We start from the raw sequence: 115343 nt of genomic DNA on the forward strand, positions 1-115343 counted from the left end.
CAGTGCCCCGGATACCGAATCGACTTGTAGTCCACGTCGCGCGCCCGGCCAGCCAGTGTCTCGGGCAAGGTGCCGAGCCCGCCAGACGTATTAAAGGCTTCGTACTCGATGCCGTCCAGCGCGAAACTCTCCAGCCCTTCCAGCGCGGGCACTTCCACGCGGCGGCCATCGACGATGGCTTCGCAGGGATTGCAGTATTCGTTGATCAGCCCTTCCGTGCTCCAGGTCAGGTTGTACTTGAGCGCATTGCTCGGGTAGCGCGGCAGCGCGCCAACGCGCATTTTCAGGTCGAGCAGTTCGCCGCCGCCATGCAGGAAGCGCTGGGCGAGGTCGTTGCCGACCACGCCGATAAAGCCCGGTGCGAGCCCGCACTGCGGCATCAGCACGGAGCGCGCGCCTTCAGCGAGCCGGCGCACGGCATGGGTGGCGGCAACATCTTCGGTCAGGTCGAAATAGTGCGCGCCGAGGCTGACCGCGACCGTGGCCACGGCGACGGCGGCATGGAACGGCAGCGCGTTGAGCACGGCATCCGCGCCGCCCAGCAGGCTGGCGCAATCCTGGGCCTGGCCCGGGTCGCCGACGCGCACGGCGACGCCTTCGGGCAGACCTTCTAGATGGGCGGGTTCGCGGTCGACCAGGGTGACGCGGTAGTCGCCGCTGTCATGCAGCATGACGGCGATGGTGCGGCCGATCTTGCCTGCACCGAGCACGACCACGCGCATTGGCGTCTGGCTGGCATTGCGGGCGGGAGTGACGGGGGTAACGGGAGCGGCCGGGTTGGCGGGCTGCGCGGCGGGCGCCGCGGCTTGGGTGGTTTGTCCAGTCTGGTCCAGATGGCCGGTTGGCGTGATGTAGGTCATGATGTCCCTCGTGGAGAGTGTGGATCGGCCTTCGTCCGTGTTTGAAGTATGGTTGCGGGGAAGGTCAGAATGAAGGGACAAGATTGACGAAAAGGCCTCACAATCGAACGAATCGACGAGACTATCGGTCGAATCGTCGACACCGCCTTGTTTTCTGCCTTCGCGAACCGCGCCAAGCCCATGACCGAACTTGATCAGACCGACCGCCACCTGCTCTCACTGCTGCAGGCCAACGCGCGCGAGAACGCCGCCAATCTCGCGCGCAAGCTCGGCATTGCCCGCACCACCGTGGTGGCCCGGATCGCGCGGCTCGAACGCGACGGCGTGATCGCCGGCTATGGCGTGCGGCTTGGCAAGGAGATGGAAGACAATGCCATCCTGGCGTTCTGCGGCTTGTCGGTGATGCCAAAGACCGCGCCGGCCGTGGTGCGAGCGCTGCAGCGCTTTCCCGAGATCGAGGAACTCAATTCGGTCAGTGGCCCCGTGGACTACATGGCGGTGATCCGCTGCGACACGCATGCCCGCCTGGACAAGCTGCTCGACGAAATCGGCGCGCTGGACGGCGTCAACCACACCACCACGTCGATCGTGCTGGCGCGCAAGATCGACCGGCGCAGGGCTGCCGGCTGATACTGCGGCGAAAGCGCAAAAGGCTTATGCTGCACAACTTGGCAGGCAGCCGGGGCATCCCGGAAAACCATCCAGATCAGGAGAGCAGGACGATGAGCAATCGCATTCGAGTCGCCGTGGGCGGCGTGACCGGCTGGGCCGGCGGCGAACTGGCGCGCGGGGTGGCGCACGCGGACGACATGACGCTGGTGGCCGGGTTGTCGCGCGGCGCCGCCGGGCAGACCCTTGCCGAACTGACCGCGCACAAGGGCACGCCCGGCGTGGCGGTGGCCAGCATCGACGAACTGGCGGACGGCGCCTGCGACGTCTATGTGGAATACACCAAGCCGGATGTCGCCAAGCGCAACATCCTGCAAGCGCTGGCAAAGGGCGCGCACGTGGTGGTGGGCACGTCGGGGCTATCGGACGATGACTACCCCGAGATCGACGCCGCCGCGCGCCGGGCCGGACGCGGCGTGCTGGCCTGCGGCAACTTCGCCATTACCGTGGTGCTGCTGCAGAAGTTCGCCGAGATGGCCGCGCGCCACCTGGAGCACTGGGAGATCATCGACTACGCCAAGGCCGGCAAGATCGATGTGCCCTCCGGCACGGTGCGCGAACTGGCGTATCGCCTGGGGCAGGTCCGCGAAGCCGCGCAAGTGGTGCCCATCGACCAGGTCAAGGGACCGAAGGAAACCCGCGGCGCGACCCTGTCCGGCAGCCAGGTGCACGCGGTGCGGCTGCCTGGGTACCAGCTGGGCGTGGAGGTGATCTTTGGCGCCGACGGGCAACGCCTGCACCTCAAGCATGAGGCCGGCGATGGCTCCAAGCCTTATGTGTCCGGTGCGCTGCTGGCGATCCGCAAGGTGCACACAGTGACCGGGCTGGTGCGCGGGCTGGACAAGGTGATGGAAGGGCTCTGAGCTTTGCTCGCCTCTCGCCCCAAGGGGAGAGGCGAGCAAGCACAATCCGGCACTTCAGGCGGCGCTCGCGCGCCCTCTCACCACTTCCCGTCCTTCCCCTTCTTCGCCTCCGCCTTGCTCGCCGGCGCCGCCTGCGCTGCCGAAGCGGCATTGGGATTGAGCTGTTGCGCCATGGCCTTGTCCTGGTCGGCCATCAGCACGCGGGCCTGGGGCAGCAGCATTTCGATGGTGCCGTTGTTTGGATCGTCCGGAATGGCGTAGAGCTCCACGGTCAGCGGCTTCCTCATCCAGCCGGCATGCGTGCTCTTGACGGGCTGGCCGGCCTTGTCCTTCATCTCCACCTGTTCCGAGCGGAAGGGCTTGCCGTAACGCGCGGTCAGGCTGTCCACCGCCGTCTTCTCCGAGCGCACGCCGTCGGTCGGCACGATCAGCCCGACCAGGGCGTTGCGGTCCACAAAGGCGACCACGTGCGGCCCGTCCATGAAGGCGGGCCGCTTGTCGCGCGGTACGCCGACCTGGCGCATCACGCCGTCGCCGCGCACTTCGACGCACAGGGCGGTCACGTCGCGGCCATCGGGGGTGCGCTTGTCGGCGCAATCTGGCAGCGTGGGCAGCGGGCTGCCAATCTCCAGGCTCTCGAGCATCGGCGCCAGTTTGTCGGCGGCGCCATCCTTGGGCGCTGCGCCCGCCCAGGGCGAAACCAGCAGCAGGCTGGCAACGGCCAGCCCGGCGAGGGGGTATTTCATCCAGACTCCTGAGAAAAGCTCCGGATTGGAGCGCCCCCTGCGCGCGTGGTTCCTGCCGGCACCCACTAGGTGGCAAGGCAGGCACTCCGCTGGGGGTTAATGCGACATATTCAGCACGGCGTTAGCCAGCACTGCCAGCAAGACTAACAGCAACCCCCACAACAGCAGCCGCGGCACCCGGCTGGGCGGCAGTTGCCGCCGCGGCAAGCGCGCCAATGGCGGCAGCGGCGAACGCAGCCGGGTATGGCCGTGCAAGCCGAGCGTATGCCACACCGTTTCCGGGCCGAGATCCCGCACGACGGTGCTTTCCTTGCCAGGCGGATTCTGCGGCGGCACGCCCGGCGCACCTTGCTGGCGGCGCGGCGCGCTCGGCGGACGTTGGGCGCCGGTGCTGCCCGGCGGTCGTTGCGTGGCCATCTGTGCTCCCCGGTTCATCGTGCCGGCGCGGGTCCAGGTGTGCCGCCGGTACACAGCGCCGGGCACCTGGCCCGCGCGCCGCTCATATTAAGGCAAAGCGGCGCCGCAAACCGTGGCTTCGCCCGGCTTATGTTGCCGGCGCCACTTTTCGCGTGACGCTCAGCGCTTCGCGGCGGAAGGTATGCGCGACATGGTGGTAGAACGGATGCGGGCAGAACTGGCGCGCGAGGAAGGAAGCCAGCAGCGAAGCGGCCAGCAGGAAGAGGGTGAGATCCTGCGAGCGCGTCATCTCCATCACGATCACGCTGGCCGTGATGGGTGCCTGGGTGGCGGCAGCCAGGAAGGCCGCCATCGACACCAGCGCCAGCACGCGGGGCTCGGTCATGCCGCCGAAGATGTGGCCGACCCACTGCGCCACATTGGCGCCGATGCCGGAGCCGATCGCCAGCGAGGGCGTAAAGATCCCGCCGGGAATGCCCGCGAAATACGACACCACGGTGGCCACCAGCTTGGCGATGCCGAACCACAGCGTGCTGTGCGGCTCGCCGTTGATCAGCCCGGCGGCCTGCTCGTAGCCGGTACCGAAGGTCGCGCCGCCGGTGGACCAGCCAATCACCGCCGCCACCAGGCCGCACAGGAATGCCACCAGCACCGGATGCTCCACCGGCCAGCCACGCAGCCGCGCCGGCAACAGCGCCGGCACGCCGCCGATCAGCAGTTTGGCGAACAGGCCGCCAAGCACGCCATTGACCAGCGCGCACAGCAGTACCGGCCCCCAGGCGTCGTGCAGCGCAAGGATCGGCGTCTTGACGGCGAAATACGGGTTGTTGCCCAGGACCGCCAGCGACAGGAAGCCTGCGGTCAGCACGCCCGAGAGCACCAGCCGGTCCCAGCGCACGGCGGTGCCGCGGCCGAGTTCCTCGATGGCGAATACCACGCCGGCCAGCGGCGTATTGAAGGCCGCGGCCAGGCCTCCGGCGGCGCCGGCGGCGATCAGTGCATTGGGATGGAAGCCGATGCGGAACTGCAGGCGCTCATGGCACCAGTGGCCCCAGGCCAGCATGGCGGCAGCGCCCACCTGCACGGAGGGGCCCTCCCGCCCGATCGACGCGCCCGCCAGCAGGCCGCCCGTCGTTAGCAGCACTTTCCACATCGACTGGCGGAACGACACCAATACGGTCTGCGCCGGCCCCGAGGGCGGCAACGTAACGGCCGCGATCACCTGCGGAATACCGCTGCCGCGCGCCTGCGGCGCCAGCCGGATGGTGAGCCAGCGCAGCGCGGCCAGCCCGAATGGCAGCAGCACGAAGGCCAGCCACGGCGTAGCGGAGGTCAGCTGGTAATTCCAGCGCAGCGCCACTTCGGCAATCCACGCGAATATCAGCGAGAACAGCGCCACGCAGCCAGCGCCGCACATGAAGACGGCGTAGCGCAGGGTGGTTCGGGAGATGCGCCACATCTGGCGCGATTTGCGGCCGGCGGCAAGGCGGGCGCGGCGGCGCAGGGCATGCAGGCGATCGGTTTCGGCGCTGGGATCGCGCAGGGGACCGGCAAGGGGCTCTTGGTGCGGATCAGGCTCTGAGTCGTTCATGGCGCGGCGGACGTGGGCAAGAGAACGCCGTGACTGGCCCGAAGGCCGAATGCATCACGGCGTGACAGAACTATACGCCGATCGCCGCCAGCCGGCCGGCACTCGCCACGGCTGCCGCCGCTCGCCTGGCGCGCTTGCGCTCAGTCCAGGCTGATGTTGTTGGCGCGGATGACTTTGCCCCAATGCTCGCGGTCCGCTTCGATATAGCGATCGATCTCGGCCTGGGTGCGCGGTTGCTGGATCACCAGCCCCAGTGCGCTGAAGGTGGCGCGGAACTGCGGGTCCTTGAGCACATGTGCGGCCGCGGCCTGCAGCTTTGCCACGGCCTCAGGCGGGGTCTGCGCCGGCACGGCGAGGCCGAACCAGGTGGCGGCCTGGAAGTTGGGATAGCCGCTCTCCGCCACGGTCGGTACATTGGGCAGCACTTCCAGCCGGGTGCGGCCGGTCACCGCCAGCGCGCGCAGCTTGCCGCCCTTGATGTGCGGCAGCGAGGTGCTGACCACGTCCACCATCAGCTGCACATCATTGGCGAGCAGCGCCGACAACGCCGGCGCGCTGCCGTTGTACGGCACGTGGGTGACCGAGATGCCGAGTTCGGTCTTGAGCATTTCGGTGGCCAGCTGCAGCGCGTTGCCGAGCCCGACCGAGGCGTAGTTGAGCTTGCCGCCGCTGGCCTTGGCATACGCCGCGAACTCGCGGATGTTGGTGGCCGGCACCTGGTTGTTGGTCACCACCACCAGTGGCGCCTCGGCGCCGATGGTGAATATCTTGAAATCGCGCGGCGGATCGTAGGCGATCTTCTTGTAGAGCATCGGGTTGAGCACCATGCTGCCATTGGTGGCCAGCACCATGGTGTAGCCATCTGCCGGCGCGCGCGCCACGCTCTGCGTGCCGATAATGGTGGCGGCGCCGGGACGGTTCTCCACCACCACCGTCTGCTTCAGCTCGCGGCTCATGCCGTCAGCCAGCCCGCGCCCGAACTGGTCGGTAGAGCCGCCCGGCGTATAGGGCACCACCAGCTTGATGGGACGGTCGGGATAGGCGGCCACGGCCAGTTGCGCACAGGCCAGGATGGCGACGCCGGCGCAGGCGCGCCATCCGGTCTTCCAGCTTTGCATGGCTAGTCTCCTTGGTTCTTCTGATGTTCTCGGTCTTGCCGGTATGTCTTGGCTGCGCTGCGCTCAAACCCGCCGCGCGCGCCCTTCCCAGTATTTGTCGCGCAGGCGGCGCTTGGCCAGCTTGCCGGTATCGTCGCGCGGCAGTTGCGCTTCCACCACGATGGTGCGCGGCACCTTGAACCCTGAGAGGCGCTGGCGCAGCCATTCGATGATCGCGCTCTCTTCCAGCGTGGCGCCCTGCACCGGCTGCACCATGGCCAGCAGGCGTTCGCCATACTCGTCGTCGGGCACGCCGAACACCACGCAATCGGCCACGCCGGGATAGCGCACCAGTTCGTGCTCGATCTCTGCCGGGTAGATGTTCACGCCGCCGGAGATCACCATGTCGGAGGCGCGGTCGCAGATGAACAGGTAGCCATCGGCGTCGAGATAGCCCATGTCGCCCAGGCTCACCAGGCCGCCGCGGTCGATGGCGCGGCGGGCTTCGTCATTGTTGCGGTAGGTGAAGTCGGGGTAAGCCGGCTGCCGCACATAGACCAGCCCGATCTCGCCGGGCGCGCAGGCCTTGCCCTGCTCGTCGAGGATGCGCACTTCGCCGTCGTCGACCGGGCGGCCGGCGGTGCCGGGCTTGGCCATGGCGTCGGCCGGCGTGGCCACGGTGATCATGCCGGCCTCGCTCGATGCGTAGGTTTCATGGATGACCGGGCCGAACCAGTCGATCATGGCGCGCTTGACCTCGGGCGCGCACGGCGCGCCGGTCGATGCGACGAAGCGCAGCGAGGAGAGGTCGTAGCGCGCACGCACCTCCGGCGGCACCTTGAGCATGCGTACATACATGATGGGCACCAGGTAGAGCACGTCGATGCGGTGCTTCTCCACCAGCGCCAGCACCCGCTCCGGATCGAAGCGCGCGCACAGCACCAGGCGCTCGCCGAGCTGCAGCGCGTTCTGGATGAACACGCCCGGCGCGCTGTGGTACAGCGGCGCGGCCATCAGCGCGCGGGTGCCCTCCACGATGCCCATGGTCTGCGCCACCACGGAGCGCATGCGCGCGAGCTGGGTTTCCAGCGTGGCCAGCGGCACCGCGGCGCGCAGCACGCCCTTGGGGCGGCCGGTGGTGCCGGAGGTGTAGGCCATATGGCCGCGCGGCGCCACACGCGGGCCGTCGTACGGCGACTGCGCATCGAGCCAGCTTTCATAGTCGGTGGCGCCTGCCGCGCTGTCCTTGCCCGGCACCGCGACCGCCAGCACCTGCACGCCCTCGGGCACCGCCGCGCGCACGCCGTCCAGCAGATCGGCATGGACGATCAGCGCCTTGGCGCCGCTGTCTGCCATCAGGAAGCGGATTTCCTCGCCGGTGAAGTGCCAGTTGATGGGGCAGTAATAGACGCCGGCCGTGCGGCAGGCGTGGACGATATCGGCAAAGATCGGATCGTTGCGCAGCAGCACCGCGACCACGTCGCCTTCGTTGAGCCCGAGCGCGCGCAAGCCGCCAGCCAGGCGCGCGCCCCGCTCAAGCAGCTCGGCGCCGGTCAGGCGGGTATCTTCGAACCAGAGGTCGGCGGCCATTATTCGTTGTCTCCAGATTGGTCGGGTGTCGGGGAAGGCGTGGGTGCATTCACCGTGCGCGTGGCGCGGTCGGCGGCGTTCCCGGCGGCAATGCGTTCGCGCGCGGCCTGCCATTCGGCATCGCCCCAGCCCAGGTATTGCTTGAAGTAAGCGCCGTTGGCGAGCCAGTCGCCACCATCCAGCGCAATGGTCTGTCCGTTGATCCACGAGTTGTCGCGGGCCAGCAGGAAGGCGGCGAGGTTGCCGATGTCCTGCGGCTGGCCGATGCGACCGGTGGGGTTCTGGCCGCTCAACTGGTCTTGCTGCGAATCCTGCGGGCGCAGGCGCGAGCCCGCGCCTTCGGTGGGGATCACGCCCGGTGCGATGGCGTTGCAGCGGATGCCGTGGCGGCCCCACTCCACGGCCAGCGACTTGGTCATGGCGTCCACGCCGGCCTTGGACATGGCCGACGGCACCACGAAGGGCGAGCCGGTCCAGACCCAGGTCACCACGATGGAGAGCACCGAACCGGGATGGCCGTCGCGGATCCAGCGCTTGCCCACAGCTTGCGTCATGTAGAAGGTGCCGCGGAAGACTATGTCGGAGATGGCGTGAAAGCCATTGGGCGAGAGGTCCTCGGTGCGGCTGATGAAGTTGCCGGCGGCGTTGTTGACCAGGCAGTCGAGCGGGCCGTGTTGGGTCCAGATGTTCTCGATCATGGCGTCGACGGCGGCGGCATCGCGGATGTCCACCGCGTGGGTCACGACCTTGACGCCGTGCTGCTGCCGCAACGACCCGGCGGCCTCGTCCAGCACCGGCAGCCGGCGCCCGCACAGGTGAAGCTCCGCGCCCAGCCCGGCCAGGCGCTCGGCCATGATCAGACCCAGCCCGGTACCGCCGCCGGTGATCAGCACACGCTGGCCAGCGAAAAGATCGTTCTTGAACATGGTGTCTCCTGCTTGTTGTTCGCGTCGTTGGCGTCGTTGCGCCCGCCTGGCCCCCGCTCCCGGCAATCCGGCGGGGAACGGACACTGTAGCCCTGGAGCCCTGCATCGACAATTCCCCTGCGGCGACTCACAATGTTGCGCCAGACTCGACAATACCCAAGGGAATCCCGGATGGACCTCAACCTGATCCAGGCCTTCGTCGACATCGTCGAGGCCGGCAACTTGTCCGAGGCGGGACGGCGGCGCGGCGTCACGCGCTCGCAGGTCAGCCGCCAGCTGCGCGAGCTGGAGCACCAGGCCGGCGCGCAGTTGCTGCGCCGTACCACGCGCCGGCTGGAGTTGACCGAGCCTGGGCGCTCGCTGTACCAGCACGGCCTGCGCATCCTGCAGGAAGTGGCCTCGGCCCAGGCGGAGATCGACAGCCTGGGTACCACCCTGCGCGGCCACGTGCGCCTGAGCGTGCCGACCGGTCTGGGCGACACGTTCCTGGCCCCGCTGCTGCTGGAGTTCACCGGCCAGCATCCAGGCATCTCCCTGCGCGTGTTCTTTGCCAACCGCGTGGTGGACCTGATCGCCGCCGAGATCGACGTGGCGCTCAAGGTCACCTCGCAGCCGCCGCTGGACCATGTGGCGCGCGACATCTGCGCGATCGACTGGCAGCTCTGCGCGTCGCCCGCCTACCTGGCGCGCCACGGGCCGCTACACGCCCCGGCCGACCTGGCGCGGTGCCAGTTCCTGTGCCCGCCCTACCCCGCGCGGCGCTTCGTCCTCACGCTCGACCGCGGCGAGCAGCGCGAGCAGGTGGAACTGATCCCGCACCTGCAGTCCGAGCATTTCCCCTTTCTGATGCGCGCGGTGCGCGAGGGGCATGGCGTGGGCCTGCTGCCGGTCTATGCCGGCTGGGACGACGTGCGCGAGGGCCGGCTGGTGCCTGTGCTGACGGACTGGAATCCGGAAGGCCTGGGCAGCCGCCTCTACATCATCACCACGCCCAACCTGCATCCATCGATGGCCACGCGCGCGCTGATCGATTTCCTGCGCGCGCGGATTCCGGCCCTGGATGTATTCAGCAATGCGATGCGCCAGACACTTTGCTGATCCCCCGGTCTTTTCGTGTGGCCCCGGCACCCCGCGATGCGAAGCAAGCCCCCCAAGCGATGCGAAGCGAGCCGTGAAGGTGTACCAGGCCGTATGGGGCGCCTAGGGATCCGGTGAAAAGAGCGGAAAAGAGGGACCCATGTCTGAGTATCGCCTTAAGGCGATGCGAGTTTGGGTCCCGGCCGCTCTTTTCGCCGGATCCCGAGGGGGTGTCGCCCCATCCGGCGCGCCTTTTTTGCCTACTTTTTTGGCAAGACAATAAAGTAGGTCGCCCCCCGCAGGGGGGTGAAACCGCCTTTGACTTTAAGCCTTTGAATTTGCAGTTAAGCAGTTGTAGCCATCCACCAGTCCCTAAAGACAAACCGCTCCGAACATCGCACAGAGTTATCCCCCACACCCAAGCAAACTTTCAAATTGCAAGTTAAGATGCGCGGAACGTTCTGGCTTGCAAATCGAAAGTAAATCGCCAGGACCAACCGCCAGTCAGATGGAGAGGTCCATGGGCCACACCGACTTTGCCAGCATGCCATGCCCGATCGCCCGCTCGATGTCGGTGCTCGGCGAGCGCTGGGCCATCCTCCTGCTGCGCGAGGCGTTCTACGGCAGCACCCGCTTCGACGAATTCCAGCGCCACCTGGGCATTGCACCCAACATCCTCAGCGCGCGCCTGAAGAGCCTGGTGGAGCACGGCATGCTGGAACGCCTGCCTGCCCCCGACAGCGCGCGGCACGTCTACCACCTCACCGAGAAGAGCCGCGACTTCTTTCCCGCCTTTGTCGCCCTGAAAGCCTGGGCCGACCGCTGGATGAACGATGCGTGCGGCCCGCACACCGTGCTGCAGGACAAGCGCACCGGCGCCGCCATTGCCGCGCCGGCACTGGCACGCGCGGACGGCAGCCCGCTGACGCTGGACGACCTGCGCGTAGTGCCCGGCCCGGCCGCCAGCGGCGCTCTGCGGCGGCGCCTTGCCCGCGAAGACGATCCAGCCGGACCGGCCACGCGCGAAACGACGGATGAAACGGAGTCCAGCCATGAATGAACCCCAAGCCAATCCGCTGGCGGCAGCCACGCTGGCGTCCGTGGCTACCGCCGCCCCCACGCAACCGTTGATGCGCGAACTCTTGCGCCGCATTCTGGTACTGGCCGCGCCCACCAGCCTGATCGCTTTCCTGCAGGCGGGCGCCCAGCTGATCGAAACCTGGCTGGCGGCGCGCCAGGGCACGGCGGCACTGGCGGGCTGGGCAGTCGTGCTGCCCTTCGCCCTGCTGCTGCAACAGATGTCCACCGGCGCCATGGGCGGCGGCGTGGTATCCGCCATCGCCCGCGCGCTCGGCGCGGGCAAGCGCGAGGAGGCTTCCTCCCTGGTGCTGCATGCGCTCATCATCGCCATCACGGCGGGGCTGGTGTTCGCCGTGGCGATGGCGGGCTTCCCGCGCGGCATCCTGGGCGCGGTGGCCGGGCAAACGGCTGCCGACGCGGCTGCTACCTATGCGATCTGGCTATTCGGCGCCGGCGCGGTGCCTGCGTGGCTGGCCAACACGCTGGCTTCCGTGCTGCGCGGCGGTGGCCGCCATGCACTGGCGGCGCGCGTGCTGGCGCTGATGTGGATCGCTTTCCCGATCCTGGCCTGGGCGCTGGCCGAGCCGGCCGGCATGGGCCTGGCCGGCATTGGCGCCGCACTCGCGGCGGTGTCGTGGGCGGCGGCGCTGGCCATGGCCTGGGTAGTGATGCGCGGCGGCGCCGGCTTTGTGCCGACGCTGCGGATACGTCCATCGCGCGCGCTGTTCGTGCGCATCCTGTCGGTGGGGCTGGTGGGATGCGCCCTGGCATCCGTGGCTAACCTGACCACCATCCTGGTGACTGCGGAATTGCGTCATTACGGTACGGCTGCCGTGGCTGCCTACGGCATCTCCGCGCGGCTCGAATTCCTGATGATTCCGCTGGCCTTCGGCGTGGGCTCGGCGCTGACGGCGCTGGTGGGCGGCGCCGTGGGCGCCGGCGACTGGGTTACCGCGCGCCGTACCGCCTGGGCCGGCGCGCTGCCGGCGCTGGCGGTGGCCGGGGCGGTGGGTGCGGCGGTAGGCCTGGCACCGGAGACCTTTGCCGGGCTCTTCACCAAGGACGCCGAAGTCGCCGGCATCGCCGCGCGCGCGCTGTCCTGGGTCGCCCCGGCCTTCGGTGGCTTCGGCCTGGGCATGGCGCTGTACTTTGCATCGATGGGTGCGGGCCGCATGGGCTGGCCGATGGGGGCCGGCGTGGCGCGCATCGCCCTGGCCGCCGGTGGCGGCTGGGTGCTGGCGAACATGGCCGGCATGGGCCTGGACGGGCACTTCCTGGGCGTGGCGCTGGGCATCAGCGCCTACGGCGTGGTGACCGCGCTGGGCGTGCGCAATGCCAGCTGGTCCGCACGCTAAGACGAACAGGGCAATCTGGGCTATCTGGGCAAACTGGCCGAATTGCGCGAATTACGCGCATTGCCTCAGCGCTGCACCACGCGCGCGTCGCCGCCCATCCCGGCGTCCCTGACCTCGGCCGGCACCGCCGGCCATCCGCCGCCAAGCGACTTGTACAAGGCCGCCGCGCCATTGAGCACGTCGACCTGGCCCTGGATCGCCGCGAGCTGGGTGTCGAACAGCTTCTCCTGCGCGTTGGTGACTTCGAGATAGCTGGAGTAGCCCCCCTCGTAGCGCGCGCCGGCCTGGTCGGCGTACACCGTCAGGCTGCGCTCCTGATTCTGCAGGCTGCCCAGCCGGTTGCGCGTTTCCAGCCCGTTGGCCAGCGCGGTGTTCACATCGGCCAGCGCCGCCAGCACGCTGCTCTGGTAGGCCAGCATGGCCTGCTCGCGCTGTGCGCCGGCAGTCTGCACCTGGCCGCGGATGGCGCCGCCCTGGAAGATGGGCTGCGTCAGCCCGGCGGACATGCCCCACACCTGCGAGGCGCTGTGCCACAGCGCGCCCGGCGAGGCCGCGATTGCGCCAAACAGGCCCGACAAGTTCACGGCCGGCAGGTAGAGCGCTTCGGCAGCACCCAGCAGCGCGTTGGCGGCCACGGCATTCTGCTCGGCCTGCAGCACGTCCGGGCGGCGCGCCAGCAGGGCCGCCGGCAGGTCGGCGCCAACCGGCGGCGCCTGCAATTGCGCGATGGACTTGCCACGCTCTATCGGCCCGGCCTCGCGCCCGAGCAGCACCGACAGCGCGTTCTCCGTCTGTGCGATGGACGCGCGCAGCGGCGGGATCGATGCCTCGGTAGCGTAGTAGTCGTTCTCGGCCTGCGCCAGCTCAAGCTGCGAGACCACGCCGCCCGCGTAGCGCATGCGGAAGATATCCAGCGCGCGGCTGCGGGCCTCCAGGGTCTGGCGGGCAACATCCAGTTGCGCGTCAAGCCCGCGCAGGCTGGCATAGCCCTGCACCACCGAGGCGGCCAGCGCCAGCACAACGCCGCGCCGCGCGTATTCCGCGTTCCACAGGTCGGCTTCGGCGGCTTCCGCCTGGCGGCGGATGCGGCCCCACAGGTCGATTTCCCAGCTTGCGTTGGCCAGCAGCTGGTAGCTGTTGCCTGGCCGCTCCAGCGATGCGAACGGCGTGCCGTTGAAGGTGCCGGCGCGCTGGCGCGTGGCCGATGCCGACAGCCCGACTTGCGGGAACAGGCCGGAGCGCGCCACCAGCAGTTGCCCACGGAACGCGTCGATGCGCGCGGCGGCGATACGTACGTCGTAGTTGTTGCGCAGCGCGGCGTCGACCAGCGCGTTCAACACCGGATCGCCGAAGCTGTCCCACCAGGCGCTGTCCGCGGCCACGGTCAGCGCGCCGGTATCGAGGCGGTACTGCGGCGGCTGCGCGACGTCCGGACGGCGATAGTCCGGCCCGAGCGCGCAGGCGCCCAGCGCCATCGCGCATGCGGCCAGGAGCAGGCGGCGAGCGTTCACGATGCCTCTCCCGCCGCGGCTTCGGACTGCACAGCCGGGGCCGGCGCACCTCTGCGGCTGGCCCATTTGTCGGCGGCCGTGCCGATCAGGTAGGAGAACAGCGGCACGAACACCAGCGCCAGCGTGGTCGCGGCAATCATGCCGCCGATGATGCCGGTGCCGATCGAGTGCCGGGCGTTGGAGCCCGCACCGCTGGCGATAAACAGCGGCACCGCGCCCAGGATAAAGGCCAGCGACGTCATCACGATCGGCCGCAGCCGCAGCTTGGCCGCCTGCACCGCGGCGTCGGCGTGCGACATGCCCTCCTTCTGCTTCATCACCGCGAACTCCACGATGAGGATGGCGTTCTTCGCCGCCAGCCCGATCAGCGTGACCATGCCGATCTGGAAATACACGTCATTGGACAAGCCACGCATCAGGATGGCGAGCAGCGCGCCGAAGAGGCCAAATGGCACCGCGCTCAGGATTGAGAGCGGCAACGACCACGACTCGTACTGCGCGGCCAGGATCAGGAACACCATCACGATGCCGAACACGAACACGATGGTGGTCGTGTTGCCCGACTTCTTTGCCTCGAACGCCTCGCCGCTCCAGCCGTAGGCGTAGCCCACCGGCAACGCTTCCTTCGCCACCGCCTCCATCGCCGCCAGCGCCTGGCCCGAGCTGTAGCCAGGCGCGGCATCGCCGGTGATCTTGGCCGCCGGGAAGTTATTGAAGCGCGACAGCAGGTCGGGGCCGCTGCTGTAGGTGGTCTTGAGCAGGCCGGACACCGGCGCCATCGCCCCGCTTTGCTGGCGCACGTAGAGGAACTGCAGGTCGTTCGGATTGGCGCGGTACTGCGGCTCGGCCTGCAGGATCACCTGCCAGACCCGGCTGTATTGCGAGAACTGGCTGATGTAGAGCGAGCCGAATTGCGTCTGCAGCGTGCCATAGACATCGGCAATGGGCACGCCCATGGTCTCCGCCTTCTCCTTGTCCACTTCCACCCGCATCTGGCGCGAGGCGGCCTGGATGGTGCTGTTGAGGTGGCCCAGCTCCGGATGGCTGGCGGCAGCCTTGATAAAGGCGCGCGTAGTCGCCTCCAGCTCCGCGGTGGTGCCGGTGCCGCGGCTTTGCAGCCAGAACTCGAAGCCGCCCTGCGAGCCCAGTCCGGGGATCGACGGCGGATTGACCGGGATGATGATGGCTTCGGGAATGGCGCGCAGCTTCGGCGTGATCGACTGCAACATGCCCGGCACCAGCAGGTCGGGCTTGTCGCGCTCGCCGAACGGCTTCATGGCGACGAAGACCGTGCCGGCATTGGTCTTGTACTGGCTGTCGATAAAGCTGTAGCCGGACAGCGCGGAGGCGTCCTGCACCGCGGGGTGCTGGCGGAACATGGCCGCCACCTGCGAGGTGATTTTCTCAGTTCGGTCCAGGCTGGCGGAATCCGGCATCATCACCGCCACCAGCACATAGCCCTGGTCCTCGGATGGCACGAAGGCGGTGGGAATCCGGCTGAACAACTGCCACACCGCCAGCAGCATCAGGCCGAAGCAAAGCAGCGCCACCACCGAGCGCCGCATGAACACGCGCACCCAGCCGCCATAGTGGTGCACCAGCCGGTCGAAGCGCTTGTTGAACCAGACAAAGCCGCGCCACGGCTCGTGATGGCCCGGCTTGAGGATCAGCGCGGCCAGCGCCGGCGACAAGGTCAGCGCGACGAAGCCCGAGATCACCACCGACACCACGATGGTCAGCGCGAACTGCCGGTACAACTGCCCGGTGGTGCCCGAGACGAAGGCCACCGGGATAAACACCGCCGAGAGCACCAGCACGATGGCGATCACCGGGCCGGTCACTTCCTTCATCGCGCGCAGCGTGGCGTCCTTCGGCGACAGGTGGAACTCCGCCATATTGCGCTCGACGTTTTCCACCACCACGATGGCGTCGTCGACCACGATGCCGATCGCCAGCACCAGCGCGAACAAGGTCAGCAGGTTGATCGAGAAACCCAGCGCCAGCAGCCCGGCAAAGGTGCCGAGGATCGAGACGAACACCGCCAGCACCGGGATGATGGTGGCGCGCACGTTCTGCAGGAAGATAAACACCACCAGCACCACCAGGATCACTGCCTCGATCAGGGTGTGCACCACCTCGTCGATGGATGCGCGCACGAATTCGGTGGTGTCGAGCGCCACCTTGTAGCTCACACCTTTCGGGAAGGTCTTGGACATCTCGTCCAGCGCCTTCTGCACGTCCTTGGCCACCTGCAGCGCGTTGGAGCCGGGCTGCTGGTACACGGCGATGATGGTGGCCGGCTTGCCGTTGAGCGCGGAGCGCAGCGTGTACTGCTGCTGGCCGATCTCGGCGCGGCCCACGTCGCGCAGGCGCACCACGGCGGCGCCGGTGTTGTCGGCGCGCAGGATGATGTTCTCGAACTGCTCCGGCGTGGTCAGGCGGCCCGGCGTGACCAGCGGGAAGGTCAGTTCCACCGGTTTGCTGTTGGGCGCCTGGCCCACGCTGCCGGCGCCAAACTGTTCATTCTGGCTCTGCACCGCGCGTTGCACGTCCTGCGCGGTGATGCCCAGCGTCGCCATGCGGTCAGGCTTGAGCCAGATTCGCATGGCAAGGTCGGCCGAACCCATGATCTGCGCCTGGTTGGCGCCGTTGACGCGCTTGATGGCGTCGAGCACATAGAGGTTGGCGTAGTTGTTGATGTACTGCTGGTCGAAGCTGTCATCGGGCGAATACACGCCGATCAGCAACAGGAAACTGGAGGAGCGCTTCTGCACATTGATGCCGGTCTTCTGCACGGTGTCGGGCAGTTGCGGCAGCGCCAGGTTGACGCGGTTCTGCACCTGCACCTGCGCGGTGTCGGGATCGGTGCCGATGTCGAAATACACGTTGAGCGTCATCGACCCGGTGGGTGACGACGTCGACTGCATGTAGATCATGTTGTCGGCGCCGTTGACCTGGGTCTCGATGGGCGCCGCGACAGTCTGCGCCACGGTGTCGGAATCCGCGCCGGCATAGGTGGCGCTGACCGTGACCTGCGGCGGGGTGATGTCGGGGTACTGGGCGATCGGCAGGGCGAACATCGAGACCAGGCCGCCGATCACGATGATCAGCGACAGTACCGCCGCAAAAATGGGCCGCTGGACGCAGAAGGCGGAGAGCATGGCGGTCTCCGTATCAGGAGGACTTGGCCACGGGGCTGGCCTCACCCCCGGCTGGCGCGGACTGGGCCGACGGGGCGGAAGCCGGCACGCTGCCCACCCCCACGGCGGCCGGCGGCGCTTCGCCGGTGATCTTGACGGGCGCGCCCGGCGCAAGCTTGCTCGCGCCGTCCACCACCACCGTCTCGCCGGGCCCCAGGCCCTGGGCGATGCGCCACATCGAACCGGAGAGGTCACCCACGGTCACCGGCCGGGGCGCGGCCTTGCCGTCCTTGTCCACCACGAAGACCAGGTCGCCCTTGGGCCCGTGGACCACGGCGCGCTGAGGCACCACGATGGCACCGGGCCGCGTGGCGCCGCTCACCAGCACCCGCACGAACTGGCCGGGGCGCAGCGTGCCCTCGGGGTTGGGCATCTCCGCGCGCACCAGGTACGTACCGGTCTGCTGGTTGTAAGTGGCATCGGCAAAGGTGATGCGGCCCTTGCGGGGAAACTCGCTGCCGTCGGCAAGCACCACGGTGACCGCGTAGTGCTGGTCGGGAGGCGGCACCATCTGCTTGCTGGCCTGCTGGGCGCGGAATTCGAGAGTCTGGGGTTCGGAGACACTGAAATTGATGCGCATCGGCGTCAGCGTGGACACCGTGGTCAGCAGGCTGTTGGTCGTGCTCACGTAGGCGCCCTCCGGCAGCACGGCGGAGCTGGACACACCATCCACCGGCGAGCGCACATAGGTGTAGGACAGGTTGAGCTGCTGCTCCTCGACCTGCGCGCGGGCCTGTTCCACCCCGGCCGCGGCGGCGTGATAGTTGCCGGTGGCATCGTCGAGGTCTTTCGCCGACAGCGCATTGCGCTCGGCCAGCGGCTTGACCCGTGCCAGGTTGGCGCGCGCCACCTCCAGCCGGGCGCGCTCTTGCGCCAGTTGCGCCTTGGCTGCGTCGAGCTGGGCCTGGAAGGGCTTGTGGTCGATCTCGAACAGCAGCTGGCCGGCCTTGACCATGGCGCCTTCCACGTAGGCCCGCTTCACCAGGAAGCCGGACACCCGGCCGCGGATGTCGACCGCCTGGTCGCTCTGGGTCTGGCCCACGAACTCGAAGGTGACCGGCAGATCCTGCGCCACGGTCTTGACGACCTGCACCGGCACCGCCTGCTGCGCCGCAGGCGGCGCTTCCTGCTTGCCGCAGGCGGCCAGCGCCCACGCTGTTGCCACTGGCAGCAATGCCGTCCACCGCCGACCCGTCCACTTCATTCCCAACCCTCCCGCATTCGCCTGCCCGGCCGGCGGCTGCCGAACGGACGCAACTAGACTGGCAAGTTAATCGCAGGAGCGAAAAGCGCACAATTCAATCTTTTTTGCGGCGCGTTAAGTACTTTCGAGCGCACCATGAAATCGCAGGCCTCCCGCGGAGAGCGGTCTTCAGTACTTGCAAGGGTACGCATCCTGCCTTGGCCGGAAGGCAATGTGCCCAACACCGTGCCTGGCTCTTGAATGTGCCGGCCGGCAGCCTCAACTAGCTACGTCATGCATCGCGTGACGAAAGCGCTGCCGGCCAGACATGCGGGTACCGCTGCGGGCACGCAGGCTGCGGAAATCCGGCAGTTCGCCTGCGGTTACACCTGCGCCATTGCGCCGGAATGATGTAAAACAAAACAGGACGCCACAATGTTCCATGCGTCCGCTCTCCTGGAGGCGGCATGCCCCCTCGCACCACCGTTTTCGTCGCTGCCATCGTGGTTGGCCTTTTGCACGGCTACATCGGCCTGCGCCTGTTACCCGACCTGCCGGTGGCGTTCGCCGTCAAGGCGCTGGCCGTGGCGTGGCTGGCGCTGTCCTGGCCGCTGATCCCCGCCGGCCTGCTCGCGCGGCGCCTGGACCAGCCATGGTGCGATGCGCTCACCTGGGTAGGCATGCTGGCAATGGGCTTCTTTTCCTCGCTGCTGATGCTGACGCTGGCGCGCGACGTTGTGCTGCTGGCGGGCGCCGTCACTGGCTGGCACCCGGCCTGGCTACTATCGCGCACCGCAGCCGCGGTACCGGTGCTGGCACTGCTGGTCACCGCGCTGGGGCTGTTCAATGCGCGGCGGTTGGCGCAGGTGGTGGAGGTGGAAGTGCCTATCGCCGGCCTGCCCGACTCGCTGCACGATTTCACCATCGTGCAGATCAGCGATATCCATGTTGGCCCCACCATCAAGCGCGCCTATCTGGAACGCATCGTCGCGCGCGTCAACGGACTGCAGCCGGACGCCATCGCCATCACCGGCGACCTGGTCGACGGCACCGTGTGCGAACTGTCCCGTCACACCGCGCCGCTGGGCGACCTGAAAGCACGCCACGGCACTTTCTTCGTCACCGGCAATCACGAGTACTACGTCGGCGCCGATCCGTGGATCGTCGAACTGCGCCGGCTGGGGCTGCGCGTGCTGATGAACGAGCACGTGGTGATCGGCGAGGAAGAGGAAGCGCTGGTACTGGCCGGCGTGACCGACTACACGGCCCACCGCTTCGACGAAAACCATCGCAGCGACCCGGAGCGCGCGCTGCACGGCGCGCCGGCTGTGGTTGCCGCGCGAGTGCTGCTGGCGCACCAGCCGCGCACCGCGCCGGCCGCGTCCGACGCCGGATTCGACCTGCAGTTGTCCGGGCATACGCATGGCGGCCAGTTCTGGCCGTGGAATCTGTTCGTGCCGATGCAACAGCCTTATACAGCCGGGTTGAACCGGCATGAGGCGATGTGGGTATATGTGAGCCGGGGGACCGGTTACTGGGGGCCGCCCAAACGGCTTGGGGCGCCGTCGGAGATCACAAAGCTGAAGCTGGTGCGCAAGCCGGCGCCGCCGCTCAATGCGGATGTGGCGTAAAAGGCGGGCACGCAAAACGCAAAGGGCCCCGCGCGAGCGGGGCCCTTGTCCGCTGGCGGCCCGTAACCGGACGCCGCCAGGCTGATCGTGCCGATCGTACTTATCGCGCGATAGGCTTGTAGCGGATACGCTTGGGCTTGGCGCCCTCCTCGCCGAGGCGGCGCTTCTTGTCGGCCTCGTACTCCTGGTAGTTGCCCGGGAAGAACTCCACGTGCGACTCGCCCTCGAAGGCCAGGATGTGGGTGGCGATCCGGTCCAGGAACCAGCGATCGTGCGAGATCACCATCACGCAGCCGGCGAACTCCAGCAGCGCATCTTCCAGCGCGCGCAGCGTTTCCACGTCCAGGTCGTTGGACGGTTCATCGAGCAGCAGCACGTTGCCGCCGGAGATCAGCGTCTTGGCCAGGTGCAGACGCCCGCGCTCGCCGCCCGAGAGCGTGCCCACGTGCTTCTGCTGGTCCGAGCCCTTGAAGTTGAAGCGGCCGATATAGGCGCGCGACGGCGTTTCGTAGCGGCCCACGGTCAGCACGTCGGCGCCGCCGGAGATCTCTTCGAACACGGTCTTGCTGCCGTCGAGCGCATCGCGGCTCTGGTCCACGTAGGCCATCTTCACGGTCGGGCCCACCTTGATCTCGCCGCTGTCCGGCGTTTCCTTGCCGGTGAGCATGCGGAAGAAGGTCGACTTGCCGGCGCCGTTCGGGCCGATAATGCCGACGATGGCGCCAGGCGGCACCTTGAAGCTGAGGTCGTCGATCAGCAGGCGGTCGCCGTAGGCCTTGCTCACACCGTTGAATTCGATCACCTCGTTACCCAGGCGCTCACCCGCGGGGATGAAGATTTCCTGGGTTTCGTTGCGCTTCTGGTATTCCTGGCTGTTCAGTTCGTCGAAGCGCGCCAGACGCGCCTTGGACTTGGCCTGGCGCCCCTTCGGGTTCTGCCGCACCCATTCCAGTTCCTTGTGCAGCGCCTTCTGCCGGGCCGACTCGCTCGACTCTTCCTGCTTCAGGCGGGCTTCCTTCTGGTCCAGCCAGGAGCTGTAGTTGCCCTTCCATGGAATGCCGTGGCCGCGGTCCAGTTCCAGGATCCATTCGGCCGCGTTGTCCAGGAAGTAGCGATCGTGGGTCACCGCCACCACGGTGCCGGGGAAGCGCGTGAGGAACTGCTCCAGCCACTCCACCGATTCCGCATCCAGGTGGTTGGTGGGTTCATCGAGCAGCAGCATGTCGGGGCGCGACAGCAGCAGGCGGCACAGCGCCACGCGGCGCTTCTCGCCGCCGGACAGGTTGCCCACCTTGGCGTCCCAGGGCGGCAGGCGCAGCGCGTCGGCTGCGATTTCCAGCTGCAACTCGGCGTTGTTGCCGTCGCTGGCCGCGAGGATCGCTTCGTACTTGGCCTGGTCCGCCGCCAGCGCGTCGAAGTCGGCGTCCGGCTCCGCATAGGCTGCGTAGATCTCATCGAGCTTCTGGCGTGCCTCGAACACGCCGCCCAGCGCCGCTTCCACCGATTCGCGCACCGTCTGTTCGGGATCGAGCTGCGGTTCCTGCGGCAGGTAGCCGATGTTCAGGTTGGGCATGGGCGTGGCTTCGCCCTCGATTTCCTTGTCGATGCCCGCCATGATCTTCAGCACGGTCGACTTGCCCGAGCCGTTCAGGCCCAGCACGCCGATCTTGGCGCCCGGGAAGAAGGACAGCGAGATGTCCTTGAGAATGTGACGCTTGGGCGGAACGATCTTGCCCACGCGGTTCATGGTGAAAACGTACTGTGCCATGCGAATCCGAGTGAATTGGGGGAGGTGAAATGCGGGAATCGGCCAAGTGTAGCAAAGCCGGTCCGGCCGCGGCCCGTCAGGACGCTTTCCCGGCGCGCGGCGCGGCGCGCAAGGTGCCGGCCGGGCGCCTGCGCGCGCGGGTCAGGCTGGACGTCAGGCGGCGGTAGGCGATATCCATGTGCCGCTGTATCAGCGCGCGCGCCAGCTCGGGATCCTTGCCGCGCAGCGCCGCCAGCACGGCGCGGTGCTCCGTGATCGCCCGGGCCCATACCTCGGGCGTTTCGAAGTGGCTGTCCAACTGATCGAACAGCGGGCCCAGGCGCAGGTCGAAGAGCCTCCGCACCACGCCCACCAGCACGCTGTTGCCGGTGGCCTCGGCCACGCGCACGTGGAACAGGCGGTCGGCATCGAGCGGCGTGAGGCCCGCGGCGGCGGCGGCGGCCATCTGCGCGATCGCCTCCTCGATCGCGTCGAACTGGGCCTTGCGCCCGCTCCTTGCCGCCAGCGCGGCAACCTCGCCTTCCACCAGCGCGCGGGCGCGGATCAGTTCGAGCGGCCCTTCCTCGCCGGACAGGTCGAAGCCCGCATCGGCGTGCGAAGGCGGCTCGCACACATAGATGCCCGAGCCCATCCGCACTTCGATATAGCCCTCGACCTCGAGCGCGATCAATGCCTCGCGCAGCGACGGCCGGCTCACGCCGAGCTGCACCGACAGATCCCGCTCCGCCGGCAGGCGCGAGCCCACCGGGAACTCGCCGGCCAGGATCAACCCGCGCAACTGGTTGCTGATCTGGCGGTAAAGGCGCTGCGGCTCGATCGATTGGATAGGCATGGACAAGCAGCCCAGAGTGGCCAGCACAGATCTCCAGTGCGCGAATCGTGCGCTGGCGGTTGCGGTGTTTCGCAAGCCCGCGCCGCCGGCTCTCGGCGCGAAATTGGTTTGACCAGTTGTCCAGTCCGCTGAAGTCTAGGCAGCGCGCCGTTCAATGTCCAGGCGCAACGCGAATGCACTGCAGCATCGGCACCGGCATCGCCGGCGGCAGTAGAGACCCCTAATTGGTAATACCAGTTTACCTGTCGATAGTCCTGAACTAGACTCCGCTCACTCGGCATGCGCGCGGCAAGGCAGTGGCGGTCGCAGGCATCCGGATCTGCATCGCACAATAAAGCGGGCATCAGCACACGTGGCGCGAAAGCGCTGGACGTCGCTACGCGGCCCCCGCAGAACGCAGGAGACCCGAGTGAACGACGAGAAACCGCCGAAGCCCCCGGCGCCCCCCGTGCGCCGCAGCCAGGCCTGGTTCGGCCGGCTTGACCGCGATGGCTTCATCTACCGCTCGTGGCTGAAAAACCGCGGCATTCCCCACGATCAGTTCGACGGCCGCCCGGTCATCGGCATCTGCAACACGTATTCCGAACTCACCCCCTGCAACTCGCATTTCCGCACGCTGGCCGAACAGGTCAAGATCGGCGTGTGGGAAGCGGGCGGCTTTCCGCTCGAATTCCCGGTGATGTCGCTGGGCGAGACCATGCTGCGCCCGACCGCGATGCTGTTCCGCAACCTGGCCAGCATGGACGTGGAGGAATCGATTCGCGGCAATCCGATCGATGGCGTGGTGCTGCTGATGGGCTGCGACAAGACCACGCCGGCGCTGATGATGGGCGCGGCGTCCTGCGACCTGCCCACCATCGGCGTCTCCGGCGGCCCAATGCTGAGCGGCAAGTTCCGCGGCGGCGAACTGGGTTCCGGCACCGATGTCTGGAAGATGTCGGAAGAAGTGCGGGCCGGACAGATGTCGCAGGAGGATTTCTTCGAAGCCGAAAGCTGCATGCACCGCTCGCATGGCCACTGCATGACCATGGGCACCGCGTCGACCATGGCCAGCATGGTGGAAGCACTCGGCATCAGCCTGCCCGGCAACGCCGCGATTCCGGCGGTGGACGGCCGCCGCAATGTGCTGGCGCGCGCCTCGGGGCGCCGCATCGTGGAGATGGTCAAGGACAACCTCGTGATGTCGCAGATCCTCACCCGGCCTGCCTTCGAGAACGCCATCCGCGTCAACGCGGCGATCGGCGGCTCGACCAATGCGGTGATCCACCTGCTTGCCATCGCCGGCCGCATCGGCGTCAAGCTGAGCCTGGAAGACTGGGACGCGCTGGGTCACGAGCTGCCCTGCCTGCTCGACCTGCAGCCATCCGGGCGCCACCTGATGGAAGACTTCTATTACGCCGGCGGACTGCCGGCGGTAATCCGCGAACTGGGCGCGGTGCTGGCGCGCGACGCGCTGACCGTCAACGGCAAGACGCTGTGGGACAACTGCAAGGACGCGCCCAACTGGAACCGCGAAGTCATCCACGCCTTCGACGCGCCCTTCAAGGCGAATGCGGGCATTGCCGTGCTGCGCGGCAACCTGTGCCCCGACGGCGCGGTGATCAAGCCCTCCGCCGCCACCCCGGCGCTGCTCAGGCACACCGGCCGCGCGGTGGTGTTCGAGAACAGCGAGCATATGCACCAGCGCCTCGACGACGAATCGCTCGATGTGGACGAAACCTGCGTGCTGGTGCTCAAGAACTGCGGCCCGCGCGGCTACCCCGGCATGGCCGAGGCCGGCAACATGCCGCTGCCGCCCAAGGTACTGCGCAAGGGCATCACCGACATGGTCCGCGTCTCGGATGCGCGCATGAGCGGCACTGCCTACGGCACGGTGGTGCTGCACGTGGCGCCCGAGGCCGCGGCAGGGGGCCCGCTCGCGCTGGTGCGCGACGGCGACATGGTGGAGCTGGATGTACCTGCACGCAAGCTGCACCTGCATGTCGGTGACGAGGAATTGCAGCGCCGCCGCGCAGCGTGGCAAGCGCCTGCACTGCCGATGGAACGCGGCTGGACCCGGCTCTATGTCGAGCACGTGCAACAAGCCAACCTGGGCGCCGACATGGATTTCCTGGTGGGCAAGAGCGGCGCCGCCGTACCCAAGGACAACCATTGAGGCGCGTCGTTGCAGCGCGGCTTTCCGCTGCTTTGCATTCGCGACGAACGGCCGCTCCCGGCATGAACGGCTAACGGAGACACCACGCATGGCAACGGTACAGATTCGCGGCATCCAGAAATACTTCGGCAGCACGCAGGTCATCCGCGGCGTGGACATCGAAATCGCCGACGGCGAGTTCACCGTGCTGGTGGGACCATCCGGCTGCGGCAAATCCACGCTGTTGCGCATGATTGCCGGGCTGGAGGAAATCACCACCGGCGAGATCGCCATCGGCGGCCGGGTCGTCAATCGCCTGCCGCCCAAGGAGCGCGACATCGCCATGGTGTTCCAGAACTATGCGCTCTATCCGCATATGACGGTCTACGACAACATGGCTTTCTCGCTCAAGCTCGCCAAGGGGGATAAGGACGAGATCAGGCAGAAGGTGGACAAGGCTTCCGCCATTCTCGGCCTGGGCAGTTTGCTGGATCGCTACCCGCGCCAGCTTTCTGGCGGCCAGCGGCAGCGGGTGGCGATGGGACGCGCCATCGTGCGCGATCCGCAAGTGTTCCTCTTCGACGAACCGCTCTCCAACCTCGACGCCAAGCTGCGCGTGCAGATGCGCGCGGAGATCAAGGAGCTGCACCAGCGCCTGCGCACCACCTCGGTCTACGTCACGCATGACCAGATCGAAGCCATGACCATGGGCGACCAGATCGTGGTCATGCGCGACGGCCGCGTGGAGCAACGCGGCAAGCCACTGGACCTCTACGACCATCCCGACAATCTCTTCGTGGCCGGCTTCATCGGCTCGCCCGCGATGAACTTCGTGCCCGGCGTGCTGCGCCGCCAGGGCGGCGAGACCGTTGTCGAGTTTCCCGATGGCACGCGCCTGCCGCCCCCCGCGCGCTTCGACGCCAGCGCCGGGACCGACGGCCAGCGCGTGATCTATGGCGTGCGGCCCGAGCACCTGAGCCTGGATGCGTCCGGCCAGGGCCTGCGCAACCGCGTGTCGGTGGTCGAGCCTACTGGCGCCAACACCGAGATCTATTCGCGCTTCTGCGACACGGACTTCATCTCGATATTCCGCGAGCGCCATGACTTCGCCGCGGGCGACATCCTGAACCTCGTGCCCGACCACCAGCACACCCACCTGTTCGATGCCGATACAGGCCAGTCGCTGCTGCGGCGCGGCACGCCGGATGCGCAGGGTGATCCGGGAAACAGGCATGACCAGCACGGGGCGGAACCCCTGACCACGGAGGAGACAAAACGATGAGCGCACCGACCAACTTCACGAGACGCGATTTCCTGGCATCCACGGCTGCCGTCGCCGCCACCACGGCGCTGGGCGGCCATGCCTTTGCCGCGCCCGCCCCGCTGCTGCACAAGCCGGAAGCGGGCGCCAAGCTGCGGGTGCTGCGCTGGAAGCGCTTCGTGCAGGGCGACGAAGACCTGTGGAACGCCAACACCAAGAAGTTCTCCGAACTCACCGGGATCGAGGTGCGCGTCGACAACGAAGGCTGGGAAGACGTGCGCCCCAAGGCCGCCGTGGCGGCCAGCGTCGGTAGTGGGCCGGACATCATCGTCGGCTGGTTCGACGACCCGCAGCAGTATCCAGACAAGCTCGTCGACCTGTCCGACCTGGCCACCTACCTCGGCGGCAAATACGGCGGCTGGTACGACGTGTGCCGCAAATATGGCACGCACAACGGCAAGTGGGTCGGCCTGCCGCTGGGCGTGGTGGGCAACGCGCTGGTCTATCGCGAGAGCCATGTCAAGGCAGCAGGCTTTGATACCATCCCCAAGGACCTCGCCGGCTTCCTCAAGCTGTGCCAGGCCCTCAAGGCCAAGAACACGCCCTGCGGCTTCGCGCTGGGCAAGGCGGTGGGCGACGGCAACAACTGGGCGCACTGGCTGCTCTGGTCGCATGGCGGCATGCTGGTGGATACCAAGGGCAAGGTCGTGGTCAACTCGCCCGAGACCTGGGCCGCGCTGGAGTATGCCAAGCAGCTCTACGCCACCTTCGTGCCCGGCACGCTGTCATGGCAGGACCCGTCGAACAACAAAGCCTTCCTGGACGGCCAGATCAGCCTGACCGCCAACGGCATCTCGGTCTACTACGCGGCCAAGAATTCGAAGGATCCCAAGCTGCAGGAGATGGCGCGGGACATCCAGCACGCGCACTTCCCGATCGGCACGTCCGGCAAGCCCACGGAGCTGATGCAGATCACGCAAATGATGCTGTTCAGATATTCCAAGTTCCCGAACGCGGCCAAGGCCTACCTGCAATTCATGATGGAACCGGAACAGTACAACCCGTGGATGGAAGCCGCCATCGGCTACGTCAGCCAGCCGCTCAGGGCTTACGAGGCCAACCCGATCTGGACAGCCGATCCCAAGCACACCGTCTATCGCGACTCCGCCGCGCTGATGCTCGACAACGGCCATGCCGGCCCGCTGGGCACCGCTTCGGCCGCGTCCATGGCTGACTACATCGTGCTCGACATGGTGGCCGAGGCAGCCAGCGGTTCCAAGACGCCGAAGGAGGCGGCGGCGCGCGCGGCGCAGCGCGCCGAGCGCTACTACAAGACGTGATGTAGCCAGCGCCCGAAGCAGAGAAGGCGCGGCGGCACACCGCCGCGCCGCCGTTCCGAAGATCCGGTCCGGCGCTCCCAGCGCCGGACCGGCAGCCGCCGAGGTGATCCATGCTATCCCGCCTGTTGAACAACCGCCATACGCTTGGGCTGCTGTTCATGCTGCCCACGGCGCTGTTGCTGCTGGTCTTCCTGACGTATCCGCTCGGCCTCGGCGTCTGGCTCGGCTTCACCAATACCAAGATCGGCGGCACCGGCGAATGGATCGGGCTGGCCAACTACAGCTATCTGGCCGGCGACTCGCTGACGCAACTGGCGCTGTTCAACACGCTGTTCTACACGCTGGTGGCCAGCGTGCTGAAGTTCGCGCTGGGGCTGTGGCTGGCGCTGCTGCTCAACAAGAACCTGCCGTTCAAATCGTTCTTCCGCGCCATCGTGCTGCTGCCGTGGATCGTGCCGACGGCGCTGTCGGCGCTGGCCTTCTGGTGGATCTACGATGCGCAGTTTTCCATCATCAGCTGGACCCTCGTCAAACTCGGGCTGATCGACCGTTATATCGATTTCCTCGGCGACCCGTGGCTGGCCCGCTTCTCCACCATCGCCGCCAATGTCTGGCGCGGCATTCCCTTCGTCGCGATCTCGCTGCTGGCCGGGCTGCAGACCATCTCGCCCACGCTGTACGAAGCGGCATCGATCGACGGCGTCACGCCGTGGCAGCAGTTCCGCTATGTCACGCTGCCGCTGCTGACGCCGATCATCGCGGTGGTGATGACCTTCTCCGTGCTGTTCACCTTCACCGATTTCCAGCTGATCTACGTGCTCACGCGCGGCGGCCCGCTCAACGCCACTCACCTGATGGCCACGCTGTCCTTCCAGCGCGCGATTCCCGGTGGTTCGCTGGGGGAAGGCGCGGCGATCGCCACCATGATGGTGCCCTTCCTGCTGGCTGCCATCCTGTTCTCTTACTTCGGCCTGCAGCGGCGCGGCTGGCAACAGGGAGGCGACAAATGAAAGCGAAAGTGATGACCGCGCCCGAGCAGCAGGGCATGGACTACCTGCAATCGATACCACGGCGCTGGGTGACCATCTACATCCCGCTGGGCATCTTCGTCTTCGTGCTGCTGTTTCCGTTCTACTGGATGGCGATCACCGCCTTCAAGCCGGATGGCGAACTGCTGATGCGCAGCGCCAACCCGTTCCTGGTGATGGCGCCCACCTTCGCGCATTTCAAGAAGCTGCTGTTCAACACGCCCTACCCGGCCTGGCTGCTCAATACCGTGATCGTCTCGACGGTGTCGACCTTCGCCTCGCTGGCCGCCAGCGTGCTGGCCGCCTACGCGATCGAGCGGCTGCGCTTCCAGGGCGCGAAGCAGGTCGGACTGGCCATCTTCCTGGCCTACCTGATCCCGCCCTCGATCCTGTTTATCCCGCTGGCATCGATCGTGTTCCAGCTCGGCCTGTTCGATACGCGCTGGGCGCTGATCCTGACCTATCCCACCTTCCTGATCCCGTTCTGCACCTGGCTGCTGATGGGCTACTTCCGCTCCATTCCCTACGAACTAGAGGAGTGCGCGCTGATCGACGGCGCCACCCGCTGGGAGATCCTGGTCAAGATCATCCTGCCGCTGGCCGTGCCGGGACTGATCTCGGCCGGCATCTTCGCCTTCACGCTGTCGTGGAACGAGTTCATCTACGCGCTGACCTTTATTTCCTCGTCCGAAGTGAAAACGGTGCCGGTGGGCATCGTCACCGAGCTGATCGAGGGCGACGTCTACCACTGGGGCGCGCTGATGGCAGGCGCCTTGCTGGGCTCGCTGCCGGTAGCGCTGGTGTACTCGTTCTTTGTCGAGTACTACGTGTCGGGCATGACGGGGGCGGTGAAGGAATAGGCGGAGAAGCGCCGGACAAGCGCAACGGCACCGGGCATGAGCGCCCGGCAAGGGCAGGTTAAAATGCCCGTTGTCCTGCCGCCAACCGCCGGCACCGCCGAATCACCCCGTATTCAAGCCCGATCCGATGAGCAAACCCGCCCGCACCCTCACCTTCAAGTGCAAGAAGTGCACCAAGCCCGTCACGCTGTTTCTGCAGAAGGTATCCGCCTGCTCGCACATCACGCCGTACCAGGGCTGGTGCAAATGTGGTGAACTGGTTCGTCACGCCACTGGCGACCAGGATGCGGTCGAGTCCTTCGTCACCTCCGTCGACGGCAACTGGGCGCATCATCACCATCACCACCATTGAGCAACCGTAGCCATCCCGCTCCCGCCAGCGAAACCTGGCGCCCCGGCGCCAAGGATCCGCTGCGCTTCCTGAGCGCGTATCCCGACGGCGTCCTCGACCAGGTGCGCCAGCTGGTTGCCGCCAATCGCCTTGGCGAGCACCTGGCGAAAAAATACCCGGCCCGGCACACCGTGCAGACAGACCGCGCGCTGTACGACTACACCGCCGAGCTGAAGCAGGAATTCCTGCGCACCGCGCCGCCGCTCCACAAGGTCGCGTTCGACGCGAAGATCGACCTGGTGCATCGCGCGCTCGGGCTTCACACCGCCATCTCGCGCGTGCAGGGTGGCAAGCTCAAGGCCAAGAAGGAAATCCGCGTGGCCTCGCTGTTCAAGGAAGCGCCGCCCGAATTCCTGCGCATGATCGTGGTGCACGAACTCGCGCACCTGAAGGAAAGCGATCACAACAAGGCGTTCTACCGCCTGTGCGAATACATGGAGCCGGCGTATCACCAGCTCGAGTTCGACACGCGCCTGTTCCTGGCGTGGCGTGAACTGGAGCAGGCACAGCGCTAGCCCCCTCGCCTCTCAAGCCTCAAGCCGCGCCCGGGCTCACCACCACTGTCTTCCGATACGTCCCCTGTGCCGCCAGGCGATGCAGCACGCACACCTGCACGTTGCCGGCGAAAGCGGCCTGCGCCGGCTCCGGACGCGCATTGGTCATCACGAGGTGCGTCACGACGAAGCCGGCTTCGGGGTCGTCGCCGCTCAGCGCCGCTTCCGCCACCAGCAAGCGGCTCTTGAGATCCGCCAGTTGCGCGTAGCCACGACCTGCGAGTTCGCGGTGCACGCCGGCGAACACATGCGCGAAGTCGATCCTGTCCTTGTGCCGCCAACTCTTATCGTTTGGCGCGGCACACTAATTAACAAACTGTATTTGAAATTGATAGTTAAGAATGGATATTTATCAATTCCAGTTTGAACCATAAAGTCCGTACTCATACAACCGCCGCAAGGCAAGGAAACCGAACATGAGTACGAACCAACCCACCAGACCGACGGCGCGCGCGCCGCGGATTCCGCGCCGCCACTTCCTGGGCAGCGCAGCCGTACTCACCGCTGCGCTCCCGCTGGCCGCGGCTACAGCCGGCACCGCCGCCGCGCACCCCGGCCAGGCGCGCCCGCAAGCTCGCGCCGGCGGCACCCGGTTCTGGCCGGATGGCGCGCAACTCGTCATCTCCATCTCAATGCAGTTCGAGGCCGGCGCCCAGCCCGAGCGCGGCGCCAGCGGCCCCTTCCCTCCGCTCGACCCCAAATACCCGGACTACCCGCTGCAGTCCTGGTACACCTACGGCGTGCGTGAAGGCATTCCGCGTCTGCTGGACCTGTGGGACCGCACCGGTATCAAGGTGACCTCGCATATGGTGGGTCAGGCAGTCGAGCGCCATCCCGAACTGGCGCGCGAAATCGTCGCGCGCGGGCACGAAGCCTCGGGCCATGGCCAGACCTGGGAGCCGCAATACAGCATGAGTGCCGAAGCGGAACGCGCCAGCTACGTGCAGAGCATCGACACCATCCGGCGCGCCACCGGCACGCGGCCCCTCGGCTTCAATGCCTTCTGGATGCGCGGCTCGCCCAATACGTTGCCGATCCTGCAGTCGCTCGGCTTCCTCTATCACATCGACGACCTCAGCCGCGACGAGCCATCCGTGCTGCAGGTAGGCGGCAAGCCGTTCGCCGTGGTGCCCTACACCGTACGCAACAACGACATCGTGCGTTTCGACTCGCCATCGACCACGGCCGAAGACATGCTCGGCGAATTGAAGGCGGAGTTCGACGTGCTCTACGCGGAAGGCGCCCGCCGCCGCCGCATGATGTCCATCAGCACGCACGACCGCATCTCAGGCTCCCCGGCGCGCGTGCGGGCGCTTGAAGCGTTTATCCGCTACGCCCAGGGCCATGCCGGCGTGACCTTCATGCGCAAGGACGACATCGCCCGCTTCGCGCTCGGCACGAGCGACGTGCCGGCGGCATAAGCCAGGGCAAGACCACGAACATACAGACGAGTACAAGCCGACATGAAAACCACAAACCTCACGCCAGTACGCGCATTCGTTGCCGCCCTCGGCATCGCCCTGTTGCCGCTATCGCAAAGCGCCACCGCTGCCGGCGATGAACTGGTCCATCCGCAACACCTGGCCCAGGGCGCCGACCAGCAATCCGCGGCAGCCGCGCTTCTCGCCGCCCGCCGCTACGCCACCTTCTGGCACACCGGAGACGAACGCTACGCCACGCTCGCACTCGCTCCGGACTTCACCGACCGCACGCTGCCGCCCGGCCGCGAGCAAGGCCTGCGCGGCCCGTTGCAGGCCTCCAGGGAATTCCGCGCCGCGGTACCGGATCTCAGCGCGGAAATGGAAGACGTGGTCATCGCCGGCGACCGGGCCGCGGTGCACCTGCGCTTTCGCGGCCACTTCACCGGGCAGTTCGGCGACAGCAAGGGCCAGGGCCAGAAGATCGACTTCCAGGCCTTTGACCTGTACCGGGTGGCAAACGGCAAGATCGTGGAGAACTGGCATCTGGAGGACGACCTGGGCCTGCTCAGGCAGATGGGCGTGAGCAAGTAGGTGTTGGGCCACAACATGCGCAGTGCGTGGCGGTACTACTTCGCCACGGCCACCCGCCAAATCACATTGCCGACATCGTCGGCAACCAGCAGCGCCCCGCGCTTGTCGATGGCTACGCCTACCGGCCGCCCTTGCGCGTCGCCGTCCTTGTCTAGAAAGCCCGTCAGCACATCCACAGGCGCACCTGCCGGCCTGCCATTGGCAAACGGCACGAAGATCACCTTGTAGCCGCTGTGCGGCTTGCGGTTCCACGAGCCATGCTGGCTGACGAACATGCCGTCCTTGAACGCAGCCGTGAGCGAGTTGCCTTGCGACGAGGCGAGGCCAAGCGAGGCGGTGTGCGGGCCGACCGCGTAATCGGGCGGGATGGCCTTGGCCACCATTTCGGGCCGCTGCGGCTTCACGCGTTCGTCCACATGCTGGCCGTAGTAGCTAAAGGGCCAGCCGTAAAAGGCCCCGTCGCTCACCGAGGTAATGTAATCAGGCACCAGATCGCTGCCGATTTCGTCGCGCTCGTTGACCGAGGTCCACAGCGCTCCGCTGGCGGGCTCCCACGCCATGCCGTTGGGATTGCGCAAGCCGCTGGCGAGGATGCGATGCGCTCCGGTCTTTGGATCGACTTCCCAGATGGCCGCGCGGCCCTCCTCCTTGTCGATGCCGTTCTCGCCGACGTTGCTGTTCGAGCCGACGGTGACATACAGCTTGCCGCCGTCCTGGCTGGCGATGATGTTCTTGGTCCAGTGATGGTTGATCGGGCCAGCCGGCAAGTCCACCACTTTCACGCCGGGTGCGGTGATCCGGGTCTGTCCGGGTTGGTAGGGGAAGCGCAGCACGGCATCGGTGTTGGCCACGTAGAAATCATTGCCGACCAGCACCATGCCGAAAGGTGAATGCAGGTCTGCGTATTCCGGTGATCATGACCGGCATTTCCGGCATCGTGACCGCTGATTCCGTTTTATCGTGACCGCTGTTTCCGGTTGTTCGTGACCGGCGATACCGGCGATCGTGACCGGTGGTCGACGGGAGGTGTTGCGTGGGACGGATTTTACCCTGGAAGACTATGCGAGGTCGTTGGCCATGCCTGCCGCGCCTATTTTTTGAGCAGTCTTTCTTAACGAGTCGCCGGCCAGTGTGATCCGGTGAATGCGGTGCATCAGCCGATCGAGAATGGCATCGGCGATGGTGGGATCGCCGATCCAGGCATGCCAGTGCTCGACGGGTAATTGACTGGTGATGAGGATGCCGCGGTTGCTGCCGCGATCGTCGATGAGCTCAAGCAAATCGTTACGTGTGGCGGCATCCAGTGGCGCAACGGCCCAGTCGTCCAGCACCACCAGATCGGTCTTGGCCATCTGCAGCAGCCATTTGCCGAAGCCGCCGCTGCCGTGGAGGATACGCAGTTCCTCGGCGAGCCTGGGCACGCGCAGGTAGGCGACGGAATGACCACGGCGGCAGGCGTATTGCGCCAGTGCGCAGGCGAGCCAGGTCTTGCCGACACCGGTCGGACCGCCGACGAGCACGGTGTGGCCGGTAGCGATCCAGTCGGACAGCACAAGGCTGGTGATCTGTTTATGATCAATGCCCCGGCCCGGCCGGGTATCGAGATCTTCGATGGCGGCCTGCGGATACTTGAGCCGGGCACGCTGCAATAGACGGGCAAGCTTGCGGTTGTTGCGCCAGAGCAGTTCACGGTCGATCAGCAAAGCCAGGCGTTCTTCAAAGGCGAGCGCGCCGGCGGCCGGCTGGGCAAGCTGCTCTTCAAGGGCGGCGGCGAAGCCGTCGAGCTTGAGCGAGCGTAGTTGCGCGAGAGTGGTATGGGTCATCATGAGGTGAGGTCCTGGTCATTGGCGCCGGGCGAGAAGGCAGAGTCAAGAGCGGGCGCAGCCCGGCATAGCGCACCCTTGAGGCCGACCAGACGGTCAGGCGCTAGGCCAGGCAGTCCGCGGCAGCCTGCCGCGGACTGCCGTGGTGACAGGCGGCGTCACTGGTAGTAGCTGGGGCCGCGTAGATGCGCGTGGTCGGGACTGACCCACTCGGATGGGGCCGCGGCAGCGAGCCGGTCGCGGTCGGTTTCGAGCACGCTCTTGACGTGGCGATACTGATACGCGCCCAGTTCCAGAGCGACTGCGCAGGCGGCTTCGAGGCGATCGTTGCCATAACGCTTGGCTAAACTCAGCAGACCTAAACAAGAGCGGTAGCCGTGCTCGGGATGCTTGTACCGTTCGAGCAGGCGCCGCACGACGGCACCGGTGGCGCCGCCGATCTGCTGGCCCCAATGGACGAGCCGCTGCGGCGACCACTCGAGGTGAGCGCGGTGAGCGGCGGGCATATGCTCGGCCACGGTAGTGAAGCCGCCCGCAGTCGCGCGCAGATGGGCCGCAACGCGCTGGCCGCGATGCAGCAGTTCGACGGCGTGTGAGGTGATGCGGGCGTCCAGCGTCTGACCGACCAGCGCGTGCGGCACGCTGTAGCGATGCTTGTTGATCTCGACGTGGTGGTCGATATGAACCTTGACGGTGCGGAACTGGGCGATCTCGTAGGGAATCGCCGGCAACGGGCGCAGCGCCGGGGCGTCCAATGCAGCGAAGGCGCTGGCGCGGCTGCCCGGCAGCTTCTGGAAGGGGCGGTCATTCAGCGTGGGCAACAGCGCGGCGATCGCGCAGTCGACCGCGTACACGGTCTCGAAACGCTGATGGCGCAGCCGCGCCATGATCCAACGTTCAACTATCTGGACCGCGACTTCGACCTTAGCTTTGTCCTGCGGCCGCCGCGCCCGGGCCGGGAGCACCGACGTGCCGTAATGGCGCGCGAAGTCGAGCACGGTGTCATTGGCGCGCGGCTCATAGCGGTCCGCATTGGCAATCAAGGCACGCGGGTTATCGGGCACGATCAAGTCGGGGCTGCCACCTATAAAGCTCAGGGCGCGCACCATCGAGCCGATCCAATCGACCATCGTCTCGCGCGGCGTGGCGCAGGCGAATGTGTAGCTCGATGCGTCATGTACATAAGACCATAGCGCGTCTAATGCGAACAGCGTTTTTATGCGACGTTGACCGATGCGGTCCAGCGGTTGTGCAGACCAAGCGTGGTTGTCGGCCAAGTCAGACGGAACTGGACTCCACATAAAAAAGGAGGTCTCCTGCACGTGGGCATACCACTTCAGGAGCCGTCATGGGTACGCTTCCTTCGCTTCACGCTGTACCAGCCTCGTGGCTGCGCGACAGCGTTCTCGCTCCGTACATCGGTGCCTATTGGCAGCATCTCGTCAGGCGAGGCTACGCCGATCACACCGCAAGGATGTACTTGTACTGCATCGCTCACTTCGCCCGCTGGATACGACGCAGTCGGATTGCCGCGTGCGACCTCACAGACGATGCGGTTCGGCGATTTATCGCTGAACACCTCCCGCGCTGTACCTGTCCGCCGCCAGTGCGAAGGCACGCGCGCACGATCCGAGCGGCACTGCGGCATCTGCTCATCGCACTGGATGAGACCGGGGTGCTGCGTAAAGACAAGATTGTTTCCGCGATTGACGATGAACTTCGCCGCTTCGATGAATACATGAACCGTGCTCGCGGACTGGCGCGAAGCACGCGAATGCAACGTCTCAACATCCTGCGAGCCTTCCTGCACCAGAGCCACGGTGCAGGCTCACGCGTGCCGATCTGTCCTACCCAGGACGAACTGCGCCGGTTCATCGACAGACAGCTTCGGCGACTGTGTCCGGCCAGCGCAAAGGTTGTTGCGGGAACGCTTCGCGCGTATCTCCGCTATCGAGCAACACTGGGGGACTCGGTGGTGCACTTGCTGCCGGTCATCACATCACCGGCGAACCGGCGCTTGGCGGCATTGCCGCAGACGCTGTCGCAGCAGGAGGTTTTGCAGCTGCTTGACGCCTTCCCACACGGGTTGCCATCCAGGCATCGCGCTTACGCCATGGTCCGCTGTCTCGTCGATCTGGGCCTGCGAGCCGGCGAAGTTGTCACCATCGATCTGGACGACATCGACTGGGAAGCGGGAACGCTTCGCATCGCCAAGAATAAGTCGCGTCGAGTAGACGTGCTGCCGTTGCCGCAGACCACGGGCCAGGCCATCGCAACCTATCTTCGCGCGGAGCGACCTCCGACGGCAAGCAGGCGAGTCTTTGTTCGCCATGTCGCGCCGGTCGATGCCCCGATCGGTCCCGAGGTGCTACGCAAGATTGTGCGCGAGGCCTATCGGCGCAGCGGACTACCCCATACGAGGGTACACATATTGCGCCACACGCTGGCCAGTCGGATGCTCGCCAGCGGAAGCACCCTCAAGGAAGTCGCCGATGTGCTGCGTCATCGTGAGCTCGACACGTCAATGATCTACACGAAGGTCGACATGGTTCGCCTATCGGCCGTGGCGATGCCCTGGCCAGGAGGTGTGACATGAGCACCGGCAACAACGCGATCCAGGCAGCTGTCGAATGCTATCTGAAGCAGCGCCGACAGCTCGGCTTCGAATTGGGCATCACCGGCCAGCAACTGATGCGCTTTGCCAGGTACGCAGATGCCCGCGGGCATCAAGGGCCTCTGACACTCGACCTGCAACTCGGCTGGGCGCGCGAGCATGTCAAGCGCACCGGACCGGTGACCTGGGCTCGCAGGCTGGAAGTCGTTCGACCTTTCGCGGCATACTACCGCCAGTTCCAGCCGGACACCGAGATCCCTGACTTACACACCTTCGGGCCATGCCATCGGCGCTTAGCGCCGCACATTTACACCGGGCAGGAAGTGTGCGATTTGCTCGAGCAGGCGGGTCGCCTGCCCCCGTTGGACGGAGTACGACCCGCGACCTACCGGGCGCTGTTCGGCCTTATCGCCTCCGTCGGGCTTCGGCTCTCAGAAGCCTTGAACCTTCGTGATGGGGACGTCGATTTGCGACGTGCTTGTCTGACCGTGCGTCACACCAAGTTTAAAAAAGCGCGTTGCCTGCCGTTGCACAGCAGTGTCGTACAAGCGCTCAACGAATACCGGCAACTTCGTGATCGGCGTGTCGAAACCCGTGCAGACATGCCGTTCTTCGTGTCGCAATCGGGCTGCGCCCTGCCGAAGAGGACGGTTCAAGACGTCTTCGTCCAACTGCGTCGGCAATTGGCTTGGCAGGCACGCGGGGACTACCCGCATCCGCGCATTCAGGACCTGCGCCACAGTTTCGCCGTGGCTCGATTGCTGCGATGGTATGAGACAGGAGCGACCGTCGATCATGCCGTGCTCTGGTTATGCACTTACCTTGGTCATGCCAGCATCTCGGACACTTACTGGTACCTCAGCGGGACGCCTGAACTGATGTCAGTGGTGGGCGCGAGGTTCGAGAATTTTGCATTGGAGGAGATTCGTCATGCGTAGCTCAGTCTCGCCCACCTTCGGCGGCTTGGTGCAGGAGTTCTTCACTGACTACATGGTGCAGCAACGAGCGCTCAGCCCCAGTACCGTCGCGTCCTATCGCGATGCCTTCTTGCTTATGTTGCATTTCGCCGAGCAACACCTCGGCAAGTCGCCATCGGCCTTGCTGTTGGCCGACATTGACGCGAAGTTCCTGGCAAGTTTCCTCGAGCACCTGGAACGAGACCGCCACAACACGGTACGCAGTCGCAATATCCGCCTGGCGGCGATACGGTCGTTCCTGCGATTCGCCGCTCGTCGCGATCTCTCGAACCTGCGTGTCATTGAGCAGGCGCTGGCGGTTCCAATGAAACGCTTCGACAGACCAATGATAGGATTCCTGTCAAGGGAGCAAATGCTGGCAGTCATGGACATTTCGACGGCGAGCTGGCTCGGTCATCGAGATCGACTGATGGTGACCTTGCTTTATAACACCGGCGCTCGGGTATCGGAGATCGTTGGTGTTCGGGTCGGCGATGTCATCCTTGGCCCGATATCCTTCATTCATCTGCATGGCAAGGGACGCAAGCAGCGGTCGCTGCCGCTTTGGAAGAGCACAGCCCGAGATGTTCGCGACTGGCTTGGCCGTAATCCGCAGCTGACCGAGCGATCGCCGCTGCTGCCCACACGTCAGGGCAATGCAATGAACCGAGCCACGGTCTGTCAGCGGCTGAAGCTGGCGACCAAGGCAGCGTCAGATCGGCATCCCGAACTCGCTAACGTCAAGGTATCCCCGCACCGCATCAGGCATTCGACCGCAATGGCGATGCTGCAGTCCGGTGTATGGCCCACTGAGATTGCGTTGTGGCTCGGTCACGAGAGCCCGACGACGACGCACATGTACGTCGAGGCGGACCTCGAGATGAAGGAACGCGCGCTCGCTCGATTGAATCCGCCAGATGTGAAGCGAGCTCGGTACCAGCCACCCGAGACGCTTCTGCGATTCCTGAAGTCGCTGTGATTATGTGAACCAAATGGAGGACACGCCGCGCTTCCAACCGAGCGCGGCCCCTCGCTCGTCTCAGCCGGATTTACATAAAAACGCTGTTCGCATTAGATGCGCCCAATGCTGCGACGAACACATGGGCACGCGTGCCATCGGCCACCGCGATGGTCGGGCCAGCATAGTCGACAAACAGCTTCTCGCCGGCCTTGTGGACCTGGCGCATCGAGCGCTTCAGGCTCTTGGCCCACGTGTGGTAGTGCTCGCAGAATTGCGTGTGGCGGTAGGTCTTGCCGCCGGGGTGGGCGTCGACATATTCCTGCCACAGCAGCGTCAGCGTGACGCCCTTGCGACGCAACTCCTGGTGTATCCGCGCATAGTCCGGCGGCACGTAGGCGCTGCCACGTGAACCGGGCAGCAGACGCGCTGCGATCGCCGCCTCGTCGAGGTCACGTAGCTGGTCCCATGCCAGCCCGGCATCCGCGGCGAGCGACACGTACTTGGATACCACTCCTTTGGAAATTTGCAGCGTCGCCGCGATGCGAGAGTGTGAAAGCTGAGACTCATGCTTGAGTCGTAACACGTCTTTGATCATGCGTATCGTCATTGGGGGTGTGGGCATCGCTTCTCCGTGTAAAAACGGGGAAGGTTATCCACAACCGGGGTTGAACAATACGCAACATCTCCACGCCGATCATCCCGAGGCAGACACCGCGAAATCGGCGGCGGATGACGCCTCAGCGGGCTGGTCACGATCGCCGGAAAGACCGGTCACGATCAGCCGGAAATGCTGGTCACGATGCCGGAATCACCGGTCACGATAATCCGGAATCACTGGTCACGCTCAGCCGGAATACGCACAGGTCCTTGAGGAAAACCGAGCGCGCATCGGCCACGCCATCGCCATCGGTGTCGCGCAACAGCGTAATGCGATCGGCACTCGGCACCCCCGCGCCGGCGCGCTTCATCACCTGTTTCATTACCCAGCCCCTGATGCCCTTGCCATCGTCGGGCTTTGGCGGTGCGTTGGTCTCGGCAACCAGCACATCGCCATTGGGCAACACGTAGAGCCAGCGGGGATGATCCAGTTTGTCGGCAAACGCCACGGCGGACAGGCCGTCCGCTGCCACCGGCTTGGCGCCATCGGCCCAGCCCTTCGCAGGGGCGATGTGCACGGTCGGCAGCATGGTCTTGTTCGGCGCCGGCAACTGCGGCGTGAAGCCGGTGCCGGCTGACACTGGCAGGGTTGCGGTTTCGCCGCACGCCGCCAGGCCGGTCACCATCAGCACGCTCAGCGACAGGATGGATAGACGCGGCACGACCATGTTCGGCTCTCCGGAAAGACGCGCCTCGCCCCGGGCGCATGCGCCCCCGGAGTGCGAATGCGCGATGAACGCAAGCGGCCGGCCCAGCCTGGCACCGGTAGCCGGAGGACGCCCTCGCCTTCACTATAGGATGCAAGCGGCGCAACTTCTGTCGGGATGCCTGAAGCCGCGCGTAGGACAAAGGCGATGCGTGCGATGCCATCGCCTGTCCCGCGCCTGGCGCGGGGAACCCCGCGTCGGAAAAGCTGGCGTTGGAGGCTTACAGTTGCCGGCTTGCGAATCGCTCAATCGCAAGAGTAGCGGAACGCGTCATTCAGGTTCAGCGGCAGCACCAGCGTGCGAAGTTGCACCGCCTTTGCCAAAGCACACAGCGTTGCGCGCGTCGCCGCATCCTTGTACTTCGAGGCGTACTCCACGTTGAACACCGCCTTGCCCTGGGCCGTGAACGGCGTGTAGGTAGCGCACTCCTTATACTGGAAGCACTGCTCGTTCACCGCGAAATCGAAATCCGTCGCCAGTTGCCCAATCTGGTCCACATCGTTCTTCAGGCCCACGGCCAGCCCGCGCGCATGCGCCTCGGCTGCGAGAAAAAGGTTGTAGTCCAGTTGCGTGGCCGCTGTCAGCGGGAAACCCGGCTTGTTGGTATAGCCGTCGACGTTGTCCGGGTCCACGCCATCGCAACCCTTCGACTTCGCCAGATCCATGCGCGCCTGCATGATCTTGCGGACGTTGGCCGAGCGCGTATCCAGCCAGCGTTCTCCTGCCCAACCCGACAGGGCCTTGCCCACGTCGGCCGCCGCAAACTGCTTGAAATCCGGGCGCCAGTTTTCTGAGCTGCCAGCGGAGAAATAGCAGACTACGCGCTTGCCCTGCGCCTTCAGCGCATCAACGGTCACTTGCGGCGTATCAAAGAGATCGATGTCGTAGACCTGTGCCGGATAGCTGGTGTTGACCGTACCGGTGAGTTGCAATTGCCAGGTGTCCGCTGACGTCGGCATCCAGCGCGAGACTGCCAGCGTTTGCGCCAAGGGTGACAAGGGCAACAAGCTAGAGGCTGTCGCATTTACCGCCGACACGGATTTGACCGAGGCGTCTGGTTCCGCAGACGAGCCATCTCCACCGCAAGCCGTCAGCGATGCGATCGAGACCATCCATACCATGCGTGCAAGTTTACGGCTCACTCTAGGATTGCTTTGGTTGGCCGACGAGATGGGGTGGGCAATGCGCATCGAATGCGGCACAGAACGCCTGTGCGGCGGCGCCCACTGCCAGCATGACTGGCCGCCATTGACCGCGGGTCGTCTGCCGAAAGAGCCTGGCGTTCGAATACCAGGGGCTGTCCTCCCGGTTCAGTTGCCAGCGCCAGTCAGGCGTGAACGGCAGCAAGATCCAGACCGGCTTTCCCAGCGCCCCGGCGAGGTGGGCAACCGCGGTGTCGACGCCGATCACCAGGTCGAGTTCGGCGATAAGCGCCGCCGTATCGGAAAACGAGCCGAGTTGCGCTGCCGGGTCGCGCAGTGCGCCGAAGTCTCGCATGGCATCGCAATCACTGTCCCGGATCTCCTTTTGCAGCGAGATGAAGCTGGCATCGCAATCGAACACCGGTGCCCAGTCTTGCAGCCTGGTCGAGCGATTGTGGTCATTGAGATGCCAGGTACTGCCGCTCCATACCACCCCGATCCGCGGTCGCCTGGTGGGCCCAACGGATTCAGGCGGCTTCGCCAGCCAGGCACGCCAATGCGTCCGCAGTGCGGGGTCGGCCTGCAGGTAGGGGGTTTCCGCGGGGATACTGGCTGTCATCGCTCGCAGCGCATGTGGCAGGCTCAGCAAGGGACAGTGATAGTCAAAGGCAGGGACGGTTTCGCCCTCCCCGATCACTTCGCTTGCGCCCGGGGTTTCGGCCAGCAGTGTGCGCAGGGCATCCTGGACACGTAGCACGACCGTGGCGCCAGTGCCTTCCAGCAAACGGATGTAGCGCACGAATTGCAGCGTGTCGCCGAAGCCCTGTTCGTTGTGGATGAGCAGGGTTTTGCCCGCAAGCGGCGTCTCCCCCAGCCAGATCCGTTCGCCGAAGGCATGGTGCTGGCCGCCGTCTCGCCAGCGCCATTCATACTCCCGCCAGCCGTGTTCGAACTGGCCAAGCAGCAGATTGGTCTGGGCGCGGTTCGTTCTCGCCCCGACATTGTTGGGATCTAGCTGCACCGCCTTCTTATACATGCGCATGGCTTCATCGAAGCGATGCAGGTCGCGCAGTGCAACCCCCAGGTTGACATAGGCGTCCACGCAATCCGGCTTCATCTCGATGACACGCCGATATTCCGCTATTTCGGCGTCATAGCGGCCGAGCAGGCCCAGGGCGCGGCCCATGTTGTAGCGGATCTCCCAGGCTCCTGGATTGAGGACTGCGGCTTGCTGCAGCCTGTCGAGCGCCCGCTCGTGTTCGCCGAGCGCCGACAGCGAGATCGCCGCCGCGTGCAGCAATGCCAGTTGGCGCGGTGCGAGCGCTATGCCCTGCTCCAGCAATTCGACGGCGCGGTGGTGATTGCCGGCCGCCTGGCTGACAAGCCCGGCAATGTGGCAGCGTTCCGCGGTTGCCGGGAGGATAGCGAGGGCTCGGTCAAAGTATTCGGCGGCGAGGGCGGGGTTCCGCTGCCTGGCGGCGATGTAGGCCAGCCCCTCAAGGGCATCGCCCTGCGCGGGATCCGCGGCGACGACTTCAAGCAGGATTTGGGCGGCGACGTCTAGCCGGCCTTCAGCGAAATGACGCTGTGCCGCGTCGAGTTGCGTGGCGATAGGCTGAGGCATCGCTCAGTGACTCCCTTTGTTGCCAATTGATGAAGATCCGCATCCCGACCGGACGGGCACGACGCCGACTTGCGTTGATAGACGCTACGCCCATCGGGAAGCGCGTAGTGTATCCAATGCCGGCGGGGTCAGCTCCATGCCTTGGTGCTCTTGGTGTTGTAGTTCCGGTTCGACGGAGGAGCACGCCGAAATCCGCTTGCAAGGCGGTTATACGGAAGCCAGAAAGCACAAAGGGTTACAACGAAAACGCTGTAACCCTTTGATTAAATTGGTGCCGGCTGCAGGACTCGAACCCGCCACCTGATGATTACAAATCACCGCCAGTCGACATTCCCTTACGGTGATCGACAGCCATGTAACCGGCAAAACCCTTATAGGAAAAGGAAAAAACGGCGATACCCGGTGATTAAATAGTTGACCGGAGTGGATCGAATACCTCACACTTGGGTTACATGGCGGTTACATGGAACCGTGTAACCCGGTTTGTGGGATTACAGGATGGCAAAGATCAACTTCACCGCTGCACGCGTAGAGGCTTACGGCTGCCCCGAAGGCAAGGCACAAGCCTTCCTGTGGGACGCGGTATCGCCTGGCCTCGGCCTTCGGGCGACTGCCAGCGGGGCAAAGTCATACATCTTCCAGGGCAAGATTCACGGGCAGACCGTACGCCTGACCATTGGAGACCCGCGCAGTTGGACGATCAGCAAGGCCCAGGAGGAAGCGAGGCGCCTGCAAACGCTGATCGATGCCGGCCAGGATCCGCGCGAGGTCAAGGCGGAGCAACGGGCCAGCTATGAAGCGAGGCGGGCTACGGCACTAAGGGAGAGCGCGACCGTGGCCGACGCATGGGCTGACTATCTCGACCACTTGCATACCAAGATCTCCCCGAAAACCAAGAAGCCAAGGTCCGCGACCTATATAAACGACCACATCAAGCTTGCCGCGGCAGGTGGGATGCCGGCCAAGCGTGGCAGCAAGCAAACCGAACGCGGACCGCTTTACCCACTAATGGCGCTGAAGCTTTCCGGCCTGACAGCCAAAACGCTTGGTACATGGCTGGAATCCGAGGTGCCCGTTCGGCCAACCAGTGCCGCATATGCCTTCCGGATGCTTAAAGCATTCGTCCGGTGGTGCGAAGGACAAGATAAGTACGCAGGCATTATCGCGACCGACAGCTGCACCTCACCCAAGGTGACAGGCGTCCTGCCAAGCAGCAATACCAAAGACGGCGATAGCCTTCAGCGGGAACAATTGGCCGCCTGGTTCTCTGCCGTGCGCGCCCTGCACAACCCCGTGCAGTCCGCCTATCTGCAAGGCCTGCTCATCACCGGCGCACGCCGGGAAGAACTGGCGGCTTTGCGTTGGGAAGACGTGGATTTTCAATGGCGAAGTTTACGCATTGCCGACAAGATAGAAGCCGGGCGCGTGATTCCCCTCACGTCCTATCTGACATCCCTATTGCTGGACCTGAAACGCCGCAACGACACCCCGCCAAATGCGCGCCGCCTGCGCAGCCTTGCAGCGCGCGGCGAGAAATGGGAGCCTTCTCCCTGGGTATTCCACAGCCTCAACGCAGCGAAAGGCCGGATTGCCGAACCCAGGTATGCACACAACCAGGCCATCAAAGCAGCCGGCCTGCCCCATGTGACGTTGCACGGCCTGCGCCGCTCGTTCGGTACTCTGTCCGAATGGTGTGAGGTTCCTGTGGGCATTGTGGCACAGATTCAAGGCCACAAGCCTAGTGCATTGGCGGAGAAGCACTATCGGCGCCGGCCGCTCGACATGCTGCGGATGTGGCACGACAAGATCGAGGCGTGGATGCTGGAGCAAGCGCGGATCGACTTTCAGCCGGAGCCCCCTACCACACCAAGTCTTCGCGCCAAAACATCAATGCCATAGAAAGGGCGGAGAAACTGAAAATCGTGCTCCGGACGGCTCAATTCGGGCGGTCGTCGAAGGTCGAGCCACGAGGTACCAATCTGGAAGTGCCTAAACGACATGAACAAGCATCCAACCTTGCCGCAGCGCCTCGTTGAGGGCGCAAAGCGCCACATGACGCTAAGTGAATATCTTGGTCTTCAGACATGGACACCCATGATGGGAGCCTTGCTAGTCTGCGGGATTCATCCTCCGCATCAAGGCAACGAGATCCCCTCCGGCGGGATAAGCCTCGATGGCAAGCAGCTTCACGCTGGGGATACAGGTTTTCATAAGGCTCGTCGCATTCTGGCGGACTGGTGGGATTGGTGCGAGGACCGAGGCAATTTCGTGTACGAAGTCCACCCTATCGCATTCTTGAACTGGTGCGAGGAAGAAGACATCCAAACCGACTGGATTTGCTTGTTTAATGACGTCGCAGGATGTCCGCCAAATGCTGGCTCAGTCGATCGTACCCCCCCAACGGTTGCGACGCAGATTATCTCCAATGCGCTTTCTGGCGCCATGCATCAAGAAAAGATGCTGTTTGATACACCGAAGTCCCTCGTGGACCTCAGGCGCGCCTCAGCCCTTGCTGACCAGCAGAATAGCGGTCAACCAGCACAAACTCCCTACCCGGCGACAGAATTCGAACTGGGCACATCGTCTGCAACGAATTCTAGCAAGCCAGATGACGGAATGACGACCCCTATGGTTGCGGCCGCCTTTGAAGGACTCCATCCGCTGGGTGAGCCGGAGTGGAGCACGGAGAAATGGAAAAGGACCCTGCAGGACGCGAAATGGATTCGTGGAGCGAGGATTCACCAAGGGAAGCGCGGACATGGCGGAAATGCTCCGTCGACGTGGGATCCTGTCTTGGTAGCTGCATGCGCCATCTCGGAAAAACGCCTTCCCTTGGTTGGCTTTCAGAAACGGTTCCATACCCAATCAGCTCTCCGCCCCTGGCTCACCAAGTGGCAGGAATACGAGCATTTGTTAATCACTGAACCATCAAAGTCCGGACGGAAAACCCCGAAAAACGGGTCTCTCTGACCGCAAAGCCTTGCCCAACAAGGCTTTCAATACCCTGCCATCGGCCACCCACGGCTACGGGTTTATAGGATCACCCCAAGCGATTTGCGGTGAAGCATGGCGTATGAGATTGCCCCAACGACATGCCGGCTTCCCACAGCGCGAAACCACGTTTCGTACAGCCTGGAGTCAACTATGGAACCCAAACTCGGCGCCTTCCTACCCACATCCAGTGGGCGCCTTCTGACAACAGAAGAATTTGCAACGGCCATTTCCCTGAAGGCCCAGTCAATTCGCAAGCGTTACTCCCTCACGGGCACCTATCACGGTGTTCGCCCCGTCAAGCTCCCAAATCGCCGCTTGCTCTGGCCTGCCGATTCGATCGAGCAACTCATAAACCGCGTCGGAGGCTAGGGACATCCATCCCATTAATGTCGATTGGCTCACGGCATATTAGTGTACCAATCTGCAACGATCTGCAGCGCAGTGCATTACTTGGCGGCAAACAATCCGCAAGATCAGACAAGATAATGACCGAGCTTAAGAGGAGGCAGGTTAAAAAGTTCACGGGGAGGGCACTGGCCGGTGCCTTAGTTGCATGAGCCACACCAGGATCAATGCAAGGCCACGATCTTATGGAAGGAAAATCGATACAAACTGCGTCCAACATATACAAGCTACGTCGAAACCACACAAATCGCGACCAAAGACGGCTGCTATCGCCCGGTGACCGGATGGTTAGCTCCCTTATCGGATGCTGAACGGATCAAGATGATTCGGCCGTCGGCAGGTGGCGTTTCGACTATGCGAAGCGGTCATAAGTATGTATGTGTGGTGGAGAGTAAGTTCCATGTTTCGCGTGTCGCTCATTTGGTGAGATTGCGGAATTTGCAGCGAGGAAGTACGGAATGAATTATGGGTCTTATGTAATAACAAGTTCATTCATATCCTATCAATGCGATTATTGACGACACGCCCACCGATAATCAACAAAAACAACCAAGTAGCGACTCTCACCTCTAATGCACCCCACCTAATGATTTTAAGGATGGTTAATTATGTCGTACGAAGAAGATGATTTCAGTAAGATTTACGAGTACATCGAGTGGGTGAGAAACACTGAGCGCGGAGAGGTCGACGGTGAAGAGAAACCCAGACTGCTGCAGAGCTTCGGCCTCCACCAATCCTCGCTTGCTGACATGGAGGCGCTGGTAAGAGATATCGAGTTCTCCAAGGGCGGGGTGGGCTTCAAGACCAAGCGTGATACAGCCGGTAGAGCGGTGGCTGTGCCCATGCCGCTCGGCAAGCGCTACTACGCTTCGTTGGTAGCGTTCTTCCGGCACGACGCCTTCTCGGATCGCTATGTGTACAGTCCACACGTGTCGGCTGTCTGCGAGGCGTTCAACGCGTTGGGTCTGGATCGCCATGCGGTTATTTTCCGCGACCCGGGCTCGCGCGATCCCTACACGGGCAAGACGTGTGGCGAAGTGTTTAACGACGTGGTCGCCAAAATCGCTGAGATCGTTGGCTCGCGCTCGTTCAAGGAGCGCTTGCGAACGCGCAAGCGCAACGCGGAGCGCAACGAGGCGAAGGGCCTTGCTCTCGAACAAAAGGTGTTCGAGAGCAAGTCGCGCCAGCTTGTCCTGATGGTGCACTTTGGCTATGAGAAGCAGTACCGCTCGAAGATCACTCTCGAGGAGATCCAGATGCATCGCACGAAGTTCTTTAACAACTGCCGCACAAACAGGTTGCTGCTTGGCATCGTCGACTACATCTGGAAGCTGGAACAAGGCGACGAATCCGGCCTGCATCTGCACATGCTCATCTTCTACACGGCCAACTCTTGCCGCGATGTCTACATCGCTAAGAAGATTGGCGAATACTGGCAGAAGGTGACCGAGGGTATGGGGCAGTACTGGAACAGCAACGCCGCTAAGATGTTTCACGAGAAGCACGGCCACGGCGTCGGTACGGGCGAGATCAACTGGAACGACGAAGCCAAACGCGAGGCGCTGCGTGAAAACATCCGCTACATGACCAAGGCCGACCAGTTCCTGCGCATGAAGTACGGCCCGCATTGCCGGCTGTTCGGGACCAGCCAGGTTCAGGAAAAGAAGAAGCCGGGGCGCCCCCGCAGGCAGCCGGCGCTCAATGCGACCGCAGCAAACGGCACGCAGGCTAATTCGCTCCGTGCCGATTCGCTCGATGAGGAAGATGCCACCATCGAGGATGCGGATCAGAACCGCTAAATCGGACCAAAACGGTTTGGCGTGTCGGGCCCCTGGGGTGGTGGGCATGGTTTGCGGTGCCCATTGCGGCGCTGCAATGGGCTTCGATGAGGCATGTTATTGCGGATTGTGTGAGATCGGCAATCGACAGCCGCTCGCGAGTTTCATTCGTCCGAAGCCCCGGGGGCGACGGGAGCGGCGTGAGAGCGTGCACTTTCAGTGCAGTGCCTGTCTACGTATCGTGCACGGGCGTGGCGCGTCCGCTGCAGAAAGCAGCCAAAAGGAATGCAGATCAGATGGAGAAGGAGTGCATAGTAGATGCTGCGAGCGGGCATGAGATCGCGTCGTTCTCGGATGGTGAACTCATGCGCCGCCTTAAGCTTCGTGCAGCAGAATGCACGCAGAAGTCCATGACGGCTCGGCTCACCGCCGTTTTCGAACTTACGGAGGCGTTGCTTGCCCGCGGCTATGATCGTTCTCAGGCGCGGGACATCCTGATCGAAGCGGGCTGGCACTTCACGCCAGACAGCTTCGACTCGGCCTTGAGTCGCGTGCGCAAACGCCGTTTGCGAACTGATTCCGAACCTGGCCGAATGGATAAGCATGTCAATGACGGCGCTACCGAAGATCAACGTGCGAAAGCGCAGAATGGTCCGAGGGTGTCATCGGCGGATAGGCAGAAGGCGAGGGCTGAGGGCGACGTTGCCCCGCGGTCAGTTGACGGTGCGCATCGTTCGCTTGCGGATATTTTCGCGGAGCGTCGGCGTTTCGTGTCGCCGCATCGTTACCGCTAGCTCCTCGTTCTTGCTGACTGGAGGCCCCTCCTGACTTGCCACCAACGCCAGATTAGTGAAGAGCGGCCCTAAGGGCCGGTGACCGCACGACACCGTATCGCTTGCCGTTCAGGTAGCCGATGCCTTGAAGCTTCAGGCTCAGCGAGCATATTGGGCAACGCAGTTACCACACATCCACTCGCCATCATCATAGATGCCACCGGTCATATCGCCTCGGCTATGGCACCAGCCGCATTGAGCCATGATCCCTTGGTCGCGCTCGATGAAGCTCCCAGAGTCCTGGCGTTCTCGCTGAAATCCGGGCCGAATGGATGGGAGCAGACTCGGATCGGGCTGGCTGGCGAAGCAACCGCAGTTCGTACACCACTGGCCACCGTAGTGCTCGATGGTGCTAGCCCTGTGGCATCGCTCGCAAACCACAGAAGTGCTCGATACTGCACTCACGGGCTCGCATACAAGGTCTTCAATCTGCTCCAATCGCTGGCACTTCAACCCACTCTTGTTGAGGTGTGCAAGCAAGGGATCAAAGCCCTTGTCCTTGGAGAGAACAAAACACTCGGTCTCGGGTGCCGTCTCAATTGTTCGCCCGAGTTGGAAGGCAATGTGGAAATCCAAAGCATTCTTACCGCTGCCCTCAATCTTTTGGAAATCGACTCGCTGGAACCTGTGAGCCGTCGCCGGCTTCCTTGCCGCCTTTGGTGGGTTCTGCTTCGCCCCAACAAAGATGATGGCGCTGAAGCTCTCATCCAGTTGCGAGATGTCAATCTTGTGAATGTTCTCGTAGTCTACCAGCAAGAGCTTCTTGGTCATGTGAAGGGCTTGGTTAAACGAAACGGGCATATTACGCTACGACACCTCTCGCCTGCGCTGGTTGGTTCCACCAAGAGGATGTCGGACAATCTCGCGACCTGACGATGCCTAACGTGAGTTGGTGCGTGGCACAATCACTGAAAGACAAAGGTTGAGCATACGGCCAGCGGCTTGAAGCGCCACCAGTTAAGATCAACAAACGCATTTTGCCGCCGAATGCAACGGTGTGCTGGGGAGCAAGGATGCATATTCAGCACGTAGAGGTTGGCAACTTTAGAAAGCTCAAGGCTGCTCGCATTGATTTTTCGGAGACGAACACAGTTTTCGTCGGTGCCAACAACAGCGGCAAGACTTCAGCAATGGTGGCGCTACGGCGGTTCCTCGTTGATCGGTCTGATTTCTCGATCAACGACTTCACCCTACCGCACTGGGCCAAGATCGACAATGCGGCGGCTGATTGGGAAAAAGGCCTGAGCGGTGAACCTCTTGTGCCGATTGCCTGGGACGAGGTCCTTCCCTTCCTGGACGTGTGGCTGAACGTCCCAGCACATGAATTGCACTACGTACAGAAACTCCTGCCGACACTCGACTGGAACGGCTCCAGTATTGGCGTTCGGTTGCGGCTTGAGCCTAAGGACGAGCAAGCTCTTCAGCAGGAGTATCTGATCGCCAAGCTGGCTGCTGCTGCCGTGATGGCGAAGGCCGACGAGGCATCGTCGGCGTCTGTGGGAATCAAGGCTGCGACCGATGTCGGAGAAGTTGAGGTCGTTGTGCCTATAACGCCCAAATCGACATTTTCCCTTTGGCCGCGCTCGATGATGGATTTTTTGGCACGGCGGTTGCGCTCGACCTTCGAGGTCCGCGCCTATTTGCTGGACCCAGCCGGACTGAAGCCGCCAGAGAATGGACTTGCCCGTCCTCAGCCGTTGCCCGATCACAGCGATCCGATTGACGGCGACCCGTTTCACGGACTTATTCGTATCGACGAGATCAACGCTCAACGCGGATTCGGGCATGCAGGCTCGACCGGCGCGCCGCATGGTGACGATTCCGGTGAAGCCTTCATGGAGCAGCGAACGGGAAAGAAGCTTTCAAATCAGCTTCGCTCCTACTACACACAACACCTCGACCCCTTCGACAACCCGGAGCCGAAGGACCTGCAGGCGCTGCAGGCGCTTCACGAAGCCCAGACTGCGTTCGGGCAGCGCCTCGAGAGTTGCTTTGCCGATGCCCTGAAGGAACTTGAGGATATCGGCTATCCAGGTGTAACCGATCCAAAACTGACCATCACCACCAGCATCAGGCCGATCGACGGACTCAACCACAGCTCAGCTGTGCAGTATGAAGTTCCGACACAGCTAGCCGAGAACGCCAAGGGACACCGGCTCCCCGAGGGCTCGAATGGCCTCGGATACCAGAACCTGGTTTCAATTGTCTTTGCTCTAATGAGCTTCCGCGACAAGTGGATGAAGGTCGGGAAGGCGGGCAAGCAGACGACCGCCGAAGATCTCCTCATCCCGCCACTTCATCTGGTACTCATTGAAGAACCGGAGGCACATCTTCACGCTCAAGTCCAGCAAGTCTTTATCAAACAGGCCTATGCGGTGCTCCGAAAGCACGACAAGCTGAAAGACTCGCAAGTCCTACGGACGCAACTCGTTGTCAGCACGCACTCCAGTCATCTTGCCCACGAAGCGGATTTCGCTTCTCTGCGATATTTCAGACGTCTCCCTGCGCCTGCAGAAGCTGGATCGGTGCCGCTCACCTCAGTCGTCAATCTATCCGAGATCTTTGACGGTCCGGACAAAACCGAACGCTTCGTGAAGCGTTACCTGAAGGCAACGCATTGCGACCTCTTCTTCGCGGACGGCGCGGTCCTTGTCGAAGGACCGGCTGAGCGCATTCTCGTTCCCCATCTCGTCCGCGAGCGCGAGACCTATGCGTACTTGAGGCGCTGCTACATCACATGGCTTGAGATTGGCGGCAGTCACGCGCATCGTCTGCGCTCGTTGATAGAGCATCTCGGGCTGAGCACCCTGATCATCACAGACATCGACGCGAAGCATGGCACTACGAACGCCTCCGTTGTCCCTACACGGGGAGCCGGGCAGAGGGCACGTAACGAGACGCTGAAGACCTGGATACCGACGGAAGAATCCCTTGACCTGCTCCTCGACAAGACGAGCGAGGACAAGGTCTTGATAGAGTCAAGCGGCTACGCGCTTCGCGTCGCATATCAGCAGCCTATATCTATGGTGTTCAAGGATCAGCCCCCCGCCGAGGCCCTGGCCAACACGTTTGAAGACGCATTGGTATACGAGAACCCGGACTTGTTTGCAAAGCTCGATGGACATGGTCTGATTGCCAAATTTCGCGACGCGCTTGCGAATGCTGAGGATCTCGCGGATTTGGCTAAGCGGGCCTCAGAGGCGCTGCAAAATGGAAACAAGGCGGAGTTCGCTCTCGACCTTCTGTACAGCGAGGAGATCAACGATCTGAAAGTGCCCGCATACATCCATGAAGGGCTTTCCTGGCTCGCAGATCAATTGAAGCGCAAAGAAGAAGATGTCATTGGCAAGACGGGGGTGAAGCCATGACATCCCCCGAGTCTATGGCGGCTGAAGACGACGTTGATGCACCCGTCGATGTCGAAATCGCCAGGTGTCTAAATCTCGATGGTCCGCAGAGTTTTTTTCTTTTTGCCGGCGCAGGGTCCGGAAAGACCAGGTCTCTCGTCACCGCACTTCAGAAGGTACAAGCTGACTTTGGCGCGAGGCTGAGACTGAAGGGACAACGCGTTGGTGTTATCACTTACACGAACGCAGCCAGTGAAGAAATCGAAAGACGCTTGGCATACGATCCGACCATCCAGGTGTCGACCATCCACAGCTTCGCCTGGTCACTGATCGATGGGCTGAACCGCGATATTCGCGAATGGCTCCGTCTTGATCTCGCAGCCGACATAGACAAGCTCGGGAAAGAAGAAGCGAAGGGCCGCGCGGGCACCAAGGCCTCCGCGACGCGCATCAGCAAAATTGCATCAAAGACCAAGCGCCTTGCAAACCTCGATTCAGTGAAGCGATTCGTGTACAGCCCTACCGGCGAAAATCGTGGCAGAGATTCACTTAATCACTCGGAAGTGATTCAACTTACGTCGCACTTCCTGACGAACAAGCCTGCCATGCAGAGTATCCTGGTTGGCCGCTATCCGTTCCTGCTGATCGACGAAAGCCAGGACACAAACAAGAACTTGATCGACGCGCTATTCACAGTGCAGGCCGCGCACAAGGAGCGATTTGCCCTCGGTCTGCTCGGTGACATGATGCAGCGCATCTACAGTGATGGCAAGGATGGCCTAGGCCAGAATTTGCCGGGAGACTGGGCGACGCCGACCAAGCAGATGAACCATCGCTGCCCGAGGCGGGTTGTCAGTTTGATCAACAAGGTGCGCAACGCAACTGACAAGCAGCAGCAGAAATGGCGATCCGATAGCGTCGAGGGTTGCGTCCGACTCTACATTCTCCCGAGCGAGACCCCTGACAAGCAGGCCGCCGAGAAGGCAATCAGGGCTCACATGGCCAAGGCATCGGCAGATGACGACTGGAATGATCTGCGGACCTGTAAAACCCTCACCCTCGAACATCGCATGGCCGCGAGGCGCATGGGGTTCCTTGAGATGTTCATCCCACTCTACGAGGTTGAGAGCTGGCGAACAAACTTTCTTGATGGATCGCTTCCAGCCGTCCGCTTTTTCTCCGAAGAGGTCTTGCCGCTCGTCCAAGCAAAACAGCGCGAGGACCGCTTTGCAATAGCGCGCATCGCGCGAGAGCTTTCGCCGCTGCTGAGCGCCGGTGCGTTACGCGCCGCAGACGACAAACAGGCACAGCTTCAACTCGTGTCATCGTCAATCGATCAGCTGATGTCGCTTTGGAAAGATGGTGCTGATCCAACGCTCTCAGAGGTACTCTGTAGCGTCGCTGCGACGAATCTCCTTGTGATACCTGAATCGCTTCAAGCAAATGCTGATCGCGACAAGGTGCTCGATGGTGCCGAACCTGCCGCGGAGGCAGATGACGCCGACCGGCAGAGCGAACGTGCTGCAGCTATCGATGCGTTCCTGAAAGCACCGTTCTCGCAGATCGAGCCGTTTTCCAACTATGTTTCAGGCAAGGCTCATTTCGACACGCATCAGGGGGTAAAGGGTCTACAGTTTGACCGCGTGATGGTGATCATGGACGACGAAGAAGCCCGGGGCTTTACGTTCAAGTACGAAAATCTCTTCGGTGGAAAGGGTGTCGGCGACCCCTCGGTCGAAAGCACTCGGCGGCTTTTCTATGTCACCTGCAGCCGCGCCAGGCAGAGCCTCGCCCTTGTAGCCTACACGTCCTCGCCGGAACGCGTAAGCAAGTTTGCAATCGGTGAAGGCTGGTTTGCCGCTGACGAGATCGTCACGGATCTAGCGTCGTGAATGATCAGGTCAGCGCTAATGCTGCATTGATCAATTTGCGATAGGCAGTATCGATCTGTTGTGGCGCGCAGCGAATGTACTCTTCTGCCGCTATTCGCTCCGCCCCCTTCAGGTCCCGCAGATGAGCAATGATCTCTTCGCCGCTCGGCATCATTCCTTTGCGTGCTTTGTCCTTGAATCCGTACCTGAGATTCGTCCACACCGCTCCCGCAAGATCACGCTGGTCTGCCCAAGCGGCAATCGATTCCGCCTCCTCTCCATGCGCCAAGCCAGTTGACCGATCCCAGAAACCGATATTCGTTTCGATCCATCTTTGCGTCGCGCTTATATATTCGCGCGTGCCGAGTTGCTGCCTCGCGATCATCACGTCAGGTGTGTCCATCAATGTCCATAGGGTTGGCACCGGGGTCACGTCCTTACAGATGACCAGCGTGATCTTGCCACCTGCTGATTCCCTCGCAAATTCAACCGGGAGCATAGGGCCGTCTCGATACCAGCCTCCGATGTGCGGCAACGTCCTGGGGTCCCAGATCAGCGAACCCCAGCCAATGCATGCGATTTTTTTCCATTGAGGGTTCATAGTGTCCTTGTTATCGAGTTGCTCCAGAACCTGCCAGCTTGAGTGGCCGCCTTCAGAACTTGCGGAAAGGCATGGCTCGAGCCGTGTGACGAGGAAGCTGAGCACTAGGCTAGGGGCGACGATCGTTCGGACGCTATTTTACGTGAGTGACCGTGTCCGGCGTTTCAGGGCGCCGCTGCAGCCGTGCGCTGTACCAGGAAGCAAACGTCCGCAATGACCGAACGTCCGCCTGCCTGTGCGAGTAGACGAACGTCCGTTGTGCAACTTGGAACCGGCCGTTCATCTCGCAGCCTGTCGAAGGGCCGAAGTGGATTGCGGATTCGACCGTTGAGTGCAACTCAGAGACAAAAAAAATGACCCGGCAGATGCCCCCATAACGGGGGCGTCGGGTCACACAGAATCTCTAGCTGGAACGCTTCCCCGCCTTGCACCACGACTCCCATTCAGCGACCTGGTCCATCGCAATCATTGCATCCTCGCCCTTCTCCTTCCGATACGCCGCCGTCCAGCCATCGAGACAGACATCGATGCTTGCCGCGGATGCCGATCCCGATTCGGTCTTCCCGCTACCGGACGCTGCAACCTCAACGCCGTTGCTATAGGTCTTTTCGCTGACGAGGTTTCCGTTGGCATCCCACTGCTTGACGACCCCGTTGAGTTTGCCATTCGCATACTCAGCTCGGCCGGTCGGCTTTCCCGTCTGCGGATCGAAAGCTTCCTCTACGCCCTCCATCTGACCTTGCGCGAAGGTGACAGAGTAGAGAGATTGCTTGCCATCTGGCGCGTATCGCACAAATTTGCCATCGTACTTGCCATTTGCCAGCGTCGCTTGCAGGATTCGATTGCCAGTGGCTTCGTCAAAGCCTTCTTCCTTGCCTTGAAGCACTCCGTCTGACCAGGGGGCAATATGAAGAAGCTTGCCCGTGTTGGGGCTGTAGATCTCTTGCTTTCCGTCGGGTTGACCATCCTTGAATGTCACCTCGGAAACAAGATGCTTGCTATCGCGAGGATCGAAGAACTTCAGCGACCCGTCCAGCCGTCCGACACGAAACCCCATCTCAATATGTACGCTCTCGGATTGCGGTGATTTGCATGTTGCCTTGCCGTCGAGCATACCGTCCTTCACATGAACGTCACAGACCGTCCCAAATAGGACGGATAACAACAAACCGTGAGCCAACATGCCAGGTGCGGCCTGCATATTTCCAAGGGACGCGAGGACACTAATGCCAATGGTGCTGGCGATCTTTTCAATTCCCTGTTGAGCGGAGAGAACCTGCATGTTTGGCACGTTTGTCACAGTGCCTGAGAACGGCATGTTCGCATTCCCTGCGAAGACCTTGCCGTTGACGACCTGAGCATTGCGGAAGTCGAGGATCTCTTGCTTGCCGCACGCTGCCAGCCCCAGCGCGGCGCAAGTCATCGAGAGAAGTAGCGGTCGTAGATAGGATTTCATGATTGAGATGGCGATAGATCTGGAAAATGAAAAGAGAGGCGATTCCGTGTTGCCCGCATCAGCGGTGCGAGCACCAAGATCTTGGCGATCGCCTTCATAATTCCCTGAATTCATTGATTTTTCCTGTTTTTGCAAGGATGAGGTTTGCCGATGGACGCCGGTTTGGCGGCTCATCGACATGGTTAACGACCCAAAAGGTTGAATATCAACTTTTAAAGCACTTCATGTCAATAAGGCGATGCCCAACCATTCAGGTGGATAGGAGAGGGCATGAGCAAGGCGGACATGGACCAGTTGGCCGGCGTGGTGGGGCGGGCAATTGCAAGACAGCGGATCGCCGCTAACCTGACGCAGGAACAGGTCGCGGAACGGCTGGGAATTGGCAACGAGGCGGTTTCCCGCATGGAACGAGGCGTGGTGATGCCAACCATCGGGAGGCTTGCCGAACTGGCCGATATCTTTCAGTGCGAAACGTCCGACCTGCTGACGGAGGCCAGTAATCGGTCCAGCGATCAAGCCAACCACCTCGCCCAACTGCTCTCGAAAGTCGGCAGCCATGACCGGGCCATGATCGTGGAAATAGTGGAGAAACTGGCGGCGCGGCTGGCTTGCCGTTGATCCGCGCACCAGTTACCCGTCGCTTCAGTATTCAGCAGGCAGCAACAGGGTCGTCACCGAACGGTCCGCCATTGTGATTACCCAAACTTTCTCGCCTGTCACCAACGTGTAGCTGGACAACAGGCGCATCCCGGTGACAAGGGCGATTTCTCGTCCAATTCGCCCCAGTCGCCGCGCATGTGTCGGACGATCAGGGCAATGGGGTGCGATTTCGCCACCTTCAATGCAGCCAAGGCGCCAGGTGTCGCTAGCAAGCGGCCGAGACGGAATCGGGGCCGGTCCGCACCGCGGTTATAGGACTCAGTCATAAAGCGCTTCTCCAATAGTCGGCACGCCCGACTCGCCGGAGTCACGGGCGAGACGAGAAGTGTTCTGAGACGTGCGAGGTGGGGCGGCAGAAGGCCATAGCTGGCAACTCAGTCAGCACCAAGTCAACCAACCACGGCTTTTCTGAGTGACAACAGTCACGCCATCAGCAGCCGGCGCAGTGCCGATGCCTTGGCCTGAGAGCAGCCAAGATGGCGGCGGATTTCAGCCACGGTGGGACGAAGCTGGCCAGCGGCAACGGCACGATGCAGCCGCCGAGTCAGTTCGACGTCTGGTTCGGCGCGGCCGTGGGATGCGGTCGGCATAGCCGGCGGCGTTACTGCCCCGTGATCGCGCGCGACCGGATTGCCCGGGGATGGCCTATCCGCTGTGGGCTCCGCGTGACTGTCCGTGACTGGCCCAGTAATGGGAGGTGTGCGGGCGGCAAGCGCCAGGAACCAGCCATAGCAGGCGACGCCTTCGAGCGCCGCGGCCAGCAGCAGCGCCCCCGTGAACTCGACGCCGGCGGGTGTGACGCCAAGCGACGCCGCCAGCGCTGTCATGACTGGGTCGTGGCGCGACGCGTCGCGGCGAACCGTCTCGTGACGTGCCGCTTCGTCTTGCCGGTCCTCAGCGGCTTGCCAGCGCCGGACTTCGTCCGCTTCCACCTCAAGCGCTTCCAGGGTTGCCGCCAGGCCAGCCCGCCTGGTATTCAGGGCTGCACAGTCGCCAGTGCAACGCCTGGCATTGGCGGTCGCCATCGCCGTGACGACCTTCGCACGCTCCGCGACGATCACCGACAGGGAACGGCTTGGTGCAGTGACCAGCTGCCGCACCACGGTAGTGGCGGCGCCGGGCGGCGCGACAGACGCCATCGCCGCTGCCCGCCTTTCCCCGGCGTGCTGCTGCGACCAGAGGAAAAACGTCGCGTGACCGTAGCCGGCCGCCACCATGCATGCCGCCCAGAGCAGCGCGCCCAGCCGGCGCACGGCCGGCGGGGCTACCTGACCCAAGGCGGGCAACAGGTGGGCGCTCAGCACCAGCACCGCGCTGATGGCCACCCACGCCATGCGCTCCACGAGCCAGCCGCCGCGCTGCCAGCCGGCCAGCGTGGACAGGCACAAGGCCGTGCCGGTCGCGGCCAGCGCTAGGACAAGCGCGCCTTGGCACGGATAGTGCGATGGCCCGGCAACATCGGCAGCGGTCATGTCGACACCCCCGCCAGTACCTCGGCCTTCCGCTCAAGCTTGTCACGCAGGGTGGGTACGGTGGTCGATGCCTCGCCGCTTGGACGTTCGCGGCCACGCCCAGCTGTCTCGGGAAAGAACTCTTCGGCCACAGCGTCGCATTCCTCGTCGCTGTCCTCGAACGCCCCATTGCCGAACCCGAGCCGGGCTGCCCCGTCCAGCGCCGTCTGGTCAAAGCCCGCCACCTTGCGCCGGGCATCCAGTTCCCTCGCCTCCCCGATTGTCGCTTCCAGCGAACTCCCCGCGCGTACCCCAAGATCCACGTAGTAGATTGCCGAGCGGAAACTCTGCGCGGTGGACTTGCCGCGCAGCTTCAGCTCCAGTGGCAGGCAGGCGAGCAGCCCGCCCGAAACCGCGCCGAAGTAATGCAGGCGCGCGGCGAGGGTGCGAATCGAGTTGTACGAGGTGGTCCGGAAGATGAACGACCCCAGCTCGTCGTCATCGCCGATTACGACATTCAGCCGTCCATAGGGCTTGCATCCGGCCGCCTTGCCGAATCCACAGCCGTCGGGCGACTGGCACGGCAATACGGCCACGCCGTCCTGGCCCGCGCGCTTGCATGTCTCACCGTTGCCGATACAGATCGGCCTCCCCGTCTCGCGGTCGAACAAGGTGTATTCGGCGCGAAGGTTCAGATTCGGGTCGTTGAAGAGCATGCGCACCGGAATCGCACGCAGCTTGCTGGGGCCAGCCTTGCGCAGCGCCTCGTCCACCGGGTGCAAGACCCAGCCCTCCCGGTTCTGCACCTGACTAGTCAACGTGAACTGGTCGTCCTTCTCTGGCAGGCGCTTGCCGTTCTTCTCGACCACGCGGCCGATGGAAATCCGCCCGATGACTGGCGGAGTGATGGTCAAGCCTTTGAGCATGGAATGTCTCCCTCGGGGTGAATCAGAAACCGGCGTGAGCCGGGCTTGGTGATGGTGTATGGCGCCTGGAGTTCCGGGTGATTGGCTAGCAACCGTTTAAGATCGACTCCGGAACGGTCCTTGCTGCGTTTGAAAGTGACTTCGCCAGTTTCGAAGAGCGCCCGCGAAGCGTCGCCCATCGCCTGCTGGATGGTCTGCTTGAGGCGAGCCTCCTGCTGCTCACGCATGGCGATATCGACGCGCACCGCCACCAGGTCGGCAAAGACGGCACTCAGCTGGCGTTCCTGGGTGAAGTCCACCGTCTGCCCGCTGTCCTGCGGATACAGGCAGCGCAAGGCGGCATCGGCCGATTCCGAGCCGTCCGCCGGCGGTGGCGTCTCGGTCGTGACGTAGTGCCAAAACCTGGCTTCCAACAAGATCAACTGGTCGATCAAGGGGTCGTCCCGTTGGATCCGGTGTACGACCAGCTGCTGGCCGCACAGCAGCACGGCAACGTCCGCCGCCTGCTTGCCCGTGACCGCCAACTGATGCTGGACCTGCAGTTGGACATATTCGGGCACACCATCGCGCCACAGCCGCGCACCGAACTCGCCCGCCGTCTTGCATTCGAGGATCTGCACGTCCGGCGCACCGACGATCTCGCGATCCAGGTTGGCGAGCATGTAGGGCACAGTCGGATGCCGCAGCACCGCGTTGATCTTGCGCACCCGGCGTCCGGTCTGCTGGGTATAAGCTGCCGCCACGATGGGCTCGAGCAACGTTCCCCAATAGACCGGTTCCGCGGTGTCCTGCGGGTCCGGCTTGACCAGCCCGGCGTCCCGCCCGGTCTTCTCCAGCCACAGTTCAAGTTGGCTCTGGTAGGGATTGAGGCCGACCGCGGCAGCTGCATCCGAGCCGCCGATGCCGGTCTTGCGCACGGCCAGCCAGTCGTCGCGGCTGAGGCCCTTCGTGTCCACCAAGCGCAATGCTGGTCGGGCCTTGGTGGACCTTGCTTCCTGTATGGAATACATCTGGTTCTCCTTGGTGGCATGCCGCCAGTGATGGATTGCGATGGAATCAATGCACCAGGCGCAGCGCCTCGTCCCAGGCTGTCCGCTTAAGGGCAGCACCCTGGCCGAACCAGGCCGCGTCGCGACGGTGATCGTCGCTGCGCGCACGGCGGTGGTGGTCGACAAACTCCGTGATGCTGTTGAGCAGGCCCCAGGCCGTACCGGCTGACGAGGACAGCAACGCTCCCTTGCCGCGCCCAGCGTATAGTTCCTGCACGGTCTTGATCGCGCTGTCATTCACGGCAGTGGTAGGCCGGTCGGTTACGCTGACGGTCGGATAGGTCAGCACGCGCCGGAAGAAGGCTTCGGCCGCTTCGGCATTGACCCGGCACTCGGAGAGCGCCTTCATGCGGGCCATAAAGCCGTCCCAGGACGAGATCGCGATGCCCAACTGACGTTTGACAGCCTGCGCGTCGAACTGGCTACGGTGCGGCACTTTGACCGCGTCCGCGCCATCGCCCAGGGCAATCGACAGAGTGTTGTTGCACACGACCCGCACCGACGTGAACTGCGCCGTTGTCGCCAACGTCCCGTCGCAGGCAGTCGCCAGCAACAGGTAGCCGTTGACCCTGTCACGGCCCTTGAGCGAAGCGCTCTGGCCAGTACGGGCGAGCGCCCAGAGCTTGCGGCCTTCCTTAAGCACGCCGGCGGTTTCGAGTTCAAAACCTCCGACTTCGGTGAGATCCCGGTAAAACTCCAGGATCTCGGACGGCTGCACCACCTGGTAACGGCCGGAGACCACCGACAGCGGCGCCTTGGTGTCCGAACGGTAGAGCACCTTCTGTTCGGGAAAGGCGTGGATGGCACCCAGTCCAGCGTTGCCGGAGACGAAGCGCACTTCGGATTCCTCGATGCGCCAGTTCATGCCGGCGCGTTCGGCCCAGACTTCGAGCGGTTGATGGGGGGCAAGCTGATTGCCCAGGCCGTGCCACGGGGCTTCGTTAACGTAGGCCATCGATTGGACGAGATGCATGGATAGCTCCTTGAAGAAACAAGTGCATAAAGCCCGGCCGAGGCCGGGCTAGAAAGGGAAACGGAAAACGGGGAAAGGCGCGCTAACCGTCAGTACCAGTACGGTGAGCGCTCGGGGCCTGCGGCTTAAGCCGAGTTCCTGCCGAAGGTAAGGCCGCAGGCCAGGCAGCGGTAGTTGTCGAGAACGCTCCCGTCGATGAGTTCACCAACAGCAGATCCGGTGGCACAACCTGCAGCGCCGCCGATCAGGCCCCCGAGAATAGCCCCGGCGATCACGCCCATAGTAGCTCCGGCCGGACCGGCGACCACTCCGACTCTGCCGCCGACCCGTGCTCCGGCTATGGCGGCGGAGACGCTGCTAGCCGCACCAGCAACACCTCCGACGGCGCCGCCGGCCTTGCGCCCATAGTTGCGGGTTGCCACCCGTGATGAATGGCAATGCGGACACGCTGGCGTCATGGCGTCTGTCCTTTCTGGCTGTTGGCCCCATTGCCGCAGCGGACGTGGCTCCAGTACGCGCCAATCAGAAAGACAATGGCGAAGGTGATCAGGTGTTCCAGGGGGGAGTTGTGCGATGTCACTATAGCTCCATGGTTGGTTAGAGGACGGACCGGTGCGGTCCGTAGACGACGGTTGTCCACCGCTCTCCATGGAGTGATATAGGGCTGAGAATTTCTACAATCGATTGCTCATGCGACACGTAAGGGGGAAGGTCCGAGGACTCCGCAAAGCCATGGCAAGTCTCCTGCATATGGACATTTGCCGATAGTGATGCTCAACCTCGTGGCTGTATCTGCAGGTATCGAAGCGGACCACTTTCCTTCTTCCTGCCTTCTGGCCAGTTGGGTTACGCTTCCCACCAATCCGGGGCATCCTCGTCTCGGATGGTCCATCCATCGCCTACCTTGGTGCCGTAACGGTAGGTAGTGATCGGTACCAATGCTTCCGCTGGCGCGCAGCCTCCGTGGTATCCGTTCCGTTTGGTAGCGTATCGCAGCTTGCTGCTCCAGGCCAAGACAACTTCATCCAATCCGCTCGCTGCCTTGATTCGAGAGCCTCTGAGTGTGATTTCGCCCGTGTAGGATTCCAGATTCGGTTCTCGCCAGCGAGCGTTGGGGCTCGTGCCTTGCATCACGGAATCTTGATCAAGCACGTGACCATGGTCGCTGGCGAATATGACGGCTCGGTCCGATGAGCGCGCCTCGGCCAACAAGGCATCAAGGCCCTTAAACTGGGCGATGTCCCAGCGTAACCGCAGCTGGTCTGACTTCATCAAGTGGTCGTCCACTGCATTGATCACAACTGCGACAACCCTTTGCCGGGTGTCGCTGAGGGAGGTTCTCAGGTCATCCGAGAGGGTGACGCCGGAGTTGTCCAGCAAGTCTTTTTTGTGAAATAGCACTGGGGGTTTGCCGGCAACGGATGGGGCGACCAGGGCCGGATACGCATTAAATGCCGACCGTTCAGTCGATGCCGAGCCAGCGCATGCGGTTCCGCACAGCAAGGAAGTTCTAGAAGCTTCGGTTGTGGATGGCAACATTGCCAGCAGCGTCGAGCATGCGCCTGCATTGCGTTCAAACTGCACCCAACCTTGCTCCCTTAGGCTGTGATGTAGTTCCAGGAAAACGGGAATGCTCATGCCGTCGACCACGATCAGCAGAGTGCGGCCCGCCATTGCGACGGGGGCGACACACTTATCGAGCGCGTCTTCGATCGGAATCAACGATGTGCCGTTGGCTTGCTCGGTAGTCAGTGATTCGGCAAATCTCCGATCAAACGCATCCCGCCGGATGCGCGTGCTCTCCCGAAGTTGAACGTAAGCATTGGCAAGATCCGCTGAGTCGTCGCCTTCCATCAACACGGTCTGTGCCCAGTCGACCCAGGCAATTTCGCTGCGGTATTGCTCGGAGAGGGCATTCAGTGACGACGGAAAGGTGCTGGCCGTTCGTGTGAGCCAACTCAGCAGCCGTACTGCCATCTTGCATCGAAGTTCAGAACGGTTGCTCAAGACTGGGCCGCGGTGAGCCATTAGGCGCTCAAAGCACGAAATGGCCTCTGCTAGGTTCTGATTGTTGAGTGCGGCGGCAAACGTCTTAGTCTTCTCTCGCAGGGCTGCATCCCCATACCGAGCGTGTACCGCCAGCGACTCTGCCTTCAACTGCGTCACCAATGACTCATAGCGCGCAACCTGCTGCTGCCTGGCGGCCTCCGTCGCCCGACCGAACCACCCATCGGCGACCGTGGCCAGTTGGTGGGTCGTATTGGATGAAATCGTCAGCCCATCAAACAACACTTCCAAACGCGCGGCGACTTTGGCTCTGTTGGTCTCTGTAGAGACGGCCTTGTCCTCCAGCGATTCGCAGAGCATCGCGATAGCGATCAGCTCATCGGCTGTGCCTGTATCGATTGCAGCGAATACGAAATTCACCAAGTTGCCGAGAGATTCGTGCAGTCGCTGAACCGTTTCCTCACGGGCGGAGTTTTCAAGTGCCTTGAATTGCTCACGCCGCTGTGCGTCCCCCGCCCATTTCAGCAGGTCAAGTTCAGTGGGCGGGTAAGACTCGAACCCCAAAACGACCCGGAAGAACTCCTTCCACGCCCTATCCTGATCCAGTACCAGCGAGCGAACCGGCGTGTAGCCCTCGGCGGGCATGAAGCGAACCAGCATTTCAGCCAGCCAGCGATGACGCGCCAATCGGGGATCAACGTGTGCAGCCCGAAACAAGGCCAAGACGGTTTGCCATAGATCGTGCGAGATGGCACGTCTCTTGGCACAGCGCGCCAAGACATCCGAGCCCAGATCAGCTTCACTGCCCGCGTAGAGCAAAATGACGGGGGTATCGGCGGCGGCATGCCGATGCATCGCATCACGCACGGCCAGGGGGGAACTGCACGCGACAACAGCCCAGCTTGCGGCATTGACATCGACTGTCGATCCATCAAAAGCATCGAGAGGCAGACGCAGCAGAATGAACTTCGCTGGAGGGTCCGCCTCGTGCGCCTGCTTGGCCTGAAGGCTGATTTGATGTGCCGGAACCTTCATTCCTGTTCCCGAATCACGATCTGGATATCCACACTGACCTTGCCCAGTCCTTCCAGCAGCGTTTGCGCATCGGCGAGTGCCTGCAATGCAGCGGCCTTGACCAAACGCGTGCGTTCAATCCGTTGAGGGACCTTGGTGCCTGGCTCCGGCGCGGGCTCAGGTTCAGGGTGCTGGGGCGCGGCACGGTTGGCGACGTCGGCCATCAGCGTTCCGGCATCGCGTTCGAACTGCGCGACTGCCGTCTGCAGCCCATCCACGTATTCGTAGCGCAGTACGGCGTGGGCGAGTTTTTCCAGAATCTGGTTGGCCCGAGGGGCAAATTCGCCAGTGCCCCCGGCAATCGACCGAAGGCTGTTAACCAGATAGTGCTTGGCCTCAACACGAGCCAACGTCTGGATCCCGCCCAGTACCGCCTTCGTTTCCGCAATTTCCTCGGCGGTGAAGTCAAGACGGGCCACAAGATTCACGAGGTCAATCTCGGAACTGCTGGATTCCATCGCAGCAAACCAGTCGCGCAGTCGCGTCGCCCCGGTCTTCCGCAGGGCGGGCTCGCCTGTTGCCACCACGTCAGTCTGCACCAGCGCCATCAGTTGGTCGACCACCCGTAGGTAGTTCAGCAGATGTGCAGCCGTGTCTGCTACCGCCTTCTTTGCCGCCCGCGAAAACTCCACCAACCCCGGCGCTGAGCGATATAGCGACGCCATCGTCGATTCGAGCATCTCGCCAGCGAGCCGGGTTGCCTTGTCCCAGTCTGTCGTTGTCGGCAAGGGCTGTTCACGTACTTCGCATTCATTGGGGACATTGCCAATCTCGCCTCGGAAGGGCTGGCCGAAGCGGTACAAGGATCGGTTGCTCTTAGCCAACCAGGTCAGAATGAGCAGATCCTGCAAGTCATCACGCAGCCCGCGTCGATCAGGCAAGTCCAGCCAACGGCGAAGGTCGGCCACGGTCGGTTCACGGCCAGACTGCTGGGCCATCTGGCGTGCAAAGTGCTGCGACCAGTCATCCCGCAGCTGCAGGGCCGCTTCGCCGACTTCAGCGAGCTCAAGCTTCGGCAAGACGCGTTTGGCATCATCGCGCAGCGATGCCTCAAGTTCCACGCGATGAGCCGGCTTCTGAGCCGCTAGCACCATCAATTCAGCCAATCGCTTTACTGCTATCGGACGGGGTTCGGCATCGAAGTGTGGGTGTGCAGGGAATTCGTAGTCTAGCGCTTGCTCGGCGAGCTTCTCGAACGCGTCCTTGAAGTTGGCGGCAACCGGTGGGCGCAAGACGAGGGACGGGTCGAGGCTATAGAAGTGCTCGTCGACGGTTTGTGCAGGGTCCAGCGCCTCTAGGGCAACGCTGTTGAGGCCGTAGGCGGTGTACAGGCAATTGCGAATAAACTGGCGCAGTTGGTCGCGCTGGTTGGTCAGCAGCACGCGCGCCTGTTCCCGGTCAGCCTGCGACAGTTGACTAGCGTACTGATCTAGGTTGTTGCCGCGCAGTACGAAGTTGATGACCACCAAACGGCCCAACTGATCCTGAGTATTCGGCGAAAGGAAGGACGGCAGCCAAGCAACCGAGCGGCCGACACGTCCGTCATTCAGGAAGCCGTTGAGTTTGGCCACGTCATCCTGCGGACCATGCTCTGGCTGGTGGTCGAACGGGAAGTCGATCAGGATGCGCCACGTTCCTTCACGCCCCTTGAGGGTGTCGAAGGACTGCTCACGGATGTTGCCGAACAGAATCTCGGCGCTGCGGCGCGAGCCACGCCAACCAACTTCCATTTCCGGGGGTAGCAGGCTGGAGCCCGCATCCGACAGGCCCAACCCGTCGGTGATCAACTGCCGGACCTCTGCTTGCCGGTTCCCATGCGTGTCGAATGACATCGCATTCGCCAGGATGGCATCTGTGTCGACCTTGGCGACTTCGACTGAGACCACCGGGTTGGCTGAATCGTCGGCGATCTTGATCTCCCCGGCCTGGCCCGCCCAGCGCTTGAGCTTGGTCAGCACGGTGATGCCCTCGCTGCCCGGTACGGGGGTGCGAATCGTGCCATGGTTCAGTGCAGCCAGCTTGGTCGGCGTAAGGTTCTTCAGCGCCTCGACTTGGGGGACCAGCGCCGCCAACACCAGGGTTTTGAGCAGACGCGCGTCGTTTTGCAAAGCCGCCGCCTTCCTCGGGTCGGCTTTGCCCGACTCGAGGTCTTCCCAAGTCACACCGTGTTGTGTCTCTAGGATTGGCAGCAGGCGCCGGCGCCAGAGTTGCTTGGCGTGCTCGAAGAATAGCTTGATGCCGTGGGTGAACGGTTCATCGCCATCGGCAATCACATCGAATAAGTCACCCACCGGGATCACATCACCGATCTCCAGGGTATCGGCCTTGTCCACCAGCATCTGCTGCATCAGCTTGAGCGCCGTGCGCTCGCGCTGCAGCATTGAAGACACGGCAATCAGGGTCTGCACCAGCGCCGGAGTGAAAGGGTACAGGTCCTGCAGCATCTGCTGATCGCCATCGCGGGTCAGTAAGGTTTGAAGCACCTCGGGCTGGCTGCTCATGAGCTTGTTGATAGCGCCCTTAAGCTTCCCATCCTCTGCCGGCCCGCGCGTGCGCAAGAGACGCTTCTTGGCGATTTCCGGGAGATTGCGGTCTTCCAGGTTCACCTTGTCGAAGCGCGCTTCCCACCATTGCAGGGTATCGGCAAACGACAACTGCTCGGCGCCCGGCATGTGCTCACCGACCAGTTCACGCAGATCGCGCTGGCGTGCCATGAAGCTGATAATCGGGATAGGCCGGTCAGCGTTGCCCGACTCGACCAACTTGGCCACCTTTTGGCCCTCGCGAGCAATCCACGCTGCATCGGCAGCACGACTGGCTAGCCACAGGATGAACTCATCCAGGAACAGGATAATGCCGTCATAGCCCAGGTCCTTCGCATGGTGCGACATCGCCGACAAGCCGTCGTCCAACGACGTGTACAGCTCCCGCCGCGACGCGGATAGATGGCTCACGCTGCTGTAGAATGCACGCGTCAAAGCCCCGACCAGTTGGAAGCGTTCAGGGCTGCCCGGCGGCAATCGCAGCGTCGACTCAAAGCGGGCAGCAGCCCAGGTTTGCGACACGCGCCCCCAGCCCCCACCGCCCGCAGCTGTCCCGGTTGTGCCGTTCAAAGTGCGGAAGAACACTTCATCGCCCATCTGCGCGCGCAGCTTCTGGGCATCGTTGAGCATCCCTTCACTCTGGTAGAAGCCGGGGCTCGGTGCATCCGGATGCAAGCGGGTGGTTAGCTCCGCGTACCCCGAGAACAATGCCGATTCGAGGGTCTCGGCACTGGTCATGTGGTACGGCACGACCAAAAACCTTTTTCCCTGAGTCCAACCGTTGTGCTTGGAAACCACCGCGGCCAGCTCGGGCTTGCCACGGGCCGTGGCGTCACCGCGTAGCAACAGCGACAAGATGGCCATGAAGTGACTCTTACCCGAGCCGAAACTGCCGTGCAGGTACGCACCCTTGCTCATCCGGCTGTCGATGGCACCCTTGACAACGCCGAGGGCCTGATCGAAGCATTTCACCAACTGCGGAGTGGCGACGTAGTCGCGCACGGTCTCAGCGGGCGCGTTCAGGCCATCGGTCAGGCGAAGAACAAAGTCGCCCTGATGAACCTGTTCTGGCAGATCAAAGATCTCACGTAGTTTTGGCATCTTGTTGTATCCCACGAATCCGGTGAATCTGGTCAGGCCTGTGCGGTGGTGTTGGAGCGACGGCCACGGAGGCGACGAACGGGCGCAGGCGGTTGCCAGGCGCGCACAGCAGCCAGCGTCAGGCCGTGCTGGGCCAACTGCGCATCGAGCAGACCTTGCAAGTAATCGCCGGTGCTCATACCCAAGTCGTCATCCACTTCCGGATGCCACTGATGCACCCAGGGCAGCAGTTCGTCGAGACCTGCCAGTGCCGGCGTCAGACGGGCGGCATCCGCACCGTCACGTTGCAGCATTTCGTACAAATACCCGGTCAGCGCCAGGGCACGCGCCTTGGCGTCGTACCCAGCCCACAGCAGCATTGGGCTTGCTGCGTCGCTGCTGCGTTCGAGGCCGGGGAAGCTGACGAAGCGTTCCTTGGGCACATCCAGGGCCCCACGCAACTTCCAATACACGCCGTCACGATAGTCATCCTGCTTGTACTTCGGTGGAACGGGAATGGAGCCCACCTCCTCAGTCTTGCGTCGCGATTGCTCTTCCTTGATGGCTTCGACAGGCTCATTGGCTAGGCGCCTCGCCACGTCGACATCGATCGCATCCTCGCACCGCTGCATCAGCCAAGTGTTTTGCCACACGGCGCGCTTGCGCAAGCCACTGTCGCTGTAGCGCAGCGCATCCAGATAGGGCACGCTGGCCAGTCGTACCAGAGCCACTACGGTCGCGTGTGCATCGCTGCCGCTGCCGGCGTACAGGTCCAAGGCGCGCCGGAAGTCCTGGTCACCAGACAAAGCATCGACCATTTCGCGCACCGAGCGCAGCTTGGGGGCGGGATGGACGTCGCGTGGCCAAAGGTCAACGGCTTCCAGGCGGTTCAACAACCATCGTTCGACGGCTGCTTTTTCCAGCGTTTCCCATTCATCGGCAGCCCAACGACGCTTGTACTCTGGGCGTTCGATCAGGGCCAAATCGCGCGAGCGTCGGATTGCGGTGATGCGTCTTTCAACCAGCGCGCGGTAGTCAGCCGGCCAATGCGCGGGCGCCGATGTGATAGGTTGCGAACGGTGCCGCTCGAACCAAGTCGTGGTGGCTGTTCCTGCGGCGCAGTCCTGTGCCAGAGCAATTTCAAACGCTCGCTCCCCAAGATGAACTTGAGGAAGATCGCCGACATATCGGAGATCATCATCGAGAAGTCCATACAGCCTGTAAGTTTCCCAGTCGAGCTCTTCCTGCAAAGCGATCATCTTCCCGCGAGTCATCTCCAACGCATCTCTTAAAGCGTCTAAGTCTTGACGATTGGGAATTGGTGTCTTCATCGCCCCATCGGGGAGCCCATTTGTGTACTTGCAGGCCAAATCATCCAATAGCTTTGCGGTCGCAATAGGGAATTCGTCTGTCAATGGAAACTTTCCAAGCCCGGTCGACGTGAACTCATAAAAATCTTCAAAGGCGTCGGTTCTTTGTCGGGCGCCGTGCTGATCAACTGTGCTACCTTTGTTGTGAAAAATCTGCTTGGCCCAAAAGCACGCCAACGACGAATTCAAGATCCCAAGTATTCCAAGGTAGTGATCTTCAGTTGCGTTTGACTGAAGTTTTATTACAGGAGCAGACCGGTTAAATACTTTTCCGCCGCGATCCAAGACAAAATGGTTATGGGTTGCAACGAATGCATACGTAATAGTTAGAGGAGTTCTTATTTTTGCCGAGTAGAGCTCCTGCCACTCATACCAGGACAGGCCGCGCTCGAGCATCGGTGTCCCAAAGCGCTTTCGTTTAGACAGGTTAGTTCTAAACGACCAAAGAAAGCGATGTGTATTGGGGTGGTCGTCGATTGATTGCAGGTTGAATTCGTCGTCGTAGAGCCAAACCGTTGTGAGACCAGACGCAGTCCAGTCTCGAACAAGGTCTCCGGTGACAAGTTGTCGCGCCGCTTCAATTCCGTGCCGCTCCGCTACACCTTGCTCTTCGAGCAAGTAGACGTCATCTTCGCCCGTAACGCCGACGATTCCCATCTCGTCAGTGATAGCACTAAGCTTTCCAGTAGCGACCTCTTCGACTTGATTCTTCAGTTCCGATGCTCCCCCGCCCCCAATGCTCCAGGGATGCCGAGCAAACAAAGAACGCTCAGTATCAGTGACGCTAACCCACTCGGATTCGGAATCCCGCTGATCAATCTGGCTAAGAATTGCCTGCCAAACTCTTCCTTGTGCAGGGTCGGCTGGGGTCGATGGCTCCCCTTTGATCCCCATTACTGCACGGATGACGCTACTTGCAGGAGGGCGTGTTCGTCCAAACATAATCGCAGTTGGGGTGCCATGCCCTGGGATGTACGCGCCAGCAGTGTCAATCACGTGGGTGAGATCCACCGTTGGAAAGAAAGCTTCCACCAGTTTCTTTCCAAATTCACGTTTCATGAAGGCATTGCCAACAATCAAGCCTACATACCCAGCACGTTGCGCGGCGTCGAGCGGCTTCGCCAGTGCCCAGAATCGCTCGCAAAACGGTGCGACGAGCGCGTACTTGCCGTGACAACTGGGGAAGCGCTCCCGATAAAGGGCAGAGACAGCACGGTCCTTGACAGCGATATACGGTGGATTGCCCACGACTGCCGCATACTTGCGAGCCAGAATTTGATTCGTGGCCGTCAAGTCTTCTGCGGCAAACGCGTGGCGATACAAATGGTCAGCGGCCGTCGCAAGATTCTCTTGCGGGGTGTTTAGTGCGAGCGAAACTTGCGCACTCGCGTAATCACGCTGATCGAAGCCGTGCAGCAGGCTGTCGCCCGTCTCAATATGCAGATGGAAGTCCGGAGCGAGCCGCAGTTTGTGGACTTGCGCCATCTTCAGCGCAGCCACCAGCAACCGGAAACGGGCAATCACTACCGCGTAGGGGTTGAGGTCAATGCCTGCAATCCGGTCCAGCGCTTCCTGTAGGGCCAGGTTGACATTGTCCGGGCGCTTGCGTAGCCAACGCGGGGCCAGTCGCTCGAACGCCCCGAGCAAGAAGTGCCCCGACCCACAGGTCGGGTCGATCATGTCCACTTCTTCCAATGCGTAGATGTCGAGCGCAGGGGTCAGGGTCCGGTCGAGGATGAAGGACTCGACGAACTCAGGTGTCTGCAGCAACGCGTAGCGTTGCCGGGCCGCTTCGGACAGGTCCTGGTACAAGTCACCTAGGAAGCGCGTGTTCCAGTCGGGGTCGGCAAAATCGTGCACCAAGGCACCGCTGTCCGCGTTAGTCGCACGGAAGAAGCGCACCAGTTGCTTGCCCATATCGGCAGACACAGGCGCAGCCAACAAGCTGCGCTGAACTTTCAAGACATCGGACAGGCCGGGCAGACGCCCGGCCACTGCGAATACGTCGCGCAGGTAGTCGTTGTCGGACGCGGTCGGGTTTTGCAGGTAGAAGGCCTCTTGCCGTGCCACGGCGGATTGCGCCCGGCTGTCGGTGCCTGCAATCAGCGGGGCATCAAGCAGATCGTTGTCTTCACTGAATCGGACGAACACGCAGGCCAGCACCCACGCCACTGCGGACTGGGTGAACTGCGCTTCGACCCAGGTTTCCAGCGCCTCCGCCGTGCGGCTAGCATCACGCGCCGCCTGCCAGTCGGCAGTCAGTCGTTCCTTGAATTCGAGGATGCAGCCAAAGCGCTCACGCAGGTCGCTCTCCAAGTCACGAACCTGGACCTTGAGGTCAGCCAGTAGTTTTGTACGGTTGATCATTCTCTTCTTGCCTTGGCGCGGGTCTTCGTCGCAGGGGTGCCCGTCGTGAGATGAGAGCCTTCCAGCCAAGCGCGCGGGATGCGACCGTAGTCTGTGGTGTTGATGGTGACCGGAACAGCTTCGCCATCCAACACGGGGCGGTTGTCGGGCGTCAGCGGACTGGCGATCAGAGCCACCAGCGGCGGACGCTGGCCAAACATACAGGCGTCGGCCAGCTTGGCAAATAGCGGCATCCGCTGCCAACGTGCTGCTAGCCCCAGGTTGACCAACAGCCCTGGCTTGTCGTCCTGGAGTAGCTGGGCTTCGACCTTGGGCCAAACCTCTCCCAGCACGGTGGTGAAGTTCTGCGCGTCAACTGAGCCCGCAGGGGCAGCATCGGCGTCGAGCAGGACGTTCCAGTCCACGTCCCATTCGCGCGACTGCGCCTCGAGCCGAGTCAACACGACTTCGTCGAAGTCGATCACCTTCAAACTAAAGCGCTGTGCCAGTTCACGCTGAGCGATCGAGAGTCCCTTGGGATCAACAGACAGGGTGAGCAGCTTGCCGCTGGTCAGGGCGTGCTTGATGCGCTCGTCGATCTGCAGGGCGGCCTGGATATCCGGAGCTGTGGCAGTACGAGGGCGGTTGTTCGTCGAGAACCGGGTGATTTGCGTGGTGCCCGAAATGACGCCGGCTGAGAACTGCATGACGAAGGTTCGCTTGCCCCCCTCCCACCTCACGTCCAGACCCGCGTCCTTGAGCATCGTCTCCAGCTCGGCGGGACCCGGCAATGGAGCGGCTTCGGGGTAGCGGGCAGAGATTCGTCTGCGGATGGTTTCAAGGTCGAACTGTCGCAAGCCGAGCAGTGACGTGGTGGCCAGTTTGACGGCGCGCGCAGCGGACAACTGCACGGGGTAGAACTCGAGGCGTGACGAAAGGGCCGCATGACGAGCGCAAGCCGCGGCCAGGCGAATCAACCGTTCCGAACTTAAGACAGTGTCGCCCGCTGGCGAAGGAATGCTCGCCAGGGTGTCGGCTACCTGTTGAGCGGAGGGCAAGGGGTCGAGCTTAGCCAGTCGGTCTGCAGCTTCACCCAGCACCACGGCATAGCTCGCGCGCACCTCAGGCGATGATGGGAACAGTCCGGAGGCGCCGCTGCTGGCCAGGGTAGCGACTACCAAGTCGTCGACTTGCGGGGGCTGCACGAGGGGGCGGACTTTGGGGTCTCGCTGCACCAGTTGCCAGCGAGCCCCCTGCTTGGTGCGCTCGACGGTGATGACCGCGCGCGTCAGCGCCACAGCTTCGGAGTGCCGTGCTTCCCCGGTTTGCACGCTGCCTCGGCGCGCCAGCAATGCAGATGCAATCTCGCCAACTGTGGCGATGCCGCCGAGCCCGGCCAGCACCAGCGCGACGTCATCTCGCAGATGGGTAATCTCTGGTTGACGCGACATACGCTCGGCCATGGACTGCAAAAGCTCCTCTGACAAATGCGAGCCGCTCGCTCCGGCTGCCAGCCCTAACCATCCCTCCAAAGCCTGAAGCTGCGCTTCATCGCCCTTCTTCGGTACGAGCAGGGCTGCGGCCGCGTCCACCGAGAGCTTGGCCACCGTGGTGTCGCCGGGTTGCTCATCTTTGACAGCCCCGCCACTGAATTGCTGTCGCAAACGATCGGCAATCTGGTGGAGCTCCCGGGCAACGGCCAGCGCGATACCTCGATGGCGGTACAGGCGATTGCGCGGAAGCTCAGCCAGATCGCCCGCCGTGGCCACCTCATCGTGGCCAATCCGGTCGATCAATTCGAGGTGGCGAGAATCCAGCTGCAACGACTCCAAAGGCGTGTCTGGAGAGGTGCCACTTGCCGTTGTTGTCGGCTCGTCGCCGAACGACAATTGGCCTTGTGGTGGGTGTGTCGTGTGGGCAGTAACAGGCCGCGCGACGTTCTCGAACACCTTGCGCCAAGCACGCAACATCTGTTCAGAGTTGTCGAAGCGTTTGCGGTGGTCACGTGCCAGCGCCCGGCTGAAGAAATCGAACGCTTGCCGACGAATGGACGCATCGAAGCGCTCGGAGTCCAGAATGATCTCTGACTTCAGGGTTGCAGGATCGGCACTGCCGTCGCCCCACTCGGGCAAAGTGCCGGCGGCCATTTCGTGCAAGGTCAAGGCACACGAGTAGCGCTCAGCGTAGCCATCCCACATGCCGCGCTTGCGAAGGAAGGGGTCCATATAGACCCGGGTACCCGCATTGAGATCGCTCGCAGGCACGCCCGCCAGCGAAAAGTCGAACAGGGTGAGCGTAAGTCGCTTTCCTGAGCCTGGGCGAATGCCAATATTGTCAGGCTTGATGTCACGATGGGGAATCCCCTCGCGCTCTAGGTACTCCACAACGGAAATCAGCTCCTCACCGAAGCGCTGCAGCAGGTCCAGGCTCAAGCGCCCCTCCTGCCGCAGACGTTCGCCCAGCGTTTCCTCACCGGCCGAAGACAGGAACAGGGTCGCAAGTCCAGCGATTTCAAAACGCTCAAAGCACTGAACGATGTTCTGGTGGGGCTGCAGGCGGACCAGGGTTTCCGACTCGCGCTTGAGACGTTCGTTGTATTCCGCCTCCAGCGCGATCTTGAATACGCCCTGCCGAGGTTGGCCCGCGCCCTCGCGACGAACTTCCAGGGCCAGACTGGTTCCGCCCTTGCCAAGTCGGCGAATGACTTCAAAGCCATGCAGCTTACTGCCCGCATTAGCCTCCAGCGGTGAGGCCAGCGATGACGCAGGGGCGGTCAACGCGTCTTCAAGAGCTTCTTCTGCTTTGTCGAGTGCAGCCAGGAATTCACCGGTGGAGCTGAACCGGTCTTCTGTCGAGGGCCAAGTGGCGAACTGGATCAGGTCTTCGATCTCGGCCAGACACCCGTTGACCAGCGCCGATAGCGTGAGGCCAGGACCCTGTTCACACTTAGTGACAAGCTCATCGCCACTGACCGCGGGCGGCTCTCCGGCCAGTACAAAGTACGAAATAGCACCAAGCGAGAACAGGTCCAGCTTAATGGCGTCAGGCCGGGAAGCAATGCGAGCTTCGGGGGCTAGGTAAATCTCTTGCGCCGCCCGATCCGAGAGCATTTCAACGTGGAGTGTACCCGTTGTTTCCCCCCCGGCCTCTTGAAGTTGCCGCGTGGCGATTTGCCAATCGAACAGCGTAACGTCGAAGGAGTTTGTGGCAACGGTCCTGACCAGGATAGTTTGGGGTGACAGACCTCGGTGGTAGAGACGGTAACGATGCGCGGCATCCAGGGCTTCGGCGATGGCACGGACGAGTTTCAGCCGTTGCCAGAGGTCAAGGTGCTCGCCCTGCGCTCGGATGAAATGGTCCAGCCGCTGGAGTCCTTCGTCGTACTCGAAGATCAGCGCGGGGCCGTGTTCGCTGTCAATGAAGTCCGATGCACGCAAGATTCCCGGATGGCGGATACCCTCGAGCAGCTGGAATTCACGACGCGCGGCGTCAACTAGCAGCGTGCGTTGTGCGGCATTGAGCGTGCGCTTGGCTGTGTACAGACGCACCCGCCTACGAAGGTTGGTTAACGAGACATGCTTGGACAGCCAGTCCTGGTGGAAGTCGGTTTCCGCGAGGACCTGTTCAAGCTGATAGTCACCAACCCGTCGACTTTGCTGCGGAGGACGAATGCCAACGGCTTCCAATGCCCGGTTGATGGATGTGGCGAGATCCCGATCAATGGGCTGCGCACTGGCAACCGGCGCTGTCTCATCGAAGAGCTTGCCAGCGATATTGGCACGCAAATGGACATTCTCGCGTGCGGGGCCCGTTAGTTTGCACCGTTGCGCGGGGTCCGACAGGAAAACCAGCGACTGAATATACGGCGTGCGACGCTTTTGTACAGTCAGCTGCTTGCGCAGCAGCGACGCGAGCTTTTTGGCCTTGCGGTTGGTGAGCAGCAAGGGGTTGTCGTCAAAGTATTCCCTAGCCCCGTCGCGCCAGATCCAGGTGTGTGAATCTCCACCGACCTCACCCGGGCGGCTCTTGATCTCGACCAGAAAGATGCTGTATCGGGAAATGACCAGCAGATCGACCTCGTTGATGCTGCCGTCGTCGGCGATAAATTCAAAGTTGCTGTATGCACGAAACGGTTCGCGATTCGGCATCGCGCGTTGGATATAGTCGAGCGCGTCCTGCTCCCACGGGAAATGAGAGGGCGAAATCGTCTTCCAGCGACCATTCATCGACGGCCTCCGACGATGGAGAGCATCGGGATGTAGCGAGACTGATGTGTGCCGGCAGGCCTGCTCTTTGAGGAGTGCGGATGCGTCATGTCAGTCGCAATCTTTTTCCGGTTGTATGGGTTGTGGACTCTTGCAGCCAGGGGCCAGCACAGCCCTCCTGACGCCGCCCAACAAAAAGAGCTATTTGGGGCACATTAAATACTTAGAGCCACGCAAGTGATGGTCGGGCGGGCAGTCCACGCCCCATACAGGGACTACTCAACATCGCAGGTGATTCGCAGGGCAGTAGCAGTGTCAAATCACCGTCCAAGCCATCCCCAAATCCCGACGAGAGCGTAGAAAGGACGCGTTGTGGCGTGTGCTCAGCATTTTGCGTCCGGGCCTAAATTTGGGCAAGCGACCGGCGATGGCCAAACGGTTGAATCCACGTCATTCAAGGCTCAAACGTATCCGTGTTCGGATTCCGGTTACATAGAAGTTACACAGCCCCATCAAAGCACAAGGGGTTACAACGCATATCGCTGTAACCCCTTGATTTAATTGGTGCCGGCTGCAGGACTCGAACCCGCCACCTGATGATTACAAATCAACTGCTCTACCTGATGAGCTAAGCCGGCATGTTTGGTGCAGACCGCGATTCTACTGCATGCGGCGCAAATTGACGATGGGTTCCTGCGCTTACTTCACCACCTTCAACGAGGGCTTCTTAGCACCGATGCGGGATACGGGCGGCGGCGTGGGTTCGTCGTCACCATCGTGGTCGTCGCCGGCGTCCACTGTGACCGGAGCCTCGCTTTCCACCGACGACAGCTTGGGCGGCGGGTTGTTCTCGCGCTCCGTGCCGGCCTGGGTTTCGGGGACGCTGCGTTCCACGGGGAAGGCCATGCCCTGCCCGTTCTCGCGGGCATAGATGGCGAGGACGTTTTCGACGGGCACCTCGATCTTGCGCGAGATGCCGCCGAAGCGGGCGCTGAAGCCGATCCACTCGTTGCCCATGTCCAGGCCGCTGGTGGCGTCGAAGCTGACGTTGAGCACGATTTCGTTGTTCTTGACGAACTCGCGCGGCACGCTGGTGTTGGCGTCGACGAAGACGGCGATGTACGGCGTGAAGCCGTTGTCCGTGCACCACTCGTAAATGGCGCGGATCAGGTAGGGCTTGGTGGAGGTTTCAGGCATTGTGCTTCCAGTGGCGCAGTCCGGTGGCCCGAAGCGCTTGGCTTCGGGCCGGGCCGGTTTAGCGGCGCATCACCTTTTCAGACGGGGTGAGCGCTTCGATGTAGGCCGGGCGGCTGAAAATGCGCTCGGCGTACTTGAGCAGCGGTGCGGCGTTCTTCGACAGTTCGATGCCGTAATGATCCAGGCGCCACAGCAGCGGAGCGATGGCGACGTCGAGCATCGAGAACTCTTCGCCGAGCATGTACTTGTTCTTGACGAAGATCGGCGCGAGCTGGGTCAGGCGGTCGCGGATGGCGGCGCGGGCGCGCTCGTGGTTCTTCTCGGCGGCCTTGCCCTTTTCGTTTTCGAGCGCGTAGACGTGCGTGAAGAGTTCCTTTTCGAAGTTGAACAGGAACAGGCGCGCACGGGCACGCTGCACCGGATCAGCCGGCATCAGCTGCGGGTGCGGGAAACGCTCGTCGATGTACTCGTTGATGATGTTCGACTCGTACAGAATCAGGTCGCGCTCGACCAGGATGGGCACCTGGCCGTAGGGATTCATCACCGAGATGTCTTCCGGCTTGTTGAACAGATCGACGTCACGGATCTCGAAATCCATGCCCTTTTCGAACAGGACGAGGCGGCAACGTTGGGAGAACGGGCAGGTGGTGCCCGAATACAACACCATCATGGTTGGATTCCTTTGATGCGGGGTCGATTGGCTGGATCGGTATTCTGGCAGAACCGATATGTAGAAAGCAAATTAGAGATGCTTGAGGCACATACAAACATGGGTCCGACAGGTTTAAGCGTTCTTAGCAGCACATTACGCCCATCAAACCCGGCTCAGCATCCAAAGCAAAAGGGCTGGCGCGGTGTTGCTTGGCGCAACATCCGCTCCAGCCCTTTTCCCTTCGAACCGTCAGGCTTTCCGGGCTTTACCGCGAATTACTTGATGTCCTTCCAGTACGAGGCATTCAGGCGCCAGGCGAAGACGGTGAACACACCCAGGAACATCAGCACCCAGACGCCCAGGCGCTTGCGCTGGTTCTGGGCCGGCTCGGCCATCCAGTCCAGGAACCCGACCAGGTCGGTCACGGCCTGGTCGTACTCGAGCGTGCTCATCTTGCCCGGCGTGACCTGCTCGAAACCGGCGAACTTGTGGACCTTCTCGCCATGCTCTTCGGCTTCGACGAACTTGGCGGTGCGCTGGCCTTGCAGTTCCCACAGCACGTGCGGCATGCCGACGCTCGGGAACACCAGGTTGTTCCAGCCCGTGGCGCGGTTGTCGTCACGGTAGAAGGTACGCAGGTAGGTGTACAGCCAGTCGTCGCCGCGGGCGCGGGCGATCACCGACAGGTCCGGCGGCTGGGCGCCGAAGAAGGCCTTGGCTTCCTTCGGCTGCATGGCGATGGTCATCATGTCGCCGACCTTGTCACCAGAGAACAGCAGGTTCTGGCGAATCTGGTCGTCGGTCAGGCCGATGTCCTTGAGGCGGTTGTACCGCATCATCGACGCGCCATGACAGTTCAGGCAGTAGTTGACGAACAGCTTGGCGCCGCGCTGCAGCGAGGAGAGATCGCTGGTCTGCACGGGCGCCGGCTCGAGGGGGTAGCCCCCTTCGCTGGCCATGGCGGGCGCGGCGGCAAAGCAGGCGCCAGCCAGCGCGAGAATCGAAAGCAGCTTTTTCATCTTGTGTCCTTGTGCTCTTGTCGGGTTTCGTCCGGGCTCAGTGCGGGTGGAACGTCACGCGTTCCGGCACTTGCTTGAACTGGCCGACGCGGCTCCACAGCGGCATGGTCAGGAAGAAGGCGAAATACAGCAGGGTACCCAGCTGCGACACCTTTTCACCCACCGGCGACGGGGGCTGTACGCCCAGGTAGCCGAGCACGACGAACACCACCACGAAGACGACGAGGATGCTCTTGTGGAAGGACGGGCGATAGCGGATCGACTTCACCGGCGAGTGGTCGAGCCACGGCAGGAAGAACAGGATCACCACCGAGCCGCCCATCACCAGCACGCCCCAGAACTTGGCGTCGATGAAGTAGAAGCCCACGGCCAGGATCACGGCGATGGCGAGCGCGCCAACCTTGATGCGGGCATCCTTGCTGCGCAGGAACACCATGCCGAGCAGCACCGCGAAGAACACCCACAGGATCGGCAGGAAGTTCGAGGTGGTGGCACGCAGCATCGAGTAGAACGGCGTGAAGTACCAGACCGGCGCGATGTGCGGCGGGGTCTTGAGCGGATCGGCCGGGAAGAAATTGTTCGACTCCAGGAAATAGCCGCCCACCTCCGGGAAGAAGAAAATCACCGCGGAGAAGATCATCAGGAAGCCGCCCACACCCATCAGGTCATGCACAGAGTAGTACGGGTGGAAGGGGATGCCGTCCAGCGGGATTCCGTTCTCGTCCTTCTTGGCCTTGATCTCGACGCCGTCCGGGTTGTTCGAGCCCACTTCGTGCAGCGCGATGATGTGCGCGACCACCAGGCCAAGCAGCACCAGCGGCACGGCGATGACGTGGAAGGAGAAGAAGCGGTTCAGCGTGGCGTCGCTCACGACGTAGTCGCCGCGGATGAACAGGGACAGGTCCTGGCCGATCACGGGGATGGCGGAGAACAGGTTCACGATCACCTGGGCGCCCCAGTACGACATCTGGCCCCAGGGCAGCAGGTAGCCCATGAAGGCTTCTGCCATCAGGCACAGGAAAATCAGGCAGCCGAAAACCCAGACCAGCTCACGCGGCTTGCGGTACGAACCGTACAGCAGGCCACGGAACATATGCAGGTACACCACCACGAAGAAGGCCGAGGCGCCGGTGGAGTGCATGTAGCGCACCAGCCAGCCCCAGGGCACTTCGCGCATGATGTATTCCACGCTGGCGTATGCCACGGGAATGCCGGCGGCGTTGAGCGTGCCGTCCGGCTTGTAGTTCATCACCAGAAAGATGCCGGTCACGATCTGGATCACCAGCACCAGCAGGGCCAGCGAGCCGAAGAAGTACCAGAAGTTGAAGTTCTTCGGTGCGTAGTACTTGGAAAGGTGATCTTCCCAGAGTTGGGTTGCGGGGAAGCGCGCGTCGATCCAGCCAAGCAAGCCGGTCGTCTTTACTTGTTTTTCGGCCGCCATGGTCAAGCGTCTCCTTTTTCATCCTTGCCGATCACGATCTTGGTGTCGGACAGGAACTGGTATGGGGGTACGTCGAGGTTTTGCGGGGCCGGCTTGTTCTTGAACACGCGGCCAGCCAGGTCGAAGGTCGAACCGTGGCAGGGGCAGAGGAATCCGGGGTCGGAGCCGAGTTGCGGGTTGGAACCGGCGCCGAAGGGACCTGAGGGGGAGCAACCAAGGTGGGAGCAGATGCCTACCACGACCAGCAGGTCCTTGTGGTCAGCGCGCGAACGGGTTTCGTTCTTGCAGTATTCCGGCGTCGACATGGTGAAGGGGACATCCGAGTTGGGGTCGGCCACCTCGGAATCTGTCTTCTTCAGCGACGAGAGCATTTCCTCGGTGCGCTTCAGGATCCAGACCGGTTTGCCGCGCCATTCAACGGTCATCATCTCGCCCGGCTTGAGCGCGCTGATGTCGGCTTCTACCGGTGCTCCGGCGGCCTTTGCCTTCTCTGACGGCGCAAACGTACTGACGAACGGAACAGCTACCGCCACGCCTCCGATGCCGCCAGCGACAGACGTCGCAATCAACCAATTGCGGCGACCCTTATCCACGTTCTTCACGTTTTGCTGGTCACTCATTCCAAACCCCAGGGGATGTCAAATTAGATTTTGCGTCAACCGTAAATTGTACCTTAGGCACATGTGGCATTGAAAGGCGGACAGTGCCTCACCCGCGTACGATAATCGGCCAAACATCGGCGATGTGGCTTGTACGCTTGCGTTACGGGCGGTGATACGGCAGGCTTTTATCCTGACGACCGTTCAACGAAAGCAACACTGGGAGAAAAGCATGGGGATGATGTCGGAATTCAAGACCTTCGCAATGCGTGGCAACGTGATCGACCTGGCCGTCGGTGTGATTATCGGCGCGTCTTTCGGCAAAATTGTCGAGTCGGTTGTGAATGACCTGATCATGCCGGTCGTTGGCCGGATTATCGGAAAACTGGATTTCTCCAATCTTTTCGTAGCGCTATCCGAGCCGCCAGCGGGCGTCCCGCATACACTCGACGCGCTGAAAAAAGCGGGCGTGCCGGTTTTTGCCTATGGCAACTTCCTGACCATCCTGGTCAATTTCGTGATCCTGGCCTTTATCATCTTCATGATGGTGCGGGCGATCAACAAGGTGCGTGCTGAAGAGCCCAAGCCCGAAGCGCCCGCCGCCACGCCGGAAGACGTGGTGCTGCTACGCGAGATCCGCGACAGCCTGAAGGCGCGCCAGGCTTAAGCCAACGCGCCGCGGCCCGCCCGGCCCATGGCCGGGGCCGCGTTTCAGACCGGGTTGGGAATATCGATGAAGGTGTGGCGCAGTCCAAATTGCTGCGCCAGGTGCTCGCCCAGGGACTGGATGCCATAACGCTCCGTAGCGTGGTGCCCGGCCGCCAGGTAGGCAACCCCGCTCTCGCGTGCGAGGTGCGTGGTCTGCTCCGAAATCTCGCCGCTCAGGTAAGCGTCCACGCCCGCCGCCACGGCCGCGTCGAAATAGCCCTGCGCACCGCCTGTGCACCATCCCACCGTGCGAATCAGCTGCTCGGGATCGCCAATGGCCAGCGGCTCGCGCGCGAGCACGCCGCCTATGTGCGCGGCCAGCGCGGCGAGCGGCATGGGTTGTGGCAAGGTCCCGGTCCACCCGAGCTGGTCGTCGCCGAAGCGGCCGGTGGGCGTAAACCCGAGTTGCAGGCCGAGCTGGGCGTTATTGCCGAACTCGGGGTGGTTATCCAGCGGCAGGTGATAGGCGAGCAGGTTCACATCGGCGCCCAGCAGGCGTTTCAGGCGTGCGTGTTTTTGTCCGATAACACGGGCGTCTTCGTTTTTCCAGAAATAGCCGTGGTGGACCAGAATGGCATCGGCGCCAGCCTCGATGGCGGCTTCGACCAGGGCCAGGCTCGCGGTCACGCCTGTCACGATATGCTCGATTTCCGCCCGGCCTTGCACTTGCCATCCGTTCGGGCAATAGTCCTTGTATCGGGGGACTTGAAGCAGGTCGTTCAAGTACAATTCAAGATCTTTTATTTTCATTTTCTGCCCAAACTCCAATATGTTGCGCCGCTTTTGGCTGTTCTTTGCCCAGGCTGTCACCGTCGTGCTGGCAGTGTGGTTCGTCGTGGCCACACTCAAACCCGAATGGCTGCAGCGCGGCCGGGTCGCCGTGCAATCCGGTTCGCCCATTGTCGCGCTGAAGGAGGTCGTCCCCAGTGTGGCCGGCTCTTCGGTGCCGGGCTCGTACAGCGAGGCGGCCCAGCAGGCGATGCCGGCAGTGGTGAATATCTTTACCAGCAAGAACGGCAGCAAGCACACGCCTAATCCGCAGGCTGAAGACCCCTGGTTCCGTTTCTTCTTTGGCGACCGCCTGCCGGAACGCCAGGAGCCGGTGTCCAGCCTGGGCTCGGGCGTCATCGTCAGCGCGGAAGGTTATATTCTAACCAACCACCACGTGGTGGACGGCGCCGATGAGATCGAGGTGGCGCTGACCGACGGCCGCAAGGCCAACGCCAAGGTGGTCGGCTCGGACCCGGAAACCGACCTGGCCGTGCTGAAGATCACGCTCAAGGACCTGCCAGCGATCACGCTGGGGCGCATTGAAAACGTCAAGGTAGGCGATGTGGTGCTGGCCATCGGCAATCCCTTTGGCGTCGGCCAGACCGTCACCATGGGCATCGTGTCGGCGCTGGGCCGCAGCCACCTGGGCATCAATACCTTCGAAAACTTCATCCAGACCGACGCGGCGATCAACCCCGGCAATTCGGGCGGCGCACTGGTCGATGCCCAGGGCAACCTGCTGGGCGTCAACACGGCCATCTATTCCCGCTCGGGCGGCTCGCTGGGCATTGGCTTCGCCATTCCCGTTTCCACCGCCAAGCAGGTGATGGAATCGATCATCTCGACCGGTTCGGTGACGCGCGGCTGGATTGGCGTGGAGCCGCAGGACATGACACCCGAGATCGCCGAGTCGTTCGGCCTCGACGCCAAGGAAGGCGCGCTGATCGCGGCCGTGGTCCAGGGCGGCCCGGCCGACAAGGCGGGCGTGAAGCCGGGCGATGTGCTGGTCTCGGTGGATGGGCAAGGCATTAGCGACACCACCGCCCTGCTCAACGCCATCGCCCAGCTCAAACCTGGCGCGGAGGTGAAGATGAGGGTTGTGCGTCGTGGCAAGCCGACCGAACTGACGGTGATGATCGGCAAGCGGCCGCCACCGCCGCGCCGCGCGCTACCGTTGGATGAGGAAGAGTAAGCCAGCCAGAATCCCCGGACAGCACACTGTTTCACCAGACCCCGCCCTTTGTGGCGGGGTTTTTGTTGCTGGGGCGGACGCGTCAAACATGTGATAGTTTGGACCCTGGCAAGCGTACCCAGTACTGCGTCAGGCGACCCAGCAAGACGGCCTTGACCGTGCGACTGATGACAAGAGGCAATCGACGGATGACTCCGATGACTACATCGGGCGATGTTCGGCGGCGCGCGAGGACTGCGCAAGGCCGCGCCGCCGATCGCCAGCCGGCAATCCGCAAGCAGCAATGCAATGCGACGAGACCAACGATGGACGCGGCAAAACACCACCGAGACGATACCGGACCACGACTTGGCAGCACGATGTCGCGGGCTGCCCCCATTGCCACTGCGCCCTGACCAGCGACCACACAAAATAACAAAACGCCGGCATCCTTGCGGATGCCAGCGTTTTGTTTTCAAGTCAATCTAGTGCGAGCTTACGCCCGCGCTAAATTAGAACTTGTGGCGAACACCAACCACGCCGCCGAACTGGTTGCCACCAGTTTGGACGAACGAACCGGTTGCGGATTGCTGGTCGTTGAAACCATTCACGCCCAGTGCCGAATTGGTGCCCTTGTTCAGGATGTACGTAGCCGAGGCGTACACGTCGGTACGCTTCGACAGCGCGTAGTCGGCGGTCGTCACGAACTGCCACGGGTTAGCCGAAGCGTTACGCAGGTTCTGGTAGTAAGCGGCGCCCGACAGCGACAGAGCCGGGGTCAGCTGATAGCCCACACCAGCCCAGCCCAAGTTCGACGCGGTGTTCTGCGCACCGGAAGCACCCGGCAGCGACGCGTTGTTGTAAGCGTGAGCGTAGCGGTAGCCAGCGTAGATCTTGGCCGGGCCGAACGCGTAGGTACCAGCGATGGTGGCGCGACGGATCAGCTGCGAGCTGGCCGTGCCGACGCCGGTGTTGTTCGACTGGTCATAGGCTGCACCAACCGAGAACGGACCAGCAGCGTAGCTTGCCAGGAAGCCGTATTCGCGGCCATTGGTGAAGTTACCGGCGGTTTCGTTGCCGTTGTTGGTGAAGCTGTAGAAGGCCGAAGTGGTCAGGCCACCGAAAGTACCGGTGTACTTGACAGCATTGTCAGCACGCGTAGCGTATTCCGGAGCCTGTGCGGTGATGCCGTAACGGGTCGAAATGGCCATCGGATCGTAGACCAGGCCGAAATCATAGAACGTGGTCTGCTGGCGGCCCAGGGTCAGCTGGCCGTACTGGCTCTGCAGGCCGACGTAGGCGGCACGACCGAACAGGCGGCTGCCTTGAGCCGACTTACCGTCATCAATGCTGAAGCCGCTTTCCAGGACGAAGATGCCCTTCAGGCCGCCGCCCAGATCTTCCACGCCACGCAGGCCCCAACGCGAACCGGATTGGTTGCCCGATTGCATGGCCCACAGGTTGTTGCTGTTGTTGTGAGCTGCGTTCGTAGCGTTCTTGTTGGTGTATTCAATACCAGCATCAACCACGCCGTACAGGGTCACGCTCGATTGGGCATACGCACCACCAGCGGCCAGGGCAGCTACAGCGGCTGCAAACAGTTTCATCTTCATATCGACACTTTCCTTGTCAACTGATTGGGAAATCTTGGCTTGCCCAAGTGCTTGGGCGACGCATTTACCTTCACGTCTGTTGCGTATTATGGGTCAGCCCCCCCGGCCGCCAGAAGGCTTTTTCGTCGTAAACCATGGATACGGACGGATTTTGTTGTGATGTCGCAACAGCACGAGGGGTTACTTTCCCCATTTTGGTGCAAAAGTCACGTCGCCGAGCTTTCCCTTAAGCTAGTGGTCGCTACAGTTAGTCCGGCTGCGCTTCGCTGGCCGGAGCGTCCGCCGCAACCGGCCGCGCGGTGAATCGGGCCATGATCAGCCCCAGTTCATATAGCGCGACCAGCGGTACCGCCAGCAGCAGTTGGGACAACACATCCGGCGGCGTCACCACGGCGGCAATCACGAAAGCGCCCACGATCACGTAGGGGCGGATCTGCTTGAGCTTTTCCAGTTCGACCACACCAAAGCGCACCAGCACGATCACCACCACCGGCACCTCGAAGGTGATGCCGAAGGCCAGGAACATGGTCATGGCGAAGCTGAGGTATTTATCGATGTCGGTCGACATCTCCGCCCCCAGCGGCGCGTTGTAGTGCGCCATAAAATGGAACACAGTGGGGAACACCAGGAAATAGGCAAACGCCACGCCGCAGATAAACAGAATATAGCTGCTGCTTACCAGCGGAACGATCAATCGCTTCTCATGCTGGTACAAGCCGGGCGCAACGAACTGCCAGACCTGGTAGAGCACCCAGGGCAGCGCGATCAGGAAAGCCACCAGCAACGTGACCTTCATGGGCACGAAGAACGAGCCGGTGACATCGGTGACGATCATCCGGCCGCCCTTGGGCAGCGATTCCATCAAGGGCCGGGCAAACAGGTTGAAGATGTTCGGTGCCCAGTAGATCAGGCCGAGGAACACCAGGATCACGCCTGACGCCGCCTTGACGATACGCGAGCGCAACTCCACCAGGTGAGAGATGAAGGTTTCCTGCTGCGCTTCGTCTTGCGGGTCTTGGGGATCTTGGGAACGGGAGTCGCTCATGGCGTGGACCGCTCAGCCGGGCTGGCTGGCATCGAGAAATCATTGGCGATACAACGGCACGGCGCGCAAGTCGGAACGCACGACAGCGACGGCCGGCCGGGTAGCGGCGTGTGGACAGGCTCCATCATGCTCACTCGAAGAATGAGCGGGCGGGACCTGTGGCGGGACGGTGGCGCTTGACACGCGCGGCGCCGGATTGCGCCCACACGCGTACATTGTGCTGGCGCTTGTACCACACGGGCCGCGCGCCTTGCTTGACGCGCCAGCTCTTGCGGCCGTTATGGACCTTGTGCGCCGTGTCCCAGGATGGCACGTAGCCGCTGCCCTGGCTGGCCCCGTCGTGCACGCCGGAATCCGTACCGGTCAGCGCATCGTTCAGGGACTGGGTGTGCTCGTGCACTTCCTTGTGGATGGTGCGCTCGACATCGCGCGCGGCGTCCTCGAATTCCGTGCGCATCTTGCGCAGTTCGTCGAGTTCGACCTCGCGGCTGACTTCCGCCTTCACATCATTGATATAGCGCTGCGCGCGGCCGACCAGTGCGCCGACCGTGCGCGCCACCTTCGGCAGCCGTTCGGGACCGATCACCACCAGCGCCACCGCGCCGATCAGTGCAAGCTTTGAAATGCCGAGATCGATCATGCGAGGTTCGGAAGGAAGAAGCCGCAGCCACGGCGAACGGCCGGGCCGCCGCAACGGCCGCCCGGGCCCGCGCATAAGCCATCACGCGGACGGGCGCGGCGCGGCGGGCATGGCCGGCTTGGCATTGCTGCCAGGAAGAAAGGCATCAGGCGTGTTGACAAGAGTTGACGCGCGCTCACTGCTGGCGCGACTTTTCCTTGGCTTCGACGTCGATGGTGGTGGCGTCGCGCAGTTCCTTGGAGGGCGCGGCCGGTGCGTCAACCGGATTACCGTTGGCGTCCTTCATGCCATCCTTGAAGCCTTTCACGGCACCGCCCAGGTCCTGGCCGATGTTGCGCAGCTTCTTGGTGCCAAAAACCAGCATGACGATCACCAGCACGATGAGCCAGTGCCAAATGCTAAACGAACCCATTTTCTGCTCCTGATGAAGCCGGGGGCGGCGCCATGCCACCCCGGCTCGTTGTTCCGTCACTGAAGGCCGTGCCGGGCGACGGTTGCCGGCACGGCATCTGACCGGAGGCCACGCGGCCTCCGGTCCTGCATGGGTTGGCTGCCAGGTCTTTACGGCAGCTGCACCTTCCACTGGTCACGCGGACCGCCAAGCACGTGCAGATGGAGGTGATACACCTCCTGCCCGCCATCCGGACCGGTATTGATGACCGTCCGGAAACCGTTGCCACAGCCTGCCGCGCGCGCCAACTCCGGCACCTTCAACATCATTTTAGCAAGCACCGCGCTTTCACCGGGTCCGCAATCGGCCAGCGAATCGACATGCGACTTGGGAATGAGCAGGAAGTGTACCGGGGCTTTCGGGTGGATATCGTGGAAAGCCAGCATTTCGTCATCTTCGTAAACTTTGCGCGACGGAAGCTGACCGGCCACGATCCGGCAGAAGAGGCAATTTTGCTGTGGATTCATGAAAATTTCATTGCGCGCAGCAACTCAGGCGCATTTTTGCCGCTATGTCAGTGCTGGCGGGTGGCCTTGCCGGCCATCCGCCTGCCTTTCAGGCATGTCCGGACCGCCTTGGCCGGACCGCCACCGGTCCGCTGGCTATCAAAAACGCTGATCCGGGTACATCGGCTTACTGTCGTTCAGGTAGAGCCAGCCCTTGACGATACGATACAACATCCATAAGGACAATACGCCCCACACGGCAAAAGCCAGCGGTATCAGGAACACTGTGACAAACAGCATGCCGCCGAGGATCGCCCATGCCACCGACCACCAGAAGGACCGGATCTGCCAGGCAAAGTGCGAGGCGTAGAGCGTGCCCTGGGTGTCGTCGCGCTTGACGTAGCCAATCACGATGGCAATCAGCGCGGTAATGCCGCCGGTCAGCCAGAAAATGGCGTACAACGCATAAAGAATGTGCGTCAGCTTGCGAAGGCTGGCGAGCCGGTCGTAGTCCGTGGTGATCACCTCTCCCATCTCGTGCTTGCTCCTGGTGGCTGCTGGTTGCCGTCCGATACCTGCCCGTCCAGTCCAGATGCGCCTCGCCGGCCAGGCCGGCTAGTGCGGGATTCAGCTGCCGTCGGCCTTGCGCTGGGCTTTTTCTTCCAGGCCGGACAAACCTTCGCGGCGGGCCAGTTCGTTGACCACGTCGGCCGGCTGCATGCCGAAGCGGGACAGAAGCACCATGCTATGGAACCAGAGATCGGCCACCTCGTACACCACCTTGGAGACCGACTCCTGGCTCAGCCCCGCCGCGCGGGCATCCTTAGCGGCCATCACAGTTTCGGTGGCTTCCTCGCCGATCTTCTTCAGAATGGCGTCGTCGCCCTTGTGGAACAGGCGTGCCACATAGGATTTATCCGGATCGCCGCCGTTCTCGGGCTTGCGCGATTCCAGCACGCTGGCCAGGCGCGCCAGCATATCCGCGCTGCTCAACTGTGCGTCGCTCATGGCTTGGCTGCGTAAATGGTGGACGGATCCTTGAGCACGGGCTCAACGGTCTGCCAGTCCCCGTTGTCGGCGTCGCCATCGAACTTCTGGAAGAAGCAGGAGTGGCGCCCGGTATGGCAGGCGATGCCGTCGTTCTGCGTGACCTTGAGCAAGACCACGTCTTCGTCGCAATCGAGGCGGATTTCATGCACCTTTTGCACGTGGCCGGATTCCTCGCCCTTGTGCCACAAGCGCTTGCGCGAGCGAGACCAGAACACGGCCTCGCCGATCTCCACGGTGCGCTGCAGCGCCTCGCGGTTCATGAACGCGAACATCAGCACGTCGTTCGAGCCGACTTCCTGGACAATCACCGGCACCAGGCCGTTGTCGTCCCACTTAACCTTGTTGAGCCACTTCTTTGCCATATCGGTTCGCCGTGTTCAGATCCGCACCGGAATGCCCTCGCGGGCCATGAATGCTTTTGCTTCGCCAACGGTGTGCTGGCCGTAGTGGAAGATGCTGGCGGCCAGCACCGCATCGGCGTGCCCCAGCTTGATGCCGTCGGCCAGGTCCTGCAATCCGCCCACGCCGCCCGAGGCGATCACCGGGATGGACACCGCATCGCTGACGGCGCGGGTGAGTTCGAGATCGAAGCCGCTCTTGGTGCCGTCGCGGTCCATGCTGGTGAGCAGCAGTTCGCCCGCGCCGCGGGTGGCCATCTCGCACGCCCATGCCACGGCGTCCAGCCCGGTGGCCTTGCGCCCGCCATGGGTGAAGACCTCCCAGCGTGCCGGCTCGCCTGGCGCGGAACTGCGTTTGGCGTCGATCGCGACGACGATGCACTGCGAGCCGTAGCGCGCCGTGGCGTCCGACACCAGTTGCGGGTTGGCGATGGCCGAGGAATTGACGCTGATCTTGTCCGCGCCGGCATTGAGCAGGCGCCGCACGTCTTCCACGGCGCGCACGCCGCCGCCCACCGTCAGCGGGATAAAGACCTGGGAGGCGACCGCCTCGATGATGTGCAGGATCAGGTCGCGCCCGTCGCTGGTCGCGGTGATGTCGAGAAAAGTGATTTCATCGGCGCCCTGCTCGTCATAGCGGCGGGCGATCTCGACCGGGTCGCCAGCGTCACGCAATTCGACGAAGTTGACACCCTTGACCACCCGCCCGTTGGTCACGTCGAGGCAGGGGATGATACGTTTGGCTAGCATGAGATTCCTTGCCCGCCACGGCGCCTGCCCTTGCGGGGGCGCCGGTGGCTGCAATTGTCGCGCGCAAGGCGCGTTGTCTTACTGCTCGGCGCCGAGCTTGTCGGCAAGCGCCTGGGCTTCGGCGAAATTGAGATCGCCCGAATAGATCGCGCGGCCGCAGATGACGCCTTCGACGCCGTCCTTTTGCACGCTGCACAGGCGTTCGATATCGGTGAGGTTGTGCAGCCCGCCGCTGGCGATCACCGGGATCGTTGCCGACTGCGCCAGTTTGACGGTGGCATCGATGTTGATGCCCTGCAGCATGCCGTCGCGGCCGATGTCGGTGTAGATGATGGCTTCCACGCCGTAGTCCTCGTACTTGCGCGCGAGGTCGGCAACCTCGTGGCCGGTCAGCTTGCTCCAGCCATCCGTGGCGACCTTGCCTTCACGGGCATCGAGGCCGACGATGATGTGGCCGCCGAACGCCGTGCAGGCGTCCTTGAGGAACCCGGGGTTCTTGACCGCCGCCGTGCCGATGATGACGTACGACAGGCCGCCGTCGAGCCAGCGCTCGATGGTGTTCAGGTCGCGGATGCCGCCGCCGAGCTGGATCGGGATCTCATCGCCCACCTCGGCGATGATGGCCTTGATGGCAGCTTCATTGCGGGGCTTGCCCACGAACGCACCATTGAGGTCGACCAGGTGCAGGCGCCGTGCGCCCTGCTCCACCCAGTGACGTGCCATGGCGGCGGGATCTTCGGAAAAGACGGTGGCCTGGTCCATGTCGCCTTGTTTAAGGCGTACACATTGACCGTCCTTCAGGTCGATGGCCGGAATGAGCAACATAAGTGTGACGAGCGTGTTTGAGTGAAAGAGAAAGTTGAACTAGCCAGCGTAGCCGGTCAGCCCTGTCCCCAAAAAGCCACTATCGACATTCAGGGATTCCAGTGCACGAAGTTCCGGTACAGCTGCAAGCCCATGGCGGCGCTCTTTTCCGGGTGGAACTGCGTGGCAAAAATATTATCGCGCGCTACCGCGCTCGTAAATAAGGCACCATATTCCGTTTCGCCGGCAATATGCGCCGGATCCTGCGCATGCACGTAGTAGCTGTGCACGAAATAGAACCAGCTTTCATCGGGGATGCCAGCCCACAGCGGATGGGGGCGCGTTTGCTTCACGCGGTTCCAGCCCATCTGCGGCACCTTGTAGCGCGAACCGTCCGGCTGGGTCATGCCTTCCAGTTCGAAGCGGATCACCTCGCCGGGCAAGAGGCCCAGGCAGGGCGTGCGGCCACCGTCCGTTCTACTTTCCTTGCTGAAGTCGAACAGCATCTGTTCGCCAACGCACACTCCCAGCATCGGCTTGCTGGCGGCGGCCTCGATCACGGCCTGTTGCAGGCCCGAGGCGCCCAGTGCGCTCATGCAGTCGGGCATCGCACCCTGGCCGGGCAGCACCACGCGGTCCGCCGCGCGGATCGCCTCCGGCTGGTCCACCACCTGCACGTCCGCTTCCGGCGCCGCGGCACGCAAGGCCTGCGCTACCGAGCGCAGGTTGCCCATGCCGTAATCCACAATTGCTATGGTAGTCATGATTTCAAAACAGGCAACAATGTCTTCAGCCCGTCCACAATGAATTCTACGGCCAGCGCCGACAGGATCAGCCCCATCAGGCGCGTGCCGATATTGATGCCGGTGCGCCCGATCACACGCGCGATCGGGTCCGCGGCGCGGAACACTATATATACCACTGCGCCAAGCGCGATCCCGATCCCGACCAGAATCAGCAACTGGTACCAGTGCTGGGTCTTGCCGGCATAGACGATCACCGTGCTGATCGAACCGGGCCCGGTCAGCAAGGGCAGCGCCAGCGGCACTACCGCGATACTGGCCTTGGCTTCCGCCTCGTCCTCTTCCTCGGGCGTCGCCTTGGTGCGGCCGGTCTGGGCGTTCAGCATGTTCATCGCCATCATGATCATGATGAGGCCCCCGCCCACCTGCAGCGAGGCCACCGAGATATTGAAGAACTCGATGATCTGCTGGCCCAGCAAGGCGGAGATGCCTACCACCGTCGCCACCGAGATCGACGCGATCTTGATGGTATGCCGCTTTTCTTCTTCAGTCTGCTGGGTGGTCAGGCTGATGAAGAACGGAATCGCCCCGATCGGGTTGATCAGCGCCAGCAGCGAAATGAACGACTTAAGCGTATCCATCGGGTTGGGCGAATGTCGCGCTAATGTCGCGTAAGTACCGCGTTGATCGAAAGTTTTCGCCGGCGCAGCAGAACGTACGCACCGGCACGCGAGAGGTAGCGCGTCGGCGAGGTTCAGCCGACGAGGGTGCCCTTGGTCGACGGAATCGTGTTGCCCGCGCGGGGGTCCATTTCCACCGCCATGCGCAACGCCCGGCCGAAGGCCTTGAACACGGTTTCGCACTGGTGGTGGGCATTGATGCCGCGCAGGTTGTCGATATGCAGCGTCACCGCGGCATGATTGACGAAGCCGCGGAAGAACTCGATGGTGAGGTCGACGTCGAAGCTGCCCACCCGAGCGCGGGTGAACGGTACGTGGAATTCCAGGCCGGGACGGCCGGAGAAGTCGATCACCACGCGCGACAGGCATTCGTCCAGCGGCACATAGCTATGGCCGTAGCGGGTGATGCCTTTCTTGTCGCCGATGGCCTTGGCGACCGCCTGGCCGAGCGCGATGCCGACGTCTTCCACCGTGTGGTGGTCATCGATATGGGTATCGCCGCTGGCTTCGACTTCGAGGTCGAACATGCCATGGCGGGCAATCTGATCCAGCATGTGGTCGAGGAACGGCACGCCGGACGCCAGTTTCTGGCGGCCGGTGCCATCGAGATTCAACGAAACGCGGATCTGCGTTTCCGATGTATTGCGGGTGACCTCTGCAACACGCATGGTGTTAATCCTGCAACGCCGCCTGGAAGGCAGCGAGAAATTGCGCGTTCTCTTCGGGAGTGCTGACCGTGACGCGCAGACAGTTGGCCAGCAATGGGTGCATTTTACCCACGTTCTTGATCAATACCTTGCGCGCAAGCACGCCCTCGAACACACGAGCGGAATCCGCCACGCGCACCAGCAGGAAATTGGCCGCGCTGGGAAACACCGTCACGCCCGGCAACGCTGCCAGGGCATCGGCCACGGTGGCGCGCTCGGCACGCAGTTGCGCGGCCTGCTGGTCGAGCACATCGACATGCTCGAGCACGAACAGCGCCGTGGCCTCGGTCAGCACATTGACGTTGTACGGCGGGCGCACCTTGTCGATCTGCGACAGCCACTCCGGCGCGCCGGCCAGGTAGCCCAGCCGGATGCCGGCCAGGCCCAGCTTGGAAACGGTGCGCATCACCAACAGGTTGCCGAACTCGGCCAGGCGCGGCATCCAGGTGTCCTGGGCAAACGGCTGGTAGGCTTCGTCAACCACCACCAGGCTCTGGCAGACCTCGCCCTGAGCGGCGCGCACGATGGCTTCCATATCGGCCGCGTCGAACAGGTTGCCGGTGGGATTGTTCGGGTAGGCCAGGTAGACGATGGCGGGCTGGTGCTCGGCCATTGCCGCCAACATGGCGGCGCGGTCCAGCGTGAAGTCCGCGTTGAGCGGCACGCCGACGAATTCGATCCCGGCGAACTGGGCCGACATGGCGTACATGACAAAGCCTGGCACCGGTGCCAGCACCTTGGCGCCCGGCTTGGCCACCGCCAGCGCCAGCATGCTGATGATCTCGTCCGAGCCGTTGCCTAGCAGCACATCCATGCTCGCCGGCACGTCCATCACCGTCTTCAGGCGCGCGCGCAGCGCTTCGCTGCTGGGCACCGGATAGCGGTTGAGCGCTACCTCGGCCAGCCGCGCGGCCAGTTTGTCGCGCAGTGCGTCGGGCAGGCGGTAGGGGTTCTCCATCGCGTCCAGCTTTACCAGACCGTGCGAATCCGGCACATGGTAGGCGCCCATGGCGCGTACGTCGTCACGGATGATGCGTTCGATCAGGGAAGGCTGCACTACGGACATGGAATTTACCTCTTGGGTCGACTTGGGTCGGTGGTTTCTGGCCGGCTCCCGGACAAACCCGGGCGCCGGCCGCTTTTGCCTCAGTTGCGCCTGAGGCGGTATTCGGCGCTGCGGGCGTGTGCCTGCAAGCCTTCGCCGTAGGCCAGCTCGGCGGCGATCTGGCCTAGCATCTGCGCGCCCTGCTCGCTCACCTCGATCAGGCTCGAGCGCTTTTGGAAGTCGTACACGCCCAGCGGCGACGAGAAGCGCGCGGTGCGCGAGGTGGGCAGCACGTGATTCGGCCCGGCGCAGTAGTCGCCCAGCGACTCGCTCGTATAGCGGCCCAGGAAAATGGCGCCGGCGTGGCGGATCTTCTCGGCCCAGTGGCGCGGGTTCTCGGCGGAAATCTCCAGGTGCTCCGGCGCGATCGCGTTGGCAATCTCGCAAGCCTCGTCCATATCGCGTACCCGGATCAGCGCCCCGCGCCCGGACAGCGAGGCACGGATCACGTCGCGGCGCGGCATGGACTCGAGCTGCCGGTGGATGCTTTCCTCCACCTGGGCCAGGTAGTTGGAGTCCGGGCACAGCAGGATGGATTGCGCGAGTTCGTCATGCTCGGCCTGCGAGAACAGGTCCATCGCCACCCAGTCGGGGTCGGTGGTGCCGTCGCAGATCACCAGGATCTCGGATGGGCCGGCGATCATGTCGATGCCGACGGTGCCGAACACGCGGCGCTTGGCCGCCGCCACATAGGCGTTGCCCGGGCCGACGATCTTGTCGACCTGGGGCAGCGTGGCGGTGCCGTAGGCCAGCGCCCCGATCGCCTGGGCGCCACCGATGGTGAACACGCGGTCCACGCCGGCGATCTGCGCCGCGGCCAGCACCAGTTCGTTACGCACGCCGCCCGGCGTGGGCACGACCATGATGACTTCCTTGACGCCGGCCACGCGTGCGGGAATCGCGTTCATCAGCACGGACGACGGATACGCCGCCTTGCCGCCCGGCACGTAGATGCCGACGCGGTCCAGCGGAGTCACCTTTTGCCCCAGCACGGTGCCGTCGGACTCGGTGTACTCCCAGCTATGGCTGCCGCACTCGATCTTCTGCTTCTCGTGGTAAGCGCGCACGCGCGCCGCCGCGGTTTCCAGCGCAGCGCGGCGTTTGGGCTCGAGTTCGTCGAGCGCGGCCTCGAGCTTGGCCGGCGACACTTCCAGCGCGCCCATGGCGCCGGCATCGACGCGATCGAAACGCAGCGTGTACTCCAGCACCGCGGCATCGCCGCGGGTCTTTACATCGGCGAGGATCTGCGCGACGGCTCGATCGATCGCTTCGTCTTCACCGGCTTCGAAGGCCAGCACCTCGCGCAGCTCGGCCGCGAAGCGCGGCTCGGTCGAATCCAGCCGGCGGATTTCCAGGTTTTCCATAGAATTTTCGTTCATGACTCCATTCCCCAGGCCCTGCTCGCGCGGCATCACACCAGCGCGGCGGAGGCCCGTTCAAACGCGTCGAGAATCGGGGCTAGCCGCTCACGCTTGAGTTTGAGGGCAGCCTGGTTGACTACCAGGCGCGACGATATCTGCACGATCTCTTCCACTTCGACCAGGTTGTTGGCGCGCAAGGTCCCGCCGGTGCTGACCAGATCGACGATGGCGTCGGCCAGTCCCACCAGGGGCCCGAGTTCCATCGAGCCATACAGCTTGATCAGGTCCACGTGCACGCCCTTCTTGGCGAAGTGCTCGCGCGCGGTCTGCACATATTTGGTGGCCACGGCCAGCCGCGCACCCTGGCGCACGGCGCTGGCGTAGTCGAAACCGGCCGAGGTCGCCACCGACATGCGGCACTTGGCGATATTCAGGTCGATCGGCGCATACAGCCCGGCCATGCCGTGTTCCATCAGCACGTCCTTGCCGGCCACGCCGAAATCGGCCGCGCCATATTGCACGTAGGTCGGCACATCCGAGGCGCGCACGATGATGACGCGCACGTCCGGATCGGAGGTGGGCAGGATCAGCTTGCGCGAGGTTTCCGGATCCTCGGTGACGTGGATGCCGGCCGCTTCCAGCAGCGGCATGGTTTCGGTGAAGATCCGGCCCTTGGAGAGGGCCAGCGTCAACTGGGTCGGGGAGGGGCTCATCTGCGTCCTTGTGTCTTTTCTTGCGCGCTCAGGCGATGCGGCGGATCTTGGCGCCCACGGCCGACAGCTTGTCTTCCATGCGGTCGTAGCCGCGGTCCAGGTGGTAGATGCGATCGATCACGGTTTCGCCCTCGGCGACCAGCCCGGCGATCACCAGGCTGGCGGAGGCACGCAGATCGGTCGCCATCACCTTGGCGCCGGACAGCCGGGGCACGCCGGTGACAACCGCGGTATTGCCTTCGACCGCGATATCGGCGCCCAGCCGGTTGAGCTCCTGCACGTGCATGAAGCGGTTTTCGAAAATGGTTTCAGTAATGCGGGCCACGCCGTTGGCGACACTGTTCAGCGCCATGAACTGCGCCTGCATGTCGGTCGGGAAGGCCGGGTACTCGGAAGTGCGGAAACTCACCGCCTGCGGGCGCCGGGCCATCTGCAAACGGATCCAGTCGTCACCGGTTTCGATGGTGGCGCCGGCTTCGCGCAGCTTGTCGAGCACGGTGTCCAGGATGCCGGGCTGCACGCCGCGCAGCACCACATCGCCAAGCGTGGCGGCGGCAGCGCACAGGAAGGTGCCGGCCTCGATGCGGTCGGCGATCACGGCGTGGCTCGCACCGTGCAGGCGTTCCACGCCCTGCACCACCAGGCGGTCGGTGCCGATGCCTTCGATGCGGGCGCCCATCTTGACCAGCAGGTTGGCAAGATCGGTCACTTCCGGCTCGCGCGCGGCGTTTTCCAGCACGGTTTCGCCGTCGGCCAGGGTAGCGGCCATCAGCAGGTTCTCGGTGCCGGTCACGGTGATCATGTCGGTGACCACGCGCGCGCCCTTCAGGCGGCTGGCGCGGGCATGGATAAAGCCGTGCTCGATGCTGATCTCGGCGCCCATGGCCTGCAAGCCCTTGATGTGCTGGTCGACCGGGCGCGCGCCAATGGCGCAGCCGCCGGGCAGCGATACGCGCGCCTCGCCGAAGCGCGCCACCAGCGGACCCAGCACCAGGATCGAGGCGCGCATGGTCTTGACCAGCTCGTAGGGAGCCTCGGGCGAATTCACGTCGGCGCCATTCAGCGTGACGCGCGCGCCGTCCTGCTCCGCCTTCACGCCCATCTGGCGCAGCAGCTTGAGCGTGGTGCGCACGTCCTGCAGGTTGGGCACATTGTCCAGCGTAACGGTATCGGCCGTAAGCAACCCTGCGCACAGGATCGGCAGCGCAGCGTTCTTGGCGCCGGAGACGCGGATCTCGCCTCGCAACGGGCCATTGCCCTGGATCTCGAGTTTGTCCATGTTCAGTCGTTTCAGGCCGGCTGCCCAAAGGCGTCCGGCGTCATTCATTTCGCTTCCGCCTGTGCCTCAAAACGCACAATCGCGGCATCTGGTACCCGAGGCCGCCGCGTTGCGGGACGACCTGCTTGTCACGTCCGGCCTGTCGGGCGGCCAGCTTGTTGGTCCGTCTTACTTGGCCTGGCCCGCCTGCGCCTGCCACTCGGCCGGCGTCAGCGTCTTCATCGACAGCGCGTGGATCTCGGCGCGCATGCGATCGCCCAGCGCGGCATAGACCTGCTGGTGCCGCTGGATCAGGCGCTTGCCGTCGAATTCGGCGCTGACGATGGTGGCAAAGAAGTGCTGGCCGTCGCCTTCCACTTCCAGGTGTTCGCAGGAGAGGCCTTGGGCGATGTAGTCCCTGACTTGTTGGGGTGTAGGCAGCATGATTGTCTTTTCGCTTTGTTTCTCTGTGTGTCGCGTCGGTTCGCTTGTGGGTTCGGCGGGGCAGACGCCCCCTCAGTGGCGCAGCTTGTAGCCGCTCTTGAGCAGCTGCAGCGCTATCGCCGCGAGCACCACGAAAGCTGTACCCACTACTGCGAGACTGAAGGCCGGCGCCACGTCGGAGACGCCGAAAAAGCCGTAGCGGAAGCCGTCGATCATGTAGAAGAACGGGTTCGCGTGCGACACCGCCTGCCAGAAGGGAGGCAGCGAGTGGATCGAGTAGAACACGCCGGAGAGGAAGGTCGCCGGCATGATCAGGAAGTTCTGGAAGGCCGCGAGCTGGTCGAACTTCTCGGCCCAGATTCCCGCGATCAGCCCCAGCGTGCCAAGGATCGCCGCGCCCAGCAAGGCAAACAGCAGGATCCAGCCGATATTGGCGAAATGCAGGTTGGCGAACCAGGCCGTCACCAGCAGCACGCCCAGGCCCACGGCCAGGCCGCGCACGGTGGAAGCCACCACGTAGGCACCAAACATTTCCCAGTGCGACAGCGGCGGGAGCATGATGAACACCAGGTTGCCGGTGATCTTGGACTGGATCAGCGACGACGAGCTGTTGGCGAAGGCATTCTGCAGCACGCTCATCATCACCAGGCCCGGCACCAGGAAGGCGGTATAGCTGATCTGGTCGTACACCTTCACGCGGTTTTCCAGCACGTGGCCGAAAATCAGCAGATACAGGATCGCGGTCAGCACCGGCGCCGCCACGGTCTGGAAGCTGACCTTCCAGAAGCGCAGCACTTCCTTGTAAAGAAGGGTGCGGAAGCCCACCAGGCCACCCACCGCCATCGGTGCGAGGTGCGTGTTGATGGCGTCTTGGGTGCCGTCGAATTCGGTTGGCATCTTCATGCTGCGGCCTCCACCGCGGTATCCGGCAGTGCGCCCGGCATGTGGCCTTCGCGCCGCATAATCTGCACGAACACGTCCTCCAGGTCGGCCTTGTTGATTTCCATGTCTTCGATCTCGCAACCGGCCTCGCGGCAGGCGGCCAGGATCGGCTCCACCGCCGGATAACCCGACAGCCGCAGCCGTACCGCGCGCTCGCCGGGGTTGGCGGGCATGCGCAGCGGTTCAAGCGCGGCGGGCAGCGCGCCCCTGGAGAACGTCAGCACCAGCTGCAGCCCTGCGAATTGGCTCAGCAGGTTGCTGGTGCGGTCCAGCGCCACCACCTCGCCGAACTTGAGCATGGCGATGCGATCGCACAACGCCTCGGCTTCTTCCAGGTAGTGCGTGGTGAGAATGATGGTGTGGCCCTCGCGATTCAGGCGCGAGATGAACTTCCACAGGGTCTGGCGCAGTTCCACGTCGACCCCGGCGGTCGGCTCGTCGAGCACGATGACCGGCGGCCGGTGCACCAGGGCCTGGGCCACCAGCACGCGCCGCTTCATGCCGCCGGAAAGCTGGCGCATATTGGCGTCGGCCTTGTTGGTGAGATCCAGGTTGGCCATGATCTCGTCGATCCAGTCGTCGTTGCGGGTCAGGCCGAAATAGCCGGACTGCAGGCGCAGCGTCTCGCGCACGGTGAAGAAGGGATCGAAGACCAGCTCCTGCGGCACCACGCCCAGCATGCGCCGCGCCAGGCGGTAATCGGACACCACGTCGTGGCCGAGCACGCTGACGCTGCCGGAATCGGCGCGGTTCAGGCCCGCCAGGATGGAGATCAGCGTGGTCTTGCCTGCACCGTTGGGGCCGAGCAGGCCGAAGAATTCGCCGCGCTCGACGGTGAAGCTGACGCCCTTCAGTGCCTGCAGGTTGCGGTAGCGCTTGCGAACGTCTTTGAGTTCGATGGCTTTCATGGCCGGATACTGTTTGGCAGGCGCGTCGGGCTTTTCAGCCTCGCACGCCGGCCTCCTTGAAATGGCGGGGACCGCCTGGGTGCTTCGACCGTGTCTTGTCCGTGCCTTATATGCCGGAACGGTCGAACAACCCGGAATTATAGGGGATACGGGAGTAGTCCCGCTTTGAGCGCGAGGCGTGGCGCGAGCCATCGCCCGGGCATCGCTGTAGCAAGCGCAGGTCAGCAGCTTGCCACGGATGCCGGTTCAATGTCGGTGGGAAAGGGTGCCTAGCGTGCCCTGGGCACCCGCCTGGGGTACCAGTTGCAGCAGGGATTCGACGCCATACAGGGCGGCCAGCTCGGTGAGTTGCGCCGGTACGCCAATAATCTCGAGCGACTTGCCGCGGCTGGCGGCGTCACGCTGCCAGGCCAGCAGCACGGCAACCGCCGCGGAATCGACCTGGACCAGGCCGCTGCAGTCGACCCGGGCTTCACCCTGGGCCAGGCGTGCCAAGCCGTCACGCAGCACGGCGGCGGCGTTGCGGTTGGTCAGCGAGGTGTCGAGCGAGAGCATCTGGCAGCGGTCCGGGGATGCGGGTCTGGAAAAAAGCACTCCCGCGGGTGCGGGAGCGCCCATTGTAGAACAGTTCGGCCAGTCACGCTGCGCCGGAGGCGGCGCCTTGCGCGGGCTTGCCGGTCAGTTCTTGGCGTTGGCGAGCTGGCGGTTGCGGTCTTGCAGTGTCTTGATCACGCCGTCCACGCCCTGCTGGCCCACGATCGTGTTGAAGCTGCCCTTGTAGGCCTCGGTCAGCCAGGCACCCAGCACATTGATGTCATAGACCTTCCAGCCTTGCGGTGTCTTTTCCAGGCGGTAGTCCAGCTGGATCGGCTCACCCTTGTTGATGACCTGGGTGCGGATGGTGGCGTCGGTATCCTCCGGGCTGCCGCGGTACGGGCGGAACTGGACGGTCTGGTCGCGAATCTGCGCGATGGCGCCGGAGTAGGTACGGATCAGCAGCGTCTTGAACTCGTCGGCAATCTGCTTTTGCTGCTCGGGCGTGGCCTTGGACCAGTTACGGCCCATGGCGATCTGCGTGGTCTTCTGGAAGTTCGCGTTGGGGAGGATCTTCTGCTCCACCAGCGCGGAGATCTTGGTGATATTCCCGGCCTGCATGTCCTTGTCCGCCTTGACGGAGGCCATCACGTCGCCGACCACGGCCTTGACCAGGCCGTCGGGTGTGCTGGCATCCTGCGTTTGGGCATGGGCGGCACCGGTAAAGGCAACCACGGTAAGAAAAGGCAGCAACAGTCGCTTCAGCATCATTTTGTCCTTATCAATCGAACGCACGGGTCACCGGGCTACGGCAACCTTGCGTGTCCCGGCATCAAGGCCGGTAATGGTCACGCGCCGAGTTGGAGTTCGGGCGAGCCGGGGGAGTTCGCAGCGCCAGGACCTCCGACGCCACATTTACATAATTTGTTGCAACGCTCACAGCCATGACACGCGCGCGGGCCGGCACACTCAACGGCCAAAGCGGATGCCGCCCGGCATCTGCACCGGTGGCGTGGGCAGCGTCTGGTTTTCCTGCCTGGTGTCGGACGGCTCGCTTGCCGGCGCGGTGTCGTCGCTCTCCGGCGGGTTGCCATCATAGATCTGGTACTCGCGGCGCTGCAGGTAGGCGTCGCGCAGGAACGCATACTTGTCGAGCGCCGCCATCTCGATCAGGCTGGAGGCGCCGAGCAGCGAGGCCCGGGTGTTGACGACACGCACCCCGAACAGCGAGTTGCGAAGCCAGACGGGATCGAGGTACGCCGACGGATCGATCTGGCGGTCCACCAGCATGCCTGCGGTATCGCGCACCGAGCTCGGCCCGAAAAGCGGCAGCACCAGGTAAGGTCCGGCCGGCACGCCCCATACGCCCAGCGTCTGCCCGAAATCTTCCTTGTATTTGGGCAGCCCGGCAGGGGTGGCGATGTCAATCAGGCCGCCGATACCCAGCACGCTGTTCATGGCCACGCGCATGGTGTCTTCCACGGCGCGGGCGGGCTTGCCCTGCAGCAGGTTGTTGACAGCCGAGTAGACATCGCTGACGTTGGAGAAAGCGTTGTCTATCCCGGTACGGATCGGCGACGGGACGAAGTCAGTGTACAACTCGGCGACCGGGCGCAACACGCCCTTGTCGAAGTCGTCGTTGATCTTGAAGACTTCCCGGTTGAAGGGTTCGAGGGGATCTTTCGGGTTGGCGGTCGGGCCGCTCGCGCAACCTGCCATCAAACCCGCTGCCAACACTGCCAGCAACCAATTTCGCCCCGCGCACCAGCGCGCGGCGACACGGTTGCCATTCATTTCAGCCCCCCTGCCGCGCCGCTGGCGGCGCCGGCGGCACCCCCGCCAGCGTTGTTGCCGCCGGCGCCGGCGTCGGCGGCCTTGTTATACAAGAACTGCCCGATCAGGTTTTCCAGCACCACGGCCGATTGCGTCATTGTGATGCGCGAACCCTCGGCCAGCATGGCGGAATCGCCACCCGCCTCAAGACCCAGGTATTGCTCGCCCAGCAAGCCGGAGGTCAGGATCTTGGCCGAAGTGTCCTTGGGGAACTGGTAGCGCTTTTCCAGGTTGACCGTCACGGTCGCCTGGTAGGTCTTGTCGTCGAAGCGGATGTCGGCCACCCGCCCTACCACCACGCCGGCGCTCTTCACCGGCGCGCGCGGCTTCAGGCCGCCGATATTATCGAAGCGCGCCTGTACCGAGTAGGTCTCCTGGAACGACAGCGAGCTCATGTTGCCGGCCTTCAGCGCCAGGAACAGCAGCGCCACGAAACCCGCCACAACAAACAGCCCAACCCAGAAATCGAGTGTATTTCTTTTCATCTGCGTCTCTTCTTCAAGTACTCCGGCTCCGGCGACCGCACCGGCAGGTCAGCTGAACATCAGCGCAGTCAGCAGGAAATCCAGCGCCAGCACGGCTAGCGAGGCAATCACGACGGTACGCGTGGTGGCGCGCGACACGCCTTCCGGCGTGGGCTTGGCCTGATAGCCCTGGTACAGCGCTATAAACGTCACCGCGACGCCAAAAATGAAGCTTTTTATGACGCCGTTCAGCACGTCATTTCGAACGTCGACCCCGTTCTGCATCTGCGACCAGAACGCGCCCGCATCGACGCCGATCATCTGCACGCCGACCACATAGCCGCCGAGGATGCCGACGGCACTGAAAATCGCCGCCAGCACCGGCATGGCCACCACGCCAGCCCAGAAGCGCGGCGCGATCACGCGCTGCAGCGGATTGACCGCCATCATTTCCATGGCCGTGAGCTGCTCGCCGGCCTTCATCAGGCCGATTTCGGCCGTGAGCGACGTACCGGCGCGGCCGGCGAACAACAGCGCCGTCACCACCGGACCCAGTTCGCGTACCAGCGACAGGGCCACGAGCAGGCCGAGCGCCTGCTCGGAGCCATAGCGATTTAGCGTGTAATAGCCCTGCAATCCCAGCACGAAGCCGACAAATAGGCCAGATACCGCGATGATCACCAGCGACAGGTTGCCGACGAAGAAAATCTGGTCGCTTACCAGCCGGAAGCGGCGCAGCAGCGCCGGCGACATCGCTAGCACTGTGAAGAACATGCGGGTGGCATGACCGAGGCCGATGACCGACTGCCGCACGGCAGAGCCGATGCTTGTGAAGAACCCTATCATCGCCCCGCCCCGCTCGCGAAGTCCTCGGCCAGCGACGGGCCCGGATAGTGGAAGGGCACTGGCCCGTCGGGCTCGGCGTGGACGAACTGGTGCACGAAGGGATCCGTCGAAGCGCGCAGGGCCTCGGGCTCGCCTTCGGCGGCAATGCGGCCGTTGGCGATGAAATAGACGTAGTCGGCGATCAGGAAGGTCTCGTTGACGTCGTGCGACACGATGATGGTGGTGGCGCCCAGCGCGTCATTCAGGCTGCGGATCAGGCGCGCGGTCAGGCCCAGCGAGATCGGGTCGAGTCCCGCGAAGGGCTCGTCATACATCAACAGGGCGGGATCGAGCGCGATCGCGCGCGCCAGCGCAACCCGGCGCGCCATGCCGCCGGAGATCTCCGAGGGCATCAGCTCGCGCGCGCCGCGCAGGCCGACGGCGTTGAGCTTCATCAGCACCAGGTCGCGGATCATCGACTCGGGCAAGTCGGTATGTTCGCGCAACGGGAAGGCAACGTTGTCGAACACGGAGAGATCGGTGAACAAGGCGCCAAACTGGAACAGCATGCCCATCTGGCGCCGCACGGCATAGAGGTCATTGCGGTCCAGGGCGGGGATATTGGCGCCATTGAAGAGCACTTGGCCCTTCTGCGGCCGGACCTGACCGCCGATCAGGCGCATCACGGTGGTTTTGCCGCAGCCCGAGCCACCCATGACGGCCACCACCTTGCCGCGCGGGAAGCGCATGCTAAGGCCCGACAGGATAGGCTTGCCATTCGCCGTGTAGGCGAAATCGACGGACTGGAGCTCGACGAGGTTTGAGGCGGAATCGGTCACGTTGGCACCGTGTTAGGCAGTCCGCCATTATAAGGGCTACTACCTAGCGGCGCCCGCGCCAGTGTGCCGCAATCCACATCCATGGATCGCAAATAATTGTTTCATCACATTTGACGTGTGCCGGCGCCAGACCAGGCGCCACCTAGGGTTCGGTTGGCCCGCCCGTCTGCCGCAAGATCACCTGCCACTGGATCGACTCCGAGCGAATCGCTGTGGCAAACGCCTCGGGCGAGTCCCGCAACGGTGTCAGGCCGGCCGCCAGCAAGCGATCCCGGACCTCGCGCTCGCCCATCACCGCGTCCAGTTCGCTGGCGATCCGCGCCACGATGGCATGCGGCGTCTTGGCCGGGGCAATGACGCCATACCAGGCCCCCGCCCCGTAGCCGTCCAGCCCGGATTCCTGCAGGGTCGGCACGGCGGGCGCGAGTTGCGAACGCGCCACGCCAGTCACGCCCAGCAGACGCAAATTGCCATTCTTGACGTGGGCCTGTACCGCGGCAAACGAGCAGAAACAGGCGCTGATGCGCCCGGCAAGCATCTCTTGCACCACGGCGCCCTCGCCCTTGGCTATTACCAGCGGCACCCCGTTGGGGACGCCGTGCACAGCGTATTGGGCATAGAGGTGCGAAGGGCTACCGGCCTGGCCGGAGCCATAACTGTAGGCGGCAGGGCTGGCATTGACCGCCGTCAGCCATTGCTGCGGTGTGCGCATCGGCAGACGCGCATCGATCACAAGGAACAGCGGCATGGTGGCCACGCGCGCCACCGGCGTAAAGTCACGCACCACATCATAGGGCACGGGCTCCAGGCCGGGCTGGATCAGCATGGTGGCCTGGTGGAACAACAAGGTATGCCCGTCGGAGCTCGCCTTGGCCACCACGTCGCCCGCGGTGGTGCCACCCGCGCCGGGCCGGTTATCGACATCGACCGGCACGCCGAGCCGTATCGCCAGCCGCTCGGCCAGCAGGCGCGCCACGGCGTCCGGCACGCCGCCGGCGGGAAAGGGCACGATCAGGCGGATCGGCCGGACAGGAAATGATATGGGGCGGGTGAACGCGGTCTGGGTCGGGGTTGCCTGCGGGGTTGCCGGCCGCGCCTGGACGGGGCCGCCGGTGCCGGCCACCAGGCCGGCGAGGCAAAGCAGCGCGAAGACCCGGAGTTGGGACGCGACGCGCGATGCCATCCCCTGCCAAGGGAAGCGAAAAACAGGCGAAACAAACAGCGGATGCCTGGCACGCAAGTGGGGCTGCTGACCAGCCGGCTTTGCAGCGGGGTGAAGCAACATCGCCTTACCTCGCCAAAGCCGCGAAAAAATGCGCACTTCGGACATCAATTCCTCCGGGCCACAGGCATTGCCGGTGGCATCTCTATCGGCTGAAAAGGGGGGTTAGCGAGGCAGTCTTTGATTTAATTGTCAGGTCATTCTACGAAGATTGCCCAGAGCCGCACAGACCACGTTAACCATAGCCGGGACAACCCTGTGAGGAGGGCATGCAGCAACTTCCCGGCCTGCGCCGCCACGCTGGCGCATGGCCGGCTTCGAGAGTGACCGGGCCGTCCGGCAGCGCCCTGCTCCCGCGGTTTGCGACGCGTCGAGCGCGGCATCGCCATGCCTTCCGCACGCAACGCCCTCTATAATCGCCCGCCATGAGCGAATGCATTCTCCGGCCCATGCGGCCCACCGACCTGCCTGCCGTGCTGGAAATCCAGGCCCAGTGCTATCGCGGCATGCTGCTCGAATCCGGCGCCGCTCTGGCCAGCCGGCTGACGCTGTCGCCGGCCACCTGCTGGGTGGCGGCGCGCACCGGGCAGGACGAGACGCTGGCAGCCTATCTGTTTACCCATATGTGGCCGCAGGACAGCCTGCCACCGCTCGACGGCGTACTGGAACCTCACTGGGAGCCGAGTGATGAGTCCGGGCGGACTCCAGCCGAGCCGGCTGCGGCACTCACCTGGTTCGTGCACGATATGGCGGTGGCGCCTGCCGGCCAGGGCAAGGGTCTGGCTCAGGGGCTTTACGTAGCCGCCCGCGCGGCGGCGCTGGACGCCGGGCTGCGCTCGTCGCGGCTGATCGCCGTGCAATCGGCCGCACCGTGGTGGCGCAGACTCGGGTACGAAAAAATTGCCTCGGCCAACGACGCATTCGACGCCAAGCTGTCGGCCTATGGCGCCGACGCCGTGCTGATGGGCCGCGCTCTGCAGCCGGCCTGACCGGACGCCAATAAAAAAACCCGCCCGGCTTGCGCGGGGCGGGTCTTGCAACGAGAGCAGCGCCTTAGCGCGGCAGCTCGGAGTGTCCCATCAGGAAGGAGTCGACAGAACGCGCGGCCTGGCGGCCTTCGCGGATCGCCCACACCACCAGCGACTGGCCGCGGCGCACGTCGCCAGCGGCGAACACCTTGGGCACGTTGGTGTGGTACGCGCGCTCGCCTTCCGTCGCGGCACGGGCGTTCTTGCGAGCATCGGTGTCCACCCCGAAGGCGCTCAGCAGCGAGCCCACCGGGTTGGTGAAGCCCATCGCCAGCAGTACGAGGTCAGCCTTGAGGATGAACTCGCTGTCCGGCACTTCCTGCATCTTGCCGTCCTTCCACTCGACGCGGCAGGCCTTGAGCGCGGTGATCTTGCCGTTCTCGCCGATGAATTCCTTGGTGGCAACCGACCAGTCGCGATCGCAGCCCTCATCGTGCGACGATGAAGTGCGCAGCTTGATCGGCCAGTACGGCCACACCAGCGGCTTGTTTTCCTCTTCCGGCGGCTGCGGCAGCAGTTCGAACTGGACGATCGATTCGGCGCCGTGGCGGTTCGAGGTGCCCACGCAGTCGGAGCCGGTATCGCCGCCGCCGATCACGATGACGTGCTTGCCTTCGGCACGGATCTCGTTAGGCGCGTCGCCAGCCACTTCCTTGTTCTGCGGGATCAGGAATTCCAGCGCGTAGTGAATACCGGACAGGTCGCGGCCGGGAACCGGCAGATCGCGCGGCACTTCGGAGCCACCCGCCAGCACGACGGCGTCGAACTGGTCTTGCAGCGCCTGGGCCGAAATAGTCTCACGCGCATAGTTCTTGATGCCGGCAGGCAGTTCGCCGTCGGTCACCATCACACCGGCGCGGAAGGTCACGCCTTCGGCCTGCATCTGCTCCATGCGGCGGTCGATCAGCCACTTTTCCAGCTTGAAGTCGGGGATGCCATAGCGCAGCAGGCCACCGATGCGATCGTTCTTCTCGAACACCGTCACATCGTGGCCGGCGCGCGCCAGCTGTTGGGCAACGGCCATGCCGGCGGGACCGGAACCGACCACCGCAACGGTCTTGCCGGTCTTGTGCTTGGGCGGCTGCGGGGCAACCCAGCCTTCTTCCCAGGCCTTGTCGATGATGGCGTGCTCGATCGACTTGATGCCGACCGGTGCTTCATTGATGCCCAGCGTGCAGGCGGCCTCGCACGGTGCCGGGCAGATGCGGCCCGTGAACTCGGGGAAGTTGTTGGTCTGGTGCAGCACCTCGATTGCCGACTTCCAGTCCTGGCGATACACCAGGTCGTTGAAGTCGGGAATGATGTTGTTGACTGGGCAGCCGTTGTTGCAGAACGGAATGCCGCAGTCCATGCAGCGCGCGCCCTGGATCTTCGCTTCGCTGTCGGACAGCGCGAAAACGAATTCCTTGTAGTGCTTCACGCGCTTGGCTACGGGCTCGTAACCTTCATTCTGGCGCGGAAATTCGAGAAAGCCAGTCGCCTTACCCATGTTGCGTCCTTGGTCTTGCTGGGCGGGACCGGCGCTTGCGCCGGCCCCGCTGTGAGGTCAGTATCTTGTGAGGTCGGCGGCGCCGATGCGCCGCCGCTCATGCTTGGTCGGGCTCGCAGCCCGGGCCGGCTCAGGCTGCGATACGGTCGCTGTCCTTCGCTTCCTGCTCCTTGGCGTACATTTCGCCCAGCGCGCGCTTGTACTCGGTCGGGAAGACCTTGACGAACTTGCGGCGCGAGGTAGCCCAGTCGGCCAGCAACGCCTTGGCGCGCTCGGAACCCGTGAAGCGGAAGTGCTGCTCGATCAGGCCCTTGAGGATGACTTCGTCGAGCTGGCGCTGGCCGTCCACCTTGTGCCAGGAGGCCGGGGACTGGCCCTTCTCCTGGTCCGCCGCGGCGAGCACCGTTTCCAGTGCCACCATCGAGGTGTTGCAGCGCTTGTCGAACAGGCCATCCTCGTCATAGACGTAGGCCATGCCGCCCGACATGCCGGCCGCGAAGTTGCGTCCGGTGCCGCCCAGCACCACCACGGTGCCGCCGGTCATGTACTCGCAGCCATGGTCGCCGGTGCCTTCCACCACGGCAGACGCGCCCGAGTTGCGCACCGCGAAGCGTTCGCCGGCCACGCCGTTGAAGAAGGCTTCGCCGGCAATCGCGCCGTAAAGCACGGTGTTGCCCACGATGATGTTGCGAGTCGGATCGCCGCGGAACTCGTGCGGAGCGCGCACGATCACGCGGCCGCCCGACAGGCCCTTGCCCACGTAGTCGTTGCCGTCGCCCACCAGGTCCAGCGTGATGCCATGCGCCAGGAAGGCGCCGAAGGACTGGCCGGCGGTGCCTTGCAACTGGATGTGGATGGTGTCGTCAGGCAGGCCTTCGTGGCCGTACTGCTTCGCCACCACGCCCGAGAGCATCGCGCCGACGGTGCGGTTGACGTTCTTCACCGGCTGGATGAACGACACGCGCTCACCCTTGTCGATGGCCAGGCGGGCCTTGGCGATCAGCACATGGTCGAGCGCCTTGCCGGCTTCGACCGACAGGCCGTGGTCCTGCCCATCGGTGTGGAAACGCGGCAGCTCGGCCGGGAACGGCACCTGGTAGAAGATGCGCGAAAAGTCGAGGCCGCGCGCCTTCCAGTGTTCGATGGCCGGCTTGGTGTCGAGCAGGTCGGCACGGCCGATCAGCTCGTCGAAGGTGCGGATACCCAGTTGCGCCATGATCTCGCGGGCTTCCTCGGCAACGAAGAAAAAGAAGTTCACCACGTGCTCGGGCTTGCCCTGGAATTTCTTGCGCAGCACCGGATCCTGCGTGGCCACGCCCACCGGGCAGGTGTTCAGGTGGCACTTGCGCATCATGATGCAGCCTTCGGCCACCAGCGGCGCGGTGGCGAAACCGAACTCGTCAGCACCCAGCAGCGCGCCGATGACGACGTCGCGGCCGGTCTTCATCTGGCCGTCGGCCTGCACGCGGATGCGGTTGCGCAGACCGTTGAGCATCAGCGTCTGCTGCGTCTCGGACAGGCCGAGCTCCCAAGGCGTGCCGGCGTGCTTGATGGACGACCACGGCGAAGCGCCGGTGCCGCCATCATGGCCGGCGATCACGACGTGATCCGCCTTGGCCTTGGCCACGCCCGCGGCCACGGTGCCCACGCCCACTTCCGATACCAGCTTGACGGAGATATCGGACGCCGGGTTGACGTTCTTCAGGTCGTGGATCAGCTGTGCCAGATCCTCGATCGAGTAGATGTCATGGTGCGGCGGCGGCGAGATCAGGCCAACGCCCGGCACCGAGTAACGCAGCTTGCCGATGTAATCCGAAACCTTGTGGCCGGGCAGCTGGCCGCCTTCGCCGGGCTTGGCGCCCTGCGCCATCTTGATCTGGATCTGGTCTGCCGAAGCCAGGTACTCGGCGGTCACGCCGAAACGGCCGGAGGCCACCTGCTTGATCTTCGAGCGCAGCGAGTCGCCGGCCTGCAGTTCCAGGTCGCGCACCACGGCTTCGGAGCCCAGCAGGCCTTGCAGGGTGTCGCCCTTCTTGATGGGGATGCCGCGCAGCTCGTTGCGATAGCGCTTCTCGTCCTCGCCGCCTTCGCCGGTGTTGGACTTGCCGCCGATGCGGTTCATCGCCACGGCCAGCGTGGTATGCGCCTCGGTGGAGATCGAGCCCAGCGACATGGCGCCGGTCGCGAAGCGCTTGACGATGTCCTTGGCCGATTCCACTTCTTCCAGCGGAATGGCGCGCGCCGGATCGACCTTGAACTCGAACAGGCCGCGCAGCGTCATGTGACGGCGGCTCTGGTCGTTGATGATGTTGGCGTATTCCTTGTACGTCTGGTACGCGCCCTTGCCATCGTCGGCACGCACGGCGTGCTGCAGCTTGGCCACCGAATCCGGGGTCCACATGTGCTCTTCGCCACGTACACGGTAGGCGTACTCGCCGCCGGTGTCGAGCATGGTGTCCAGCACCGGGTTGTTGCCAAAGGCGTCCTGGTGCAGGCGCAGCGCTTCCTCGGCCACCTCGAAGATGCCGATGCCTTCGACATTCGATGCGGTACCGTGGAAATACTTCTGCACCAGTTCGCGTGACAGGCCGATGGCTTCGAAGATCTGCGCGCCGGTGTACGACATATAGGTCGAGATGCCCATCTTGGACATCACCTTCTGCAGGCCCTTGCCGACCGCCTTGACGAAGTTCTTGACCGCCTTCTCGGGCGACAGGTCACCGGACAAGCCTTGCGCCATGTCGGCCAGCGTTTCCATCGCCAGGTACGGGTGCACGGCTTCCGCGCCGTAGCCGGCCAGCAATGCGAAGTGGTGCACTTCGCGCGCCGTGCCGGTTTCCACCACCAGGCCAGCCGAGGTGCGCAGGCCCTTGTCCACCAGGTGGTGGTGAATGGCCGACGTGGCCAGCAGCGCGGGAATCGCCACGTGACCCGCGTCAACGCGGCGGTCCGACACGATCAGGATGTTGTAGCCCGAACGCACAGCGTCCACGGCTTCGGCGCACAGCGAGGCCAGGCGGGCTTCGATGCCTTCCTTGCCCCACGCCTTCGGATAGCAGATGTTCAGTTCGTACGAACGGAACTTGCCGCCGGTGTAGTGCTCGATGTTGCGGATCTTGGCGATGTCCTTGAAGTCCAGCACGGGCTGGGACACTTCGAGACGCATCGGCGGGTTGATGTTGTTCAGCTCGAGCAGGTTGGGCTTGGGTCCGATGAAGGACACCAGCGACATCACCATGTTCTCGCGGATCGGGTCGATCGGCGGGTTGGTGACCTGGGCGAACAGCTGCTTGAAGTAGTGGTACAGCGTCTTGTTCTTGGACGACAGCACGGCCAGCGGGCTGTCATTGCCCATCGAGCCGGTGGCTTCCTCGCCGGCCAGCGCCATCGGCGCCATCAGGAACTTGACGTCTTCCTGGGTGTAGCCGAAGGCTTGCTGGCGATCCAGCAGGCGCGCGTCGGGCTTCTTCTCGGCGGCCACGTCCTCGGGCTTGGCGTCGAGCTCGTCGAGCTTGATGCGCACGGCGTCGATCCAGCTCTTGTACGGCTTGGCGTTGGCCAGGTTGTCCTTGAGTTCCTTGTCGTCGATGATGCGGCCTTGCTCCATGTCGATCAGGAACATCTTGCCCGGCTGCAGGCGCCACTTTTGCACGATGCGCGACTCGGGGAACGGCAGCACGCCGGCTTCCGACGCCAGCACCACGATGTCGTCCTCGGTCACATAGAAACGCGCCGGGCGCAGGCCGTTACGGTCCAGCGTGGCGCCGATCTGGCGGCCATCGGTGAAGCAGATCGCGGCGGGGCCGTCCCACGGCTCCATCATGGCGGCGTGGTATTCGTAGAAGGCGCGGCGGTTGTCGTCCATCAGCGTGTGCTGTTCCCAGGCTTCCGGGATCATCATCATCATCGCGTGGACGAGCGGGTAGCCCGCCATCGTCAGCAGTTCGAGGCAGTTGTCGAACGATGCGGTATCCGACTGGCCGGGGTAGATCAGCGGCCACAGCTTGGGCAGGTCGTCGCCCAGCACCGGCGACGAGATCGCGCCGGTACGTGCGTTAACCCAGTTCACATTGCCCTTGACCGTGTTGATTTCGCCGTTGTGGGCGACCATGCGGTACGGGTGGGCCAGTTCCCAGGCCGGGAAGGTGTTGGTGGAGAAGCGCTGGTGCACCAGGGCCAGCGCCGACACGGCACGCGGGTCCTGCAGGTCGAGATAGTATTCGCCGACCTGGTTGGCCAGCAGCAGACCCTTGTACACCACCGTGCGCGCCGACATCGACGGCACGAAGTATTCCTTGCCGTGCTTGAGCTTGAGCGCCTGGATGGCGTGGCTGGCGGTCTTGCGGATCACGTAGAGCTTACGTTCCAGCGCGTCCGTGGTCATGATGTCGCGGCCGCGACCGATGAAGATCTGGCGGATCACCGGCTCGGTGGTACGCACCGTCGGCGACATCGGCATGGCGGCATCCACCGGCACATCGCGCCAGCCCAGCACGACCTGGCCTTCCAGGCGCACGGTGCGCTCGAGCTCTTGCTCGCAGGCAAGGCGGGATGCGTGTTCCTTCGGCAGGAAGATCATGCCCACGCCGTACTCGCCGGACGGCGGCAGGGTCACGCCCTGCTTGGCCATTTCCTCGCGGTAGAACTGGTCCGGGATCTGGATCAGGATACCGGCACCGTCGCCCATCAGCGCATCGGCGCCAACTGCGCCCCGGTGGTCCAGGTTTTCCAGGATCTTCAGGCCTTGCTGGACGATCTCGTGGCTCTTCTTGCCCTTGATGTGGGCGACCATGCCGACGCCGCAGGCATCTTTTTCATTGGCGGGGTCGTACATGCCCTGGGCTTGGGGACGCGAGGCAGGCGCGTACGCGTCGGCAGACCCTGCGGCCTGCGCTTGGGCCATCGTTGGCTTCGATTGGGATTGCGATTGGTCCACGGGCTTGATTCCGGTGAGGGCTGCGCAGCCAGCAAGGCAGACCGGAACGGGAACCGCACTCTTCCACCGGGGCCGGTCGTAAACCGGGATCGGGGCAACGAGAGAGACAGCGGGGCCGCAGCGGCGTACACAGGCGTGACGCGCCGCACAATGAATGTGGGTGGAGGAACTATAAAAGAATCGTACCCGTCCCGCAAAATTTTTAAATGGGGTCAGAACATAATTAATCCCGCACCACTTCTGGGATGGTCTTTATTTGGGGACAGATCAATTCTGGTGCATTGCAATGGCGTTTTGTGACGCTCGGGTGCTGTAGGTGATGACCCCGCCGCGCGTGGCGGGGCCGACCTTAGATCGAGTCCGGGTCCGCCTCCCTGGCAGCCGCCGAGCGGCCCACCGGCCTCCCCTTGGGCAACTGATGCACGCGCCGCCCACCCTGGCGCTCCAGTTGGGCGAGGAAGACCGCGTCGCCCAGGGGCCAGCCGCTATGCGCATGGCTGCGCAGCGTGGCCAGCGTCATCGAGGACAAGCCCTCCGCAGTCACGGAGCGGTAATTCGACTGGCGCTCGAATGGCGTATTGCCCAGAGCCCAGTATGCAGAGTGATCGCTCACAAATGGACTGGCTTCGATGCCGGCGTGGTGGCGATAGCTGCTCCAGCGGTCACCTTCGGGCGAACTCACTTCGCCCGCGCGCACGGCGTTGCCCTCCACATACAGCATCGCGGGCAACATCCAGGCCGCGGGATCGAACACCGCCGAACGGAAGCGGCCATCCCACAGCGTGCCCGTGCGGCCGGCAACCCGGTTGAAATGACGCGCGTAGCGGCGCCCGACCGCCTGCATGGTCAGGCTGAGCGAGTCGGCATGGCGAGGGGTTGCCACGAGGTGAACATGATTCGGCCGCAAGGCGTAGGCATGAATCGCCAAGTCATGCTCGCGCGCGGCCATCCGCAGGCAGTCGAGGTAATGCAGTTGATCGTCAACGCCAAGGAAGATCGGCTGGCGATTGTTGCCGCGTTGCAGCACAAGCGCCGGCAGCGACGCCGGGGAAAAACGAGGAAGTCGGGCCATGGTGAGCGAGGAGAATCGGTGACCAGCGATCACCGGGTGAATGGCTCAGGCAGATGCCATGCCCGATGATAGCCTAGTCGCCGCCTGATCCGTCCCCAATTTTCCCGCCGTCTGTGGCCGCCTAGTTCCCTTCGTCAACCGCAAAAATGCGGCGGTGCTCGCGAATCGCATAACGGTCGGTCATGCCGGCGATGTAGTGCGAGATCAGGCGAGACTGGTCGCGCCCTTGCCCGGCCTGGTACTGCGGCGGCAACAGGCGCGGATCCGCCATGAAGGCGTCGAACAGGTCGGTGATGATGCGTTGCGCCTTGGCGGACATGCGCATCACCAGGTAGTGGCGGTACAGATGACGGAACAGGAAACGCTTGAGCGCCCCCGCTTCCTCCCGCACGGCCGGACTGAAGGCCACCAGCGGGCCGGCGGCCCTTACCGCGTCTATGTTGCGCGGGTTGGCGGCGGCAATATTCTGGCTGGTGGTTTCGATCAGGTCGACGATCAGGGTGTTGATCATGCGCCGGACGGTTTCGTTGATGACGCGCCGCCCGTTGATGCCGGGAAACGCCGCCATCGCCTCGGCCCGGTGGCGCCCCCACATCGGCACTTCGTCCATCTGCTCGAGCGTGAGCAGGCCGGAGCGCAAGCCGTCGTCGATATCGTGGTTGTTGTAGGCAATCTCATCGGCCAGGTTGGCCAATTGCGCCTCCAGCGAAGGCTGGGTGCCCTCCAGGAAACGCCGGCCCAGCTCTCCCAGCGCCGAGGCATTGACGCGCGAGCAGTGCTTGAGCACACCCTCGCGCGTCTCGAAGGTCAGGTTGAGCCCGTTGAACCCGCCATAGCGCTCTTCCAGCTCGTCCACCACCAGCAGGCTCTGCAAGTTGTGCTCGAAGCCGCCATGGTTCTTCATGCAGTTGTTCAGCGCGTCCTGGCCGGCATGGCCGAAGGGCGTGTGGCCCAGGTCGTGGGCCAGCGAGATGGCCTCGACCAGGTCCTCGTTCAGGCGCAGGTTGCGCGCAATCGAGCGGGCGATCTGCGCGACTTCCAGGCTATGGGTCAACCGGGTGCGGAACAGATCACCCTCGTGATTGACGAAGACCTGCGTCTTGTACTCGAGCCGCCGGAAGGCTGTGCTGTGGATAACGCGGTCGCGGTCGCGCTGGAACTCCGTGCGCGAAGACGAGGCCGCTTCGAGATGCACCCGCCCAAGTGTCTGCGCGGAGCGGGCGGCATAGGGAGCGAGGTGGCTTTCGAGGTCGGTCATGCGGCAATCCGGTCAGGCATCCGGCCGCGCGGCTATGCACCGCCCGGCCGTGGTTGCAAGGCACAACCGATCGCGTCAGGCGACCGGCGCCTCGGTAGGCGGCCTGAGCACCGCGTGCTGCAACGTAGCGCGCAGGTCAGGATCCGGCACGGTGGTAATGAAGGCTTCGCCCAGCTTCCTTAGCAGGATGAACTTGATGCTGCCGGCTTCCGCCTTCTTGTCCACTTTCATCAGTTCGATGTAGCGGTCGGTGCCGAGTTCCGGCGCCACCACCGGCAGCATGGCGGCGCGCGTGAGCTGCACCACGCGGGCTCGCGTTTCGGTGTCGATAAAGCCGAGCCGGTGCGACAGGTCCGCCGCCATCACCATGCCGCACCCCACCGCCTCGCCGTGCAGCCACTCGCCGTAGCCCAGGCCTGCCTCAATGGCATGGCCGAAGGTGTGGCCGAAATTGAGCATGGCGCGCAGGCCGCCCTCGCGTTCGTCCTGGGCCACCACCGCGGCCTTGATCTCGCAGGAACGCTTCACCGCCAGCGCCATGATGTCCGGGTCGCAGGCATTGAGCGCGCGGATATTGCGCTCGATCCAGCCGAAGTACTCGGCATCGGCCATCGCGCCGTGCTTGATCACCTCGGCCAGGCCAGCCGCCAATTCGCGCGCCGGCAGCGTACGCAGCGTGTCGATATCGGCGATCACCGCGTTGGGCTGGTGGAAGGCGCCGATCATGTTCTTGCCCAGCGGGTGGTTGATGCCGGTCTTGCCGCCCACCGAGGAGTCCACCTGGGCCAGCAACGTGGT

Annotated in this window: 95 protein-coding genes, 1 tRNA gene and 5 pseudogenes (2 of these 101 running past the window's edge); 29 read left to right on the forward strand and 72 right to left on the reverse strand. The window is 63.4% G+C overall.

Annotated elements, in window-relative coordinates; translation table 11 throughout:
- Positions 1-722, reverse strand: partial view of a saccharopine dehydrogenase family protein gene (locus ACZY0R_RS34565; RefSeq protein ID WP_488866346.1) — the 5' portion only. Its footprint begins 400 nt before the window's first position; the window shows 722 of its 1122 coding nt (coding positions 1-722); its start codon is at positions 720-722; its stop codon lies off the left edge, out of view.
- A 318-nt stretch (positions 723-1040) separates the two neighbouring features.
- On the opposite strand from ACZY0R_RS34565, the gene ACZY0R_RS34570 reads away from it, so the two are divergent.
- Positions 1041-1490: an Lrp/AsnC family transcriptional regulator gene (locus tag ACZY0R_RS34570; protein WP_045238839.1), complete on the forward strand. Its 450-nt coding sequence runs from the start codon at positions 1041-1043 to the stop codon at positions 1488-1490.
- Positions 1491-1582: 92 nt separating this feature from the next.
- Entirely contained in the window at positions 1583-2392 is an 810-nt protein-coding gene (gene dapB / locus ACZY0R_RS34575; protein ID WP_488864842.1) for a 4-hydroxy-tetrahydrodipicolinate reductase, read from the forward strand.
- 77 nt (positions 2393-2469) lie between these two features.
- Here the strand turns inward: dapB and ACZY0R_RS34580 are convergent, their stop codons facing one another.
- From ACZY0R_RS34580 to ACZY0R_RS34605, 6 genes are all read right to left on the reverse strand, one after another.
- A complete protein-coding gene (locus ACZY0R_RS34580; RefSeq protein WP_488864844.1) occupies positions 2470-3138 on the reverse strand; it encodes a hypothetical protein in 669 nt (222 codons plus the stop codon).
- A gap of 96 nt (positions 3139-3234) precedes the next feature.
- On the reverse strand, positions 3235-3555 hold the full coding sequence (locus ACZY0R_RS34585; RefSeq protein ID WP_488864846.1) for a hypothetical protein: 321 nt from the start codon (positions 3553-3555) through the stop codon (positions 3235-3237).
- A gap of 127 nt (positions 3556-3682) precedes the next feature.
- The gene (locus ACZY0R_RS34590; protein WP_488864848.1) at positions 3683-5146 is read right to left on the reverse strand and encodes a chloride channel protein; all 1464 of its coding nucleotides are present in this window, start codon (positions 5144-5146) and stop codon (positions 3683-3685) included.
- Between the two features lie 140 nt (positions 5147-5286).
- Positions 5287-6264: a Bug family tripartite tricarboxylate transporter substrate binding protein gene (locus tag ACZY0R_RS34595; RefSeq protein WP_488864850.1), complete on the reverse strand. Its 978-nt coding sequence runs from the start codon at positions 6262-6264 to the stop codon at positions 5287-5289.
- A gap of 63 nt (positions 6265-6327) precedes the next feature.
- Positions 6328-7833 carry an acyl-CoA synthetase gene (locus tag ACZY0R_RS34600; RefSeq protein WP_488864852.1) on the reverse strand — a complete coding sequence of 502 codons (1506 nt, stop codon included), beginning with the start codon at positions 7831-7833 and terminating at the stop codon, positions 6328-6330.
- Positions 7833-8759 carry an SDR family oxidoreductase gene (locus ACZY0R_RS34605; protein WP_488864854.1) on the reverse strand — a complete coding sequence of 309 codons (927 nt, stop codon included), beginning with the start codon at positions 8757-8759 and terminating at the stop codon, positions 7833-7835. The genes ACZY0R_RS34600 and ACZY0R_RS34605 overlap by 1 nt, the downstream gene beginning before the upstream one ends.
- A gap of 171 nt (positions 8760-8930) precedes the next feature.
- Between ACZY0R_RS34605 and ACZY0R_RS34610 the strand changes: the two genes are divergently transcribed.
- The 3 genes from ACZY0R_RS34610 to ACZY0R_RS34620 all read left to right on the forward strand — a co-directional run bounded on the left by ACZY0R_RS34610 (position 8931) and on the right by ACZY0R_RS34620 (position 12271).
- Entirely contained in the window at positions 8931-9857 is a 927-nt protein-coding gene (locus ACZY0R_RS34610) for a LysR family transcriptional regulator (protein ID WP_488864856.1), read from the forward strand.
- Positions 9858-10356: 499 nt separating this feature from the next.
- Complete coding sequence (locus tag ACZY0R_RS34615) at positions 10357-10896, forward strand: winged helix-turn-helix transcriptional regulator (RefSeq protein WP_488864858.1); 540 nt, start codon at positions 10357-10359, stop codon at positions 10894-10896.
- On the forward strand, positions 10889-12271 hold the full coding sequence (locus tag ACZY0R_RS34620; RefSeq protein WP_488864860.1) for an MATE family efflux transporter: 1383 nt from the start codon (positions 10889-10891) through the stop codon (positions 12269-12271). The genes ACZY0R_RS34615 and ACZY0R_RS34620 overlap by 8 nt, the downstream gene beginning before the upstream one ends.
- A gap of 65 nt (positions 12272-12336) precedes the next feature.
- Here the strand turns inward: ACZY0R_RS34620 and ACZY0R_RS34625 are convergent, their stop codons facing one another.
- From ACZY0R_RS34625 to ACZY0R_RS34635, 3 genes are read right to left on the reverse strand one after another with little or no spacing between them, the layout of a single operon-like run.
- A complete protein-coding gene (locus ACZY0R_RS34625) occupies positions 12337-13782 on the reverse strand; it encodes an efflux transporter outer membrane subunit (RefSeq protein ID WP_488864862.1) in 1446 nt (481 codons plus the stop codon).
- Positions 13779-16943: an efflux RND transporter permease subunit gene (locus tag ACZY0R_RS34630; protein WP_488864864.1), complete on the reverse strand. Its 3165-nt coding sequence runs from the start codon at positions 16941-16943 to the stop codon at positions 13779-13781. The genes ACZY0R_RS34625 and ACZY0R_RS34630 overlap by 4 nt, the downstream gene beginning before the upstream one ends.
- A 13-nt stretch (positions 16944-16956) precedes the next feature.
- The gene (locus ACZY0R_RS34635; RefSeq protein WP_488864866.1) at positions 16957-18186 is read right to left on the reverse strand and encodes an efflux RND transporter periplasmic adaptor subunit; all 1230 of its coding nucleotides are present in this window, start codon (positions 18184-18186) and stop codon (positions 16957-16959) included.
- A gap of 446 nt (positions 18187-18632) precedes the next feature.
- Between ACZY0R_RS34635 and ACZY0R_RS34640 the strand changes: the two genes are divergently transcribed.
- Positions 18633-19796: a metallophosphoesterase gene (locus tag ACZY0R_RS34640; RefSeq protein ID WP_488864868.1), complete on the forward strand. Its 1164-nt coding sequence runs from the start codon at positions 18633-18635 to the stop codon at positions 19794-19796.
- Between the two features lie 100 nt (positions 19797-19896).
- Here ACZY0R_RS34640 and ettA read toward each other — a convergent pair whose 3' ends face one another.
- A complete protein-coding gene (ettA, locus tag ACZY0R_RS34645; protein ID WP_035870622.1) occupies positions 19897-21564 on the reverse strand; it encodes an energy-dependent translational throttle protein EttA in 1668 nt (555 codons plus the stop codon).
- A 76-nt stretch (positions 21565-21640) separates the two neighbouring features.
- Positions 21641-22396 carry a FadR/GntR family transcriptional regulator gene (locus tag ACZY0R_RS34650; protein WP_488864870.1) on the reverse strand — a complete coding sequence of 252 codons (756 nt, stop codon included), beginning with the start codon at positions 22394-22396 and terminating at the stop codon, positions 21641-21643.
- A gap of 409 nt (positions 22397-22805) precedes the next feature.
- On the opposite strand from ACZY0R_RS34650, the gene ACZY0R_RS34655 reads away from it, so the two are divergent.
- The 7 genes from ACZY0R_RS34655 (at position 22806) to ACZY0R_RS34685 (ending at position 29925) form a co-directional block, all read left to right on the forward strand.
- Positions 22806-24551, forward strand: coding sequence for an IlvD/Edd family dehydratase (locus ACZY0R_RS34655; protein WP_488864872.1), 1746 nt, complete (start codon positions 22806-22808; stop codon positions 24549-24551).
- Positions 24552-24639: 88 nt separating this feature from the next.
- Complete coding sequence (locus ACZY0R_RS34660; protein WP_488864874.1) at positions 24640-25812, forward strand: ABC transporter ATP-binding protein; 1173 nt, start codon at positions 24640-24642, stop codon at positions 25810-25812.
- Complete coding sequence (locus tag ACZY0R_RS34665; RefSeq protein WP_488864876.1) at positions 25809-27131, forward strand: ABC transporter substrate-binding protein; 1323 nt, start codon at positions 25809-25811, stop codon at positions 27129-27131. Before ACZY0R_RS34660 ends, ACZY0R_RS34665 begins: the two co-directional genes overlap by 4 nt.
- 110 nt (positions 27132-27241) lie before the next feature.
- The gene (locus ACZY0R_RS34670) at positions 27242-28141 is read left to right on the forward strand and encodes a carbohydrate ABC transporter permease (protein WP_045238821.1); all 900 of its coding nucleotides are present in this window, start codon (positions 27242-27244) and stop codon (positions 28139-28141) included.
- On the forward strand, positions 28138-29019 hold the full coding sequence (locus ACZY0R_RS34675) for a carbohydrate ABC transporter permease (RefSeq protein WP_488864878.1): 882 nt from the start codon (positions 28138-28140) through the stop codon (positions 29017-29019). The genes ACZY0R_RS34670 and ACZY0R_RS34675 overlap by 4 nt, the downstream gene beginning before the upstream one ends.
- A gap of 127 nt (positions 29020-29146) precedes the next feature.
- Positions 29147-29371 carry a hypothetical protein gene (locus tag ACZY0R_RS34680; protein ID WP_488864880.1) on the forward strand — a complete coding sequence of 75 codons (225 nt, stop codon included), beginning with the start codon at positions 29147-29149 and terminating at the stop codon, positions 29369-29371.
- A gap of 59 nt (positions 29372-29430) precedes the next feature.
- Positions 29431-29925, forward strand: a complete 495-nt coding sequence (locus ACZY0R_RS34685) for a M48 metallopeptidase family protein (RefSeq protein WP_488866348.1) — start codon at positions 29431-29433, stop codon at positions 29923-29925.
- Positions 29926-29944: 19 nt separating this feature from the next.
- On the opposite strand, the gene ACZY0R_RS34690 is transcribed toward ACZY0R_RS34685, so the two are convergent.
- Complete coding sequence (locus ACZY0R_RS34690; protein ID WP_488864882.1) at positions 29945-30199, reverse strand: hypothetical protein; 255 nt, start codon at positions 30197-30199, stop codon at positions 29945-29947.
- A gap of 181 nt (positions 30200-30380) precedes the next feature.
- Between ACZY0R_RS34690 and ACZY0R_RS34695 the strand changes: the two genes are divergently transcribed.
- Positions 30381-31385 carry a polysaccharide deacetylase family protein gene (locus tag ACZY0R_RS34695; RefSeq protein ID WP_488864884.1) on the forward strand — a complete coding sequence of 335 codons (1005 nt, stop codon included), beginning with the start codon at positions 30381-30383 and terminating at the stop codon, positions 31383-31385.
- A 42-nt stretch (positions 31386-31427) separates the two neighbouring features.
- Positions 31428-31976, forward strand: a complete 549-nt coding sequence (locus ACZY0R_RS34700) for an ester cyclase (RefSeq protein WP_488864886.1) — start codon at positions 31428-31430, stop codon at positions 31974-31976.
- Between the two features lie 35 nt (positions 31977-32011).
- On the opposite strand, the pseudogene ACZY0R_RS34705 reads toward ACZY0R_RS34700, so the two are convergent.
- From ACZY0R_RS34705 to istA, 3 genes and pseudogenes are all read right to left on the reverse strand, one after another.
- Positions 32012-32875: pseudogene (locus ACZY0R_RS34705) on the reverse strand (PQQ-dependent sugar dehydrogenase); the annotation flags it as partial.
- A 159-nt stretch (positions 32876-33034) separates the two neighbouring features.
- Complete coding sequence (gene istB / locus ACZY0R_RS34710; protein ID WP_488861608.1) at positions 33035-33802, reverse strand: IS21-like element helper ATPase IstB; 768 nt, start codon at positions 33800-33802, stop codon at positions 33035-33037.
- Positions 33803-33957: 155 nt separating this feature from the next.
- Positions 33958-34971: pseudogene (gene istA / locus ACZY0R_RS34715) on the reverse strand (IS21 family transposase); the annotation flags it as partial.
- Between the two features lie 176 nt (positions 34972-35147).
- Between istA and ACZY0R_RS34720 the strand changes: the two are divergent.
- Genes ACZY0R_RS34720 through ACZY0R_RS34730 form a run of 3 tightly spaced genes read left to right on the forward strand, consistent with a single transcriptional unit; the run spans position 35148 to position 38348 of the window.
- Positions 35148-36395, forward strand: coding sequence for a tyrosine-type recombinase/integrase (locus tag ACZY0R_RS34720; protein WP_488864888.1), 1248 nt, complete (start codon positions 35148-35150; stop codon positions 36393-36395).
- Positions 36392-37351 carry a tyrosine-type recombinase/integrase gene (locus ACZY0R_RS34725; RefSeq protein WP_488864890.1) on the forward strand — a complete coding sequence of 320 codons (960 nt, stop codon included), beginning with the start codon at positions 36392-36394 and terminating at the stop codon, positions 37349-37351. Before ACZY0R_RS34720 ends, ACZY0R_RS34725 begins: the two co-directional genes overlap by 4 nt.
- Positions 37344-38348, forward strand: coding sequence for a tyrosine-type recombinase/integrase (locus ACZY0R_RS34730; RefSeq protein ID WP_488864892.1), 1005 nt, complete (start codon positions 37344-37346; stop codon positions 38346-38348). Before ACZY0R_RS34725 ends, ACZY0R_RS34730 begins: the two co-directional genes overlap by 8 nt.
- A gap of 91 nt (positions 38349-38439) precedes the next feature.
- Here the strand turns inward: ACZY0R_RS34730 and ACZY0R_RS34735 are convergent.
- From ACZY0R_RS34735 to ACZY0R_RS34750, 4 genes and pseudogenes are all read right to left on the reverse strand, one after another.
- Positions 38440-38952 (reverse strand): annotated as a pseudogene (locus tag ACZY0R_RS34735) (IS21 family transposase); the annotation flags it as partial.
- A gap of 238 nt (positions 38953-39190) precedes the next feature.
- Positions 39191-39655, reverse strand: a pseudogene (locus ACZY0R_RS34740) (sorbosone dehydrogenase family protein); the annotation flags it as partial.
- 284 nt (positions 39656-39939) lie between these two features.
- Positions 39940-40806, reverse strand: a complete 867-nt coding sequence (locus ACZY0R_RS34745) for an endo alpha-1,4 polygalactosaminidase (RefSeq protein ID WP_488866350.1) — start codon at positions 40804-40806, stop codon at positions 39940-39942.
- A gap of 31 nt (positions 40807-40837) precedes the next feature.
- Positions 40838-42460 (reverse strand): tetratricopeptide repeat protein, encoded by a 1623-nt coding sequence (locus ACZY0R_RS34750; protein WP_488864894.1) that lies wholly within the window; start codon positions 42458-42460, stop codon positions 40838-40840.
- A 498-nt stretch (positions 42461-42958) separates the two neighbouring features.
- Here ACZY0R_RS34750 and ACZY0R_RS34755 point away from each other — a divergent pair, with 498 nt between their 5' ends.
- From ACZY0R_RS34755 to ACZY0R_RS34775, 5 genes are all read left to right on the forward strand, one after another.
- Positions 42959-44359, forward strand: coding sequence for a tyrosine-type recombinase/integrase (locus ACZY0R_RS34755; RefSeq protein ID WP_488864896.1), 1401 nt, complete (start codon positions 42959-42961; stop codon positions 44357-44359).
- A gap of 99 nt (positions 44360-44458) precedes the next feature.
- Complete coding sequence (locus ACZY0R_RS34760; RefSeq protein ID WP_488864898.1) at positions 44459-45430, forward strand: hypothetical protein; 972 nt, start codon at positions 44459-44461, stop codon at positions 45428-45430.
- Between the two features lie 174 nt (positions 45431-45604).
- Positions 45605-45823, forward strand: coding sequence for a DNA-binding protein (locus ACZY0R_RS34765; RefSeq protein WP_488864900.1), 219 nt, complete (start codon positions 45605-45607; stop codon positions 45821-45823).
- A gap of 644 nt (positions 45824-46467) precedes the next feature.
- The gene (locus tag ACZY0R_RS34770) at positions 46468-47658 is read left to right on the forward strand and encodes a YagK/YfjJ domain-containing protein (protein WP_488864902.1); all 1191 of its coding nucleotides are present in this window, start codon (positions 46468-46470) and stop codon (positions 47656-47658) included.
- Positions 47659-47933: 275 nt separating this feature from the next.
- The gene (locus ACZY0R_RS34775; protein WP_488864904.1) at positions 47934-48431 is read left to right on the forward strand and encodes a hypothetical protein; all 498 of its coding nucleotides are present in this window, start codon (positions 47934-47936) and stop codon (positions 48429-48431) included.
- Positions 48432-48569: 138 nt separating this feature from the next.
- Here the strand turns inward: ACZY0R_RS34775 and ACZY0R_RS34780 are convergent, their stop codons facing one another.
- The gene (locus tag ACZY0R_RS34780; protein ID WP_488864906.1) at positions 48570-49241 is read right to left on the reverse strand and encodes a PIN domain-containing protein; all 672 of its coding nucleotides are present in this window, start codon (positions 49239-49241) and stop codon (positions 48570-48572) included.
- 242 nt (positions 49242-49483) lie between these two features.
- On the opposite strand from ACZY0R_RS34780, the gene ACZY0R_RS34785 reads away from it, so the two are divergent.
- Positions 49484-51838, forward strand: coding sequence for an AAA family ATPase (locus ACZY0R_RS34785; RefSeq protein ID WP_488864908.1), 2355 nt, complete (start codon positions 49484-49486; stop codon positions 51836-51838).
- Entirely contained in the window at positions 51835-53709 is a 1875-nt protein-coding gene (locus tag ACZY0R_RS34790; protein ID WP_488864910.1) for a UvrD-helicase domain-containing protein, read from the forward strand. Before ACZY0R_RS34785 ends, ACZY0R_RS34790 begins: the two co-directional genes overlap by 4 nt.
- Before the next feature lie 4 nt (positions 53710-53713).
- Here ACZY0R_RS34790 and ACZY0R_RS34795 read toward each other — a convergent pair whose 3' ends face one another.
- Positions 53714-54289 (reverse strand): hypothetical protein, encoded by a 576-nt coding sequence (locus tag ACZY0R_RS34795; RefSeq protein ID WP_488864912.1) that lies wholly within the window; start codon positions 54287-54289, stop codon positions 53714-53716.
- Positions 54290-54692: 403 nt separating this feature from the next.
- Positions 54693-55925: a toxin-antitoxin system YwqK family antitoxin gene (locus ACZY0R_RS34800; RefSeq protein ID WP_488864914.1), complete on the reverse strand. Its 1233-nt coding sequence runs from the start codon at positions 55923-55925 to the stop codon at positions 54693-54695.
- Between the two features lie 90 nt (positions 55926-56015).
- Here ACZY0R_RS34800 and ACZY0R_RS34805 point away from each other — a divergent pair, with 90 nt between their 5' ends.
- On the forward strand, positions 56016-56363 hold the full coding sequence (locus tag ACZY0R_RS34805) for a helix-turn-helix domain-containing protein (protein ID WP_488864916.1): 348 nt from the start codon (positions 56016-56018) through the stop codon (positions 56361-56363).
- A 24-nt stretch (positions 56364-56387) separates the two neighbouring features.
- On the opposite strand, the pseudogene ACZY0R_RS34810 reads toward ACZY0R_RS34805, so the two are convergent.
- From ACZY0R_RS34810 to petA, 16 genes and pseudogenes are all read right to left on the reverse strand, one after another.
- Positions 56388-56671, reverse strand: a pseudogene (locus ACZY0R_RS34810) (hypothetical protein).
- A 156-nt stretch (positions 56672-56827) separates the two neighbouring features.
- Positions 56828-57877 carry a hypothetical protein gene (locus ACZY0R_RS34815; RefSeq protein WP_488864918.1) on the reverse strand — a complete coding sequence of 350 codons (1050 nt, stop codon included), beginning with the start codon at positions 57875-57877 and terminating at the stop codon, positions 56828-56830.
- Complete coding sequence (locus ACZY0R_RS34820) at positions 57874-58782, reverse strand: recombination directionality factor (RefSeq protein ID WP_488864920.1); 909 nt, start codon at positions 58780-58782, stop codon at positions 57874-57876. Before ACZY0R_RS34820 ends, ACZY0R_RS34815 begins: the two co-directional genes overlap by 4 nt.
- Positions 58767-59792: a YqaJ viral recombinase family nuclease gene (locus tag ACZY0R_RS34825; RefSeq protein WP_488864922.1), complete on the reverse strand. Its 1026-nt coding sequence runs from the start codon at positions 59790-59792 to the stop codon at positions 58767-58769. Before ACZY0R_RS34825 ends, ACZY0R_RS34820 begins: the two co-directional genes overlap by 16 nt.
- Positions 59793-59838: 46 nt before the next feature.
- Positions 59839-60804 (reverse strand): DUF932 domain-containing protein, encoded by a 966-nt coding sequence (locus ACZY0R_RS34830; RefSeq protein WP_488864924.1) that lies wholly within the window; start codon positions 60802-60804, stop codon positions 59839-59841.
- A gap of 125 nt (positions 60805-60929) precedes the next feature.
- Positions 60930-61085 (reverse strand): hypothetical protein, encoded by a 156-nt coding sequence (locus ACZY0R_RS34835; protein WP_488864926.1) that lies wholly within the window; start codon positions 61083-61085, stop codon positions 60930-60932.
- A 565-nt stretch (positions 61086-61650) separates the two neighbouring features.
- Positions 61651-63846 (reverse strand): BREX-2 system phosphatase PglZ, encoded by a 2196-nt coding sequence (gene pglZ / locus ACZY0R_RS34840; protein WP_488864928.1) that lies wholly within the window; start codon positions 63844-63846, stop codon positions 61651-61653.
- Entirely contained in the window at positions 63843-67529 is a 3687-nt protein-coding gene (locus ACZY0R_RS34845) for a DUF6079 family protein (protein WP_488864930.1), read from the reverse strand. Before ACZY0R_RS34845 ends, pglZ begins: the two co-directional genes overlap by 4 nt.
- A gap of 32 nt (positions 67530-67561) precedes the next feature.
- A complete protein-coding gene (pglX, locus tag ACZY0R_RS34850; RefSeq protein WP_488864932.1) occupies positions 67562-71245 on the reverse strand; it encodes a BREX-2 system adenine-specific DNA-methyltransferase PglX in 3684 nt (1227 codons plus the stop codon).
- Positions 71242-75450 (reverse strand): BREX system serine/threonine kinase PglW, encoded by a 4209-nt coding sequence (gene pglW, locus ACZY0R_RS34855; RefSeq protein WP_488864934.1) that lies wholly within the window; start codon positions 75448-75450, stop codon positions 71242-71244. Before pglW ends, pglX begins: the two co-directional genes overlap by 4 nt.
- 541 nt (positions 75451-75991) lie before the next feature.
- Positions 75992-76067 (reverse strand) — tRNA-Thr (locus ACZY0R_RS34860).
- Positions 76068-76128: 61 nt separating this feature from the next.
- Entirely contained in the window at positions 76129-76626 is a 498-nt protein-coding gene (locus tag ACZY0R_RS34865; RefSeq protein ID WP_488864936.1) for a ClpXP protease specificity-enhancing factor, read from the reverse strand.
- 58 nt (positions 76627-76684) lie between these two features.
- On the reverse strand, positions 76685-77296 hold the full coding sequence (locus ACZY0R_RS34870; RefSeq protein WP_035870642.1) for a glutathione S-transferase N-terminal domain-containing protein: 612 nt from the start codon (positions 77294-77296) through the stop codon (positions 76685-76687).
- 257 nt (positions 77297-77553) lie between these two features.
- On the reverse strand, positions 77554-78297 hold the full coding sequence (locus ACZY0R_RS34875; protein ID WP_035870644.1) for a cytochrome c1: 744 nt from the start codon (positions 78295-78297) through the stop codon (positions 77554-77556).
- 37 nt (positions 78298-78334) lie between these two features.
- Positions 78335-79738: a cytochrome b gene (locus ACZY0R_RS34880; RefSeq protein ID WP_035870645.1), complete on the reverse strand. Its 1404-nt coding sequence runs from the start codon at positions 79736-79738 to the stop codon at positions 78335-78337.
- 2 nt (positions 79739-79740) lie between these two features.
- Complete coding sequence (gene petA / locus ACZY0R_RS34885; protein ID WP_488864939.1) at positions 79741-80358, reverse strand: ubiquinol-cytochrome c reductase iron-sulfur subunit; 618 nt, start codon at positions 80356-80358, stop codon at positions 79741-79743.
- Positions 80359-80569: 211 nt separating this feature from the next.
- Here petA and mscL point away from each other — a divergent pair, with 211 nt between their 5' ends.
- A complete protein-coding gene (gene mscL / locus ACZY0R_RS34890; RefSeq protein ID WP_488866352.1) occupies positions 80570-81004 on the forward strand; it encodes a large conductance mechanosensitive channel protein MscL in 435 nt (144 codons plus the stop codon).
- Between the two features lie 44 nt (positions 81005-81048).
- On the opposite strand, the gene ACZY0R_RS34895 is transcribed toward mscL, so the two are convergent.
- Complete coding sequence (locus ACZY0R_RS34895; protein ID WP_488864941.1) at positions 81049-81795, reverse strand: Nif3-like dinuclear metal center hexameric protein; 747 nt, start codon at positions 81793-81795, stop codon at positions 81049-81051.
- 19 nt (positions 81796-81814) lie between these two features.
- Here ACZY0R_RS34895 and ACZY0R_RS34900 point away from each other — a divergent pair, with 19 nt between their 5' ends.
- On the forward strand, positions 81815-83008 hold the full coding sequence (locus tag ACZY0R_RS34900) for a Do family serine endopeptidase (RefSeq protein ID WP_035870653.1): 1194 nt from the start codon (positions 81815-81817) through the stop codon (positions 83006-83008).
- 491 nt (positions 83009-83499) lie between these two features.
- Here the strand turns inward: ACZY0R_RS34900 and ACZY0R_RS34905 are convergent, their stop codons facing one another.
- The 27 genes from ACZY0R_RS34905 to ACZY0R_RS35035 form a co-directional block, all read right to left on the reverse strand.
- Positions 83500-84600: a porin gene (locus ACZY0R_RS34905; protein WP_488864943.1), complete on the reverse strand. Its 1101-nt coding sequence runs from the start codon at positions 84598-84600 to the stop codon at positions 83500-83502.
- A 247-nt stretch (positions 84601-84847) separates the two neighbouring features.
- Positions 84848-85645 (reverse strand): twin-arginine translocase subunit TatC, encoded by a 798-nt coding sequence (tatC, locus tag ACZY0R_RS34910; protein ID WP_045238809.1) that lies wholly within the window; start codon positions 85643-85645, stop codon positions 84848-84850.
- A 130-nt stretch (positions 85646-85775) separates the two neighbouring features.
- The gene (tatB, locus tag ACZY0R_RS34915) at positions 85776-86285 is read right to left on the reverse strand and encodes a Sec-independent protein translocase protein TatB (RefSeq protein WP_045238808.1); all 510 of its coding nucleotides are present in this window, start codon (positions 86283-86285) and stop codon (positions 85776-85778) included.
- A gap of 175 nt (positions 86286-86460) precedes the next feature.
- Entirely contained in the window at positions 86461-86697 is a 237-nt protein-coding gene (gene tatA / locus ACZY0R_RS34920) for a Sec-independent protein translocase subunit TatA (protein ID WP_035870661.1), read from the reverse strand.
- 149 nt (positions 86698-86846) lie between these two features.
- Positions 86847-87203, reverse strand: coding sequence for a histidine triad nucleotide-binding protein (locus ACZY0R_RS34925; RefSeq protein ID WP_045238807.1), 357 nt, complete (start codon positions 87201-87203; stop codon positions 86847-86849).
- Positions 87204-87341: 138 nt separating this feature from the next.
- Positions 87342-87716 carry a DUF4870 family protein gene (locus tag ACZY0R_RS34930; RefSeq protein WP_045238806.1) on the reverse strand — a complete coding sequence of 125 codons (375 nt, stop codon included), beginning with the start codon at positions 87714-87716 and terminating at the stop codon, positions 87342-87344.
- Between the two features lie 93 nt (positions 87717-87809).
- Positions 87810-88190: a phosphoribosyl-ATP diphosphatase gene (locus ACZY0R_RS34935; RefSeq protein WP_488864947.1), complete on the reverse strand. Its 381-nt coding sequence runs from the start codon at positions 88188-88190 to the stop codon at positions 87810-87812.
- Positions 88187-88594, reverse strand: a complete 408-nt coding sequence (hisI, locus tag ACZY0R_RS34940) for a phosphoribosyl-AMP cyclohydrolase (protein ID WP_035870669.1) — start codon at positions 88592-88594, stop codon at positions 88187-88189. Before hisI ends, ACZY0R_RS34935 begins: the two co-directional genes overlap by 4 nt.
- A 15-nt stretch (positions 88595-88609) precedes the next feature.
- Positions 88610-89380: an imidazole glycerol phosphate synthase subunit HisF gene (hisF, locus tag ACZY0R_RS34945; RefSeq protein WP_488864949.1), complete on the reverse strand. Its 771-nt coding sequence runs from the start codon at positions 89378-89380 to the stop codon at positions 88610-88612.
- A 78-nt stretch (positions 89381-89458) separates the two neighbouring features.
- A complete protein-coding gene (gene hisA, locus ACZY0R_RS34950) occupies positions 89459-90205 on the reverse strand; it encodes a 1-(5-phosphoribosyl)-5-[(5-phosphoribosylamino)methylideneamino]imidazole-4-carboxamide isomerase (RefSeq protein WP_035870672.1) in 747 nt (248 codons plus the stop codon).
- An 89-nt stretch (positions 90206-90294) separates the two neighbouring features.
- Positions 90295-90948 carry an imidazole glycerol phosphate synthase subunit HisH gene (gene hisH / locus ACZY0R_RS34955; protein ID WP_045238804.1) on the reverse strand — a complete coding sequence of 218 codons (654 nt, stop codon included), beginning with the start codon at positions 90946-90948 and terminating at the stop codon, positions 90295-90297.
- Positions 90945-91568 (reverse strand): YchE family NAAT transporter, encoded by a 624-nt coding sequence (locus tag ACZY0R_RS34960; protein WP_035870676.1) that lies wholly within the window; start codon positions 91566-91568, stop codon positions 90945-90947. Before ACZY0R_RS34960 ends, hisH begins: the two co-directional genes overlap by 4 nt.
- A 113-nt stretch (positions 91569-91681) precedes the next feature.
- On the reverse strand, positions 91682-92275 hold the full coding sequence (gene hisB, locus ACZY0R_RS34965) for an imidazoleglycerol-phosphate dehydratase HisB (RefSeq protein WP_006159655.1): 594 nt from the start codon (positions 92273-92275) through the stop codon (positions 91682-91684).
- Between the two features lie 4 nt (positions 92276-92279).
- Positions 92280-93380: a histidinol-phosphate transaminase gene (hisC, locus tag ACZY0R_RS34970; RefSeq protein WP_488864953.1), complete on the reverse strand. Its 1101-nt coding sequence runs from the start codon at positions 93378-93380 to the stop codon at positions 92280-92282.
- 80 nt (positions 93381-93460) lie between these two features.
- Positions 93461-94798: a histidinol dehydrogenase gene (hisD, locus tag ACZY0R_RS34975; protein WP_488864955.1), complete on the reverse strand. Its 1338-nt coding sequence runs from the start codon at positions 94796-94798 to the stop codon at positions 93461-93463.
- Positions 94799-94830: 32 nt separating this feature from the next.
- Positions 94831-95493, reverse strand: coding sequence for an ATP phosphoribosyltransferase (gene hisG, locus ACZY0R_RS34980; protein WP_035870681.1), 663 nt, complete (start codon positions 95491-95493; stop codon positions 94831-94833).
- A gap of 28 nt (positions 95494-95521) precedes the next feature.
- Entirely contained in the window at positions 95522-96772 is a 1251-nt protein-coding gene (murA, locus tag ACZY0R_RS34985; RefSeq protein ID WP_045238877.1) for a UDP-N-acetylglucosamine 1-carboxyvinyltransferase, read from the reverse strand.
- Positions 96773-96940: 168 nt separating this feature from the next.
- Entirely contained in the window at positions 96941-97195 is a 255-nt protein-coding gene (locus ACZY0R_RS34990; protein WP_045238801.1) for a BolA family protein, read from the reverse strand.
- 72 nt (positions 97196-97267) lie between these two features.
- Positions 97268-98038, reverse strand: coding sequence for an ABC transporter permease (locus ACZY0R_RS34995; RefSeq protein ID WP_488866354.1), 771 nt, complete (start codon positions 98036-98038; stop codon positions 97268-97270).
- A gap of 56 nt (positions 98039-98094) precedes the next feature.
- The gene (locus tag ACZY0R_RS35000; protein ID WP_488864958.1) at positions 98095-99045 is read right to left on the reverse strand and encodes an ABC transporter ATP-binding protein; all 951 of its coding nucleotides are present in this window, start codon (positions 99043-99045) and stop codon (positions 98095-98097) included.
- A 246-nt stretch (positions 99046-99291) separates the two neighbouring features.
- Complete coding sequence (locus ACZY0R_RS35005; RefSeq protein WP_488864960.1) at positions 99292-99663, reverse strand: STAS domain-containing protein; 372 nt, start codon at positions 99661-99663, stop codon at positions 99292-99294.
- 60 nt (positions 99664-99723) lie between these two features.
- Positions 99724-100347: an MlaC/ttg2D family ABC transporter substrate-binding protein gene (locus ACZY0R_RS35010; protein WP_488866356.1), complete on the reverse strand. Its 624-nt coding sequence runs from the start codon at positions 100345-100347 to the stop codon at positions 99724-99726.
- 201 nt (positions 100348-100548) lie between these two features.
- On the reverse strand, positions 100549-101373 hold the full coding sequence (locus ACZY0R_RS35015; protein WP_488864962.1) for an MlaA family lipoprotein: 825 nt from the start codon (positions 101371-101373) through the stop codon (positions 100549-100551).
- Positions 101370-101897 (reverse strand): outer membrane lipid asymmetry maintenance protein MlaD, encoded by a 528-nt coding sequence (mlaD, locus tag ACZY0R_RS35020; protein WP_045238797.1) that lies wholly within the window; start codon positions 101895-101897, stop codon positions 101370-101372. The genes ACZY0R_RS35015 and mlaD overlap by 4 nt, the downstream gene beginning before the upstream one ends.
- Before the next feature lie 48 nt (positions 101898-101945).
- Positions 101946-102722 (reverse strand): lipid asymmetry maintenance ABC transporter permease subunit MlaE, encoded by a 777-nt coding sequence (gene mlaE, locus ACZY0R_RS35025; protein ID WP_045238796.1) that lies wholly within the window; start codon positions 102720-102722, stop codon positions 101946-101948.
- Positions 102719-103540: an ABC transporter ATP-binding protein gene (locus ACZY0R_RS35030; RefSeq protein WP_045238795.1), complete on the reverse strand. Its 822-nt coding sequence runs from the start codon at positions 103538-103540 to the stop codon at positions 102719-102721. The genes mlaE and ACZY0R_RS35030 overlap by 4 nt, the downstream gene beginning before the upstream one ends.
- A gap of 142 nt (positions 103541-103682) precedes the next feature.
- Entirely contained in the window at positions 103683-104870 is a 1188-nt protein-coding gene (locus ACZY0R_RS35035) for a tripartite tricarboxylate transporter substrate-binding protein (RefSeq protein WP_488864965.1), read from the reverse strand.
- Positions 104871-105187: 317 nt separating this feature from the next.
- On the opposite strand from ACZY0R_RS35035, the gene ACZY0R_RS35040 reads away from it, so the two are divergent.
- Complete coding sequence (locus tag ACZY0R_RS35040) at positions 105188-105751, forward strand: GNAT family N-acetyltransferase (protein ID WP_488864967.1); 564 nt, start codon at positions 105188-105190, stop codon at positions 105749-105751.
- Positions 105752-105815: 64 nt separating this feature from the next.
- On the opposite strand, the gene ACZY0R_RS35045 is transcribed toward ACZY0R_RS35040, so the two are convergent.
- From ACZY0R_RS35045 to aroB, 5 genes are all read right to left on the reverse strand, one after another.
- Positions 105816-107279 (reverse strand): glutamate synthase subunit beta, encoded by a 1464-nt coding sequence (locus ACZY0R_RS35045; RefSeq protein ID WP_488864969.1) that lies wholly within the window; start codon positions 107277-107279, stop codon positions 105816-105818.
- Between the two features lie 130 nt (positions 107280-107409).
- Entirely contained in the window at positions 107410-112182 is a 4773-nt protein-coding gene (locus ACZY0R_RS35050) for a glutamate synthase-related protein (RefSeq protein ID WP_488864971.1), read from the reverse strand.
- A 382-nt stretch (positions 112183-112564) separates the two neighbouring features.
- Positions 112565-113287 carry a transposase gene (locus ACZY0R_RS35055; RefSeq protein ID WP_488864973.1) on the reverse strand — a complete coding sequence of 241 codons (723 nt, stop codon included), beginning with the start codon at positions 113285-113287 and terminating at the stop codon, positions 112565-112567.
- 121 nt (positions 113288-113408) lie between these two features.
- Positions 113409-114545: a deoxyguanosinetriphosphate triphosphohydrolase gene (locus ACZY0R_RS35060; protein ID WP_488864975.1), complete on the reverse strand. Its 1137-nt coding sequence runs from the start codon at positions 114543-114545 to the stop codon at positions 113409-113411.
- Positions 114546-114620: 75 nt separating this feature from the next.
- On the reverse strand, positions 114621-115343 hold the 3' portion of the coding sequence (gene aroB, locus ACZY0R_RS35065) for a 3-dehydroquinate synthase (protein WP_045238788.1). The gene runs 384 nt beyond the window's last position; 723 of the gene's 1107 nt are visible here — the last part of the coding sequence; its start codon lies off the right edge, out of view — the gene reads right to left on this strand; its stop codon occupies positions 114621-114623.

The sequence above is a fragment of the Cupriavidus sp. F041 genome (assembly GCF_057814235.1).

Excerpts from the sequence above, each read along its gene's own strand:
- ACZY0R_RS34675 (WP_488864878.1), top strand. The coding sequence starts at position 28,138 with ATGAAAGCGAAAGTGATGACCGCGCCCGAGCAGCAGGGCATGGACTAC.
- ACZY0R_RS34665 (WP_488864876.1), top strand. The coding sequence starts at position 25,809 with ATGAGCGCACCGACCAACTTCACGAGACGCGATTTCCTGGCATCCACG.
- ACZY0R_RS34605 (WP_488864854.1), bottom strand. The coding sequence starts at position 8,759 with ATGTTCAAGAACGATCTTTTCGCTGGCCAGCGTGTGCTGATCACCGGC.
- hisD (WP_488864955.1), bottom strand. The coding sequence starts at position 94,798 with ATGAACGAAAATTCTATGGAAAACCTGGAAATCCGCCGGCTGGATTCG.
- ACZY0R_RS34590 (WP_488864848.1), bottom strand. The coding sequence starts at position 5,146 with ATGAACGACTCAGAGCCTGATCCGCACCAAGAGCCCCTTGCCGGTCCC.
- ACZY0R_RS34995 (WP_488866354.1), bottom strand. The coding sequence starts at position 98,038 with ATGGCGGTGGGTGGCCTGGTGGGCTTCCGCACCCTTCTTTACAAGGAA.
- petA (WP_488864939.1), bottom strand. The coding sequence starts at position 80,358 with ATGAGTGACCAGCAAAACGTGAAGAACGTGGATAAGGGTCGCCGCAAT.
- ACZY0R_RS34875 (WP_035870644.1), bottom strand. The coding sequence starts at position 78,297 with ATGAAAAAGCTGCTTTCGATTCTCGCGCTGGCTGGCGCCTGCTTTGCC.
- ACZY0R_RS34615 (WP_488864858.1), top strand. The coding sequence starts at position 10,357 with ATGGGCCACACCGACTTTGCCAGCATGCCATGCCCGATCGCCCGCTCG.
- ACZY0R_RS34745 (WP_488866350.1), bottom strand. The coding sequence starts at position 40,806 with ATGGTCTCGATCGCATCGCTGACGGCTTGCGGTGGAGATGGCTCGTCT.
- istB (WP_488861608.1), bottom strand. The coding sequence starts at position 33,802 with ATGATGACCCATACCACTCTCGCGCAACTACGCTCGCTCAAGCTCGAC.
- tatC (WP_045238809.1), bottom strand. The coding sequence starts at position 85,645 with ATGAGCGACTCCCGTTCCCAAGATCCCCAAGACCCGCAAGACGAAGCG.
- ACZY0R_RS34595 (WP_488864850.1), bottom strand. The coding sequence starts at position 6,264 with ATGCAAAGCTGGAAGACCGGATGGCGCGCCTGCGCCGGCGTCGCCATC.
- ACZY0R_RS34750 (WP_488864894.1), bottom strand. The coding sequence starts at position 42,460 with ATGCCTCAGCCTATCGCCACGCAACTCGACGCGGCACAGCGTCATTTC.
- ACZY0R_RS34630 (WP_488864864.1), bottom strand. The coding sequence starts at position 16,943 with ATGCTCTCCGCCTTCTGCGTCCAGCGGCCCATTTTTGCGGCGGTACTG.
- ACZY0R_RS35060 (WP_488864975.1), bottom strand. The coding sequence starts at position 114,545 with ATGACCGACCTCGAAAGCCACCTCGCTCCCTATGCCGCCCGCTCCGCG.
- ACZY0R_RS34640 (WP_488864868.1), top strand. The coding sequence starts at position 18,633 with ATGCCCCCTCGCACCACCGTTTTCGTCGCTGCCATCGTGGTTGGCCTT.
- ACZY0R_RS35010 (WP_488866356.1), bottom strand. The coding sequence starts at position 100,347 with ATGCTGAAGCGACTGTTGCTGCCTTTTCTTACCGTGGTTGCCTTTACC.
- ACZY0R_RS34720 (WP_488864888.1), top strand. The coding sequence starts at position 35,148 with ATGGGTACGCTTCCTTCGCTTCACGCTGTACCAGCCTCGTGGCTGCGC.
- ACZY0R_RS34870 (WP_035870642.1), bottom strand. The coding sequence starts at position 77,296 with ATGATGGTGTTGTATTCGGGCACCACCTGCCCGTTCTCCCAACGTTGC.
- ACZY0R_RS34775 (WP_488864904.1), top strand. The coding sequence starts at position 47,934 with ATGGAGAAGGAGTGCATAGTAGATGCTGCGAGCGGGCATGAGATCGCG.
- ACZY0R_RS34600 (WP_488864852.1), bottom strand. The coding sequence starts at position 7,833 with ATGGCCGCCGACCTCTGGTTCGAAGATACCCGCCTGACCGGCGCCGAG.
- tatA (WP_035870661.1), bottom strand. The coding sequence starts at position 86,697 with ATGGGTTCGTTTAGCATTTGGCACTGGCTCATCGTGCTGGTGATCGTC.
- hisB (WP_006159655.1), bottom strand. The coding sequence starts at position 92,275 with ATGCGTGTTGCAGAGGTCACCCGCAATACATCGGAAACGCAGATCCGC.
- ACZY0R_RS34610 (WP_488864856.1), top strand. The coding sequence starts at position 8,931 with ATGGACCTCAACCTGATCCAGGCCTTCGTCGACATCGTCGAGGCCGGC.
- ACZY0R_RS34935 (WP_488864947.1), bottom strand. The coding sequence starts at position 88,190 with ATGAGCGACGCACAGTTGAGCAGCGCGGATATGCTGGCGCGCCTGGCC.
- ACZY0R_RS34825 (WP_488864922.1), bottom strand. The coding sequence starts at position 59,792 with ATGTATTCCATACAGGAAGCAAGGTCCACCAAGGCCCGACCAGCATTG.
- ACZY0R_RS35040 (WP_488864967.1), top strand. The coding sequence starts at position 105,188 with ATGAGCGAATGCATTCTCCGGCCCATGCGGCCCACCGACCTGCCTGCC.
- ACZY0R_RS34845 (WP_488864930.1), bottom strand. The coding sequence starts at position 67,529 with ATGCCAAAACTACGTGAGATCTTTGATCTGCCAGAACAGGTTCATCAG.
- ACZY0R_RS34660 (WP_488864874.1), top strand. The coding sequence starts at position 24,640 with ATGGCAACGGTACAGATTCGCGGCATCCAGAAATACTTCGGCAGCACG.
- ACZY0R_RS35000 (WP_488864958.1), bottom strand. The coding sequence starts at position 99,045 with ATGAAAGCCATCGAACTCAAAGACGTTCGCAAGCGCTACCGCAACCTG.
- ACZY0R_RS34805 (WP_488864916.1), top strand. The coding sequence starts at position 56,016 with ATGAGCAAGGCGGACATGGACCAGTTGGCCGGCGTGGTGGGGCGGGCA.
- ACZY0R_RS34650 (WP_488864870.1), bottom strand. The coding sequence starts at position 22,396 with ATGCCTATCCAATCGATCGAGCCGCAGCGCCTTTACCGCCAGATCAGC.
- ACZY0R_RS34585 (WP_488864846.1), bottom strand. The coding sequence starts at position 3,555 with ATGGCCACGCAACGACCGCCGGGCAGCACCGGCGCCCAACGTCCGCCG.
- ACZY0R_RS34880 (WP_035870645.1), bottom strand. The coding sequence starts at position 79,738 with ATGGCGGCCGAAAAACAAGTAAAGACGACCGGCTTGCTTGGCTGGATC.
- ACZY0R_RS34865 (WP_488864936.1), bottom strand. The coding sequence starts at position 76,626 with ATGCCTGAAACCTCCACCAAGCCCTACCTGATCCGCGCCATTTACGAG.
- ACZY0R_RS34770 (WP_488864902.1), top strand. The coding sequence starts at position 46,468 with ATGTCGTACGAAGAAGATGATTTCAGTAAGATTTACGAGTACATCGAG.
- ACZY0R_RS34765 (WP_488864900.1), top strand. The coding sequence starts at position 45,605 with ATGGAACCCAAACTCGGCGCCTTCCTACCCACATCCAGTGGGCGCCTT.
- ACZY0R_RS34730 (WP_488864892.1), top strand. The coding sequence starts at position 37,344 with ATGCGTAGCTCAGTCTCGCCCACCTTCGGCGGCTTGGTGCAGGAGTTC.
- ACZY0R_RS34930 (WP_045238806.1), bottom strand. The coding sequence starts at position 87,716 with ATGGGAGAGGTGATCACCACGGACTACGACCGGCTCGCCAGCCTTCGC.
- ACZY0R_RS35005 (WP_488864960.1), bottom strand. The coding sequence starts at position 99,663 with ATGGGCGCTCCCGCACCCGCGGGAGTGCTTTTTTCCAGACCCGCATCC.
- pglX (WP_488864932.1), bottom strand. The coding sequence starts at position 71,245 with ATGATCAACCGTACAAAACTACTGGCTGACCTCAAGGTCCAGGTTCGT.
- mscL (WP_488866352.1), top strand. The coding sequence starts at position 80,570 with ATGGGGATGATGTCGGAATTCAAGACCTTCGCAATGCGTGGCAACGTG.
- ACZY0R_RS34620 (WP_488864860.1), top strand. The coding sequence starts at position 10,889 with ATGAATGAACCCCAAGCCAATCCGCTGGCGGCAGCCACGCTGGCGTCC.
- ACZY0R_RS34800 (WP_488864914.1), bottom strand. The coding sequence starts at position 55,925 with ATGTCGATGAGCCGCCAAACCGGCGTCCATCGGCAAACCTCATCCTTG.
- ACZY0R_RS34570 (WP_045238839.1), top strand. The coding sequence starts at position 1,041 with ATGACCGAACTTGATCAGACCGACCGCCACCTGCTCTCACTGCTGCAG.
- ACZY0R_RS34960 (WP_035870676.1), bottom strand. The coding sequence starts at position 91,568 with ATGGATACGCTTAAGTCGTTCATTTCGCTGCTGGCGCTGATCAACCCG.
- mlaE (WP_045238796.1), bottom strand. The coding sequence starts at position 102,722 with ATGATAGGGTTCTTCACAAGCATCGGCTCTGCCGTGCGGCAGTCGGTC.
- hisA (WP_035870672.1), bottom strand. The coding sequence starts at position 90,205 with ATGTTGCTCATTCCGGCCATCGACCTGAAGGACGGTCAATGTGTACGC.
- ACZY0R_RS34755 (WP_488864896.1), top strand. The coding sequence starts at position 42,959 with ATGGCAAAGATCAACTTCACCGCTGCACGCGTAGAGGCTTACGGCTGC.
- murA (WP_045238877.1), bottom strand. The coding sequence starts at position 96,772 with ATGGACAAACTCGAGATCCAGGGCAATGGCCCGTTGCGAGGCGAGATC.
- ACZY0R_RS34760 (WP_488864898.1), top strand. The coding sequence starts at position 44,459 with ATGAACAAGCATCCAACCTTGCCGCAGCGCCTCGTTGAGGGCGCAAAG.
- ACZY0R_RS34725 (WP_488864890.1), top strand. The coding sequence starts at position 36,392 with ATGAGCACCGGCAACAACGCGATCCAGGCAGCTGTCGAATGCTATCTG.
- pglW (WP_488864934.1), bottom strand. The coding sequence starts at position 75,450 with ATGAATGGTCGCTGGAAGACGATTTCGCCCTCTCATTTCCCGTGGGAG.
- ACZY0R_RS34635 (WP_488864866.1), bottom strand. The coding sequence starts at position 18,186 with ATGAAGTGGACGGGTCGGCGGTGGACGGCATTGCTGCCAGTGGCAACA.
- ACZY0R_RS34835 (WP_488864926.1), bottom strand. The coding sequence starts at position 61,085 with ATGGGCGTGATCGCCGGGGCTATTCTCGGGGGCCTGATCGGCGGCGCT.
- ettA (WP_035870622.1), bottom strand. The coding sequence starts at position 21,564 with ATGGCACAGTACGTTTTCACCATGAACCGCGTGGGCAAGATCGTTCCG.
- ACZY0R_RS34785 (WP_488864908.1), top strand. The coding sequence starts at position 49,484 with ATGCATATTCAGCACGTAGAGGTTGGCAACTTTAGAAAGCTCAAGGCT.
- ACZY0R_RS34795 (WP_488864912.1), bottom strand. The coding sequence starts at position 54,289 with ATGAACCCTCAATGGAAAAAAATCGCATGCATTGGCTGGGGTTCGCTG.
- ACZY0R_RS34790 (WP_488864910.1), top strand. The coding sequence starts at position 51,835 with ATGACATCCCCCGAGTCTATGGCGGCTGAAGACGACGTTGATGCACCC.
- ACZY0R_RS35045 (WP_488864969.1), bottom strand. The coding sequence starts at position 107,279 with ATGGGTAAGGCGACTGGCTTTCTCGAATTTCCGCGCCAGAATGAAGGT.
- ACZY0R_RS34990 (WP_045238801.1), bottom strand. The coding sequence starts at position 97,195 with ATGCTGCCTACACCCCAACAAGTCAGGGACTACATCGCCCAAGGCCTC.
- ACZY0R_RS34580 (WP_488864844.1), bottom strand. The coding sequence starts at position 3,138 with ATGAAATACCCCCTCGCCGGGCTGGCCGTTGCCAGCCTGCTGCTGGTT.
- ACZY0R_RS35050 (WP_488864971.1), bottom strand. The coding sequence starts at position 112,182 with ATGGCCCAAGCGCAGGCCGCAGGGTCTGCCGACGCGTACGCGCCTGCC.
- ACZY0R_RS35055 (WP_488864973.1), bottom strand. The coding sequence starts at position 113,287 with ATGGCCCGACTTCCTCGTTTTTCCCCGGCGTCGCTGCCGGCGCTTGTG.
- hisI (WP_035870669.1), bottom strand. The coding sequence starts at position 88,594 with ATGGCAAAGAAGTGGCTCAACAAGGTTAAGTGGGACGACAACGGCCTG.
- hisF (WP_488864949.1), bottom strand. The coding sequence starts at position 89,380 with ATGCTAGCCAAACGTATCATCCCCTGCCTCGACGTGACCAACGGGCGG.
- ACZY0R_RS34700 (WP_488864886.1), top strand. The coding sequence starts at position 31,428 with ATGAAAACCACAAACCTCACGCCAGTACGCGCATTCGTTGCCGCCCTC.
- hisC (WP_488864953.1), bottom strand. The coding sequence starts at position 93,380 with ATGTCCGTAGTGCAGCCTTCCCTGATCGAACGCATCATCCGTGACGAC.
- ACZY0R_RS35015 (WP_488864962.1), bottom strand. The coding sequence starts at position 101,373 with ATGAATGGCAACCGTGTCGCCGCGCGCTGGTGCGCGGGGCGAAATTGG.
- tatB (WP_045238808.1), bottom strand. The coding sequence starts at position 86,285 with ATGATCGATCTCGGCATTTCAAAGCTTGCACTGATCGGCGCGGTGGCG.
- mlaD (WP_045238797.1), bottom strand. The coding sequence starts at position 101,897 with ATGAAAAGAAATACACTCGATTTCTGGGTTGGGCTGTTTGTTGTGGCG.
- ACZY0R_RS34780 (WP_488864906.1), bottom strand. The coding sequence starts at position 49,241 with ATGACCAAGAAGCTCTTGCTGGTAGACTACGAGAACATTCACAAGATT.
- ACZY0R_RS34695 (WP_488864884.1), top strand. The coding sequence starts at position 30,381 with ATGAGTACGAACCAACCCACCAGACCGACGGCGCGCGCGCCGCGGATT.
- ACZY0R_RS34820 (WP_488864920.1), bottom strand. The coding sequence starts at position 58,782 with ATGCTCAAAGGCTTGACCATCACTCCGCCAGTCATCGGGCGGATTTCC.
- ACZY0R_RS34925 (WP_045238807.1), bottom strand. The coding sequence starts at position 87,203 with ATGAATCCACAGCAAAATTGCCTCTTCTGCCGGATCGTGGCCGGTCAG.
- hisH (WP_045238804.1), bottom strand. The coding sequence starts at position 90,948 with ATGACTACCATAGCAATTGTGGATTACGGCATGGGCAACCTGCGCTCG.
- ACZY0R_RS34830 (WP_488864924.1), bottom strand. The coding sequence starts at position 60,804 with ATGCATCTCGTCCAATCGATGGCCTACGTTAACGAAGCCCCGTGGCAC.
- ACZY0R_RS34905 (WP_488864943.1), bottom strand. The coding sequence starts at position 84,600 with ATGAAGATGAAACTGTTTGCAGCCGCTGTAGCTGCCCTGGCCGCTGGT.
- pglZ (WP_488864928.1), bottom strand. The coding sequence starts at position 63,846 with ATGAAGGTTCCGGCACATCAAATCAGCCTTCAGGCCAAGCAGGCGCAC.
- ACZY0R_RS35035 (WP_488864965.1), bottom strand. The coding sequence starts at position 104,870 with ATGTCCGAAGTGCGCATTTTTTCGCGGCTTTGGCGAGGTAAGGCGATG.
- ACZY0R_RS34900 (WP_035870653.1), top strand. The coding sequence starts at position 81,815 with ATGTTGCGCCGCTTTTGGCTGTTCTTTGCCCAGGCTGTCACCGTCGTG.
- dapB (WP_488864842.1), top strand. The coding sequence starts at position 1,583 with ATGAGCAATCGCATTCGAGTCGCCGTGGGCGGCGTGACCGGCTGGGCC.
- hisG (WP_035870681.1), bottom strand. The coding sequence starts at position 95,493 with ATGAGCCCCTCCCCGACCCAGTTGACGCTGGCCCTCTCCAAGGGCCGG.
- ACZY0R_RS34895 (WP_488864941.1), bottom strand. The coding sequence starts at position 81,795 with ATGAAAATAAAAGATCTTGAATTGTACTTGAACGACCTGCTTCAAGTC.
- ACZY0R_RS34815 (WP_488864918.1), bottom strand. The coding sequence starts at position 57,877 with ATGACCGCTGCCGATGTTGCCGGGCCATCGCACTATCCGTGCCAAGGC.
- ACZY0R_RS34670 (WP_045238821.1), top strand. The coding sequence starts at position 27,242 with ATGCTATCCCGCCTGTTGAACAACCGCCATACGCTTGGGCTGCTGTTC.
- ACZY0R_RS34680 (WP_488864880.1), top strand. The coding sequence starts at position 29,147 with ATGAGCAAACCCGCCCGCACCCTCACCTTCAAGTGCAAGAAGTGCACC.